The sequence below is a fragment of the Phytoactinopolyspora alkaliphila genome (genome assembly GCF_010550695.1).
GTDB lineage: Bacteria > Actinomycetota > Actinomycetes > Jiangellales > Jiangellaceae > Phytoactinopolyspora > Phytoactinopolyspora alkaliphila.
In genome coordinates, this window is record NZ_JAAGOB010000011.1 from 57,672 (window position 1) to 173,014 (window position 115,343).

General features: G+C 68.1%; 94 protein-coding genes and 1 pseudogene (2 of these 95 cut by a window edge). 31 read left to right on the forward strand and 64 right to left on the reverse strand.

Annotated features, from left to right (window positions below; genetic code table 11):
• A protein-coding gene (locus tag G1H11_RS18920; RefSeq protein ID WP_163820159.1) for a class I SAM-dependent methyltransferase crosses the window boundary here: on the reverse strand, positions 1–668 show its 5' portion. Its footprint begins 388 nt before the window's first position; 668 of the gene's 1,056 nt are visible here — the first part of the coding sequence; it begins with the start codon at positions 666–668; its stop codon lies beyond the left edge, outside the window.
• Positions 669–950: 282 nt separating this feature from the next.
• Here G1H11_RS18920 and G1H11_RS18925 point away from each other — a divergent pair, with 282 nt between their 5' ends.
• A complete protein-coding gene (locus G1H11_RS18925) occupies positions 951–4,199 on the forward strand; it encodes an AfsR/SARP family transcriptional regulator (RefSeq protein WP_163820160.1) in 3,249 nt (1,082 codons plus the stop codon).
• A 32-nt stretch (positions 4,200–4,231) separates the two neighbouring features.
• Here G1H11_RS18925 and G1H11_RS18930 read toward each other — a convergent pair whose 3' ends face one another.
• From G1H11_RS18930 to G1H11_RS18985, 12 genes are all read right to left on the reverse strand, one after another.
• Positions 4,232–4,996 (reverse strand): DUF72 domain-containing protein, encoded by a 765-nt coding sequence (locus G1H11_RS18930; protein WP_163820161.1) that lies wholly within the window; start codon positions 4,994–4,996, stop codon positions 4,232–4,234.
• Positions 4,997–5,062: 66 nt separating this feature from the next.
• Complete coding sequence (locus G1H11_RS18935) at positions 5,063–6,292, reverse strand: NAD(P)/FAD-dependent oxidoreductase (protein ID WP_163820162.1); 1,230 nt, start codon at positions 6,290–6,292, stop codon at positions 5,063–5,065.
• A gap of 205 nt (positions 6,293–6,497) precedes the next feature.
• Positions 6,498–7,715: a non-homologous end-joining DNA ligase gene (gene ligD, locus G1H11_RS18940; protein ID WP_163820163.1), complete on the reverse strand. Its 1,218-nt coding sequence runs from the start codon at positions 7,713–7,715 to the stop codon at positions 6,498–6,500.
• 33 nt (positions 7,716–7,748) lie between these two features.
• A complete protein-coding gene (locus G1H11_RS18945) occupies positions 7,749–8,000 on the reverse strand; it encodes a DUF2630 family protein (RefSeq protein WP_163820164.1) in 252 nt (83 codons plus the stop codon).
• 32 nt (positions 8,001–8,032) lie between these two features.
• Positions 8,033–8,434, reverse strand: coding sequence for a ChaB family protein (locus tag G1H11_RS18950; RefSeq protein ID WP_163820165.1), 402 nt, complete (start codon positions 8,432–8,434; stop codon positions 8,033–8,035).
• 69 nt (positions 8,435–8,503) lie between these two features.
• On the reverse strand, positions 8,504–10,228 hold the full coding sequence (locus G1H11_RS18955; RefSeq protein WP_163820166.1) for a substrate-binding and VWA domain-containing protein: 1,725 nt from the start codon (positions 10,226–10,228) through the stop codon (positions 8,504–8,506).
• A 105-nt stretch (positions 10,229–10,333) separates the two neighbouring features.
• Positions 10,334–11,794, reverse strand: coding sequence for an SDR family oxidoreductase (locus G1H11_RS18960; protein WP_163820167.1), 1,461 nt, complete (start codon positions 11,792–11,794; stop codon positions 10,334–10,336).
• A gap of 16 nt (positions 11,795–11,810) precedes the next feature.
• Entirely contained in the window at positions 11,811–12,902 is a 1,092-nt protein-coding gene (gene mnmA, locus G1H11_RS18965) for a tRNA 2-thiouridine(34) synthase MnmA (RefSeq protein WP_174257800.1), read from the reverse strand.
• 2 nt (positions 12,903–12,904) lie between these two features.
• Complete coding sequence (locus G1H11_RS18970; RefSeq protein WP_163820168.1) at positions 12,905–14,083, reverse strand: cysteine desulfurase family protein; 1,179 nt, start codon at positions 14,081–14,083, stop codon at positions 12,905–12,907.
• Between the two features lie 31 nt (positions 14,084–14,114).
• The gene (locus tag G1H11_RS18975; RefSeq protein ID WP_163820169.1) at positions 14,115–15,389 is read right to left on the reverse strand and encodes a phosphodiester glycosidase family protein; all 1,275 of its coding nucleotides are present in this window, start codon (positions 15,387–15,389) and stop codon (positions 14,115–14,117) included.
• A gap of 178 nt (positions 15,390–15,567) precedes the next feature.
• Positions 15,568–16,515 carry an electron transfer flavoprotein subunit alpha/FixB family protein gene (locus tag G1H11_RS18980; RefSeq protein WP_163820170.1) on the reverse strand — a complete coding sequence of 316 codons (948 nt, stop codon included), beginning with the start codon at positions 16,513–16,515 and terminating at the stop codon, positions 15,568–15,570.
• A gap of 25 nt (positions 16,516–16,540) precedes the next feature.
• Positions 16,541–17,323, reverse strand: coding sequence for an electron transfer flavoprotein subunit beta/FixA family protein (locus G1H11_RS18985; RefSeq protein WP_163820171.1), 783 nt, complete (start codon positions 17,321–17,323; stop codon positions 16,541–16,543).
• A 243-nt stretch (positions 17,324–17,566) separates the two neighbouring features.
• Here G1H11_RS18985 and G1H11_RS18990 point away from each other — a divergent pair, with 243 nt between their 5' ends.
• Positions 17,567–17,938: a hypothetical protein gene (locus G1H11_RS18990; protein ID WP_163820172.1), complete on the forward strand. Its 372-nt coding sequence runs from the start codon at positions 17,567–17,569 to the stop codon at positions 17,936–17,938.
• Here G1H11_RS18990 and G1H11_RS18995 read toward each other — a convergent pair.
• The 8 genes from G1H11_RS18995 to G1H11_RS19030 form a co-directional block, all read right to left on the reverse strand.
• Positions 17,904–18,965 (reverse strand): HTTM domain-containing protein, encoded by a 1,062-nt coding sequence (locus G1H11_RS18995; RefSeq protein WP_163820173.1) that lies wholly within the window; start codon positions 18,963–18,965, stop codon positions 17,904–17,906. The two genes, G1H11_RS18990 and G1H11_RS18995, sit on opposite strands and share 35 nt — an antisense overlap.
• Positions 18,962–19,744, reverse strand: coding sequence for a DUF5819 family protein (locus tag G1H11_RS19000; RefSeq protein WP_163820174.1), 783 nt, complete (start codon positions 19,742–19,744; stop codon positions 18,962–18,964). Before G1H11_RS19000 ends, G1H11_RS18995 begins: the two co-directional genes overlap by 4 nt.
• A gap of 121 nt (positions 19,745–19,865) precedes the next feature.
• The gene (locus tag G1H11_RS19005) at positions 19,866–21,863 is read right to left on the reverse strand and encodes a choice-of-anchor G family protein (protein WP_163820175.1); all 1,998 of its coding nucleotides are present in this window, start codon (positions 21,861–21,863) and stop codon (positions 19,866–19,868) included.
• Positions 21,864–22,233: 370 nt separating this feature from the next.
• The gene (locus tag G1H11_RS19010) at positions 22,234–23,382 is read right to left on the reverse strand and encodes an HTTM domain-containing protein (protein WP_163820176.1); all 1,149 of its coding nucleotides are present in this window, start codon (positions 23,380–23,382) and stop codon (positions 22,234–22,236) included.
• Positions 23,379–24,113, reverse strand: coding sequence for a DUF5819 family protein (locus tag G1H11_RS19015; RefSeq protein ID WP_163820177.1), 735 nt, complete (start codon positions 24,111–24,113; stop codon positions 23,379–23,381). Before G1H11_RS19015 ends, G1H11_RS19010 begins: the two co-directional genes overlap by 4 nt.
• A 155-nt stretch (positions 24,114–24,268) precedes the next feature.
• Positions 24,269–26,803, reverse strand: a complete 2,535-nt coding sequence (locus G1H11_RS19020; protein ID WP_163820178.1) for a choice-of-anchor G family protein — start codon at positions 26,801–26,803, stop codon at positions 24,269–24,271.
• Between the two features lie 381 nt (positions 26,804–27,184).
• Positions 27,185–27,700 carry an acyltransferase gene (locus G1H11_RS19025; RefSeq protein ID WP_216843923.1) on the reverse strand — a complete coding sequence of 172 codons (516 nt, stop codon included), beginning with the start codon at positions 27,698–27,700 and terminating at the stop codon, positions 27,185–27,187.
• Between the two features lie 246 nt (positions 27,701–27,946).
• Entirely contained in the window at positions 27,947–28,903 is a 957-nt protein-coding gene (locus G1H11_RS19030; RefSeq protein ID WP_163820180.1) for a class I SAM-dependent methyltransferase, read from the reverse strand.
• A 94-nt stretch (positions 28,904–28,997) separates the two neighbouring features.
• On the opposite strand from G1H11_RS19030, the gene glgX reads away from it, so the two are divergent.
• On the forward strand, positions 28,998–31,109 hold the full coding sequence (gene glgX, locus G1H11_RS19035) for a glycogen debranching protein GlgX (protein ID WP_163820262.1): 2,112 nt from the start codon (positions 28,998–29,000) through the stop codon (positions 31,107–31,109).
• A gap of 9 nt (positions 31,110–31,118) precedes the next feature.
• Here glgX and glgP read toward each other — a convergent pair whose 3' ends face one another.
• On the reverse strand, positions 31,119–33,674 hold the full coding sequence (gene glgP / locus G1H11_RS19040; protein WP_163820181.1) for an alpha-glucan family phosphorylase: 2,556 nt from the start codon (positions 33,672–33,674) through the stop codon (positions 31,119–31,121).
• Between the two features lie 170 nt (positions 33,675–33,844).
• On the opposite strand from glgP, the gene G1H11_RS19045 reads away from it, so the two are divergent.
• Genes G1H11_RS19045 through glgB form a run of 4 tightly spaced genes read left to right on the forward strand, consistent with a single transcriptional unit; the run spans position 33,845 to position 40,804 of the window.
• Positions 33,845–35,857, forward strand: a complete 2,013-nt coding sequence (locus G1H11_RS19045) for an alpha-1,4-glucan--maltose-1-phosphate maltosyltransferase (RefSeq protein WP_163820182.1) — start codon at positions 33,845–33,847, stop codon at positions 35,855–35,857.
• Positions 35,845–37,554, forward strand: coding sequence for a maltose alpha-D-glucosyltransferase (gene treS, locus G1H11_RS19050; protein WP_163820183.1), 1,710 nt, complete (start codon positions 35,845–35,847; stop codon positions 37,552–37,554). The genes G1H11_RS19045 and treS overlap by 13 nt, the downstream gene beginning before the upstream one ends.
• Positions 37,551–38,951 (forward strand): maltokinase N-terminal cap-like domain-containing protein, encoded by a 1,401-nt coding sequence (locus G1H11_RS19055; protein ID WP_174257786.1) that lies wholly within the window; start codon positions 37,551–37,553, stop codon positions 38,949–38,951. The genes treS and G1H11_RS19055 overlap by 4 nt, the downstream gene beginning before the upstream one ends.
• The gene (gene glgB, locus G1H11_RS19060; protein ID WP_163820184.1) at positions 38,951–40,804 is read left to right on the forward strand and encodes a 1,4-alpha-glucan branching protein GlgB; all 1,854 of its coding nucleotides are present in this window, start codon (positions 38,951–38,953) and stop codon (positions 40,802–40,804) included. Before G1H11_RS19055 ends, glgB begins: the two co-directional genes overlap by 1 nt.
• A gap of 209 nt (positions 40,805–41,013) precedes the next feature.
• Here the strand turns inward: glgB and G1H11_RS26620 are convergent, their stop codons facing one another.
• From G1H11_RS26620 to G1H11_RS19135, 15 genes are all read right to left on the reverse strand, one after another.
• Positions 41,014–43,761: a S8 family serine peptidase gene (locus G1H11_RS26620; protein WP_216843925.1), complete on the reverse strand. Its 2,748-nt coding sequence runs from the start codon at positions 43,759–43,761 to the stop codon at positions 41,014–41,016.
• Between the two features lie 174 nt (positions 43,762–43,935).
• Positions 43,936–45,270, reverse strand: coding sequence for an FGGY-family carbohydrate kinase (locus G1H11_RS19070; RefSeq protein WP_163820185.1), 1,335 nt, complete (start codon positions 45,268–45,270; stop codon positions 43,936–43,938).
• Positions 45,271–45,364: 94 nt separating this feature from the next.
• The gene (locus G1H11_RS19075; RefSeq protein ID WP_163820186.1) at positions 45,365–46,213 is read right to left on the reverse strand and encodes an HpcH/HpaI aldolase/citrate lyase family protein; all 849 of its coding nucleotides are present in this window, start codon (positions 46,211–46,213) and stop codon (positions 45,365–45,367) included.
• On the reverse strand, positions 46,210–47,400 hold the full coding sequence (locus G1H11_RS19080) for a CaiB/BaiF CoA transferase family protein (protein ID WP_216843926.1): 1,191 nt from the start codon (positions 47,398–47,400) through the stop codon (positions 46,210–46,212). The genes G1H11_RS19075 and G1H11_RS19080 overlap by 4 nt, the downstream gene beginning before the upstream one ends.
• Complete coding sequence (locus G1H11_RS19085; RefSeq protein WP_163820188.1) at positions 47,393–49,372, reverse strand: formylglycine-generating enzyme family protein; 1,980 nt, start codon at positions 49,370–49,372, stop codon at positions 47,393–47,395. Before G1H11_RS19085 ends, G1H11_RS19080 begins: the two co-directional genes overlap by 8 nt.
• A 1-nt stretch (position 49,373) precedes the next feature.
• Positions 49,374–50,300, reverse strand: coding sequence for a ribokinase (gene rbsK, locus G1H11_RS19090; RefSeq protein WP_163820189.1), 927 nt, complete (start codon positions 50,298–50,300; stop codon positions 49,374–49,376).
• Positions 50,297–51,667, reverse strand: a complete 1,371-nt coding sequence (locus G1H11_RS19095) for an ADP-ribosylglycohydrolase family protein (RefSeq protein WP_163820190.1) — start codon at positions 51,665–51,667, stop codon at positions 50,297–50,299. Before G1H11_RS19095 ends, rbsK begins: the two co-directional genes overlap by 4 nt.
• Complete coding sequence (locus tag G1H11_RS19100; RefSeq protein ID WP_163820191.1) at positions 51,664–52,815, reverse strand: ADP-ribosylglycohydrolase family protein; 1,152 nt, start codon at positions 52,813–52,815, stop codon at positions 51,664–51,666. The genes G1H11_RS19095 and G1H11_RS19100 overlap by 4 nt, the downstream gene beginning before the upstream one ends.
• On the reverse strand, positions 52,805–53,887 hold the full coding sequence (locus tag G1H11_RS19105; protein ID WP_163820192.1) for an ADP-ribosylglycohydrolase family protein: 1,083 nt from the start codon (positions 53,885–53,887) through the stop codon (positions 52,805–52,807). The genes G1H11_RS19100 and G1H11_RS19105 overlap by 11 nt, the downstream gene beginning before the upstream one ends.
• The gene (locus G1H11_RS19110) at positions 53,884–54,828 is read right to left on the reverse strand and encodes an ADP-ribosylglycohydrolase family protein (protein ID WP_216843927.1); all 945 of its coding nucleotides are present in this window, start codon (positions 54,826–54,828) and stop codon (positions 53,884–53,886) included. Before G1H11_RS19110 ends, G1H11_RS19105 begins: the two co-directional genes overlap by 4 nt.
• Positions 54,825–56,171, reverse strand: a complete 1,347-nt coding sequence (locus tag G1H11_RS19115) for an ABC transporter substrate-binding protein (RefSeq protein ID WP_163820193.1) — start codon at positions 56,169–56,171, stop codon at positions 54,825–54,827. Before G1H11_RS19115 ends, G1H11_RS19110 begins: the two co-directional genes overlap by 4 nt.
• A gap of 43 nt (positions 56,172–56,214) precedes the next feature.
• Positions 56,215–57,051, reverse strand: a complete 837-nt coding sequence (locus G1H11_RS19120; protein ID WP_163820194.1) for a carbohydrate ABC transporter permease — start codon at positions 57,049–57,051, stop codon at positions 56,215–56,217.
• Positions 57,051–57,989 carry a carbohydrate ABC transporter permease gene (locus G1H11_RS19125; RefSeq protein WP_163820195.1) on the reverse strand — a complete coding sequence of 313 codons (939 nt, stop codon included), beginning with the start codon at positions 57,987–57,989 and terminating at the stop codon, positions 57,051–57,053. The genes G1H11_RS19120 and G1H11_RS19125 overlap by 1 nt, the downstream gene beginning before the upstream one ends.
• On the reverse strand, positions 57,986–58,999 hold the full coding sequence (locus tag G1H11_RS19130) for a LacI family DNA-binding transcriptional regulator (RefSeq protein ID WP_216843928.1): 1,014 nt from the start codon (positions 58,997–58,999) through the stop codon (positions 57,986–57,988). The genes G1H11_RS19125 and G1H11_RS19130 overlap by 4 nt, the downstream gene beginning before the upstream one ends.
• Before the next feature lie 115 nt (positions 59,000–59,114).
• Positions 59,115–59,729 (reverse strand): TetR/AcrR family transcriptional regulator, encoded by a 615-nt coding sequence (locus G1H11_RS19135; protein ID WP_163820196.1) that lies wholly within the window; start codon positions 59,727–59,729, stop codon positions 59,115–59,117.
• Between the two features lie 119 nt (positions 59,730–59,848).
• On the opposite strand from G1H11_RS19135, the gene G1H11_RS19140 reads away from it, so the two are divergent.
• Positions 59,849–60,919: an ABC transporter permease gene (locus tag G1H11_RS19140; RefSeq protein WP_216843929.1), complete on the forward strand. Its 1,071-nt coding sequence runs from the start codon at positions 59,849–59,851 to the stop codon at positions 60,917–60,919.
• Here the strand turns inward: G1H11_RS19140 and G1H11_RS19145 are convergent.
• Positions 60,876–61,331, reverse strand: a complete 456-nt coding sequence (locus G1H11_RS19145) for an Rrf2 family transcriptional regulator (RefSeq protein WP_163820197.1) — start codon at positions 61,329–61,331, stop codon at positions 60,876–60,878. The two genes, G1H11_RS19140 and G1H11_RS19145, sit on opposite strands and share 44 nt — an antisense overlap.
• Positions 61,332–61,448: 117 nt before the next feature.
• Between G1H11_RS19145 and icmA the strand changes: the two genes are divergently transcribed.
• Positions 61,449–63,158, forward strand: a complete 1,710-nt coding sequence (gene icmA / locus G1H11_RS19150; protein ID WP_163820198.1) for a coenzyme B12-dependent isobutyryl-CoA mutase large subunit — start codon at positions 61,449–61,451, stop codon at positions 63,156–63,158.
• 61 nt (positions 63,159–63,219) lie between these two features.
• Entirely contained in the window at positions 63,220–64,149 is a 930-nt protein-coding gene (locus G1H11_RS19155) for a tetratricopeptide repeat protein (protein WP_163820199.1), read from the forward strand.
• Here G1H11_RS19155 and G1H11_RS19160 read toward each other — a convergent pair.
• The 6 genes from G1H11_RS19160 to mce form a co-directional block, all read right to left on the reverse strand.
• Positions 64,141–64,650 (reverse strand): MarR family winged helix-turn-helix transcriptional regulator, encoded by a 510-nt coding sequence (locus G1H11_RS19160; protein ID WP_163820200.1) that lies wholly within the window; start codon positions 64,648–64,650, stop codon positions 64,141–64,143. The genes G1H11_RS19155 and G1H11_RS19160 overlap by 9 nt on opposite strands.
• A 34-nt stretch (positions 64,651–64,684) precedes the next feature.
• Positions 64,685–65,368: a PH domain-containing protein gene (locus G1H11_RS19165; protein ID WP_163820201.1), complete on the reverse strand. Its 684-nt coding sequence runs from the start codon at positions 65,366–65,368 to the stop codon at positions 64,685–64,687.
• 8 nt (positions 65,369–65,376) lie between these two features.
• Positions 65,377–65,529 (reverse strand): hypothetical protein, encoded by a 153-nt coding sequence (locus tag G1H11_RS19170; RefSeq protein WP_163820202.1) that lies wholly within the window; start codon positions 65,527–65,529, stop codon positions 65,377–65,379.
• A gap of 156 nt (positions 65,530–65,685) precedes the next feature.
• Positions 65,686–66,615, reverse strand: a complete 930-nt coding sequence (gene meaB / locus G1H11_RS19175) for a methylmalonyl Co-A mutase-associated GTPase MeaB (protein WP_163820267.1) — start codon at positions 66,613–66,615, stop codon at positions 65,686–65,688.
• A gap of 41 nt (positions 66,616–66,656) precedes the next feature.
• Positions 66,657–67,835: an acetyl-CoA C-acetyltransferase gene (locus G1H11_RS19180; protein ID WP_163820203.1), complete on the reverse strand. Its 1,179-nt coding sequence runs from the start codon at positions 67,833–67,835 to the stop codon at positions 66,657–66,659.
• A 42-nt stretch (positions 67,836–67,877) separates the two neighbouring features.
• Complete coding sequence (mce, locus tag G1H11_RS19185; RefSeq protein WP_163820268.1) at positions 67,878–68,294, reverse strand: methylmalonyl-CoA epimerase; 417 nt, start codon at positions 68,292–68,294, stop codon at positions 67,878–67,880.
• Positions 68,295–68,556: 262 nt separating this feature from the next.
• Between mce and G1H11_RS19190 the strand changes: the two genes are divergently transcribed.
• On the forward strand, positions 68,557–69,864 hold the full coding sequence (locus tag G1H11_RS19190; RefSeq protein ID WP_163820204.1) for a cellulose-binding protein: 1,308 nt from the start codon (positions 68,557–68,559) through the stop codon (positions 69,862–69,864).
• Positions 69,865–69,895: 31 nt separating this feature from the next.
• Here G1H11_RS19190 and G1H11_RS19195 read toward each other — a convergent pair whose 3' ends face one another.
• On the reverse strand, positions 69,896–70,147 hold the full coding sequence (locus G1H11_RS19195; RefSeq protein WP_163820205.1) for a hypothetical protein: 252 nt from the start codon (positions 70,145–70,147) through the stop codon (positions 69,896–69,898).
• Here G1H11_RS19195 and G1H11_RS19200 point away from each other — a divergent pair, their 5' ends adjacent.
• Positions 70,148–72,262 carry an MMPL family transporter gene (locus G1H11_RS19200; protein ID WP_163820206.1) on the forward strand — a complete coding sequence of 705 codons (2,115 nt, stop codon included), beginning with the start codon at positions 70,148–70,150 and terminating at the stop codon, positions 72,260–72,262.
• Positions 72,263–72,296: 34 nt separating this feature from the next.
• Positions 72,297–73,067 carry an SDR family NAD(P)-dependent oxidoreductase gene (locus G1H11_RS19205; protein ID WP_163820207.1) on the forward strand — a complete coding sequence of 257 codons (771 nt, stop codon included), beginning with the start codon at positions 72,297–72,299 and terminating at the stop codon, positions 73,065–73,067.
• A 1-nt stretch (position 73,068) separates the two neighbouring features.
• Here the strand turns inward: G1H11_RS19205 and G1H11_RS26625 are convergent, their stop codons facing one another.
• The 3 genes from G1H11_RS26625 to G1H11_RS19220 are packed head-to-tail and all read right to left on the reverse strand — an operon-like array spanning position 73,069 to position 75,502.
• On the reverse strand, positions 73,069–74,730 hold the full coding sequence (locus G1H11_RS26625; protein ID WP_163820208.1) for an acyltransferase: 1,662 nt from the start codon (positions 74,728–74,730) through the stop codon (positions 73,069–73,071).
• A gap of 24 nt (positions 74,731–74,754) precedes the next feature.
• Positions 74,755–75,246 carry a DnaJ family domain-containing protein gene (locus G1H11_RS19215; RefSeq protein ID WP_163820209.1) on the reverse strand — a complete coding sequence of 164 codons (492 nt, stop codon included), beginning with the start codon at positions 75,244–75,246 and terminating at the stop codon, positions 74,755–74,757.
• A 7-nt stretch (positions 75,247–75,253) separates the two neighbouring features.
• On the reverse strand, positions 75,254–75,502 hold the full coding sequence (locus G1H11_RS19220) for a hypothetical protein (protein WP_163820210.1): 249 nt from the start codon (positions 75,500–75,502) through the stop codon (positions 75,254–75,256).
• 370 nt (positions 75,503–75,872) lie between these two features.
• Here G1H11_RS19220 and G1H11_RS19225 point away from each other — a divergent pair, with 370 nt between their 5' ends.
• Genes G1H11_RS19225 through G1H11_RS19235 form a run of 3 tightly spaced genes read left to right on the forward strand, consistent with a single transcriptional unit; the run spans position 75,873 to position 78,975 of the window.
• Positions 75,873–77,447 (forward strand): MFS transporter, encoded by a 1,575-nt coding sequence (locus G1H11_RS19225; protein WP_163820211.1) that lies wholly within the window; start codon positions 75,873–75,875, stop codon positions 77,445–77,447.
• 14 nt (positions 77,448–77,461) lie between these two features.
• Positions 77,462–78,103, forward strand: a complete 642-nt coding sequence (gene wrbA, locus G1H11_RS19230) for an NAD(P)H:quinone oxidoreductase (RefSeq protein ID WP_163820212.1) — start codon at positions 77,462–77,464, stop codon at positions 78,101–78,103.
• A 29-nt stretch (positions 78,104–78,132) separates the two neighbouring features.
• Positions 78,133–78,975: an LLM class flavin-dependent oxidoreductase gene (locus G1H11_RS19235; RefSeq protein WP_216843932.1), complete on the forward strand. Its 843-nt coding sequence runs from the start codon at positions 78,133–78,135 to the stop codon at positions 78,973–78,975.
• Between the two features lie 6 nt (positions 78,976–78,981).
• On the opposite strand, the gene G1H11_RS19240 is transcribed toward G1H11_RS19235, so the two are convergent.
• The 5 genes from G1H11_RS19240 to G1H11_RS19260 are packed head-to-tail and all read right to left on the reverse strand — an operon-like array spanning position 78,982 to position 86,744.
• Complete coding sequence (locus tag G1H11_RS19240) at positions 78,982–82,239, reverse strand: ATP-binding protein (RefSeq protein ID WP_174257788.1); 3,258 nt, start codon at positions 82,237–82,239, stop codon at positions 78,982–78,984.
• 40 nt (positions 82,240–82,279) lie between these two features.
• Entirely contained in the window at positions 82,280–83,212 is a 933-nt protein-coding gene (locus G1H11_RS19245; RefSeq protein WP_163820214.1) for a phosphotransferase, read from the reverse strand.
• The gene (locus tag G1H11_RS19250; protein ID WP_163820215.1) at positions 83,202–84,677 is read right to left on the reverse strand and encodes an aldehyde dehydrogenase family protein; all 1,476 of its coding nucleotides are present in this window, start codon (positions 84,675–84,677) and stop codon (positions 83,202–83,204) included. Before G1H11_RS19250 ends, G1H11_RS19245 begins: the two co-directional genes overlap by 11 nt.
• 4 nt (positions 84,678–84,681) lie before the next feature.
• Positions 84,682–85,527, reverse strand: a complete 846-nt coding sequence (gene surE / locus G1H11_RS19255; RefSeq protein ID WP_163820216.1) for a 5'/3'-nucleotidase SurE — start codon at positions 85,525–85,527, stop codon at positions 84,682–84,684.
• Positions 85,524–86,744 (reverse strand): NAD(P)/FAD-dependent oxidoreductase, encoded by a 1,221-nt coding sequence (locus G1H11_RS19260; protein WP_163820217.1) that lies wholly within the window; start codon positions 86,742–86,744, stop codon positions 85,524–85,526. The genes surE and G1H11_RS19260 overlap by 4 nt, the downstream gene beginning before the upstream one ends.
• A gap of 120 nt (positions 86,745–86,864) precedes the next feature.
• Here G1H11_RS19260 and G1H11_RS19265 point away from each other — a divergent pair, with 120 nt between their 5' ends.
• The 6 genes from G1H11_RS19265 to G1H11_RS19290 all read left to right on the forward strand — a co-directional run bounded on the left by G1H11_RS19265 (position 86,865) and on the right by G1H11_RS19290 (position 95,352).
• Positions 86,865–87,821: an LLM class flavin-dependent oxidoreductase gene (locus tag G1H11_RS19265; RefSeq protein ID WP_163820218.1), complete on the forward strand. Its 957-nt coding sequence runs from the start codon at positions 86,865–86,867 to the stop codon at positions 87,819–87,821.
• Between the two features lie 118 nt (positions 87,822–87,939).
• Positions 87,940–89,073 (forward strand): sugar ABC transporter substrate-binding protein, encoded by a 1,134-nt coding sequence (locus G1H11_RS19270; RefSeq protein ID WP_163820219.1) that lies wholly within the window; start codon positions 87,940–87,942, stop codon positions 89,071–89,073.
• A complete protein-coding gene (locus G1H11_RS19275) occupies positions 89,070–90,521 on the forward strand; it encodes an ATP-binding cassette domain-containing protein (protein ID WP_163820220.1) in 1,452 nt (483 codons plus the stop codon). Before G1H11_RS19270 ends, G1H11_RS19275 begins: the two co-directional genes overlap by 4 nt.
• Complete coding sequence (locus G1H11_RS19280) at positions 90,518–91,477, forward strand: ABC transporter permease subunit (protein ID WP_163820221.1); 960 nt, start codon at positions 90,518–90,520, stop codon at positions 91,475–91,477. The genes G1H11_RS19275 and G1H11_RS19280 overlap by 4 nt, the downstream gene beginning before the upstream one ends.
• A gap of 1 nt (position 91,478) precedes the next feature.
• Entirely contained in the window at positions 91,479–93,563 is a 2,085-nt protein-coding gene (locus G1H11_RS19285) for a hydantoinase/oxoprolinase family protein (protein ID WP_163820222.1), read from the forward strand.
• Entirely contained in the window at positions 93,556–95,352 is a 1,797-nt protein-coding gene (locus tag G1H11_RS19290) for a hydantoinase B/oxoprolinase family protein (protein WP_163820223.1), read from the forward strand. Before G1H11_RS19285 ends, G1H11_RS19290 begins: the two co-directional genes overlap by 8 nt.
• Here G1H11_RS19290 and G1H11_RS19295 read toward each other — a convergent pair.
• Positions 95,333–96,028: a TetR family transcriptional regulator gene (locus G1H11_RS19295; protein ID WP_163820224.1), complete on the reverse strand. Its 696-nt coding sequence runs from the start codon at positions 96,026–96,028 to the stop codon at positions 95,333–95,335. The two genes, G1H11_RS19290 and G1H11_RS19295, sit on opposite strands and share 20 nt — an antisense overlap.
• A gap of 130 nt (positions 96,029–96,158) precedes the next feature.
• Between G1H11_RS19295 and G1H11_RS19300 the strand changes: the two genes are divergently transcribed.
• From G1H11_RS19300 to G1H11_RS19315, 4 genes are read left to right on the forward strand one after another with little or no spacing between them, the layout of a single operon-like run.
• Positions 96,159–97,517 (forward strand): aminotransferase class III-fold pyridoxal phosphate-dependent enzyme, encoded by a 1,359-nt coding sequence (locus tag G1H11_RS19300; RefSeq protein ID WP_163820225.1) that lies wholly within the window; start codon positions 96,159–96,161, stop codon positions 97,515–97,517.
• Positions 97,514–98,056 carry a VOC family protein gene (locus tag G1H11_RS19305; RefSeq protein ID WP_216843933.1) on the forward strand — a complete coding sequence of 181 codons (543 nt, stop codon included), beginning with the start codon at positions 97,514–97,516 and terminating at the stop codon, positions 98,054–98,056. The genes G1H11_RS19300 and G1H11_RS19305 overlap by 4 nt, the downstream gene beginning before the upstream one ends.
• The gene (locus G1H11_RS19310) at positions 98,053–99,057 is read left to right on the forward strand and encodes a thiamine pyrophosphate-dependent dehydrogenase E1 component subunit alpha (protein ID WP_163820226.1); all 1,005 of its coding nucleotides are present in this window, start codon (positions 98,053–98,055) and stop codon (positions 99,055–99,057) included. The genes G1H11_RS19305 and G1H11_RS19310 overlap by 4 nt, the downstream gene beginning before the upstream one ends.
• The gene (locus G1H11_RS19315; protein ID WP_163820227.1) at positions 99,045–100,025 is read left to right on the forward strand and encodes a pyruvate dehydrogenase complex E1 component subunit beta; all 981 of its coding nucleotides are present in this window, start codon (positions 99,045–99,047) and stop codon (positions 100,023–100,025) included. The genes G1H11_RS19310 and G1H11_RS19315 overlap by 13 nt, the downstream gene beginning before the upstream one ends.
• Positions 100,026–100,062: 37 nt before the next feature.
• Here the strand turns inward: G1H11_RS19315 and G1H11_RS19320 are convergent, their stop codons facing one another.
• On the reverse strand, positions 100,063–100,497 hold the full coding sequence (locus G1H11_RS19320) for a MarR family winged helix-turn-helix transcriptional regulator (protein WP_163820228.1): 435 nt from the start codon (positions 100,495–100,497) through the stop codon (positions 100,063–100,065).
• 82 nt (positions 100,498–100,579) lie between these two features.
• Between G1H11_RS19320 and G1H11_RS19325 the strand changes: the two genes are divergently transcribed.
• Positions 100,580–101,677 (forward strand): nitroreductase/quinone reductase family protein, encoded by a 1,098-nt coding sequence (locus G1H11_RS19325; RefSeq protein WP_163820229.1) that lies wholly within the window; start codon positions 100,580–100,582, stop codon positions 101,675–101,677.
• Between the two features lie 25 nt (positions 101,678–101,702).
• Here the strand turns inward: G1H11_RS19325 and lpdA are convergent, their stop codons facing one another.
• Positions 101,703–103,103, reverse strand: a complete 1,401-nt coding sequence (lpdA, locus tag G1H11_RS19330) for a dihydrolipoyl dehydrogenase (protein ID WP_163820230.1) — start codon at positions 103,101–103,103, stop codon at positions 101,703–101,705.
• 23 nt (positions 103,104–103,126) lie between these two features.
• Positions 103,127–104,650 carry an LLM class flavin-dependent oxidoreductase gene (locus G1H11_RS19335; protein WP_163820231.1) on the reverse strand — a complete coding sequence of 508 codons (1,524 nt, stop codon included), beginning with the start codon at positions 104,648–104,650 and terminating at the stop codon, positions 103,127–103,129.
• A 91-nt stretch (positions 104,651–104,741) separates the two neighbouring features.
• On the opposite strand from G1H11_RS19335, the gene G1H11_RS19340 reads away from it, so the two are divergent.
• The gene (locus tag G1H11_RS19340; RefSeq protein ID WP_163820232.1) at positions 104,742–105,245 is read left to right on the forward strand and encodes a MarR family winged helix-turn-helix transcriptional regulator; all 504 of its coding nucleotides are present in this window, start codon (positions 104,742–104,744) and stop codon (positions 105,243–105,245) included.
• Here G1H11_RS19340 and G1H11_RS19345 read toward each other — a convergent pair.
• The 6 genes and pseudogenes from G1H11_RS19345 to G1H11_RS19365 all read right to left on the reverse strand — a co-directional run bounded on the left by G1H11_RS19345 (position 105,238) and on the right by G1H11_RS19365 (position 113,789).
• A complete protein-coding gene (locus G1H11_RS19345) occupies positions 105,238–106,608 on the reverse strand; it encodes an FAD-dependent oxidoreductase (RefSeq protein ID WP_163820233.1) in 1,371 nt (456 codons plus the stop codon). The two genes, G1H11_RS19340 and G1H11_RS19345, sit on opposite strands and share 8 nt — an antisense overlap.
• 23 nt (positions 106,609–106,631) lie before the next feature.
• Positions 106,632–107,327 (reverse strand): endonuclease NucS, encoded by a 696-nt coding sequence (nucS, locus tag G1H11_RS19350; RefSeq protein WP_163820234.1) that lies wholly within the window; start codon positions 107,325–107,327, stop codon positions 106,632–106,634.
• An 11-nt stretch (positions 107,328–107,338) separates the two neighbouring features.
• On the reverse strand, positions 107,339–110,647 hold the full coding sequence (locus tag G1H11_RS19355) for an error-prone DNA polymerase (RefSeq protein ID WP_163820271.1): 3,309 nt from the start codon (positions 110,645–110,647) through the stop codon (positions 107,339–107,341).
• A gap of 39 nt (positions 110,648–110,686) precedes the next feature.
• Positions 110,687–111,289 (reverse strand): HNH endonuclease signature motif containing protein, encoded by a 603-nt coding sequence (locus tag G1H11_RS27490; RefSeq protein WP_425501259.1) that lies wholly within the window; start codon positions 111,287–111,289, stop codon positions 110,687–110,689.
• A gap of 498 nt (positions 111,290–111,787) precedes the next feature.
• Positions 111,788–112,411, reverse strand: a pseudogene (locus G1H11_RS27495) (DUF222 domain-containing protein); the annotation flags it as partial.
• Positions 112,412–113,030: 619 nt separating this feature from the next.
• The gene (locus G1H11_RS19365; RefSeq protein ID WP_163820236.1) at positions 113,031–113,789 is read right to left on the reverse strand and encodes an LLM class flavin-dependent oxidoreductase; all 759 of its coding nucleotides are present in this window, start codon (positions 113,787–113,789) and stop codon (positions 113,031–113,033) included.
• A 16-nt stretch (positions 113,790–113,805) separates the two neighbouring features.
• Between G1H11_RS19365 and G1H11_RS19370 the strand changes: the two genes are divergently transcribed.
• Entirely contained in the window at positions 113,806–114,096 is a 291-nt protein-coding gene (locus G1H11_RS19370) for a hypothetical protein (RefSeq protein WP_163820237.1), read from the forward strand.
• On the opposite strand, the gene G1H11_RS19375 is transcribed toward G1H11_RS19370, so the two are convergent.
• Positions 114,056–114,595, reverse strand: a complete 540-nt coding sequence (locus G1H11_RS19375) for a DUF6886 family protein (protein WP_163820238.1) — start codon at positions 114,593–114,595, stop codon at positions 114,056–114,058. The genes G1H11_RS19370 and G1H11_RS19375 overlap by 41 nt on opposite strands.
• Before the next feature lie 85 nt (positions 114,596–114,680).
• Between G1H11_RS19375 and G1H11_RS19380 the strand changes: the two genes are divergently transcribed.
• Together G1H11_RS19380 and G1H11_RS19385 are read left to right on the forward strand one after the other, a co-directional pair.
• Positions 114,681–115,028, forward strand: a complete 348-nt coding sequence (locus G1H11_RS19380) for an ArsR/SmtB family transcription factor (RefSeq protein WP_163820239.1) — start codon at positions 114,681–114,683, stop codon at positions 115,026–115,028.
• On the forward strand, positions 115,021–115,343 hold the 5' portion of the coding sequence (locus G1H11_RS19385; RefSeq protein ID WP_163820240.1) for an SRPBCC family protein. 148 nt of this gene lie beyond the right edge of the window; 323 of the gene's 471 nt are visible here — the first part of the coding sequence; its start codon is at positions 115,021–115,023; the stop codon falls past the right edge of the window. Before G1H11_RS19380 ends, G1H11_RS19385 begins: the two co-directional genes overlap by 8 nt.

The window sequence follows — 115,343 nt, forward strand, 5'->3', positions numbered from 1 at the left end:
TCGCCGACGCCGGCGTCGCGAGCACGACGTCGCGCCAGATCGATCGACGGATGGTGATTGTCGAAGCCGACGAAGACGCTGTTCGGAAACGCCTCGGCGAGAAGGACGGCGGCCGCGCCTCGACCACAGCCGACGTCGGCCACGCTGATTCCCTCCGCGAGCCTCTCCACCATCCCGTCCAGCGTGGGCAGCCAGTCGTGGACGAGGTGTTCCCGATAGGAGGGCGCGGACAACTGGTCCGTACCGCGAAAGAGGTCGTCGTCGTGCTCATGCCACCCGATGCCCCGCCCGGTCCGGAAGGCCTCCACGGCAAGATCCTCGTCCTTGTGAAGCACACCGGCCACCACGGCGGCTCCGGTCAGGAAAGCCGGCGATTCGGGATCGGCGAGAACTGCGGCCTGAGCGGCGGAGAGCTCGAAGCGGCCGTTCTCATCGCGCTGGCAATACCCGCCGGTGTGCTGGGCGACGAGCCACTCGCGCACGTACGCGGGTTCACAGCCCGTGCGGCGGGCCAGCTCCTCCGCCGTCGCGGCCCCTTGCGCGAGTGCTGGCCACAAGCCCAGCCGGTCGCCGAGGACCAACGTCGCGAGGTGCGCGGCGGTCGCGACATCAGCCGCCACCTTGCACCTGAACGCGCCCACGTCGTCGGAGTCGACCGGCACCCCCATCCGAAACCTCCACGACTCGCACGACGTCCGCGTGGCCGGCGTGGGCGTTCATCCGCATAGCGTGGGACTCCGAGCCGGTCGGCACGCACAGGGCTGAAACCGACAGATGCTCGCTGCTGGCTGCGGCACATTCCCCCTGCCTGACGGCCCCCCTGGATCGACGTACCGCAACCAGCAGCTCTGTCCCCCTGATGTACCCTCGCGGCGAGGGGTCAAGAACCGGTCATGGTCGGGTAAAGAGCTCGCCCCGGCCAGTCCGCCACGCAGGGGCAGGCGATGAGCATGAGCGTTGCGCACCTCGTTGATGTCAGCGTTCTGGGGCCACTCGAGGTCAGCCGTGCCGGACGTGCCGTAGAGATTCCCGGCGCCAAGCCGCGCGCCGTGCTGATCATGCTCAGCCTGCACGCGGACACGGTCGTGTCCGGCGGGGCCCTGACCGCGCTGTTATGGGGGGAGCACCCTCCGGCCACGGCCCGCAAGGCATTGCAGACCCACATCTCCACTTTGCGCCGGGTCCTCGGGCCCGGCGTCGTCACGACTCGTGGAAACGGATGGGTGCTTGCCCCTAGCCGCTGTGACGCGGTCGAGTTCGAAGCCGCGGTACGGGACGGCAGGGAGGCGCTCGCCCGAGGTGCGGCCAACGAGGCTGCCGCGAGACTGACGGAGGCGATCGGGGCGTGGCGGGGCGCGCCTGAGCTGCCGCAGACGTCGCGCGGTCACGCCGAGGTCACCCGGTGGATCGAAGAATACGAATCGGCCGTCGACGACCGGGTGGACGCCCAGCTCGCCTGCAATCGCGCCTCCGACCTGATCGGCGAGCTGGAGGCGAACCTGGCCGAGACCCCGCTACGGGAACGTCGCTGGGCGCAGCTATGTCTCGCGCTGTTCCGCGCCGGTCGCCAGGGTGACGCCCTGCACACATACCAGCGGGTGCGCAGGCTGCTAGCCGACGAGCTGGGGGTGGAGCCCGGTCCGGAGCTGCGCCGACTCGAATCGGCCATCCTCGCGCAGGACCCGGCACTCCTGCCGCCGGCGCTCCCACCCGCGGCCGCATCGCCTACGCCGGCGCCCGCCGCCCTGGACACCCCAGTGACGCTTCCGGCCCCCGCGACGACGTTCGTGGGTCGTCAGGACGAGCTCGCTCGCCTGGCCACACTGCTGGCCACCCACCGGATCGTGACGGTGGTGGGGCCGGGTGGCATGGGCAAGACACGTCTCGCGGTGGCGGCAGGCGAGTCGGCGACCGCGGAGTTCCCTGCCGGTGTTCTCTTCGTCGACCTGGCACCCGTGGCAGCGGAGTTCGCCGCCGTGGCGGTCGCGGCGGCCACGGGCGTGACCGAACAACCAGACGTCATCCTCGAGCAGGCCATACACCAGCATTTCGACCGCGGTCGTGCACTGTTGATCCTGGACAATTGCGAGCACGTGGTCGATACCGTGGCGCCTTTCGTGGACCGCCTCACCCGTGCCTGCCCGAACCTCGTGGTGCTGGCGACCAGCCGGGAGCGGCTCGGCGCGGCAGGCGAGCAGGTCTACACCTTGCCCGCACTGTCTCTGGTAGGGCCAGGTACGGGCGGGCCCAAGGGTTCCGAGGCCGAAGCGCTGTTCCTGGACCGGGCGCGGGCTGTCGAGCCCGGTTTCGACGCGGAACCGGCGCTCGTCGGGGAGGTCTGCGCCAGATGTGACGGATTGCCGCTGGCGATCGAGCTGGCCGCGGCCAGGGCTGCTTCGCTGGGCATCGACGGGCTTCTCACCGCGCTCGACGACAACCTTCGCGCACTGGTCGGCTCACGCGGCTCGACCGGGCGGCACCGCTCTGTACGTACCGTTCTCGACTGGAGTCATGAACTGCTCGACCCCGACGAGCGGGTGCTGTTCCGGAGGATCGGGATGTTCGCCGGTGCGTTCGACCTCACGGCCGCGCTCGCCGTGGGCACCGACGGGCAGAGTCCCGCCGCAGTGATCGACATCCTCGGCCGGCTGACCGACAAGAGCTTGCTCGTGCACGTGCGGACACCGTCGGGCAGCCGCTGGCGCCTGCTGGCCGTGGTACGTGCGTATGCACGGGACAAGCTCGCCGCCTCCGGCGAGTGGAACTCGATCCAGGCTCGCTACCTGACCTGGGCCAGCACCACCGCGGCCGAGCTGGAACACCAGCTCAACACGGGCGGCCCATGGCGGGACGAGTTCGACACGGTGACCGGTGACCTGCGAGCTGCTTTGCACTTCGAGGTCACCGCGGCCAGTGATACCGGTACCGCCGAGCAGGCCAGAGATCGCCTGACGCTTGCGCTCGCCCTGGCCCGCCTGCACGCCCGCAGCGGCGCCTTTACCCTCGCCGAGCACGCCTACGAGGAGGCCATGGGCATGGCCCGTGCCTCCAACGACGCGGATCTCCTCGCCCAAGCGGCACTGGGCGCGTCCGAGACCGGAATGTTGTTCGGCGTAGCCCAGACGCACCGGATCGCGCTGCTCGACGAGGCTCTGGCCGCCCATGCCGGCCGGCCCACAGCGCTTCGGGTCCGGCTTCTCGCCCGGTTCGCCACCGAGCTGTACTGGTCACCGGAACGAGACCGGAGCCTGGCCATGGCAACCGAAGCGGTGTCTCTGGCGGAGGAACTCAGGGACGACGGTGCTCTGGCTCACGCCCTCTACGCGCGCCACTACGTCACCCGATCACCGGGCGAGTGGCGCGCGAGCCTGGCTCTGGCCGAACGAGTGACGCAGACCGCCCAGCGTTCCGGGGAGACACTGCTGGAACTCGCCGGCCTCGCGGCGCAGGTGATCGGTCAGTTGCAAGCGGGCGAGATGGCGGCCATGGCCGATCGGATGGAGACACTTCTGGAGGCCGCGAGCCAGCGGGACCACCCGGAGTTTCAGTGGTACGCCACCGTCTATCGGATGGTGAACGCACTACTGACCGGCGACTTCTCCGATGCCGATGAACTCGCCGCCACCGCTGAGACGCACGGCAAGGGCGCACCGGAGTTCGCCATCGGACTGTTCTTCGCCCAGGTGATCACCGATTTGCGGGAGCTCGACACGCCGGGCCACGTCCAGCGCACCGCGCGGCTGGCGGAGATGGCCGATCAGTTTCCCCGTGTGCTGGTCTGGCGCTGCCTCCGCGTTCTTCACGTTCTCGACCGTCCGGCATGGGCGGCCGAAGAGGCCACGGCATTGCTCGGCGAACTACTGGCCGAGGATCCCCGCGGCGATCACTGGCTGGTCGGTTCGTGTCTCCTGGCCGAGGCAGCGGCCGAACTTGGCGACGTCCGCATCGCCAAGCCGCTGGCGGAGGCGCTGCGCCCGTTCGCGGGACAGATCGCGGTGGCCGGACGAGTGGCCGCGTGCCGTGGATCCGTCTCACACGCCCTCGGCCTGCTCGCCCTCACCCTCGGCCAGGCCGACGCGGCGGTGGTGCACTTCGACGAAGCCACCAGCCAGCACGAGCGGCTCGGCGCCCAGCCGTTCATCGCCCGGAGCCGGGAAGCGTTGGAGCGCGCCCGCGGCCACGGCGCCGGACATGTGTAGACGGAAGATGTCTCGATCGATGACAGACCGGGTCAGTCACCGAGCCGCGGAGTGCGCGTGCACACCCGGCCATGTGCCCTGGTGAGCTCAGCGAATCGGACCGCATTGCGCACAGCCGCCCCTCCAGGGTCATTGTTGAAGTACACGTACACGTCCGCGTTCTCCGGCCAGGTTCCACACAGCCGGCGCACCCACGTGCGCATGGCCTGGTCGCCATAGTGCGGCCGCGGGCACGCCATGCCCTGATGCATCCTCAGGTATGCCCATGCGGCCGTCCGCCAGAGCGGACTACGCGGACGCCCGCGTACATCGGCCCAGCAGAGGGCGGCGCCGTGGGCGGTCAGGATGGCACGGACGTCGTCGGTCCACCACGAGTCGTGCCGGAACTCGACCGCCACGCGCACATGGTCGGGAAAGAGCGCCAGGCACGCGTCGAGCCGGGCGGGGTCGGCGTCCATCGTCGGCGGGAGCTGCACGAGCACGGGCCCCAGCCGATCGCCCAGGCCTGCCGCGGCATCGAGGAAGCGCTGGACCGGCTCTTCCGCGTCGCGTAATCGTTTGATGTGAGTGAGAAACCTGCTGGTCTTCACCGCCATGGTGAAGTCGCCGGGCAGCTGCGCTCGCCAGGATGCGAACGTCTCCCGGCTCGGCAGCCGGTAGAACGCGCTGTTGTTCTCACAGGTGGCGAACGCCTCGACGTAACGGCCGAGCCAGCGCCGCTGAGCCAGCCCTTCCGGATAGAGCACACCGCGCCAGTCTCGGTACTGCCAACCCGACGTCCCGATTGTCACCGGCATGATGCCATTGTGCGTGTTCCCTCCCGGACACGCAGGTTTTCTGACCGCGAGCGGGCCAGCCGGCTGTCAGGCCTGGTCCAGTGCGGTCTCCGGGTCGGAGAGCCGTTCCGGTTCGACAGTCTGGCCGGAGCGCACCAGTGCCTCGATGGGGGCTATGCCGTCGTCCCACATGTTGACGTGCATGCCGGCGACGACACGGCCGCCGTCCAGCCAGAACGCCTGAAACACCCGGCCCTCCACGTCGCCGCGGAGAACGACGTCGTCGTATCCACCCGGCGGAGCGTGCCCGATGTACTCCATCCCGAGGTCGTACTGATCGGTGAAGAAATAGGGCAGCCGGTCGTAGGAGACGTCCTGGCCGAGCATGGACCGGGCCGCCGCTGGGCCGCCGTCGAGCGCATTGGACCAATGCTCGACCCGGACCCGCCCCGGCAGTACAGGATGGTCCATGCTGGCGATGTCACCTGCGGCGTAGACGTCAGGATCCGACGTCCGCAGCGCGGCGTCGACGGCTACGCCGTCGTCGATGTCGAGCCCGGCGGCGACGGCCAGGTCGATCACCGGCCGTACCCCGATGCCGACCACCACCGTGTCGGCCATGATCTCGTCGCCATCCGCCGTGACCACCGCCACCACACGGCCGTTGTCGCCGATCACCTCGCGGACCTCGGAACCGAGCCGCAGACTCACGCCGTGTTCGCGATGCAGATCGGCGAACACCCGCCCGACCTTCGCCCCCATCACACCTTGCAGCGGCAGGTCGGCCACCTCGATCAGGGTGACCTCGGCCCCGTGCGTCCGGGCCGCCGCGGCCACCTCCAGGCCGATCCAGCCGCCACCGATGACAGCCACCCGGTGCCCCGGTTCGAGCACGTCGAGAAGGTGGTCCGCATGCGGCAGCTCACGCAGGTAGTAGACGGCGTCCAGTTCTGCGCCGGGGACGTCGAGCCGCCGTGGCTCGGACCCCGTGGCGAGGAGGAGCTTCTCGTAGCCGATCCGCTCGCCGCCGGCAACCTCGACCTGGTGATCGCCCGGATGCAACGCCGTGACCCGGACGCCCAGCCGCAGGTCGATGTCGTGGCCGGAATACCACTCGAGAGGGTGGACGAACGCCTTCTCCCGCTCGTCGGCGCCGAGCAGATAGCCTTTCGACAGCGGCGGCCGCTCGTACGGCGGCAGGTCTTCGGCCGCGAGCAGCACCACCTGTCCGTCGAAGCCTTCCTCACGCAGCGTCTCCGCCGCCTTGGCCCCGGCCAGGCCCCCACCCACGATCACGAACACACCCTCGGTACTCATGTGGCTGACACTGACCGAAAGGTGACCACACTGTCAACGGCAACGGTTCGAAGGGCCACCAAACGCATTGTCCTTCCGGACAGAGTCACCAGCGCCCAGCTACTCGACCGGGAGGATCGGATATAGCTCACCTACGATGACCGGCTCACCCGCGCCTGCCGGCACAACGGGTTGCGCACCGCGGTGCCCGGCCGCTGACCCGCGATCACGCGCCGTCACGCGCGAACGACGTTCCGGCCCACGGGTCGTAATCGACTTCCAGCGGCTCCTGCGGCGGGCGCTCAGCCTCTGGAACGTGCTGAAGGTTGACCCGGATCCGGTACCAGAGCGAACTCCGCCCGCGCATCCCGTCCACGAGCACGTCGGCCGGCTCCAGCCGGTCCGCCACCGCGGGGTGCCTGGCCTTCCAGCGATCGAGCCCGTCCAGCGCCTCCTGCTTGCTCTTCGCCCGGGCGATCTCGATCAGCGGCATCGTCTGCCGGCGACGCCCCACGCCCTTCGGAGGTTTCTCCGCGGGGCCCAGCCGCTCGGCCAGTTCGAGCAGAGCGTCCAGCGATCCGCCGGTACCGTCGATGCCTTCCCACGGGTCTCCCAGAGTCGCGTACCGCTCCTGTACCGACTCGATGGTGAAATCCTCCGGCCCGCAATCACGTACCTCGTCCCAGTGCAGCGGCGCCGACACCCGGGCGTCCGGGGTGGGCCGCACGGAGTACGCCGAGGCGACCGTGCGGTCCTTGGCGTTCTGGTTGAAGTCGACGAAGACACCTTCACGCTCTTCTTTCCACCATTTGCTCGTCGCGAGGTCCGGCGCCCTGTTCTCCACCTCGCGGGCGACAGTCTCCGCCGCGAGCCGGACCTGACGGAACGCCCACCGAGGATCGATCCTGGCGTACACGTGGAATCCACGCGACCCGGAGGTCTTCGGCCATGCCGTGAGCCCGTGATCCTCCAGGACCTCCTTGGCCACGAGCGCGACATCGACGATTTGCCGCCATTCCACACCGGGAACCGGGTCAAGGTCGATGCGAAGCTCGTCCGGGCGGTCCAGATCCTCGGCCCGTACCGGATGCGGGTTGAGGTCGATGCAGCCCAGGTTCACCACCCACGCAAGGCCAGCGGTGTCCCGAACCACCACCTCGTCGGCGCTGGTCCCAGACGCGTACCGCAGCGTTGCCACGTCAAGCCACTCCGGCCGTTTCGACGGCGCCCGCTTCTGAAAGAAGGCTTCCTCGTCGATCCCCTTGACGAACCTCTTGAGAATCATCGGGCGCCCCGCGACACCTCGCAGGGCGCCGTCGGCCACAGCCAGGTAATACCGCACCAGATCCAGCTTGGTGTAGCCGCTGAGGGGGAAGACCAGCTTGTCCGGGTTGGTGACGGTCACCTCGCGTCCGGCCACCTCCAGCACCTGTGACGACGACATTCACCAACCATAAGTCCTCGCCGGGTGCACGGCCTACTGAAGATAGTTCTCGACTTCCTCGGTCGGCCGGGGAGCGGCCTCTTGCGGATCCTGACCCGCCTCGGCACGAGCGCGCCGCTGGCGCAACAGGTCCCAGCACTGGTCCAGTTGCTCCTCAACCCTTCGCAAGCGTGCCTGTTCCTCGTCAGTGCTCATCTCCCGAGCTCCGGCACTCTCCCGCAATCGGCGTTCTTCGTCGACGAGCTCGTGGATCATCGACAGTAAATCTGCCTCGGTCTGTGTCATCTGCGCCTCCAAGACACCACGTGCCGTGCGATTCAGCTGTTCCGGCTCTTCCGGGTCTGCCGGGCGTTCTCTTTCTGCAACGCTTCGACGAGCTCGTCCTTCGACATGGTCGAACGGCCCTCAATGCCGAGCTTCTGCGCTTTCTCATAGAGGTGCTGTTTCGAGGCGTTGGCATCCACTCCGCCGGCGGTCTCGGTTTCACGTTTCCCCGCTCCCCGTTCGGCCTGGGGATCGGACGGCCCCTTGCCGTCCTTCGGCTCCCAGTGGTCGCCCACCTTCTCGAACTCGTGCTTCAACGCCGAGAACGCCGTGCGGTGCGCTCGCTCACCTTCGCCGTACGTGTCCACGGCGGAGTCATGAGCTTTGATCCACACCTCCTGGGCGCGCTTCGGCGATCGCTCAAGTGTCGACGGCAGTTCATCGCGTGCTGGCATGACGATCACGCTCCTCTGGTGATGCCCAGTGGTCCCACTCGCCGATACCCTGCTAAGCGACGCTTTAACTCAGCAGTTCGGACGGCACTGGCGCTCCACCATCGCCTGGAAGAAGATCTCCGGCAGGTCCGCCGGGTCCACGGCCTGATACGCGGACGCGCCCGTTGCCCCGGAGATCTGCTCCAACGCCGCCATGTCGGCGTCCGGGCCGATCCCGATGGTGATGATGAGCACCGGGCGGGCCGGGTCATGCTGCGCCTGGAGCTGGGTGAGGAGCGTCTCCAGATCCATCCCGGGCTCCAAGCCGGCACCGCGCTCGTCCTCGCCGTCGGTCAGAAGCACCACGGAATTGACCCGGTTGGGGTCGAAGTTCTCCTTGACCGCGCGGAACGCTGCCCACGCTGTGTCGTAGAGCGCCGTCCATCCCCGGACCTCGGAGTCGGGCAAGGCCTTGGTCTCGGCGACGAGCGCGTCCAGGCGGGTGCCGTCACCGACCTCGTCGGTCAGCGGACCCAGCTCCACCACCTCGCGCCAGTGATCGGGCGGATCCTCCTCGGTGGAGAACACCCATAGACCCAGGTCGCTCGTGGGCGGGATGAGCTGCAGGGCGGCCAGATTGGCGTCGCGGACCACCTCGATCGGTGGTGGCGCGTCGCCTTCGGTTTCCCACATCGAGCCGGAGACGTCGATCACGGCGAGCATGCGCATGTCGAGAGAGAGCGCCGCCCACTGTCGCTGGGCCGCATTCACCGCTTCCGGTTCCGGGAGCGGCAAGATGGCGGGCATCCGCGCCTGAGTTCCGTCGACGATCCCCGCGGAATCGCGGGCGGCACCGTCCGCGCTGCGAAAGCCCGCTTCCTGGATGGCGGTCACCGCGGGCTCCGTGTGCAGGAACTCGAGGAGGCGCTCGATCGCGGCGGACCTCGCCGCGTCGCCGTCACCTGTCCCGTCGTCACCGGAGTTGATCGGAACGGCCGGATAATCGAAGACCGGGGTGCCCTCAGCTGGGTAGAGCGCTACTACCAGGTGCTCCGGGTCTTGCTCGTTGTGCTTCACCACGGACTGTTCGGTGGCCGTGAACAAGGCCGTCGACGACGAGCCGGACGACACCAGCTCGTACGCCGCCTCCACATCGGCCACCGCGGACCGGGAGACGGAGGTCATCGCCTCCACCAGCCTGGCCTGATCTTGCTCACCGCCACCGACGACGCCCTGCACCGCCAGGAGCGTGGCCAGACCTTCTGTGGTGGCCATGGGGTCGGTGATCGTCGCGGGCGTCTCTCCGCCCAGCATGTCCGTCCACGAGAACTCGGCGTCAGGCCATCCGAGACCACGGGCCACCGGCTTTGGCGCGACCACCACAAGCGGCGACGTCGCGATCTGCCGTGACTCCCCCAACCCTGGACCGTCGCCCGACACCCGCTGGAGCCACAGGGTCGACTCCGGCACCCAGACGTCCGGGCCGCCGCCACCGTTCAGCTCACGGACGACCGCCGCCGAGGGGGCGGCGGCCACCTCGTACTCGACGCATTCGCCGTCCGGAGTCTCGATCATGGCCTGATGGTCATCGACGACCTGGCCGAGGACGAATGCGATGTTCGGCTCGGCCGCCACACTCACCACGATCGGGGCATCGCACGACGCCTCCTGCCGGATCCGGCCCACGTCGTCGTCGCGTAGGTAATCGCTGAGCACGTAGGCGCCGAACGCGAGCACCCCGACGGCGACGACGGCCGCGGTAATACGCGCCCAGAAGCGCCGGCGGTGACCTCGTTGCGCATGGCGTCCACTCATCGTCGGCCCCGACCCCCCTTTCGGAACAACGAGGGGAACATTAGCCTAAATCGCGACATTCCGGAACAGAATGATCCACGTGGCCACGACCGCGGTCCTCGGGCCTCACCCCTGCCATCGGGCGGCTGTGCGGGTGATGTTGCGCGCCATGCCACCGAAGATCAGTCCGTGAAAAGGCCGCAACAGCCACCAGTACAGCTGACCGGACAGACCGCGCGGCACGAACACCGCGCGCTGCCGATAGATCGCTCCGCCGTCTTCCGGGGTGATATGGATCTCCAGCCAGGCTCGCCCCGGCACCTTCATCTCCGCGCGCAGCCGCAGGAAGCGGCCGTGATCGAGCTCTTCGACGCGCCACCAGTCCAGCGCGTCGCCCAGATGAAGCCGGGCCGGATCACGGCGGCCACGCCGCAGCCCCACGCCGCCGATCACCCGGTCGGCCCAGCCGCGGACCGCCCAGGCGAGCGGGAACGAATACCAGCCGTTGTCGCCGCCGATGCCCTCGACCACCTCCCACAGCCGCTCCGGACGGGCCTTCACGTGCACGGTGCGGACATCGGACAGCAACGAACCACCCGACCAGGACGGATCCGACGGCAGCGGATCTGAGGGCGGTCCCGCCGTCGATGCCTTTGACCAGCTGCTCTCCACCTCGGCGTCGTGGATACGTTCCAGAGCCAGCTCGACGGCGCGCCCATACGAGGTGGCCTCTGCGGCCACGCCCGGCATGAAGTCGGCGATGTCGTTCTCCGAGCAGACCGCCTCGTGCACGAGGGAGTCGATAAGAGGCACGGCGATGGATCTCGGCACCGGTGTGATGAGATTGACCCAGTGTGCGGAGAGTCGCGGTGTGAGCAGGGGCACCGGGATGATCACCCGGCGGCCCAGCCCGGCGGCTCTGGCATATCTGCGCATCATGTCCGCGTATGTCATGACGTCCGGGCCGCCGATGTCGAACGTGCGGTTCGTGTCGTCCGGCAGGCCAGCACAGCCGATCAGGTACGCGAGCACGTCCCGCACCGCGATCGGCTGGGTCCGAGTGTGGACCCAGCGCGGGGTCACGCTGACCGGCAGCCGGTCCGTCAGGTATCTGAGCATCTCGAAGCTGGCTAAGCCGGAGCCGATGATCACCGCGGCCTGGAGGATGACGGCGGGCACCTCCGAGCGTAGGAAGATCTCGCCGACCTCGGCACGGGATGCCAGGTGATCCGAGAGGTCGCCGCCGGCGGCGGGATGGAGCCCGCCGAGATACACGATCCGGCGCACGCCACGCTCCCGTGCGGACTCCGCGACGATACCCGCGGCTCGGCGGTCGATCCCCGCGAAGTCCCGCACGTTGAGCGAATGCACCAGGTAGTAGACGAGGTCGATATCGGTCATAGCCTCCCGGACGCTGCCGGCGTCCAGGACGTCGCCGCGGGCGATCTGCACGTCTCCTGCCCACGGCAGGTCGCGCAGCTTGCGCGGGTCGCGCGCGAAGCACCGAACCGTGTGTCCCGCAGCCGTCAGCCGGGGAACCAGCCTGGTGCCGATATATCCCGACGCTCCGGCGACGAGGATGCGCATCAGTGGGCGGGTGGCGTCACGCGGGTGAGCCGGCCCACGCCGCGGTGCGCTCGATGGTGGCCGAACCGATGACCCGATCACCGTCGTAGAGCACGACGGCCTGCCCGGGAGCGACGCCCTCCTGTGCCTCGTGGAACCGCACAGTCACGGCATCGCCGTCCACCTCGACGCGAGACGGCACGGCTGTGCCGTGCGCACGGAACTGAGCCGCACACTCCATGGCTCCGCTCGGCGCCGCGCCACACCATCGTGGCGTCATACCCACCACCTCGTCGACGGCGAGGTCCTCCCGCGGGCCCACTGTGACCCGGCGGTCAACCGGGGATATATCCAGCACATACCGGGGCTTGCCGTCGGCCGCGGGCCGACCGATCCGCAGCCCCTTGCGCTGGCCGATGGTGAAGCCGTACGTGCCGTCGTGCTCGCCCACCACCGAGCCGGACGTGTCCACCAGTTCTCCGGGCGCCTCGCCCAGCTGGTTGCGGAGGAATCCCGCGGTGTCCCCGTCGGCGATGAAGCAGATGTCATGGCTGTCCGGCTTGTCCGCCACCGCGAGCCCGCGCCGGGCGGCCTCGTCACGGATCTCGGTCTTCACGGTGTCCCCGAGGGGAAACATCGCGTGCCGTAGCTGGTCGGAGGTCAAGACCCCCAGCACGTAGGACTGGTCCTTCTCCGGGTCGGCAGCGCGGTGCAGCTCTCGGCCGTGCGGGCCGTCGAGGATCCGCGCGTAGTGTCCCGTGCACACGGCGTCGAAGCCCAGGGCGAGGGCGCGATCCAGCACCGCCGCGAACTTGATCTTCTCGTTGCAGCGCAGGCACGGGTTGGGGGTGCGCCCAGCGGCGTACTCGGCGACGAAGTCGTCGACGACGTCGGCCCGGAACCGCTCGGCCAGGTCCCAGATGTAGAACGGGATGCCGAGCACGTCGGCAGCGCGCCGTGCGTCCCGCGAGTCTTCCAGCGTGCAGCATCCGCGCGCCCCGGACCGGAACGACTGCGGGTTCGACGACAGAGCCAGGTGCACGCCCGTCACGTCGTGCCCAGCGTCGACCATCCGGGCGGCCGCCACCGCCGAGTCGACGCCGCCGGACATCGCCGCCAACACCCGCATACTCACAGGAACACCCCCGCTGCTCGTGCTCTCTCCACCACCGAACCGATGGACCTGGTCAGGGCGTCGACATCGGCCCGGCTGGAAGACCAGCCCAGCGAGAATCGCAAGGATCCGCGGGCCAGCTCCTCGTCGATGCCCATGGCCAACAGTACGTGCGACGGCCGCGGCACGCCCACCGAACACGCGCTGCCCGTGGAACAGTGGATCCCCGCCGCGTCCAGCAGCAGCAACAGCGAATCTCCCTCGCAACCGGCGAAGGAGAAATGGGCCATACCCGGCAGAGACGATTCCGGGTGACCGTTGCGCACAGCGCCGGGAACCGCATCCAGGACGCCGCGGACAAGATCGTCGCGCAGCTCCCGCAGGCGCTGGGCGTGAGTGCCCACATCCCGGGTCGCCAGGTCCACGGCCGCCGCGAAGCCGGCGAACCCAGGCGGATCGAGTGTGCCGGAGCGAATGTCGCGCTCCTGTCCGCCCCCATGCTGCACCGGCGTCAGCTTGACGTCCCTGCCTACCAGGAGCGCTCCAACGCCGATAGGTCCGCCCAGCTTGTGCCCCGACACCGTCAGGGTGTCCAGCCCGCTCGCCGCGAAGTCCACGGGCACCTGACCCACGGCCTGAACCGCGTCGGAGTGGACGGGAATGCCGTGTTCCCGCGCGACAGCGGCAGCCTCACCGATGGGCTGCAATGTACCGACCTCGTTATTGGCCCACATGACGGTCACCAGGGCGACCGACTCCGGTTCACGGCGTACCGATTCCCGCAGGGCCGCGACGTCGAGGCGCCCGGACCTGTCGACCGGGATCCACTCCACCGACGCGCCCTGGGCTTCGCCGAGCCACCGCACGGCATCCATGACGGCATGGTGCTCCACGGCCGACGCTAGGATCCGCGCCCGCCGGGGATCGGCGGCCCGGCGAGACCAGTACAGCCCCTTCACGGCCAGGTTGTCCGCCTCCGTGCCGCCCGAGGTGAACACGACCTCGCTGGGCCGTGCACCCAGGGCGGCGGCGACACTCTCCCGGGACTCCTCCACGGTCTTGCGGGCCTGCCGGCCGGCGGCGTGCAGCGACGACGGGTTGCCGAGGGTGGCCATCGCCGACGCGACGACCTCGATCACCTCGGGGTGGATCGGGCTCGTCGCGGCATGGTCCAGGTAGGCGCGCCGCTCCGACATAACCCCACCAGTCTACGGTGAGGCGCCCGGGTCACCCTCGTCGCACGCTGAACACCCCGATCCCGTTCGGCACCGGACGCTCCACACCGCCCGGCGGGGAGTTGCGCAGGCTGACCGATCCAGCGCCGCGGTCGCGGGCGACCATGGTGCTAGAGCCACCGCCGTCGAGATTGATCGCGACGTCGGCACCGAGCCCGCTCATCACCTCGGCGAGATCCTGGATAGAGATCCCGGCGCTGTGCTCCTGGCTGCCGTCGACGGTCACCAGATAGACCGTGGCGCCGTCCGCGGCGGCGCCCGCGGCCGTGCGGGGTGCCCGGACCCCGTCCTGGAGCCCGGCCAGCGGCTCTCCGCCGCGAAGGATCGGTGTGCCACCGATAGCGAAATCGAATTCCGCACCGTCGCTGGCTACGAGCCGGTATTCGACGTCCACCGCATCGCCCGGTTCCAGGTGGTCGAGGCGGGCGGTGCCGCCTTCTCGTCCGACGAGGACGACCGTGCCGTCCGGTATCGCTCCGGCGCGTGGCTCGTCGTGCACCTCGGTGACCACGCCATCGGAAACGACGACTTCGATCGTCTCGTCGGCGCACGGGTCGTTGCGGTGTGTGTCCGACCCACAAGTGGCACGCTTGCGGTTCGCCTCCCCCCATACGGGCGTGAAGGCGCCGACACCGCCCTGCCTGATCGCGTACTGGTTGAACCCATCGAGAGGGGTGGTGCCGGCGGGCGTGGTGATCACGCCTTCGAGGGAGAGCTCGGTCATCCTGGCCCTGCCTTCACTGACGCCGAAGACCGTCTCAAGGTTCGTCGTCTCCGGGGCCAGCGGCGGGCCCCAGCGCTGACGCATCGGCACTGCCGCGGTCAGGGGCTCACCGTCGGCGACGGCCGGACCGACCGGCGCGTTCGTCCCGGCGATCTCCGGAGTCCCGCCGATGTCGAAGAAGTCGCCGTTGACACCGGCGACCGCGCCTGTGGCGTCGGCCAGCTCGGAAATCGCTTGCCGGGACGACACGACGCCGGGGTACAGCACATCCAGCGTCACCTGGGAGTTCCTCAGGGTCACCGTCAGCAGGTCGCCCTCGACGCGGTCGCCGGCGTCGTCGATCAATACGAACTCCCGGTGCCGCACCCCCGGGGCCACCGGCTGGGTCGGTCCCACCTCCAGCCCCGCACCGAACGCCGCCTCGCCTGCTTCGCCGGCCTGCGCTCCCGGGACGGCGACGAGCGCTAGTCCAAGCGCCCCGATCGACACCGCCCCGAGCACCGTCGTGGTACCGCCTGTCCAGGGGAATCTCCCACGTGCCATGTGACCCTCCTCGGGTCTCGTCCGCCAGGTCGCGCGCCAGCGGGATGCCGAGACCAGCGAGAACGAGCCGCCGGAAGTTCGGAGCGCCAGCACGTGGCTAGCACTGTAGTGGCCTAGACCGTAATGGTCTAGGCCACTAAGCTAACGATAGACAACGAGAAGCCGGCGGGCCGGCCGTTCAGCCCTTGCGCTTGCCGATCTCCTCCGTGGCCTGCGGGAGGACCGCGTGCAGGTCACCGACCACGCCGAAGTCCACCATCGAGAAGATCGGTGCTTCCGGGTCTTTGTCGACGGCGACGATCGTCTTCGACGTCTGCATCCCCGCCCGGTGCTGAATGGCTCCGGAGATACCGGCCGCAATGTACAGCTGGGGAGATACGGTCTTGCCGGTTTGCCCGACCTGGTGGGCGTGGGGATACCAACCAGAGTCGACGGCCGCGCGCGATGCCCCGACTGCGGCGCCCAAAGCGTCCGCCAGCGCCTCGACGGGCCCGAAGTCGCCGCCTGTCCCACGGCCACCGGACACGACGATGGCGGCCTCGCTGAGCTCGGGACGACCGCTGGCCTGACGGGGCTCTCGTGAGATCACCCGGGCAGCCCTGGCGGCGTCGGAGATCGACACCGTCAGCTTCTCTTCCGTGGGTGTGGTCTCGGCAGGCTCCGGGGTGGCCGAGTTGGGCTTCACCGTGATGATCGGAGTACCGTGCGTGACCTTGCCCGTGACGGCGTATGCGCCCGCGAAGGCGGACTGGGTGGCCACGAGGTCAGCGCTGACGTCTACAGCGTCGGTGATGACCCCGGACTCCAATTTGACCGCCAGCCTGGCGGCGATTTCCTTGCCATCCGGGCTGGAGGGCAGGAGAATCCCGGCCGGCTGCGAGGCAGCGGCCACCTGGGCCAGCACCTCCGCCTGCGGGGCCACGAGGTAGTCGTCGAACTCGGGGCTCTCCGCGATGTAGACCTTGGTGGCGCCGAACCGGCCCAGAGTCTCGCGGGCGGCCTCATAGCCGGCGCCGATGAAGACCGCCGACGGCTCACCCGCGCGCCGGGCGAGGGTCAGCAGCTCCGAGGTAGTTTTGCGCACCGCGCCGTCGGCATGGTCGACCAGGACGAGGATTTCAGCCATGTGTGCTCTCCCTAAGAGCCGTGAATCAGATGAACTTCTGGCTGGCGAGGTATTCGGCGAGCTTGGTGCCGCCGTCGCCCTCGTCGGTGACGATCTCGCCCTGCGTGCGCGCTGGGCGAGCGACGACGGTCTCGACCGCCGTCCAGGCGGCGGCCAGGCCGACCGTGGACGGATCGACCTCGAGATCGGCAAGGCTCCACGTCTGGACCGGCTTCTTCTTCGCCGCCATGATGCCCTTGAACGACGGATAGCGCGGCTCGTTGATCTGATCCGTCACCGAGACGATGGCCGGCAGCCGCACCTCGACCGTCTCGGTGGAATCGGCGTCACGGCGAGCAGTGATCTTGCCGTCGCCGACGGTGAACTCTCCCACGAATCCGACCTGGGCGACGCCCAGCCGCTCCGCCAGCATCGCGGGGACGACCCCCATGCCGCCGTCGGTGGAGGCCATACCGGTGACGACGAGGTCCACGTCGCCGATCTTGCGGATGGCGGCGGCGAGGACCTCCGACGTGGCGGGCGCGTCGGAGCCGTGCAGCGCGTCGTCGACGATGTGCACCGCTGCGCCGGCACCCATCTGCAAGGCTCGCTTCACCGCGTCGAGCGCGCCTTGAGGCCCCATGGTCACGGCGATCACCTCGGTGTCGCCCGCGGTCTCGGAGATCTTCAGCGCCTCCTCGAGGGCGTACTCGTCGAGTTCGGACAGGATGCCGTCGACGCCCGTACGATCTGTCGTGTTGTCGGAGCCGTCGAATGTGCGCTCCGCCGCCGCGTCCGGCACGTGCTTCACCAATGTGACGATCTTCATGATCGGGCCACAACCTCCTGCGCTGCCTCTGGCGTGGACGAAAGGCGGCGTCGAACTGGGTCACGGCCTTTCGTGGTCGCCACGATCGTACCTCTTGTTACTCACGGGTAACACCTGCGCGCCGGATCTGCGCAGTGGAACATGTCACACCGGCGCACCGCGCTGACGTTACCCGTCAGCGGTAGCGGGTACTCGATCAGCACATCATCCGATGTACGGGAACTCGAATGAAAGAAGGGCGACATGACGGAGACACCTGGCGACACCGGCACCGAGCGGATGGCTGCCGCTCGCGAAGGCATGCCGGTCCTCGACGTCACAGGCGAGGAGATCGGTACCGTTCAGGAGATGAAGCTCGGTGACCCCGAGGCGGTCACGGGTGCTGGTCAGGAAGCCGGAGACAATCCGCCCACCATACTCGGACACATCGCCGAGGCATTCACCAGCGACGACCTTCCCGAGCACGTGGCCGAACGGGCCCGGCGGCTGGGCTACCTCAAGGTGAGTCGCACGATGTCGCCCACCGACATCTTCGTGATCGGCGACCAGGTGGCTGACGTGGCCGACGGCTCGGTGCGGCTCAGCGTGGAGCGGGACGAGCTGTACGCGAAGTAGGCACCTCCTGCGGGCGTTCCGGCTCGGGGCCGGCCGGCTCACGCGGATCCGGCGCCTGGGCGTCCGTCCTCGCCTGTGCCCGGATCCGGGCCACCTGCCGCCGCAGCCAGGCGGCGAAGGCCGTGTAGGTCTGATCGCGCACGAAGATGGCATCGGCCGCCAGGATGGCGAGGGAGAACCACGGCAGCGCCATGGTCACCGCGATCCCCACGTGCATGCCGAACAGCAGGAGGAGGGCGACCACCCGGGTGATGCGCCGCATGAGCAGGAGCGGGAAGAACAGCTGGACGAACACGGTGACGTAACTGCCGATGGTCACCACGACGCCGCTGGTGTACACCATCTCGTTGAGGCCCGGCCAGGCCGCGTACTGGTCGATCTGCAGCGGGTAGTAGAGCCCTACGCCTTCCTGCCACATCGATCCCCGCACCTTCGACATGCCCGAGACGACGTACACGAAGAACACCTGGGCGGCGATCGCCATCAGGGCGACATTGTGGAAGAGCACACCGGGCCAGGCCGGCCAGCGGTCGAGAATCTCCCGCGCGTTCGGTGTACGCCGACGCCGGCGGGCATCGAGCGACCAGTGAGCCGAGATGTCGGCGAAGCACATGAACAGCAGCGCGATCCGGACCAGATTGTCTCCGGCGTCGGTCGCCAGCGGATTGAGCCGCATCATGCTGGCCAGCAGGAGAAGGAGGACCGGCGTGACGATCCGGGCTCGCCAGCCGAGCGTGAACAGCACGGCCACCACGCCGAGGACCAGGTACTTGAGGGTGAACACCATCCCCGAGTCCGTCTCGGAGAAGATGGCAGTGAAGGGGAACTCCCACTCGTCGACCGCTACCCAGGGAAGCAGCCACCGCGAGCCGGCGCCCCACACGTAGTGCCGGTCCGCGAAGTTCACCAGTAGCGAGCCGAGAACCGCGACACCGAGAAGGATCCGCATCACCGACAGCCCGTAGGTGGCCTTCTTCCCCTCGAACAGCCACCGCTCGCCACGGTCGATCAGACTGACCGGGTTCATCGTGCCGCCCCCAGCCTCTGCATGGTCCGGGCGAAGGCGTCGTCGTCCTGACCCTCCGCGTCGAGAGTCGGCCGCCATCCGAAGTCCCGGTACGTCCGGCGCGGGTCCTCCGGTTCGGGTTCGAGGCGATCGTCCCAGCGAGGCACCGGAGTGCGTTGCAACTGGATCTGGACAGACTCGACCTCATCGCCCCAGATCGCTCTCGACACCTGGGTGGCGTAGCCGGTGGCGACGCGGTCCGCACGAACCATCGTCGCCACTCTCGACGACGACTCACCGCCTTGTTCCTCGATGAGGTCCTCGGCGAGGGGCTTCCAGTTGCTCATGTCGGCGTAGTCGGCGGCCATGATCTCGCGTTGCGCGTCGCTCAGGCGGTTCCACGCCGAGTTGAGACGGCGATGAAGATTCGACGACAGCCGGCTAGCCCGGGAGGGGGCCGGGCTACCGCGCACCTCAGTCCATTCGAAGCCCGTGGCCGAGACCCACTCGGTGGTGCGCAGATCTCCCGATGCCGGATCACGCAGCCGGGCACGGACGAGGATCTCGTCCTCGCTGTTCACCGGATTCGGGGCGAACAGACTCCAATTCTGCTGGAAGAAGGGCCGGATATACCCGCGGACCTCTTCGTTCACGGCCTCCCGGATCGGATTCGACGGGGCGTTCCACAGAAATGTGACAGCGACGTGGATGCCGAGAAGGCCCACGAGGAAGAATGCGACCCCGCGGGCGATCGGTGGCACGGCAATCCGCGCCGCGCGTTGATCCGTCACGTCTGACACGCCCGCCAGGGTAGACGACATGCCGGCTCGGCCATAAGCCGCCCGACGACGACGGAGGGGCCGGCGCCTCACGGCGCCGGCCCCTCCCATGAGGTCAATGACCTACTCGGGGGTTAAGAACTCACCCCTGAGCCGCCATCCGGCGGTTGCGGCTGACCGTGTAGAAGGTGTAGCCACCCGCAGCCAGCAGGCCGACGATCAGCAGCAGCCAGAGCACGTTGGAACCCGTGTCGGGCAGGTCGCCATCGGCATCCGCGTCGGCATCTGCATCCGCATCCGCGTCAGCTTCGGCATCAGCGTCCGCATCAACCTCAGCGTCCGCATCAACCTCAGCGTCCGCGTCCACGTCCGCGTCCACGTCCGCGTCCACGTCCGCGTCCACGTCGGCATCCACATCAGCGTCCACGTCGGCATCCACATCAGCGTCCACGTCGGCATCCACATCAGCGTCCACATCGGCATCCACGTCCGCGTCCACATCGGCGTCCACGTCCGCGTCCACGTCCGCGTCGACCTCCTGCTCCTGCGCCACGTTCGCGCCGACCTCGGAACGAGCCAGGTCGATCTGGGCCAGGCTGTTCTCCGGAAGGACATTCACGAACAGCGCCGAAACGCGGAAGGGGCCACCGGACTCCAGAGCCGCCGCTTCGAAGTCGACTGTGGGCACCGTACGCAGGGCCTGCGCGGCAGCGCTCGCGTTCGGCTGATCCGGCTGGTAGTTCAGCTTGATCGACAGGATGTCGCTCAGAAGATCGAACACGTCTTCCAGGGTGTCCTCGAGTCCGAGGTCACCGATCAGGCCGTTCAGCGTGCCGCTGAGGTCGTCCACCAGCGCCGTGGCGTCGTCGAGGACGCCGGCGACAATGCTGACCACCGCGTTGAGCACACCGCTCACCAAGCCGGACACGGTACCAACGACGCCGGTGCTGTTGTCGACGATCAGGGCATCGCCGGAGGCGATCTCGTCGAGCGTTCCGCTCAGGCTCAGGTCGAGCGTGCCAGCGATAGATGACGCGTTGAGCGACACATTGAGCTTGACAGCGTCGAGCGCGGTGGAAACCGTGTCGACGATGTCGCCGAGCAGGTCGCTCAGCAGGTCGCTCAGGTTGTCGAGCAGGCCACCGATGACAGCCGAGCTGAGCAGCTCGGTGTTCGGCGCCTGGCCGTTCAGCCCGCCGTCGAGAAGCTCGTTGAGATCGATGCTCAGCGTGCCGGTCGTCAGGTCGAGCTCGATGCCCGAACCGCCGATCGTCGAACTGAGCAGCTCCTCGACCGCGCCCTCGATGTCGGTGTCGACACTGATGTCCAGATCCAGGCTGGCACCCAGAAGGTTCAGGACCGAGTTGAGGACGCCGAGGGTCCCGAGGGCATCGCCCAGGGCGCCGTCTTCTCCGAGCACGCTGTTCAGCAGGTCGTCGATCGAACCCGTGGTGTCCAGGATCTCCGGCATGAGTTCACCGAGCGCCGGGATCTGAACGTGGAGCCAGCCGCCGGCGATCTCGTAGTCGCGGTGCAGCTGGAACTCGTCGGACTCGTTGCCCGTTCCGAAGACGTCGCCTTCGGACGTCGGGCCGATCAGGTGCGCCTCCGACGAGATCGCGCCGAGCTCGAGCTCGACGTCCGCGATCAGGTCGGTGAGCTCCTCACCGAGAAGATCGGTGAGGTCGAAGTTGGCGTTGCCGGGGAACCCGGCATCCACGCCGGTGCCGACGCCGCCGTTGTCCGCGACCGCGCCGGTCGCGGCGCTCGAGGTCGCGTCGTCCTCGGCCGTCGCCCACTGGTTGACGGCGCCGAGCTCGATGATGTCGCTCAGCGGAAGCTGAAGTCCGCCTGGAATGTCGAGCTCGATGGAGTTGAGCAGCTCGACAGTCAGCGGGTTGGCGTCGGTCTCAGGCTCCGGCGTACCGAAGTTCTCCACCTCAACACCGGCCAGCTCGACGATGTCGTCGAGGTCGACGCCGAGCAGTTCACCGGCGAGGAACCTCGCTTCAGCGCGCGAGTAGTCTCCTTCGTCCGCCGACGCTGGCATCGCCAGACTCGTCGACGCCAGGGCGGTTATCGCCCCTGCGGCGACGGTGCTGGACAGCAACCGTCGACGCCTTGCACTTTCAAACGTCATGCCTTCTCCCCTAGGGCAGTACCAAAAGGTGTCGCGGCCATGAAAGTTAGACAGCGCTCGCCGCGACATGACCAAGACACTATCGGCATGAAGTTCGCTTGTCGCATGGGTAATGATCGTCCGTTCGGACATAAATTATGACCGTCCAGGCACTGGTCAGTGAGGAATGCGACAATAGGACCATAGGGCCGTAGTGTCCTATTCTGGACATTTCACTCATCTGCCCTCAAGCAGCTCACACGCGTGCCGGCCTACCGTATTCACCAACGCGACAAAATGGCGCCGGCAGATGCCGGCGCCATGAGGTAGGGCGAATTCGGAGGACGGGGCCACCACGACGGGCCAGCCACATCCGCCGGCACGCACCGAATCACGTATCAGTGCGGACCGTTCGGACGATTCCGACGGCTTCTTTGCGCTCCCGTTGCTGGACCACATGTTCGGCCGCACTTTGCTCGAGTTCCGCCGAAGGCGTGCCGGCACCCGGACGGTCGCGGCGGCGCCGCTCGTGCCAACGCTGTCTGACCCAGTCCTGGATGCTCGTGTAAGTCGCATCACGGATGAAGATCATGTCGCCCGCCATGATGAACATCGAGAAGAACGGCAGTCCCATGATGAAGGCGATACCGAGGTGCATGGCCGCGACGCCGAGCAGGGCGATGATCCGCGTCGACCGGCGCAGCAGCATCAACGGGAAGAATACCTGGATGAACACCGAGAAGTAGGTGGCGATCATGACGGCCAGGGCACTGGCGCCGAGCAGCTCGTTGATCGCCGGCCACGGCGAGTACTGCGACACCTGTAGCGGGTAGTAAATGCCGGTGCCGTCCTGCCACCGTTCTCCCTGGACCTTGTACAGGCCGGAGGCCAGGTAGATCATGCAGATCTGGGCACCGATGGCGACGATGGCCAGATTGTGGAACAGCACTGCCACGCGCGCCGCGTTCTCCCGCAGCTGAGGCTTCACCTGCAGCTGGATCGGACTCTTCCACTCCCCGGTGGTCTGCTTGGCGCGCCTCCTGGCGTCCAGCGACCATCTGCCGGACATGTCGGCGAAGCACATGTAGAAGAACAGGATCCGGAAGATGTTGTCGCTCTGGTCTCCGTATATCGGCTGGGACTCGATCAGGCTGACCCAGAGCACCAGGATGATCGGCGCAAGGAGACGCGTGCGCCAGCCGAGAACAAGCAGCACCAGCAGCACGGCGATCACGGCCAGCTTGGCGTCCAGCTCGAACTGGCTGCTTCCGCCGCTGATCATCGTAAACGGCCAGCTGAAGCCACCGTTGTCGTCGATGGGCTCCAGCCAGCGGGCGGCGTCACCCCACAGATAGTGCCGGTTCAGCCAGTTGGCCGCCAGGAAGCCCAGAGCGGTGAGGCCGAACAGAATGCGCACGAGGGCGATGCCGTAGGTGGCCCGTTTCGCGCCGAGCAGCCAATCCTCGCCATCCTGGAGAACCGGCATGATCTTGTCGCCGACAGGGTTGGACCGCTTGACCGGCGCTTGAATCTCACTCACCGCGTGAACCTCTCGATCGCCGCCGCGAAAGCTTCCCGATCCTGGTTGTCGAACTCGACCAGCGGCCTCCGGCCGAACTCACGGGACCGAGGCTCGGGTTCGATATCACGGTGCCGGTCTGCGAATCGCGGTGCTGGATACTCCTCGGTCTTGAACTGGACGTACGTCAAGCCCGCGTCCTCGCCCCAGTATGCGTAGGCGAACTGTGTCGCATAGGCGGTGATGGTTTCGTCGTAGCGCAGGACATACGAGATGCGGCCGGACGGAGATCTGTCCTCTGCTTGCATCAACCGAGCCTTCAGCCGATCCCAGGCGTCCGAGTGGTAATGGCTTGCGAGCGCCCGGCGCTCCTCGCTGTTCAAGCGTCCGTGTTGCTGGCCGATACGGGTCGCGAGGCGGCGGGTGACGATACCGACTCGAGAGGGCGTGAGGTTGTGCAGGACGGCTGCCTTGATCTCCAGATCGGTGACGTCCACCCACTCGGTGTGCCGCTCATCGTCGAACCAGCCCCGAACCAGCAGGGACCGCTCTGTGCTGATCGGGTTGGGGGCGAACAAGCTCCAGTTCTGCTGGAAGAACGGCAGCATGTAGGAATCGAGGGGTTCCTTCACGGCACTCTTGGCAGCGTTGTCCGGACCCACGAACAGCGCCGTCGCCGCCAGATGTGCCGTCAGCACGATGCCGAGCGCACCGGCCAGGAATTTCAGCCAGGCCGGTCGTGTCTGCTGCATTCAGTGCCCCTTAACGATGCACGCTCTCGATCTCTGCCTTACAAGCCGTTCTCTCCGGCTCGCCCACCCACTCCTGTAGAGCTATCACGAAAGCCGGTGGGTCCACACCAACCGTTTGGTGTGGACCCACCGTCCATTCGTCGGATAGTCGCTCGCTACTCGACGAGCTCGCTACGCCGGCCGCTGGCGGTGAAGACCACCACACCTGCAGCCAGCATCAGCGCCACCACCATCGCGATCAGCATGATGTTGCCGGCACCCGTGTCGGGCAGACCGTCGTTGTCGGCGTCCGCATCGGCATTCGCGTCGGTCTCAGCATCCGCGTCAGCGTCGGCCTCGGCGTCAGCATCCGCGTCGGTCTCAGCGTCAGCATCCACGTCCGCATCGACATCGGCGTCCACGTCCGCATCCACGTCCGCATCGACATCGGCATCCACGTCCGCATCGACATCAGCATCGACATCCGCGTCCACGTCCGCATCCACGTCCGCATCGACATCGGCATCCACGTCCGCATCGACATCAGCATCGACATCGGCATCCACGTCCGCATCGACATCAGCATCGACATCGACATCCGCGTCCACATCGGCGTCCACATCGGCATCGACATCCGCGTCCACGTCAGCATCGACATCCGCGTCCACATCGGCGTCCACGTCCGCATCCACGTCCGCATCGACATCCGCGTCCACATCGGTATCGACATCGGCGTCCACGTCAGCATCGACATCCGCGTCCACGTCAGCATCCACGTCCGCATCGACATCCGCGTCCACATCGGCATCGACATCCGCGTCCACATCGGTATCGACATCGGCGTCCACGTCAGCATCGACATCCGCGTCCACGTCAGCATCCACGTCCGCATCGACATCAGCGTCCACGTCCGCGTCCACGTCCGCATCGACATCCGCGTCCACATCGGCGTCCACATCGGCGTCCACGTCAACTTCAGCGTCCACGTCAGCGTCCACGTCCGCATCGACATCCGCGTCCACGTCAGCATCCACATCAGCGTCGACATCCGCATCCACATCAGCGTCGACATCCGCATCCACGTCCGCGTCGACATCCGCATCCACGTCCGCGTCGACGTCGACCTCCTGCTCCTGCTGAATGTTGACACCAACTTCGGACCACGCGACCGTCATGCCCACCGCGTCGGCCTCCGGCAGCAGCGTGATCTGGAACGCGGCCACACCCAGGGGCTCCTCGGACGGGAAGTCCGCTGCTCCGACGTCGAACGTCGGAACAATCCTCAGCGCCTGGGCGGCGACCGAGTTCATCGGCTGATCCGGCTGATAGTTCAGCGTGATCGAGATGATGTCGGCGAGGATCTCACCGATCGGAGTCAACACGTCGGTGAGGTCGTCCACCAGGCCGGCGACGGTTTCACCTAGCGTGGTGATCAGGCCAGAGCCGGTGTCCAGCACCAGGTTGCCGATGGTCGGGAGCAGGGTGTTGAGGGCGGTCACGGCCAGGGTGCACGCTGCCGGCGCCAGCAAACCGCTGCAGTCCTGGGCGACCTCTGCGTCACCGGACAGGAACTCCGCCAGAGTTCCGCTGGCAGAGACATCGATGACCTCTCGGAGCACCACGGTGGTGGAGGCCATCAACGAGATGTCGAGCTGAGCCGCCGCCAGGGCACCGTTCAGGACGTCCACCAGGTCAGATGTCCAGCCGTCGAGAAGATTGCCGAGGTTCTCGGCAAGTCCGTCGATCACCGCGTTGCTCAGCAGCTGGGTGTTCGGCGGCTGGCCGTTGAGGCCACCGTCGATCAGCTCGTTGAGGTCGATGGTCAGGGTGCCGTTCAGCAGATCGAGTTCGACACCGGTTCCTTCACCGATGGGTGTGCTGAGGAACTCTTCCAGAGCCTCCTGCAGCGCTGTCTCAATCGAGACCTGAACGTCGATGTCGAGGCCAGGCACGATCTCGAGCAGGCCGAGCACACCGCCGAGCAAGGCCGCGATATCGCCGTCGGGGCCAGCGAGGTCGTTCAGGGCATCCTCGATCGGCCCGACCAGCTCGACGATCGCTTCGGCCAGGTCAGCCGCGGCCGGAACGGTGAGGATCAGCTCGCCACCGGCGATCTCGTAGTCGCGGATGATCTCGAACTCGTCCGAGGGGTCGTCCGGGGCGACCGCGTGCGCCTCCGAAGAGATGGCTCCGAGCTCAAGCTCGAGGTCGGCGATGAGATCGGTGAGGTCGTCGCCGAGCAGATCGGTGAGGTCGAAGTTCGCGTTGCCTGGGAACCCGTCCTCCACACCGGTGCCGACGCCGCCGTTGTCGGCGACCGCGCCTGTGGCGGCGTGCGACGTGGCGCCGGGCTCCGCAGCGGCCCACTGGTTCACCGCGCCCAGTTCGATGATGTCGCTCAACGGCAGCTGAAGACCGCCGGGGATGGTGACGTTCAGCGTGTTCAGAACCGTCAGGTCGAGCGGGTTCGCGTCGAAGACCGTCTCGTCGAGCCCGTCGTTGATGGCTTCGACACCAGCGAGCTCGGCGACGTTGTCGAGGTCCAGGCCCAGAATCTCGCCGGAGAGGAACCGTGCCGCCCCGCGCGAGTAGTCGCCTTCTGCGGCTGCCGCGGGCGTCAGCGATGTCCCCACAGCGAATATGGGGATCACGGCCGCGGCTATTGCCGTTCGGCTGAGCCGCTGCCTCCCCTTGATGTTGGGTACTGCCATGTGTTCTCCCCTAAAGGTCAGCATCTCTCCACCCATGTATTGGGCGAGAGCTATCAAGAAAATCCGACGCCTGACGGTACCGCTAAGTACCGGCAATGTCAGTTAAAAGCCCACACCGGTTTGACAAGGCTCATCGTAAATGTCATGACACCGCAGACTTTTTTGATAATTAGCGCGCATTTGTCATGAACCTGCCGAAGCGGACAATCGCGTGCGCGGATATCTGCCCGAACCCAGACTTATGCCCCATGGCGATGGCGCACGCGGACGCACGCTTCAAAACCAACCGTTACCGATTCTTTACCAACAACGCGGCGGACGATACCCCCTCAAAAGCCGCGAGCAGTGGAGTCGAGATCGGCTCTTTCAACATCATTTCGGCTAAATGTCACGAGAGCGATTCACCCGACGATCAGGATCGCCCATCGCACGTCCCCCCGCGCCTCTTCTTGCCAGTTGACCCATGGATCGCCGCGATGTCTTCTGATCACGACAACGGCCATCGGCGGGCGGTCCGCCCGGCCGGAATTTGATCAGCGAAGCAGGAACGCCACCGACGACGCCGAATGGCGGGATCTCACCGCGCACAACGGCGTGCGCGCCCACAACTGCGCCTTGACCGATATGCGAACCGCGTAACACGGTGCATTTCACCCCAAGCCAGCAGTCAGGTCCGATTCGCACCGGCGATTTGATGATTCCCTGATCCTTGATCGGGACCCCACGGTCATGAAATCGATGATCGAAATCGGTGACGTGGACGAAATCCGCCACCAGCGTCGCCGCACCGATCTCGACATCCAGGTAGCAGTTCACCGTCGAGTGCCTGCCGAACACAGCCTTGTCGCCCACCCTGAGCGTCCCCTCGTGTGCGCGCAGCTGGGTCTCGTCGCCCACGTGGACCCACCGGCCGAGGACAACACGGCCGTAGCCGCGTCGTCCTCCGATCTTCGCCCCACGGCCGAGAAAGACCATCCCCTCGGTGATGACCTCCGGGTGGAAGATCCGCAGCCGCAGCAGTCGGGCGAACCTGACGAGGTAGAACGGCGTCCAAGCCCGGTTTCGCAGCACCCACCGGAGGCTCGACGGAGTGAGATAGCGGACTTGGCGCGGGTCGCGTGGCCGGCGGAACACCCTCCGACGTTACATCCGTTCCACGTCGGCAGGCCGTCGTCCCGTCACCGAGACGTTGTAATAGAGCTCCTCCGGAACGACACGGGACAGCTGCCGGTCGAGAGCGGACAGGCCGAGCCATCCCCGGTAGGCGAACATCGCCCACCGCCAGCCGAGCCGGTCCGGGTTCAGCGCGTACTCCAGCGTGCGGACGGGCCAGCCGAACCAGGCCGCGGTCAGCTCCTCGGTGACGGTCCGGACGTCCTCCGCGCCGGCACGGCGCACGGTTGCCGCGAGGGTGGCGGGATCGAACGTGTGCAGATCGACGACGGCCTCGAGCGCCGCGGCCCGCGAAGACTCGTCGAGCTCCTCCGCTGGTCTGCCCCACGACTGGGCCAGCGGAGGCAACCTGGTCAGCCGGGTTGCTGTCCACCAGGTCGCCCTGGAGAGGGTACGGGCGATCCGGTCCCCGATCCTGGTCGGCTCACCGCAGATCACGATCCTGCCACCGGGGCGGAGCACCCGCAGCATCTCCCGGAACGCCAGTTCCACGTCCGGGATGTGATGGATCACAGCGTGCCCGACGACCAGATCGAAACTGGCGTCGCCGAAGGGCAAGCGCTCGGCTGGCGCGACCTGTCCGCCGATCTCGAAGCCGAGCATGTGGGCGTTGCGCCGGGCCGCCCGAACCATGCCCGGCGAGATGTCGGTGACGTGCACCTCGTCGACGACTCCCGCTTGCTTGAGGTTCAGCGAGAAGAATCCGGTTCCGGCTCCTATCTCGAGGGCAGTCTCGTAGGGCCAGCCCGCGCTGCCGGCGACCGCCTCGAAGCGGTCCCGCGCATAGGTGATGCACCGCTCGTCGAACGAGATCGACCACTTCTGGTCGTAGGTGTCCGCCTCCCAGTCGTGGTAAAGCACCTGGGCCAGCGTGTTGTCGTGCCAGGCCCGCTCGACGTCGGCGGCGGTCGGTATCGGTTCAGCCATCCCGGCAGCCTAGGCGGCCCGCCACTAAGGGTCACCAGGAGCCTTAGCCTATCGGCGACTTTGCTGGCAAAATGCAGCGGTGACCGAAGCGACGATGCCGCGACCGACCCAGACCATCCCCTGGCCCGGCCACTGGCACCCGTTGGGAGCCACGTTCGACAATGGCGCCACCAATTTCGCGCTGTGGGCGCCGGATGCCGAACAGGTGGAGCTGTGCCTGTTCGACGAGGACGACACCGAGACCCGGATCCCGCTGCTGGACCGCACGTTCGACATCTGGCACGGGCGTTTCCCCGGCGTCGGCCCCGGACAGCGGTACGGGTATCGCGTTCACGGCGCGTGGGATCCCGCCCGCGGCTTGCGGTTCAACCCAGCGAAACTCCTCGTCGACCCGTATGCGCGCGCCATCGACGGTGACTATCTCCACGACGACACCGCGGTCGACGCCGACCATCCGGACGACAGGGACTCCGCGCCTTTCGTCCCCCGCTCGGTGGTGATCGGCGACGACGGCTTCGACTGGGGCGACGACGAGCCGCCCCGTGTGCCCTGGGACAACACCGTCCTCTACGAGCTACACGTGCGCGGCTACACGATGCGCCACCCGGAGGTGCCCGAGGAGCTGCGCGGCACCTACGCCGGGCTCGCGCATCCGGCCGTGATCGAGCACCTGGTGGGACTCGGTATCACGTCGGTCGAGCTGCTGCCGGTCCACCACTTCGTCAGCGAGCCGCACCTGCTGCGCCAGGGCAGCGCCAATTACTGGGGCTACAACACCCTCGGCTTCTTCGCTCCGCACGCGGACTACTACACCGGCGACGCGCCGGGCGGGCAGGTCACCGAGTTCAAGGCCATGGTCAAAGCACTGCACGCCGCTGGTCTCGAAGTGATCCTCGACGTGGTCTACAACCACACGGCGGAACAGGGCGGTGGCGGTCCCACGCTGAGCTTCCGCGGGATCGACAACCGGGCGTACTACCGGCTCGACCCGGAGGACCCGTCGCGGTACGTCGACTACACGGGCACCGGCAACACGTTCGATGTGAGCCACCCGCACGCGCTGCGGCTGGTGATGGACTCGCTGCGGTATTGGGTCACCGAGATGCGGGTGGACGGATTCCGGTTCGATCTCGCGTCGGCGCTGGCCCGCTCCATGCATGATGTCGACATGCTCGGGTCGTTCATGACGGTGATCGAGCAGGACCCGGTGCTGCGCGAGGTGAAGCTCATCGCCGAGCCGTGGGACGTCGGCCCCGGCGGCTATCAGGTGGGAGAGTTCCCGCACCTGTGGACGGAGTGGAACGACCGGTACCGCAACACAGTCCGCGACCACTGGAGGTGCATGGCCGGCGGCGTGCACGACCTCGCCTTCCGCCTCGCCGGCTCGTCCGACCTCTACGCCGACGACGGCCGCAGGCCGTACGCCTCCATCAACTTCGTCACCGCGCACGACGGCTTCACGCTGCGCGACCTGGTCTCCTACAACGAGAAGCACAACGACGCCAACGGCGAGGAGAATCGCGACGGGACCAACGACAACCGCTCCTGGAATCACGGCAGGGAGGGGCTCGAAGCCGACGCCGACCCGGAGATCGGCCCGCTGCGCCGGCGGCAACTGCGCAACATCATGACGACGATCCTGCTGTCCACCGGCGTCCCGATGATCACCGCCGGTGACGAGATGGGCCGCACCCAGTACGGGAACAACAACGCGTATTGCCTGGACAACGAGATCACGTGGGTCGACTGGTCGCTCTTGGACGAGTATGCCGACCTGCATCAGCTGGTGCGCACACTGCTGACCCTGCGCGCTGAGCACCCCGTGTTCCGCCAGCGCCGGTTCTTCGAGGGACGTCCGATGCAACCCGGCGGCCGCAAAGACATCGCCTGGTTCGCGCCCTCCGGTGCCGAGATGACCGACGACGACTGGCACGACCAGCGCCGCTGCACGCTGGGCATGTTCCTCAGTGGCGACGGCATCCGCACCCGGGGGCCGCGAGGCGAACGGGTCGTCGACGACTCGTTTCTGCTATGGCTGCACTCGGGTGCTGAGGACATCAGCGTGGTGCTCCCTGGCCATCCATGGGCGAGCCGCTACGAGGTGGTGATCGACACCGCCGGCGGCGAGATCCTGGCGAAGCGGGACGCCGGCGGCACGGCGTCCCTCAACGGCCGCAGTTGCCTGCTCCTGCGCGCCGAGCTCTGAGCCGCCGGATCAGCTCGCCAGCACCGCCAGCCCCAGCTCGGCGCCGGTGAGCAGCTCGTGCTTCGGCACCACCCGCACGGTGTAACCGAACGCCCCGGTCCGGTCCAGAAGAACATCCCCTTCGAACCGGTGCCGGCCGGCCTCGTAGCTCTCCGCGACGCTCAGCGACGTGACTTCCGGATCGCTGAGCTCGTCGTCCCGGCCGACCCGCCCGTGCACCACCTGCACATCCACGTCGTCGGGCGACAATGTTCCCAGGCACACGAATGCACGCAGCTGCAACCGCTCGCCCATCTCGAAAGCGTCGGAGGCGGCGCTCTCGACGTGTTCGATGGAGACGCTGTGCCAGGCCTCCCGCACTCGCTGCTTCCAGTGGGCGAGGGCGATCGCACCGTCGTAGTCGGTGTTCAGTGCCCGTCCGGCGCGGGCAGCCGGCCGGTACAGCTGCTCCACGTAGTCCCGCACCATCCGCGTGGCCTGCACCTTCGGCCCCAGGGAGGTCAGAGTGTGCCGCATGAGCTCCACCCAGCGGGTGGGGACGCCGTTGGCTCCGACGTCGTAGAACCGGGGCGTGACCTCGCTCTCGATCAGGTCATAGAGTGCCGCCGCCTCGAGGTCGTCCCGGCGGTCCTGCTCTTCCACGCCCTCCGCGGACGGGATGTCCCAGCCGTTCTCGCCGTGCGACCACTCGTCCCACCATCCGTCCCGGATGGACAGGTTCAGCCCGCCGTTGAGCGCCGCCTTCATCCCGGACGTCCCGCACGCCTCGTACGGCCGCAGCGGGTTGTTCAGCCAGACGTCGCAGCCAGGGTACAGCGGGTACGCCATCGACATGTCGTAGTTCGGCAGGAACACGATGCGGTGCCGCACGTCCGTCTGGTCGGCGAAGCGCACCATCTCCTGGATGAGCCGCTTGCCGCCGTCGTCCGCCGGATGGGACTTACCGGCGATCACGATCTGGATCGGCCGCTCCGGGTGCAAAAGCAGCGACTTCAGTCGCTCCGGGTCGCGCAGCATCAGGGTGAGCCGCTTGTAGGACGGAACCCGGCGAGCGAACCCGATGGTCAGCACGTCCGGGTCGAGCGCGTCGTCGATCCAGCCGATCTCGGCCGCACTGGCGCCACGGCGCCACCACGACTTGCGCAGCCGCCGCCTGGCGTCGACGACGAGCCGCTCACGCAGGATGCGCTTGGTCGACCAGATCTGCTCGTCGGGCACCGCCGACACCGCGCTCTCCCAGTCGCCGGCCTTCAGTGCGGCCTGGTTGGGCTCGCCGAGCTTGATGATCTCGGGCGCCACCCAGGTGGGCGCGTGCACGCCGTTGGTGACCGAAGCAATCGGCACCTCGTTCTCGTCGAAAGCCGGCCACAGCCCGGCGAACATGCCCCGGCTCACCTGGCCGTGCAGCCGGCTCACCCCGTTGGCACGCTGAGCCAGGCGCAAGCCCATGACGGCCATGTTGAACACGCTGGGGTCGCCGCCCTCATAGTCCTCGGAACCGAGCGCGAGGATCCGCTCGACCGGGACGCCGGGGCTGGCATTGTCTCCACCGAAGTACTGACGCACCAGGTCACGCGGGAACCGGTCGATACCAGCGGGCACCGGGGTGTGGGTGGTGAACACTGTTCCGGCCCGCGCGGTCTCCAGGGCGGCCTCGAAGTCAAGCCCGCCGTCCTCGGTCAGCTCGCGGATGCGCTCCAGTCCGAGGAAGCCCGCGTGACCCTCATTCGTGTGGAACACCTCGGGCGCCGGCGCACCGGTGATGCGGGTGTACGCGCGCACGGCGCGCACCCCGCCGATGCCGAGGAGCATCTCCTGCAGCAGCCGGTGCTCACCGGTACCGCCATAGAGCCGGTCGGTAACCTCGCGTTCGGCCGGGCTGTTCTCCTCCACGTTCGAGTCGAGCATCAGCAGGGGGACCCGCCCGGCCTGCGCCACCCAGATCGCGGCGGCGAGCGTGCGTCCCTCCGGGAGCATCACCGTGACCCGCGCGGGAGTTCCGTCGCCTTCCCTGAGCAGCGTCAGCGGCAGGTTGTCCGGGTCCACGACCGGGTAGCGCTCCTGCTGCCAGCCTTCCCTGGACAGCGACTGCACGAAGTAGCCGTGCCGGTAAAGCAGCCCCACACCGATGATCGGCACGCCGAGGTCGCTCGCGGCCTTGAGATGGTCGCCGGCGAGGATGCCAAGGCCGCCGGAGTACTGCGGAAGCACGTGGGTAATCCCGAACTCAGGCGAGAAGTAGGCGATGGCCGACGGGTTGTCGGCGTGGCCTTCCTGGTACCAGAGCGGTTCGCTCAGATAACGCTGAAGGTCGGCGTGGACGTCCCTGACCCAGTTCAGGAACTCCTGGTCTTCGGCGAGTTCCGCCAACCGCGACGTGGGCACCTCGCCGAGAAGCCGGACCGGGTCGTGACGGACCTCGTCCCAGACTGCGGCGTCAACGGCCGCGAAGAGCTCCTGAGTAGGCTGGTGCCAGGACCAGCGCAGGTTGGTCACCAGTTCGCCCAGCGGAGCCAGTGGCTCGGGCAGGACGGTTCGGACGGTCAGTCGTCGTATTGCTCGCACGACGGGAAACGTTAGTCGCTTCCGCGCCAGAGACAAACGCGGAGGTGCAACCATGAGACAGTGACGTCCGCCACCACGTGGTGGGGGTCCCCCGGCCGTGCCCGGTAGCCTCCGCACAGAGTTCTCGCCGTAGCCACATAAGATCCACGAAATGGGTAGCGTTATTCGTGATGACTGGACGTATCCCCATCCTCAGTGCCGCTCCGCTGGTCGAATGCGGCCGGTATCCCGCCAAAGCCGTGACCGGAGAGAGGTTCGGCGTCTCCGCCACGGTTTTCCGCGAAGGACATGACGCGGTCGGCGCCACCGCGGTCCTGCGTGATCCGCAGGGCAAGATCCACCAGAGAGTCCAGATGGTCCGGACCGGACCGGCGCATCGAGACCGGTGGTGCGCCACCCTGACCCCGGGCGCGCCAGGGCTGTGGTCCTACACCATCGAGGCCTGGTCGGATCCCTTCGGCACCTGGCGGCACGCCGCCGAGATCAAGATCGAAGCGGGCATCGACGTCGAGCTGATGCTCACCGAGGGCGCTCTGCTGCTTGAGCGCGCAGCCACGAGCCTTCCCCGCGGGCACACCGAGAGTCGCCGGGTCCTGCGCACCGCCGCCCGGGCGGTGCGGGACCGGAACCGGCCACCGGAGGTGCGACTCGCGTCGGCGCTCGACACCGCGGTCACGGACATCCTGTCCGCCGAGCCGCTTCGGGACCTCGTCACCGAGGAGGGCCCGTTCAGCCTGCTCGTCGAGCGTGAGCGCGCCCTCTACGGGTCGTGGTACGAGTTCTTCCCCCGGTCCGAGGGCGCTGTCCGGCACGACGACGGATCATGGACCTCGGGGACGTTCGAGACTGCCGCGAAGCGGCTGCCCGCCATCGCCGCGATGGGATTCGACGTCGTCTATCTTCCTCCCGTTCATCCCATCGGCCACACGTTCCGCAAGGGGCCGAACAACACACTCACCCCAGGTCCGAACGATCCCGGCGTGCCCTGGGCCATCGGATCCGAGGACGGGGGCCATGACGCGGTCCATCCCGATCTGGGTGGTATCGAGGCCTTCGACGAGTTCGTGGAGAGCGCGAAGGAACAGGGCCTGGAGGTAGCCCTTGATCTTGCCCTGCAGGCGTCCCCGGACCACCCGTGGGTGACGGAACATCCGGAGTGGTTCACCCGGCGCGCGGACGGCAGCATCGCCTACGCGGAGAATCCACCGAAGAAGTACCAGGACATCTACCCGCTGAACTTCGACAACGACCCGGAGGGCATCTACGCCGAGGTGCGCCTGGTGGTGCGGCACTGGATGGCCCACGGGGTACGGATCTTCCGGGTGGACAACCCCCACACCAAGCCGGTCAGTTTCTGGCAACGCCTGCTCGCCGACATCCGCCGCACCGACCCCGACGTCATCTTCCTTGCCGAGGCCTTCACCCGGCACGACATGATGCACACCCTGGCGAAGGTCGGCTACCAGCAGTCCTACACGTACTTCACCTGGAAGAACAGCAAGAACGAGCTGACCGATTACATGACCGAGCTTCGGGATGCGGCCGAGTACATGCGGCCCAACCTGTTCGTCAACACGCCGGACATCCTGCACGCATACCTTCAGTACGGCGGACCTGCCGCGTTCAAGATCCGGGCGGTCCTGGCCGCGATGCTGGCCCCCACGTGGGGCGTGTACTCCGGATTCGAGCTGTACGAGCACGTCGCCGTCCGGCCGGGAAGCGAGGAGTACCTCGACTCGGAGAAATACCAGTACCGGCCCCGGAACTGGGAGGCCTACGAGCCGGGAGGCCCACTCGAGGGCCAGTCCCTGGCGCCGTACCTGACCCGCTTGAACGAGATCCGCCGAGCGCACCCCGCGCTGCACCGGCTGCGGAATCTTCGCTTCCACGACATCGACAACCCCGACATGCTCTGTTTCTCCAAGCGGGAGGTTCCCGCGGAGCAGTCCGGTCACACAGAAGAGGACATCGTGATCACCGTCGTCAATCTCGATCCGCACTCTCCGAGAGAGGCCACGGTGTCGCTCGACATGCCGGAACTCGGACTGGACTGGCACGAGACGTTCGCAGCGCACGACGAGTTCTCCGGCGACACGTTCAATTGGGGCAGGCACAACTACGTCCGGCTCGACCCGGCCGTCGAGCCCGCACACGTGCTGACGGTGCGGCGGTGGCAGCCGTGAGCTGGGTGCACGAAGAGTCCGCGCTTCCGGCCAGCGGCACGGACCCGGAGTGGTTCAAGCGCGCGGTCTTCTACGAGGTGCTGGTCCGCTCGTTCAACGATTCCGACGGCGACGGTGTCGGAGACCTGCGGGGGCTGATGGAGAAGCTCGACTACCTCGAATGGCTCGGGGTGGACTGCCTGTGGCTGCCGCCGTTCTATCCGTCGCCGTTGCGCGACGGCGGCTACGACGTCTCCGACTACAAGAACGTGCTCCCCGAGTTCGGCACACTCGAGCAGTTCGCGGAGTTCGTCGACCACGCGCACGGCCGGGGCATGCGCGTGATCATCGACTTCGTCATGAACCACACGAGCGATCAGCACCCGTGGTTCCAGGCGTCGCGCGAGGACCCGGACGGACCGTACGGCGACTTCTACGTGTGGGCCGACGACGACATCCACTATCCGGACGCCCGCATCATCTTCGTCGATACCGAACCGTCGAACTGGACCTTCGACCCGGTGCGCAAGCAGTACTTCTGGCACCGCTTCTTCAGTCATCAGCCGGACCTCAACTTCGAGAACCCGGCGGTACGCGAGGCCATCCTCGACGCCCTGCGATTCTGGCTCCACCTGGGCGTCGACGGCTTCCGCCTCGACGCGGTGCCGTACCTGTACGAGGCGGAGGGCACCAACTGCGAGAACCTCCCCGAGACCCACGCGTTTCTCAAGCAGATCCGCAAGGTGGTCGACGACGAGTACCCGGACACGGTCCTGCTGTGTGAGGCCAACCAATGGCCCACCGACGTGGTCGAGTACTTCGGCGACCCCAGCGTCGGCGGCGACGAATGCCACATGGCCTTCCATTTCCCGGTGATGCCGCGCATCTTCATGGCTGTCCGGCGCGAGTCCCGGTATCCCATCAGCGAGATCATGGCGCAGACCCCGGACAAGCCGGCGAACTGCCAGTGGGGCATCTTCCTGCGCAACCATGACGAGCTGACGCTGGAGATGGTCAGCGACGAAGATCGCGACTACATGTGGAACGAGTACGCCAAGGATCCGCGGATGAAGGCGAACATCGGTATCCGCCGGAGGCTGGCGCCACTGCTGGAGAACGACACCAATCAGATCGAGCTGTTCACCGCGTTGCTGCTGTCTCTGCCCGGTTCACCCGTCCTCTACTACGGGGATGAGATCGGCATGGGTGACAACATCTGGCTGGGTGACCGCGACGGTGTCCGCACACCCATGCAGTGGACCCCGGACCGTAACGCGGGCTTCTCCACGTCGGATCCGGGGCGGCTGAGCCTGCCGGTGATCATGGATGCGGTCTACGGCTACCAGGTCACCAACGTCGAGGCGCAGATGACCAACTCGTCGTCCCTGCTGCACTGGACCCGCCGGATGATCGAGGTTCGCAAGCAGAACCCGGCCTTCGGTCTGGGTGAGTTCACCGACCTCGGCGGTTCCAATCCCACGGTGTTGTCCTACCTTCGCGACTTCGGCGACGACATCGTTCTGTGTGTGAACAACCTGTCCCGCTTCCCACAGCCGGTAGAGCTCGATCTACGGCGGTTCGAGGGTATGCAGCCGGTGGAACTGCTCGGCGGCGTTCGTTTCCCGAGCATCGGGGAACTTCCCTACTTGTTGACCCTCGGACCGTACAGCTTCTATTGGTTCCGGCTGCTTCCGATGCCGGAGGAAGGGACACCTTGATCATCGACGAGAGCCTCAGCCAGGTGGTCTCCCTGCTTCCGGCGTGGCTGCCGACGCAGCGCTGGTTCAGCGGCCGATCTTCCGTCGACCAGGTGCACGTCGTCTCCGCGACGCTCCTGCGCGAGGAAGACCCACGGGTGTGGCACCTGCTCGTCGAGGTGTATCGCGACCAACACCGATACAGGTACCAGATCCCGCTGGTGATCAGGCGCGAACCGCTCGCCCGGCTGGAACATGTCAAGCTCGGTGAGACCAGCGACGGGCACGTCTACGACGCGCTGCATGACAAGGAGGCCGCGGCGGTCCTTCTCGAGCAGTTCACCGGTGGCGGATCCTTTGTCGGCGATCTCGCGTTCCACGCCGAGGACGGCGCGAAGATTCCGGTCGACGAGAGCGCGCTGGTCATGCCGGTCGAGCAGAGCAACACCTCCATCGCGTTCGGGGATGTGGCCCTGCTCAAGGTCTTCCGCCGGGTGCAGCCCGGGCTGAACCCGGATGTCGAGGTGCACCACGCGCTGACCGGCGCGGGGTGCGAGTACATCGCGCCGCTGCTCGGCTGGGTGGACGGCCGCTGGATCGACGACGCCGGCGCGGGACACGACGCGAGCCTGGCCATGCTGCAGACCTTCCTCACCACGGCGTCGGACGGCTGGGCACTAGCCGCCACAAGCGTGCGAGACCTCTATGCGGAAGGCGATCTGCACGCCGACGAAGTGGGCGGGGATTTCGCCGGCGAGGCCCACCGGCTCGGCGAAGCCACCGCCCACGTCCACCGCTCGATGGCTGAGGCACTGCCGAGCGGGTATTTCGGCACGGCCGAACTGGCCGCGAAAACCGACCTGCTGATGGGCCGGCTCGAAGAGGCGGTCTCCGTGGTGCCCGAGCTGGAGCCCTACATAGGCCGCCTCGGCGAGCGGGTGGAGGCGTTGCGCGGCCTGGACACCCCGATCCCTGTCCAGCGCGTGCACGGCGACTATCACCTGGGACAGGTCCTGCGCACCGTGATGGGCTGGAAGATCGTCGATTTCGAGGGAGAACCGGCCAAGCCGCTGGAAGAACGGCGTGCGTTGGACACCGCGATGCGCGACGTCGCCGGCATGCTGCGTTCTTTCGACTACGCGGCCCGCTACCTCCTGGTCACCGACTACGACCAGGACCATCCCGCCTACGACCAGATCAATTACCGGGCGAACGAATGGGCGCAGCGCAACCGCGACGCGTTCTGCGCCGGCTACGCGGAGGCCGTGGGGACCGACCCTCGCGACAACGCCGTGCTCCTGGCCGCCTACGAGATCGACAAGGCTGTCTACGAGGTGGTGTACGAGGCGCGCTACCGGCCGTCCTGGCTGCCCATCCCGCTCGCTGCCGTACGACGTCTTTCTGAGGAGCCTGTGTGATGATCGGTGAAATGGACCTCCACCTCATCGGAGAAGGCCGCCACGAGCGGCTCTGGGAGGTGCTCGGCGCGCACGTCCGCACCGAGGACGGCGTCGCCGGGGTCTCCTTCGCCGTCTGGGCGCCCAACGCCCGCGAGGTGCGGGTGGCGGGCGACTTCAACCACTGGGACGGCATCACCACGCCGTTGCGGCAGGTGAGCGGCGGTGTCTGGGTTGGATTCGTTCCCGGCATCGGCGACGGAACCCTGTACAAATATCAGATCCTCGGCGCCGACGACACGTGGCAGGAGAAGGCCGACCCGATGGCCCGCCGCACCGAACGCCCGCCGGCGCAGGCTTCGATCGTGCACGAGTCCCAGTACACGTGGAACGACTCCGCATGGATGGATCGGCGATCGTCGTTCTCGGCGCACGACCGGCCGATGTCGGTCTACGAGGTGCACCTGGGCTCCTGGCGCAAGGACCGCTCCTACCGCGACCTGGCGCACGAGCTGACCGAGTACGTCAGGGAACTCGGCTTCACCCACGTGGAACTCCTCCCGGTGGCCGAGCACCCGTTCGGCGGATCCTGGGGCTATCAGGTGACGTCGTACTATGCGCCGACCGCCCGCTTCGGTACGCCGGACGAGTTCAAGTATCTCGTCGACGCGCTGCACCAGGCAGGCATCGGTGTGCTGGTCGACTGGGTTCCGGCCCACTTTCCGAAGGACACCTGGGCGTTGGCCCGCTTCGACGGCACGGCGCTGTACGAGCACGAGGACCCGCGCCGCGGCGAGCACCCGGACTGGGGCACCTACGTGTTCAACTACGGCCGCAACGAGGTCCGCAACTTCCTGGTCGCCAATGCCCTGTTCTGGCTGCAGGAGTACCACATCGACGGGCTGCGGGTCGACGCCGTTGCGTCCATGCTCTATCTGGACTACTCCCGCGGCGAGGGCGCATGGCTGCCCAATGTGCACGGCGGCCGGGAGAACATCGACGCGATCAGCTTTCTGCAGGAAACCAACGCGACGACCTACAAGACCGTGCCGGGCATCGTCACGATCGCGGAGGAGTCCACCGCCTGGCCCGGCGTCAGCAAACCGACCCACGTGGGCGGCCTCGGGTTCGGCCTGAAATGGAACATGGGCTGGATGCACGACTCCCTCGACTACATGGCGCGAGAGCCGATCCACCGCCAATATCACCACCATCAGATGACGTTCTCGATGATGTACGCGTACAGCGAGAACTTCATGCTGCCCCTCTCCCACGACGAGGTGGTGCACGGCAAGGGCTCGCTGCTGCGCAAGATGCCGGGCGATCGCTGGCAGCAGCTGGCCAACCTGCGGGCCTACTACGCCTATATGTGGGCGCACCCGGGGAAGCAGCTGCTGTTCATGGGCTGCGAGTTCGGTCAGGAATCGGAGTGGGCCGAGTCGCGTGAGCTTGACTGGTGGCTGCTGGACTCCCCCGACCACACCGGCTTGAAGCGGCTGGTGGGTGACCTCAATGCGGTGTATCGGGAAACGCCGGCGATGTGGACTCAGGACGCCGATCCGGTCGGCTTCCAGTGGATCGATGCCAACGACGCGCTCGGCAACGTCTTCTCCTTCCTGCGGTACGGTTCCGACGGTTCCGTCCTGGCATGCGTCACGAACTTCTCGCCGGTGCCCCACGAGTCCTACCGGCTCGGCCTGCCGGTGGCAGGTGCCTGGGACGAGGTGATCAACACCGACGCCGAGACCTACGCCGGGTCCGGCGTCGGCAACCTCGGCCGGGTCGACGCGGTCGACGAGCCGTGGCACGGACGCCCGGCCTCCGCCACGCTGCGCCTGCCCCCGCTGGCGACGCTCTGGCTGCGACCGGCCTGACCTCGTCCGTCCCCGCGGCCGAGGGTGGACGATCAGATGAGGGAAATGGATAGCCAGGTGCCGTTTGGTCACCTGATCGTCTAGCGTCCACCATCTGAGACGAGGTCAGGGGGCATAACCGGGCGTTCATCGCGGCATTTGTCCTCTGATCGCCACCACCGGTGACGATCAGAGGACAAATCGACGATCAGGTGACCAAACTCCAGACGTCAGCCGCGGTCCACGGTGATCACTGGCGAGTCCCAGGTCTCCACGTGGTCCGGGTTCTCCGGGTCGCCCAGCGGCTTCACCACGGTCAGGCGCAGAACGTAGTCCCCGTCAGGAACGTTCAGCGAGACCCCGCGCCGACCCACCGAGCGGGTGCCGTCCCACACGTAGGCGTTGAAGCCCGTGGCCGTGCCGCTACGGCCGAGGTAGTCCAGCTCCAGCACGGTGTTGTTGTTCTTACCGCCGAACGGCGCTCCGGCCGAGCCGTCCTTGCGCGCCTTGAACAGCTCCAGGGTGAGCTTCTCAACCGGGTATTCACGGTGCACCAGGATGGCCGGCATGTCGTCGGGACCGCTCATACCGAACGACGCACCGTCGGGCAGTAACCCGAAGACGCCGTTCATCGTGCAGTCGTTGCCCACGAACCGGTCGCACTGGGTCACCGCGGCGAGGGCGGGAAGCCCTGCGCCAGCGCCGGTCAGAACCGTCAGCGACTGGTAGTCCCCGACCAGACCGGCGAACGGCACCCGCAGTGTGTCGCCGTCCTCCGGCGTGAGCAGCAGATAGCCACCGTACTGACCGAACTCCGGCCCGTCCGGGGCGGTGATGGTGACCTCCACGGCCGCTTCGCCGCCGGCCGGGACCGTCAGCGACTCGACGGCGAACTCGACAGACGCACCACCCAGGTAGAAGCCGGGGTCGTTCGGCTCGTCGGCGGTGGTGATGGCGTCGACGTGCGAGAGCTCGTACACGACATCGGCGTCGCCGTCGTTGCGCACGGTCACGCTCGTGGTGACGGGGCCGTTCTCGCTCTCGCCGAGCGACAGCTTGCCGGGCGTAAGAGACGTGTCGGCCAGGATGGCGGTGTCGATTGCCAGCATGCCGGCCCCTTGCCGGTGAACCGGCTCGATGTAGCCGGAATCCGGAATCAGCGACCAGTCCGCCGGCACAGCGTGATTCTGCAGGAGGTCGCGCACCTGCCCCGGCTCGAGATCGGGGCGCGCCTGCAGAAGCAGGGCCACAGCTCCGGCCACGTGCGGCGAGGACATCGACGTCCCGGAGAGGAGACCGTAGCCGCCTTCCTCCAGCGGATAGGTGGAGCGGATCAGCCCACCGGGCGCACCCAGGTCCGGCTTGAGGTCGAGCTCCGCGGTCATCCCGTAAGAACTGAACGAAGAAATGAGCCCGCCCGTGGGGTTCTCCACGGTGACGGTCTCCTCGGTCCAGGTGAGCGTGGTGTCACCGGCCGCAATACGAGCGTCGAGCTCATGCCCGTCGGCCTGGGAGACGGCGACCACCGGGATGGTCACGGCCGGTTCGCCCGCCACTGTCGGCGCGAAGCTTCCCGGCACGTTGTTGTACAGCACGACGGCCTCGGCTCCCGCGTTCTGCGCATTGACAGCCTTCTCGTGGAACGGGCACTCACCCCGCCGGATCAACGCGGCCGTACCAGTCAGGTCGGGCAGCGGTCCCTCGGCGGTGCACGCGTCCGTCGGCGAGTCCGTGGTTCCTGTCCGGGACATCGGCAGGCTGCCATCCGCCGGGGGTTCGGGCGCACCGGTCGCGGGACTGTACGGGAACGGCCGGTCGTCGGGAGACGCGGTGAACGCCCGCGCGTCGTACCGGACGTTGTCGAAGGACGCGACGCCGATGACCTTCTCGCCCACTCCCGGCGCACCCGCGGACCACGTGCCGGACGCACCGCTGTTGCCGATCGACGCGACCACGACCACACCCTCGTCGACCAGCGCGTCGCTGGCCGCCGCTGTCGGATACTGCGGCCAGGTGGCGAAGCCGGCGCCCAGGCTCATGTTCACCACATCCATGCCGTCGGCATGCGCCATCTCAAGTGCGGCCAGGATGATGTCCGCGGTGGTGGAGCCGTCGCACCCGAAGACGCGGTAGGCGCCGAGCTCGGCAGCCGGCGCGACACCTCGCACACCGCCAGCGGTGGTGTCGCCGTCCGCACCGACGATGCCGGCCACATGGGTGCCATGGCCACCACAGTCGTCAGGGTCGTCGTCGGGTGCCGGCACGGGATTGTAAGCCGGGGACGACGAGTCGGCGTTGTACGCGTCGCCCACGAAGTCATACCCGTAGGGCACCCGGCCGGTGGGGAAGTCAGTGCCACCGTCGATACCGCTCCCCCCGAAGTCCGGGTGGTCATAGTCGATTCCGGAGTCGATCACGGCGACTCGAAGACCGGCGCCGTCCAGGCCGAGTTCGCTCTGTGCCACGTCAGCGCCGGTCATGCCCAGCGCGCTCTCCATGGCCGGGCTGACGGTGTCCTGCGGCTCAGGCGCCTGCACCGTAGCCACCGGGTACACGGCCGCCACCTCGCGCGAACCGCGGATCCGCGCGATGTCGGCCTCGGACGCGTCCACCGAGATACCGTTCCAGAGGCGGTCGTAGGTGTAGCGCACGTCGACGTCGGCGTCGAGCTCTGCGGCGTCGGCGAGCAAGCGGGCGCGCTGCTGGCGGAGCTGCGCACGCTGCCCACCCCGCACCGCCGGCTCCTCGGTCAGCTCGATGAACCACGAGCCCGAGGGCTCATGGACCAGCTCGCCGCCCGAAGCGGTCACCTCTGCCAGATCGCTGGCTGATCCCAGAAAGCCGTTGTCCGTTTCGCCGGCCGACGCGGCACCGAACGGCATCACCGTCGCCGCTATCATTCCCGCACCTGCCACCGTCACCATGCCGGCCCGCCGGATCGCGGCGGCTCGGCCGGGTCGTCGTCGTGGACGCGTCACTTGCCTCTCCTAGTCCTAGACCTGTTGGCCCGTGCCCGACGCGCGAAGATGTTCCGCCCGAAGAGGCACGTAGGCGGAAAAATACGGTGCAGCGGTCACAAAGGGAACCCCTGGACGCCAACTTTCAGTCACGATGCAATAACGCAGCGTGTGGTGAGACAAATTGACCAGACGTCACGCGACTGGGGCGAGCATCTCCGGGCGGTCGGCCACGCCGGCCGCCACCGCCGCGAAGACGGCAGCACCGCGGGCTCCGGCCTCCGGCACGTCCGGCATCTCGAACTCGCCGAGTATCCGTCGCTTCAGCACCCGCACCGCCTCGCTGTTCAGCCCGCCTCCGGTGGCCACGATCCGTCGCGTCGGCCCGGCCATGGACTCCAGGAGGTCTTTGACCTGGACGGCCCGGAGCTGGACGGCCTCGACCGCCGCACGCCAGATCTGAGCCGGTTCCGGTTCGTAGCCGATGTTGCGCAGGGTCGCGAGCTCGGTCCAGATGTCCTCCACGACGGGGCTGGCCGGGCCCGGCTCGACGGTCAGCGCCTCTGTGTCGAGGCGCGGAAGGTCGTCCGGGGTCACTCGCATGAGCTTGAGAAAGCGCCACAGCCCCAGCCCGGAGCGGATGCCGGTCATGATCTGCCAGGTGTCCGGAAACATGTGCCGGCCCACGCTCACACCGCGGTCCACGGCGTCAGCGACCGCATCCGGGGTGAGGCCGGACCGCAGGGTCCTGATCAGCGCCTCGCTCGTGCCGCACGAGTCGAGCAGGTCACCGGGCCCGGTGGCGCCGAGACCAACTCCGGCCGCGACGTGGTCATGACCCGCCACGGTGATGGCGGCGCCCGCCAGCGCACCAGTGTCCGGGCCGGCGTATCCGAACGCCTCGCCCGCGACCGCCAGGTCTGCGAGGAGGTCCGGCGGCGCGCCGGCCCACTCCAGCATGGGCGCAGAGTGCCGGCCGCCGATCACGTCGAACATCCCGGTGCGGCCGGCCAGCGAGGCCTCACTCAACTGGTCGGCACCCAAGGCGTGTGCCACCCACTCGGGCACACTGAGCCACCGCGTGCCCATGCCACCAATGCCGAGATCGCGCACCATCCAGCGGTACTTGAAGATGCTGGGCCGGTCGGTGAGCTTGAGACCGGTGATCGACGAGAACGCCCTCGCTCCCATGGCCGCGGACAGCTCGCCGGCATGCTCACCGCCGCGAGTGTCGTACCACGCGATCACCGGAGCGACCGGCTGACCGTCCCTGCCCAAGAGCACACCCGCCTCGGCCAGGCCGGTCACGCCGACGCCCAGGACACGTCCCGTCACACCCGCCTGATCGAGGGCGTCCGAGGCCGCGCCAAGCACTGCGTCGAGCAGGTCCGCGGCCGGCGCCTCCGCCCCAGTGGCCACGCGTGTCCACGGCGTCGGCACCGAGCCGAGTCCCAAGCACCGGCCGTCCACGCTCATGACCATCGCTTTGCAGTTGGTGGTCCCGACGTCGAGACCAAGCAGCACGTCCATGCCCCTCATCATTCATTGCCATCCCAGTGAGCCGTACCGCGGCGTGCAGGCGCTCACCCGGGAAGTCTTCCACCGGCGTGACGACAGCTGACCTCTACGGGTCAGCCGCGGAGATCGATCTGGTCCGTTCGTGCAGCGCCATCACGCGGCGGGCTCGCTCCACCATCGCGACGTCGAGGAAGCTTCCATCGGGCAGCACCGACGTCCCGGAACCGCCGGCCTGAGCGCTCTCGACGCTATGGAGGACCTCGCGGGCGCGCTCGACCTCCTCCGGTTCGGGTGCGTACGCCGCCACGATCACCGGTAGCTGCCGGGGATGGATCGCCGCCCGGCCCACGAATCCCCACCGGCGAGCCTCCCGCGTCGTGGTCGCCAGCCCGTCGAGGTCGTGCACGTTCGGGTAGACGGCGGCGGCGGGAGCGGGCAGTCCAGCCGCCCGGGCCGCGACCACCACCCGCTGCCGGCACCAGGTGAGCGCGTCGTCGACTCCGACTCCGAGATCCGAGGCGAGATCGGCCTCGCCGATGCCAAGGGAGGCCACGCCGACGGTGCGCGCGATGTCACCCGCCGCCTCGATGCCCGCCGCGGTCTCGATGAGCGCGTGGATCGCCCGGCCGGGCGCCGCCTGCACCGCGGACTCGACATCCGCCGGGGCCGTGACCATGGGAAGCCGCACACCCACGTGCGCCGGCAGATCCGCCACCATCGCCAAGTCCCGCGCCGCCCAGGCCGTGCCCATGCCATTGACCCGCACCTGCATGTCCCGACCGGGGAACTCGGAGACCAGCACCGGCACAGAAGCCCGGGCCTCATCCTTGGCCACCGGCGCGACGGCATCCTCCAGATCGAGGATGACGGTGTCGGCTTCGCCGGCCAACGCTTTGCGCGCCCGGTCGGGCCGGTCGGCGGGCACATAGAGATAGGTCAGCGCGATCCGCGTCATACCGTACCCGCCGTCCGAAACGCGGCGATCTCGGCTGCACCGTAGCCGAGCTCGGCCAGGACCCCAGCCGTGTCGGCGCCGTGCGCGCGCCCGGTGAAGCGGATCTGGCCGGGTGTCTCGGAGAGCCGGAAGAGCACGTTCTGCATCGCCATCCTGCCCAGATCCGGGTCGTCGACGTGCTGAATGGTGCCGAGAGCGTCGAACTGAGGGTCGGCAGCGATGTCCGAGGCATCGTAGATCGGCGCCACGGCCGCCTCGGCCTTCTCGAATGCCGCCACCACCTCGTCCCGGCTCCGCTCCGCCACCCAGGACGCCACCGCGCCGTCCAGCTCGTCGGCATGCTCCACCCGGCCGGTTCCGGTGGCGAACCATGGCTGGTCGATCACGTCGGGTCGGCCTACCAGCCGCATCACCCGTTCAGCGATGTTCTGCGAGCTGGTCGAGACCGCCACCCAGCGGCCATCGGCACAGCGGTAGGTGTTGCGCGGCGCGTTGTTGACCGATCGGTTCCCGGTCCGTGGCTGCACGGTCCCGAGCTGATCCCACTGTGTCAACTGCGGTCCCAGCATGGCCAGGATCGGTTCGACGATGGCGAGATCCACCACCTGTCCCCGCCCGGTCCGGTGCCGCGCGTGCAGAGCCGTCATCACGGCGTACGCGGCCGCCAGCGAGGCGATACCGTCGGCCAGCCCGAAGGGCGGCAGCGTGGGCGGCCCGTCAGGCTCCCCGGTCATCGCCGCGAACCCGCTCATCGCTTCGGCCAGCGTGCCGAAGCCCGGCCGGCGCCGATACGGCCCCACTTGCCCGAAGCCCGTCAGCCGGGCCAGCACCAGGCCCGGATTCTCCGCCGACAGCCGGTCATAGCCGAGGTTCCACCTCTCCAGGGTGTCGGGACGGAAGTTCTCGACGACGACGTCGGCCCAGGCGGCCAGGCGCACGAAGACGGCCTGTCCGGCCTCCGATGACAGGTCGAGCGTCATCGCCCGCTTGTTCCGCCCGAGGGTCTTGGACCACAGATTGTGGCCGTCCTTCGCCGCACCGTGCCCGCGTGCGGGGTCCGGCCGGCGCGGATGCTCCACCTTGACGACGTCGGCACCCATATCGCCCAGGTGCATCGCCGTCAGCGGCCCGGCGAACAGCGTCGACGCGTCCACCACTCGGATGCCCGTGAGCGGACCCTCACTCATGATCTCCTCCATCGGCACGATGACTCGGCAGATCAACCGCGCACCGGAACCCCACCGACGGTGAGCGATCCACGCCCGCGCCACAGCGCAGGTACTTGGCGGAGAAGTCCGGCTCTCGCAGCCCGCCGTCGAAATACCAGTCGGACCCGTCAGCGCGCCATGCCGCACCACCCTTGAGGATCACGAAGCGGGTCCGACCGTCCGCGTGCTCGCTCTCGGTCAGATTCCAGACCGCCGGTTCACCGCGCTCGAGGAGTCCCGATTCCCCCGCCACCTGCCACTCGTCCTCGGTGGGCAACCGGAACCCGGCCCACCGGGCGTAGGCGCGAGCGTCGTCGAGGTCGACATAGGTCACCGGTTCCTGTTCCCTGCCCGGAGGCGGCGAGCCGGCTGCGAAGTGCTCGAGGAACCGCTCGGTCCGCATCGGGACATAACCGGTGGCGTCCACGAAGGCCGCGTATTCAGCGTTGGTCACCTCGACCCTGCCGATGGCGACGGCGCCCAGTCGCACCACGCGGTGCAACGTTCCCGTGTGGTGCAGACGGGGCGGCAGCGGCTTCCACTCATCCACGTAGGGAATCTCGCCGTACAGTCCGGTCTCCCGCACGCGGTGCCGCACCACCAGGTCGTACCGGCCGCCCGGAACCTCCGCCATCCCCTCCGGTACCGATCCGGCCGGTGCGGTAGGCGCCGGCCGCCGGATCGCCGCGCGGGCCGGAAACGACGCGTCGCCGGCCAGCGGAGTGGTCGGCAGGTTCGCGCCGTCACCGGTCCGGGCGCCGGCAACCACCGCGGCGATCCCACCGGCCGGGAGCGGCCCGCCGATCACAGTCCGTCCGGCATCGTCCGTGGTCACCTGAACCGGCGCGCCAGTGGCCACCTCGGAGAATGCGGCGTCGGCTGAAACGTCGGTCACGAGCCACGGCCCGTCGTAGTGATCGCCCTTGTTGACCAGGGTCCACAAAGTCTCGCCGTCGTGCTCCCAGCGGGAGGCGTACACCGGTACGTCCCCGCCGGGATGGTCGGCCAGCGGCGTCCAGTGCTCGCTCTGGAGCCAGGCACGATGGCTGGCCTGCACGCGCCGCATCGCCCGCAGGATGGACCGGTCTCGCTCGCTCCACCCCACCCATACGCCGAAGACGTTCTCCCACACCAGCATCCCGGATCCGTTCAGCCACGCCGAGTGCAGCTCCTCCAGGTGGCTGTGGTTCCAGCGCCGGGTGTGGTGCAGCATGTGCCGCCGTTCGAACCACGTGGCACGGAGGACGCCAGGCACCGGGGAATCCGCGAACCATTGCGCCCAGGACATCGAGTGGTCATGGATCCTGGCCAGCGGCAGCCGGGACTCGCCTTCCATCGACAATCCCGGAGACAGCTCGTCGAGCATGGTCCGGACCTCGCGGCTGCCCTCCTTCGAGCTGTCCAGGAAGACGCCGTCGGCGCCCACCCATTTCACCACCTGGGCAAGCCGCTCGGGCTCGCTCTCCTCCCACGGATAGTAGGCGGCGAAGACCCGCACCCCCCGCGCCTGGAACGCGGCGACGACGTCCGGCAACTCGGGCACATCGGTGTAGAAGTCGAACTGGTCCCGGCCGTCGATCCCCTCGTTCGGATATGCGTGCCAGAGCACCACGCCGTCGAAGCCGCCGAAGTCGCGCTCCGCGGTGTCCAGGTAGACGTCGACGGTGAATCGGCCCGTCTCGTGGTCATAGAGGAGCTCGTCCCAGAACCAGACCAGGCCCACGACGAAAGTATCCGTGCGCTCGGTGTCGTAGCGGGCGCCGTCGTATCCCACTCGCTCCCGCGCCTCGGTGCGCCAGCGGGCGAGCTGCTGCCGCCACGCCGGCCAGTCGCCCGGATCGCTGGGCGCGGCGAAGATCTTCGCTTCGTCGAGCACCGACAGGTCAGCCGCGGGGTCGAGGGGCACCGTGGCGGGGAGGTCGATCGGGCGAGGCACATACGGGTTGAACATGTCATTCCATCCAGGTGCCGAAGGACTCCCAGCGGGAGAGGAAATGGTCAATCTCGGTACGGGTAGGCATCGACGACGACGCGCCGAAACGCTGCACGGACAGGGCCGACGCCGCAGCCGCCCGGCGCAGCGTCGCCTCGGGCTCGAGACCTTCGGCCAGTCCCACCGCCAGCACGCCCACGAAGGTGTCCCCGGCCGCTGTGGTGTCGAGCACCTCCACCGGGAACGCCGGCACCTGAAGGGCTGGCCGGCCGCTCCCCAGATACACCGCGCCCTCGGCGCCGAGGGTGACCACCACCTGCGCGCACCGTTCGGCCAGCTCGCGGCCCGCCTGGTGCGGGTCGTCGGCACCGGTCAGGATCATCGCCTCGTGCTCGTTCGGGACCAGGAAGTCCACCTGTTCCAGGAGCGAGCCGGCCAGAGGTATCGCGGGCGCGGGTGTCAGCACCGTGCGCACACCGACGGAATGCGCGTACGCGGCGGCCTCCGCGACCACCAGCAGGGGTAGCTCGAGCTGCAGCAGTAATGCGTCTGCGGCACGTATCGCGGCCCGGTGCGGGTCGGTCAGGGCGGTGACGCAGCCGTTGGCACCAGGCACGACGACGATCGAGTTGTCGCCGGTGTCGTCGACCGTGATGTGCGCCGTACCGGTCGTCTCCGCGACCACGGCGAGCTCCCCCACGTCGATCCCGTCGGCCTCCAGCAGGTCCCTGATGCGGCGGCCGAAGTCGTCGTCGCCCACCGCGCCGAGGAAGGTGACGTCTCCCCCCGCCCGGGCCGCCGCGAGCGCCTGGTTGGCCCCCTTGCCGCCGGGCACCGTGCGGAATTCGTGCCCGGTGACCGTCTCGCCCCGCTCCGGAGCACGCTGCGTCGTGACGACGAGGTCCATGTTCGCGCTGCCCAGCACGGCGATACGAGGACGCGTCATGACAGCGCCATCCGCTGGGCGACGGTGAGCGTACGCCAGGACAGTGTGTCGAAACCGATACCGTCGAAACCGTTGAGGCTCGACGAGACGCGGTTGTGCAAAGGCACCGTCCAGTACTCGGGAAGGGCTGCCGCTCCGGTCAGCGCACCGATCAGTGACCCGGCGCTGGCGCCGTTCGAGTCGGTGTCCCAGCCCCCGCTTACCACGAGCGTGATGGTGTGTGCGAAGTCGCCTTCCCCATAGGCGAGCGCCGCCACCAGGAGGGCCGTGTTGTTCAGCACGTGCACCCAGTGCAGGTTGCCGTACCGGCGTTCGATCGCGTCGACGGCGCGTTCGAAGTCCGCGTACGTCGCCGGCAGCTCCCGGGCGAACCGCACCGCCTCGGCGTACCGCGAACCCGGAGGCACCACGGACAGCCCGGCGTCGATCACCTCGTCCACTGATGTGGCCACCATCGCCGCGGCGCACGCGGCGGCGATGAACATCTCCCCGTACACACCGCTGCGGGTGTGGCTGAGCACGGCGTCGCGCCAGGCCAGCTCCGCTGCCCGGGCTGGGTCACCGGGGAAGACCCACCCGAAGACGTCGCCGCGGATCTGCGCGCCGATCCAGTCCTGGAAGGGGTTATGCATTCGCGCGGTCTCTGGCGGTGTCAGGCCGAGGAGGAGGTTGCGGTAGGCGACCCGTTCCGCGGTGAACACCCGCCCGGCAGGAAGTTCCCCCAGCCAGGCAGCCCCGATGTCCTCAGAGGTCAGCCGGGCTCCATGCGCCTCGAGCAGGGACAGGTTGAGCATCGGGAAGTTGAGGTCGTCGTCCTCCGGCATGCCGTCGATGTTCTCCGCCAGGCTCGTCGGCGCGCTACGGCGGTTCCACGGCCACCGTCGCGCGACGTCGGAGGGCAGACCGCGGGCGGTGAACCAGCCGTCCAGCGGCCAGTTTCCGGTGGCCTCGAGGATCTCCCGGATGCCCCGGCGCGGGATCTTCTCCACCGGCTTGCCCAGCAGGCAGCCCGCCGCGCGGCCCAGCCACGCCCCGTGGACCCGGTCGATGAAGTCGCCCGGAACCGGCCGCCGCTCCGCGGGTGTCGCCGAGTCCGGCGTCAGCGTCCGGATCCCGTCCAGGTCCGTGGGCTCCGTCGCGTCGAAGGGCGACGGGCGGCGGTCGATCTCGTCGAGCAGGTCCACCCCGAGCCGGCGCAGCGCCGGCGGCGCCGGCACGTCGGACGCACCGGTATGCCGCGGCTCAGGGTCTCCGCCCGACTCGGCCCACCGCGCACGCAGGTCCGCGACGTCCACATCGTCGTTCTCCGCGCGTTGCAAGGCGTGCCCCACCAGATCTTCCGGCTGCACCCACGTCAGTCGGATCATTCGGTCAGCTCCCGGAACCGGCTGTCGGCTACTGCGCGCCGAGCCAGGTCGGCGGCGCGAATCTCCATGGTCACCTGGGCCAACCGTTCACCGGGCTCCACCAGGTCGATCCGGCTTGCCCGCGCCACCTCGTCGGCCAGGGCATGCGGAACGGCCGCCCTCCCGCCCATGGCACCCGCGATGGCCCCTGCCATCGACGCGATCGAGTCCGAGTCACGGCCGTAGTTGACCCCGCCGAGCACCGCGTCGCGCCATTCGCCACCACTGATCACCAGCATCCCCAGCGCGACCGGCAGCTCCTCGATACTGTGCAGCCGGCTCGGTCTGCGCGCACCCAGCCCCTGGTCCCGGTAGTCTTCACCCACCGTGTCGTAGGCGCGCATCGCCTTGCGCAGCTGGCCCGACTCGATCGCCTCCGACCAGTGCCGAGCCCCCGACGCGGCGTCTACCACGGCCTCGATGGCCGCGCGCGTGCCGTCCTTGGCCAGGCGCAGCGCCACCGCGACGACATCGTCCACGCTCGCACCGTGCCGGGCAGCCTCCGCCACGCACGCGGCGAGCACTCCTGCCGCCTCCCGGCCGTACGACGACTGGTGCGCACCGGCGATGTCGATCGCCTCCGCATAAGCGGCGTCGGGGTCCGCCGCGTTCACGATACCGACCGGTGCCACATACATCGCGGCGCCGCAGTTCACCGCATTGCCGACACCCGCCTCACGTGGATCGGCATGCCCCCAGTGCAGCCGCAACGCCATGTACTTCTCGGCCAGGAACACCCGCTGCAAAGGCAGCGCCTCCGCCTCGAGCTCGGGGATCCACACCGACTTGCCGATCATCAGCGGCACGAGCCGCTCGGCGACGTCGTAGGCGCCCAGATGTGATCTCGCCTGGCTGTAGACCTCCACCAGCAGGTGGATCATGAGAGTGTCGTCGGTGATGTGGCCGTCGCCCTTGTGATACGGAGCGATGGGCCGCGCCGTGCGCCAGTTTTCGTAGTACGGCGGCACGATCCCCTCGACCCAGCCACCCCAGCGATCCCGGATCTGGGCCGGAGACCAGCCTTCGGTCGCACCTCCGAGGGCATCGCCGACGGCCGCCCCCAGCAGGCATCCGACCGACCTGTCGACCAACCCGGATTCAGTGCTCACCTACGTGTCCTTTCATCAGTTCCATGACATCAGCACCGGCAAGCTCCGGTGCGCAACACCCGGCCAGGACGCGGCAACGGCCGGTCCAGCTCTCCGGGAACGCCCCCGCGCCGCGCACCGCGCCCACCAGCGCACCGGCGAGTCCCGGCGCGCTGTCGGCCAGCGACGGAAGACAAGCAGCCGCGGTGACCGCCTCGATCGGCGGGCCACCACAGCGGATCGACACCTCGGCCAGCGCCGCCGCCACAGCCACCGTCTGCGCGGCGGCCGTACCGTAGCTGTACACCCGGTCGACCATCTCGTCGAGCAGCGGCACCGCCTCGGCAGGTGAGCCCGCGCCGTCGACAGCCGTCAGCGCGCGCCGAACGTTCCGCCCGATCAGCGTCGCCTCCGGCAGTTCGGCCAGCAGGGCATCTCGTGGCAGATCCGTTGGGGTAGCGATGGTGCGGGCGATGGTGCGGGCGACGGCACGTGCGGCCAGGACGCCGTCGCCGGCGTTGGTCACCTCGGCGTCCCACTGCGCGACCTCGGCCGCCTCGTCCGGGGAGGGGAACCAGGCGCCGATGGCGACGGCGCGGACAGCCGCGGCGTCGTCGAAGTGGTGCGGATTCTCGTATCCCGTCCGGGGCGGCCGGGCACCGCGACGCAGGGCGTCGGCGGCCGTGGCCACACTGATCCTCCCGCGGGGCAGGCGCCCGGCGGCAACGGCATCGATCCAGGCGGCGTGGACGTCGTCACGGGTCGGACCCGGGCCGGCCGCCCTCAGCCAGGTGAGCGTCCACGCGGCCCACTCGGCGTCGTCGCTCGGCCCGAACCGCAGCGGCCCTGGATCCTGGTTCAGCGCGAAGGCCACCGGCAGCGACGTGACCGACTGCGTCTCCGCGAAGGTGTCCAGCTCGCGCCGCAGCCGCCGGGTCCAGGACGGCAGGAGTTGCGAGCGATGCTGGCGGGCCGGCCAGCCGGCGGCGTCGCCGATGGCGAGTCCGAGCAACGCCCCGTCCCGTCCGTTGCGTCCTGCAGAGCGAGCGCCATGACCCTCACTCTGCAGGACGCTGCGGTGATCGTCGGTCATGACGCCCTCTCCACGAGCTGTGCTGCCAGATCTGCCAGGTGCAGGCCCGCCACGACCTCTCCGAGGCAGCGGCCGGTCACCGGCCCGATGTCCGCCCACTCCGGCGGGATGGCGGTGAATCCGCAGTGCGCCCCGGCCAGCGCACCGGCGATCGCCGCCGTGGTGTCGGCGTCACGGCCCATCGAAACCGCCCGCGGCACGGCGCTGAACGAGCCCTTCTCGGCCACGAAGGCGCCGAATGCGAGACCGGCCGCTTCGGGGCCGAGATCGGTCCACGGATACCTGTGGGCCACCAACGCGTCGAGAAGCGAGCTCACCTCTCCCCCCGTCGCGACGGCGGTACGCAGAGCGCTCGCTGTCCACGACGAGTCCGGGACGACGGCCAACCCGGCCTCGACGGCCCGCTCGACGCCCGCGCCGGACATCGCCGCCGCCACGGCGGCCGCCACCGCCTGACCGGCGTACACGCCCTCGCCGGCGTGGCTGACCGCGCCGTCGACGGCGGCCAGCCGGGCCGCCTCCGCCGGGTCCCCGGCGGCGAACACCCCATGAACCGCGGCTCGCATCGCCAGGCCGTCGCTCCACGAGTGAAGGTGCTCGCCACTGGCCGGCGGGCGGAGGCCCGCCCGCAGGTTCTCCACGGTGCCGAGCTCGCTGAACCCGGCACCCGGGAAACCGCCCGCGCGCCCGGCCAGGTGCTCGATCCAGGCGTCGGCCACGTGGTCACTGGTCAGCGCCGATCCGTGCCGAAGCAGCAGCAGTGCGCTGAACGCCGCGTACTCGGTGTCGTCGGTGCCTGACCGGGCGTCGGTGAGGAAGCCCGTCACCGGGCCCCAACGCTCCATAATCGCCTCGGCCGTCATGTTCTCGGCCGGTGCTCCCATGGCGTCACCGACGGCCAGGCCCACCAGGCAGCCGCGTGCTCGTTCGGAGAGACTCACCGGTGGTAGCGCTCCAAGATGCCGTTGCCCTCCTCGGTGAGCTGGGCACCGAGGTCGTCGAGCGTGATCTGGTCACTGAAGTACTCCTGCATTGCCGGGTTGGCGACCTTGGACTTCCACTCCTCGAACCCCTTGACCAGCTGGAAGGGTGCGATCTCAAGCGTGTCGGCCGTGGAGATGGCGATGTCCCAGCCCGTCTCCGGGTCGTTGAGCTCCGGCGCGGTGACCGCTTCCTGGCTGGTCGGCAGCAGCCAGTCGCCGGCCGCCAGCTTCACCTGGTTCTCCGCGCTGAGGAAGTACTCGGTGAACGCCACCGCCTCCTCGGGGTACTCGGTGTCTGCCGACACGGACAGCGTCTGAGCGACGGCGCCCTGGGCCTGAGTCTCTCCCTCGAGTGCCGGCAGCGTCACCCATTCGAAGCCGTCCGGACCTTGCTCGATGAGCTGCTGGCGCAGCCAGATGGCACCCGGGAGCATCGCGTACTGACCGTCGAAGAAGGCCGGCAGCGCATCGGTCGAGGACATGCCGACGCCGTCCGGCGCGGCCGACTCGTCGTCGTACATCATCTGGTGGATCCGGCTGATCACCTGGCTCTCGGCGTCGCCGAACACCGCGGTGGCCTCCCCGGCCGGATCGGTGAAGAAGTCGGCGCCGAAGTTGCGCGAGAGATTCAGGATCCGGTTGGCCGGCGACTTCAGTGGAAAGACGACACCGTATCGGTCATCCGTGGTCAACTGGCCGGCCACGTCGGCGAACTCGTCCCACGTCCACGGCTCGTCGATGGTCGGCAGCTCAATGCCTTCGTCCGCGAGGATCGTCGCGTTGGCGAAGATCACCTGGGACTCCTGCAGGAACGGGACGCCATAGACGCCGCCGTCGTAGGTGACCGTGTCCCAGGCACCTTCCCGGATGTCGGACCGGATCTCGTCGGACAGGTACTCGTTGAGGTCCAGCACGTTCCCGCGGTCGGAGAACTCTTGCAGCGTGGTGGACTCGTAGTGGAAGACGTCCGGTGCGGTCCCGCCTTCGAAGGAAGTCAGCAGCTGGTCGTTGACGTTGTTCCAGTCCCCCTGCAGCAACTCCACCTGGATGTTGGGGTGCTCCTCGTTCCAGGCTTCCACGATCTCCTCGTTCGCTTCCACGGACGCGGTCTGCCAGGCCAGCGTCTGGAACGTCAGGGTGATCGGCTCTTCCGGCTCCTCCACCTCGCCCGGCGTGGCGGCACCGCCGTCCTCGTCGGAGCTGTCGGCGTCGTCACCTCCGCAGGCGGTGAGAAGCAACGCCGCGGCGGCCACGACAGCCCCGGCCAGCCGCGCTGGCGTGGTCACTCTTCTGATGGTCATGCTCGTCTCCTCGTCGTTGAGTGTTGCCGAGACCCGTGCGGCCTCATGACTTGACGGCTCCGCCCAGCAGCCCGCCGGTGAGGCGCCGCTGCATGAAGGCGAAGAAGATCAGGCTGGGAATGGTCGCGACGAGCGACGCCGCGGCCAACGGCCCGAGCCGGGCCACTCCCTCGGCGCCGATGAACTTCACCAGCGTCAGCGAGAGCGTCTGCAGATCCGGATCACGGATCAGTACCAAGGCGAACAGGAACTCGTTCCAGGCCGAGACGAACGCGAACAGGCCCGCCGCGACGACGCCGGGCGCCAGGAGCGGAGCGATGACGTCCTTCAGCGCCCGGGCCTTGCTCGCGCCGTCCATCGCGGCCGCCTCTTCCAGCTCGTAGGGGATGCTGGCGACATAACTGCGTAGCATCCACAGCGCGAACGGCATGCTCCACACCACGTAGACGATGATCAGCCCGAGCCTGCTGTCGTAGAGCCCGAAATTGCGCAGCAGCAGGAACAGCGGAATGATCACCAGCACCCACGGGAAGATCTGACTGAGCAGGACCCAGACGATCGTCGCTCGGCTGACCACGGAGCGATAGCGCGCCATCACGTACCCGGCCGGTATGGAGAGGAAGACGGTGAGGACCGCCGACACACTGGACACGAACGCCGTGTTCACGATCGATCTCACGATCGGCTGCTCGCTGAACGCGGCCCGGAAGTTGTCGAAGGTCGGGGCGTCCGGGATGATCGTCGGGTCGATCAGCGCCAGTTCCTGCGGCGTCTTGAGCGACGTCGAGATCAGCCAGAACAGCGGGAAGGCGAGAAACACCAGGTAGGCGCCGAGCGCCAGGTGCTTGAGCGTGCTCGCGAGCGGGCGCGGCCGGTCCATCAGTTCTTCGCCTCCTTCATTCGCCGGATCAGGTAGAAGACGACGAAGACCGCGATCACGAGCACCATCGCGTTGCCGAGCGCTGCGGCATAGCCGTAATTGCCGTACCGGAAGGCCTCCTCGTAGGCGAACAGCAGCGGCAGCCGCGTGGCCCCGCCGGGCCCTCCCTCGGTCAGCACGTACACCAGGCCGAAGGAGTTGAAGTTCCAGATGAAGTCGAGCGTGGTCATCGCGGTGACGACGGGCGCGATCGCCGGCCACGTCACATTCTTGAACCTGTTCCACGCACCGGCGCCGTCCATCGAGGCCGCCTCGTGCAATTCCTTCGAGACGCTCTGCAGCCCGGCCAGCAGGACCACAGTGGTCTGGGGCATGCCGGCCCATACCCCGACCAGGATCACCGCGGGCAGCGCGAGTGAGAAGTCCGAGAGCCAGTCGATGTTCCGGTCGATGATGCCGACATCGGTGAGCACGCTGTTGGCCAGGCCTGCGTTCGGGTGGTAGACGAGTCGCCACATGATGCCGATCACCACCGGCGGCATCGCCCACGGCACCAGCGCGAGCGTCCGGGCCAGCCAGCGCAGCCGGATCTTCTGGTTGAGCAGCAGAGCCAGCCCGAGGCTGGCGAAGAATTGCAGGATGGTGACCGAGAATGCCCAGATCAGGCCCACGCGGAACGATTCCCAGAAGTAGCTGTCGCCCAGCAGGTCCCGGTAGTTCTCCAGGCCGGTGAAGGTGGTCTCGGTGTTCCGCCCCGCACGGGCGTCGGTGAACCCGAGGTAGATGCCGCGCAACAGCGGGTAAAGGCTGAAGATCACCACCGGGATCAGCGCCGGCACAGCAAGGAACAGACCGTCGCGGTCCAGCCCGAGGAAGCTGCGCCGCGGGCGCGGCGACCCCTTCGCCGACGATGCACGCGGGGGCGCGAGCAGACTCATTCGGACACCTCCACCGTGCTCTGCCGGACCGTCAGCGACGGCGGGACGGTCACCCGCTGGGCCGGTTCTGTCCCGCCGTGCAGTCTGGCCAGCAGCATCTCGGCGGCGATGCCGCCACGCTCCCGCGACCCGAGCGAGACGCTGGTGAGCGGCGGGAAGCTGGTCTCGGCGAGGGTCGTGTCGTCCATGCCCGCCACCTGCACGTCGCCAGGGATCGATCGCCCCGCCGAGCGCAGCGCATGCATCGCTCCCAGCGCGATCAGGTCGTTGGCACCGAAGACTGCGTCGACGTCGGTGCGGGCGAGGATCCGCTCGGTGGCCGCCTGCCCGGCCGCCACCTGGAAGTCCCCGACCTCCACGAGCAGCTCGTCGACCTCGAGCCCGCACGCTCGCAGACCTTCCCGGTAGCCGGCGTAGCGCGCGTGCCCGGGAACGGTGTCGGCCGGGCCGTTCACGAAGGCGATCCGGCGCGCCCCGCCCGCGTAGAGGTGCTCTACAGCGAGCCGAGCACCCTGACGCGAGTCGGTCCGTACGTTGTCCACCCCCACGTGGTCGGGAAGCTGCCCGATGACGACCACCGGCACCGCGGGAGAACGCAGCGCTTCGATGTGGCGGTCGGTGACCCGGATGGGGCACAAGATCAGGCCGTCGACGTATTTCTGCGCCAGGCTCTCCAGCACGTCGATCTCGTCCTGCACGTCGGCCGCGGTGGCATGCAGTAACAGGCGGTAGCCGTCCTCACGCAACCGCGGCTGGATCTCTCGCACCATGGCGAGGTAGGCGGCGTTGCCGATGTCCTCCATCGCGAAGGCGATCTGCCCGGTCTGCTGCGTCTTCAGCGACTGCGCGACCGCACTGGGCACGTAGCCCACCTGCTTGACGGCGGCCCTCACCTTGGCCACCATCTCGGGGTTCGAAGTGTTGCCGTTCAGCGCACGCGACACCGACGAGATCGACACGCCCGCCGCCTTGGCGACTTGGTGAATCGTGGGCCTGGACGACATGGCCATCTTCGCGGACCTCCGGCTGGAAACGTTTCCGAGTCATCCGGTGTTTCCGGTGGGAAACGTTTCCGGGTATCCACACATTGAAAAGGCCCGACACCTCGATGTCAAGGATCCGTCATCAATCCGCAACGTCCGCCGACGTTCCGGTGAGAGCCGCGAGACCGTCGGCGTACTGCTCACAGGTGACGTCGCCGACGAGATTGCGTTCCACGACGAACCCCACCATGAGCCCGTAGCAGGTACGGGCGACGTTGCCCTCGTCCGCATCGGGCGCGATGTGGCCCGCCGCCTTCCAGCGAACGGCCATATCCGCCCACCGGTCCCGCACGCCGTTGACGACCGCCCTGGCGACCTCTCCCACCTCGGGTTCGCGCAGAGCCTCGGACCAGACGTGCATGGCGATCCGGCTCACGTCCGTGTCACGCGTCACGACGCGTCGCATGATCGTGTCGATCACGATCCGGAACGTCGCATTCGGGGGCGGTACCGGATCAGCGCTCGTGACGACGTCGAAGGCCTCGTCCAGGCCTCCGAGGAGGCTTTCCGACGTCGCCTTGATGAGATCCAGCTTGCTCGGAAAATATCGGTAGACGGCGCCGGCGGACAGCCCGGCCTCGGCAAAGATGTCCTGCATCGAGGTCGCGTGGAATCCGTTCTTGGCGAAGCACCGCCACGCTGCCTCGAGAATCTGCTGACGGCGCGCCGAAAGGTAGGACTCCGAAACCCGTGGCATGAAGTCACTGTAAGCGCCGGCGCTGCCCGGCTGGAGCGGGTCACATCATCGGCGTTGCGCGCTGGCGGGTGCATGTGACACATTAAGAGAACGGACATTCGTTTTCGCAGGAGTTGACCATGACGCCCGAACGCACCGAACCAGCACCCAGCCAGGCTGCAGGCACGCAACGCCCTGTCGACCGCACCGGCAAGGAATCCGGCCCATCGCCGTGGCACACCACCATCCGCATCGGCGTCGGCCTCGCCCTCCTCATCGGCGTCCTCGTCACCGCCTTCGCCTGGCCCGCTGCCGAGTCGGGCCCACGTGACATCCCGATCGCCGTCGTCGGACCACCCGACGCTGCCGCCGGCCTTGAGCGCCAGCTGAACGCCGCGATGCCGGACGCGTTCGAGCTCACTGTCGCGGCGGACGGCGACCAGGCTCAGCAGCTCATCGAGGATCGGGAGGCGTACGGCGCCGTCGTCTTCGAGTCCGGCGGACCGCCGCGGGTTCTGATCGCCTCCGCGGCGAGTCCCGCGGTCGCGCAGGTCATCAGTGCGATGGCCACCCACATGAGCCAGCCGGACACGCCGGCTCCTGCGGTGACCGACCTCGCCCCCCTGTCCGACGACGACCCCCGCGGCGCCGGCTTCGCCGCGGCCGCTCTGCCGATGGTGATGGGCGGGATGATCGTCGGCGTCGCCATGTGCATGGTGATCTCCGGCACGTGGCGGCGCGTGACCGGCGCCCTGGTGGCGGCAGTCCTGGCCGGGCCGGTGGTGGGTCTGGTCGTACAGAGCTGGCTGGGTGTGCTCGACGGCCACTACTGGGTGAACGCCGGCGTCGTCTCGATGACCATCGCCGCGATCTCGCTCACCTTGATCGGACTGCACGCACTGATCGGCCCGCCCGGGATCGGCATCGGCGCGGCGGTGATGTTCCTGCTCGGCAATCCCCTCTCCGGAGTGACTTCCGCACCGGAGATGCTGCCTGCCGGATGGGGCGCCGTGGGCCAGGCGCTGCCGCCCGGCGCGGGCGGCAGCCTCCTGCGGTCCACGTCGTTCTTCGACGGCGCGGCCGCGGCGGGGCCTGTCGTCGTCCTGAGTAGCTGGATACTCGGCGGAATCCTGCTCGCCGCCATCGGCTGGCGCAGCCGGGAGCGGACTACCTCCGGGTCCACGAGTCGGGTCGCGACAGTAGGTTCGTGACCTGTTCCGGCAATTCCCCGCGGAGGACGTCGGCGACGGTGGTCGCCTCCAGCACATCCCGCAGACTCGCCCGCACCGCCACCCAAACCTGGGTGAGCGGTGCGGCCGGTCCCGGATAGACCGTGTCCTCCGGAGGCAAGCCGCGCACGGCAGCGAGTGGCCCCTCGGTGGCGCGGACTATCTCCGCGAGGTTGATCCCGGCTGGGTCACGCGCCAGCCGGTATCCGCCGGCGGCACCCCGCTGCGCGTCCACCAGACGAGCCCGGCGCAGGTCACCCAGGATGGTCTCGAGGAACTTGCCCGGGATGTCCTGCGCCTCGGCGAGCCGTTGCCGAGTGGCAGACGCCGGCCACAGCACCGCGAGCTCGATGACGGCTCGGACGGCGTAGTCGGCGCGGGCGGTGACATGCACACCGTAGATCTTGCCACCATGGACCGAGGGACGGGCAGTCTCGCTAGAATGGCAGGATAGTTGGACGTCCTAGTATTTAGGCCGGCCTGTCGACGGCGATCCGGTCCGGAGGTCATGGTGAACGCAGAAGAGATCGAAGCGGGCCGACGACGCTGGAAGGAACGGCTACGAGCAGCGGCCGACGCCGGGCGGGTGCGCGACGCCGATTTCACGACGCTCTCCGGGATGGAGGTCGACCCGGTCTACGGCCCTCCGCCCGGTACCGATGATCCCCGCTTCGAGCGGATCGGCTGGCCCGGCGAGTTCCCCTTCACCCGGGGCCTGCACACCACCGGCTACCGCGGGCGCTCCTGGACCATCCGCCAGTTCGCCGGCTTCGGCAACGCGCACCAGACGAACGAGCGTTACAAGATGATCCTGCGCTCCGGCGGAGGAGGCCTGTCCGTCGCCTTCGACATGCCCACCCTGATGGGCCGTGACTCCGACGACACCCGCAGCCTCGGCGAAGTCGGGCATTGCGGCGTCGCGATCGACTCCGCGGCCGACATGGACACCCTGTTCGACGGCATCCCCCTGGATCAGGTCACCACCTCGATGACGATCAGCGGCCCCGCGGTGCCGATCTTCTGCATGTACGTCGTCGCGGCCGAACGGCAGGGCGTCGACCCGGCGGTGCTGAACGGCACTCTGCAGACGGACATCTTCAAGGAGTACATCGCCCAGAAGGAATGGCTCTTCCCGCCCGAGCCCCATCTCCGGCTCATCGGCGACCTGATGCAGTACTGCGTCTCGGACGTGCCCGCCTACAAACCGCTGTCCGTCTCCGGCTATCACATCCGCGAGGCGGGCTCGACAGCCGCACAGGAACTGGCGTTCACGCTGGCCGACGGGTTCGGCTATGTGGAACTCGGCCGCGCCCGCGGCCTGGACGTCAACGTTTTCACACCCGGCTTGTCGTTCTTCTTCGACGCGCACATCGACTTCTTCGAAGAGATAGCCAAGTTCCGCGCCGCCCGGCGGATCTGGGCTCGCTGGATGCGCGACGAGTACGGCGCCACCAGCGAGAAGGCACAGTGGCTGCGTTTCCACACGCAGACCGCAGGTGTCTCGCTCACCGGTCAGCAGCCCTACAACAATGTCGTCCGGACTGCCGTGGAGGCGCTCGCGGCGGTCCTCGGCGGGACCAACTCGTTGCACACCAACGCCCTGGACGAGGTCCTGGCACTGCCCAGCGAACATGCCGCTGAGATCGCCCTGCGCACCCAGCAGGTGCTGAACGAGGAGACCGGCGTGGCCAACGTCGCCGATCCGCTCGGCGGTTCGTGGTACGTCGAATCGCTGACGGACCGGATCGAGGCCGAGGCAGAGGAGATCTTCGCTCAAATCCGCCGCATGGGTGAGCGTGACACGCGCTGGCAGCGTGAGTACGGCCCGATGACGGCCGGGATTCTGCGCGGCATCGAGGACGGCTGGTTTATGTCGGAGATCGCCGAGGCCGCCTTCGAGTACCAGCGCAAGGTCGAGAAGGGCGAGAAGCGCGTGGTCGGCGTCAACGTCCATCAGGACACGGTCTCGGGCGAGCTGGACATCCTCCGGGTCTCCCACGAGGTGGAGACGGAGCAGCGCCGGCTGCTCGCCGAACGCCGTGCGTCGCGCGACGACGGCGCCGTCCGAGCGGCCCTGTCGCGGCTCGTGGACGTGGCACGCGACACCGAGAACATGATCCCGGCGATGCTGGGCGCGGCCCGCGCGGAGGCCACGCTCGGAGAGATCTGTGATGCCCTCCGCGACGAGTGGGGAACGTACAGCGAGCCCGCCCGTTTCTGACGCGGGATCGAATCCCGCACCCCTGTGGCACCACGAGGACGTCCCGGTGGAGGATAGGACCATGAACTCGAAGAGTTTCAGCCGCCCCGGGGCTGTGGATCTGTCGTCGTTGAAAACCAACCAGCCGGCAGCGGGATCGTCGACCGCCGCCGCGCCGTCTACCGGCGGTGGCGGCTTCGTCGTGGACGTCACCGAGGCGACCTTCCAGGCGGAGGTGCTCAACCGCTCCGCCTCCGTACCGGTCGTCATCGATTTCTGGGCCACCTGGTGTGAGCCGTGCAAGCAGTTGTCGCCGATCCTCGAGCGCCTCGCCGCTGAGTACGCCGGCCGGTTCGTCCTCGCCAAGATCGACGTGGACGCCAATCAGCAGATCGCCGCTTCCGCTCAAGTGCAGAGCATTCCCACGGTGCTCGCGGTCATCCGCGGCCAGGCGGTCCCCCTGTTCCAGGGTGCCATGCCGGAAGCCGACGTTCGCCGGGTGCTTGACGAGCTGCTCCAGGTCGCCGCGCAGAACGGCGTGACCGGACGCGCCGAGCCAGTGGCAGGAGCGCCTGCCGAGGAGACCGCCGAGGAGGAGGCCGACACCCGGTACGACGCCGCCTATGAGGCGCTCAACGCGGGCGACTTCGACGCCGCCGCGGAGGCATACCGGGCCGTCCTGAACGAGTCCCCCGCTGACGCCGACGCGAAGGCCGGTCTGGCGCGGGTGGAGCTCCTGCGGCGTACCAACGGCGTGGACGCGCAATCCGCCCGTGCCGCCGCCCAGGCCGACCCTGCCGATATCGAGGCTCAGCTCGTCGCCGCCGACCTCGATCTCGCCACCGGCCAGGTGGACGCCGGGTTCGACCGCCTGATCGACACCATCCGGCGCTCGGCCGGGAATGACCGGGAGCGGGCCCGCACCAGACTCGTCGAGCTGTTCGAGATCATCGGGCCGGCCGATCCACGCGTGGCGCGAGCACGGGCGGCTCTGGCCAGCGCACTATTCTGAGCGGAAGTCGCCGGCGGCCACCCGGATAGCGCGGAGGAGGTCGAAGACCGCCACCCGTTGCTCGTCGTCGAGCGCGGGCAGGCCGAACTCGGCCTCCATCAGCTCCGAGGTCACCTTCTTCACCGCGTCCCGACCCGAGTCCGTAATGCGGGCAAGCGTTCCGCGGCCGTCACGCGGGTTCGGCTCCCTCGTCACGAACCCGGCGATCTCCAGCCGCTGAATGGTGTTGGTGACGCTGGTGGGGTGGACCATGAGCCGCTCGCCGATCTTGGCCATGGGCAGCGCGCCGGTGCGGCTGAAACTGAGCAGGACAAGCGCCTCGTAGCGGGCGAAGGTCAACCCGTACGGACGGCAGATCCGGTCGTACTCGGCCAGGAGCAACTGCTGGACCCGCATGATGGACGTCGCGGCCGCCATGGCCTCGGACGGGCCGAATCGCTCTCGCCAGATGCTGCCGGCGCGCTCGATCGGGTCGAAGCTCAGGTCCAGGGGTTCCGCCATCGCTGCTCCCTCGTGTGTCGCGGGCGCTGGCGCACTAGCGCCGGCGAGCCGTGACCGGACGGGTCGGTGGGTGGCCCGGACGGCGCGGATTGGGCTTCTTCTTCTCCGGTGGCTTCGGGCCGGCGCCACTCATCTCCCGCCGGCGCTTGTGGATCACCCTCGCGATGTCCTCCGGCCGGGGCACGTACTCGATGTCACGGATTCCCTGCTGCTGCGCCGCGTTCTCCAGCACCAGATGACCGGAGTTGAACGGTCGCAGATACCACGGGCGCATGACGGTGATGTCCAACAGCCGGACGATCTCCATCTCGGCTTCTCGCAGGGAGAACAGCCCCCAGACGCGGAAGACCCGCGAGTCGGTCACCACGAACCTGTCCCGGGCGATGTACAGCGATTTGAAGAACCCGTAACCGATCATGCCGAGCACCACGAGGATGGCGAACCACGCGACGCTGGCCGAGACGAACGGCACCCATCGGATGCCGAGGAACAGGCCGAACGACCCGATCGCCACCGGCACGACGTACAGGATGCCGCTGTGCGTCACCTCGGTGATGATCCGCTCCCCCGACACCAGCTTCCGGGCGACCATACGGTGGCCGAACCATGATTTGGCCCGCCACCAGAAGAGCCGGACGATGCCGTCTTCGGCCACTCGATCGAGCCACCGCACGAAGCGGTCGGTGACACCGTCGAGCATGTCCCGAGGCGTGCGCATGGGCCCGCCTAGAAAAGCTCGGTGAAGAACGTGATGATGGCGTTGAACAGGTCGCCGAACCACGACCCGATGTTGCCGAGGACGTCCGCCATCCCCTCCGGCTCGGAGAGCAGGAAGTACACCAAGAAAGCGATCAACAAGATGATCAGCGCCTTCTTCATCGCCGCCCTCCTCTCTTCCGGTCTGTCATGGTCACCACGTCCCGACGTGTCTTGGAGTCACAAGACCGCCATTGTGGATTTGTACCTCAAGTGCCATGCGTTTGTCCGTCCGCCACGCCGATCATGACCCCACGTCTCGAACATCTTCTACGTCGATCATGACACAGCATCCACGATCTGTTCAGCAGCAGCGTACGGATCGAGGTCTCCGAGGAGGACCTTTCCCGCCAGTGTGTCGAGCCGATCGTCGCCGTGTACGCCGGCGAATCGCCGCCGAAGTGTCGCCAGCGCGACCGCTTCGATCTCGTCCCGGATCCGTCTCGTGCGGCGGCGTTCCAGCTCGCCACTCTCCACCAGCCACGCCCGATGCTTCTCGATCGCTTCCATCATCTCCGCGATCCCCTCACCGCGCGAGGCCACGGTCGCCACGATCGGCTCCCGCCAGTCGCCAGGACCGCGCTCTGCCATCCGGGTCATCGATTTGAGGTCGCGTACCACGTGATCGGCACCGTCGTGGTCGGCCTTGTTGACGCCGAAGATGTCGCCCACCTCGAGGATTCCGGCTTTTGCGGCTTGGATGCCGTCGCCCATGCCCGGCGCGAGCAGCACGATGGTGGTGTCGGCCAGCGCGGCGACCTCGACCTCCGATTGGCCGACGCCGACCGTCTCGATGATGACGACGTCGCAGCCCGCCGCGTCCAGGACCCGGACCGCCTGCGGGGTCGCGGCGGACAGCCCGCCGAGGTGTCCTCTCGTGGCCATCGAGCGAATGTAGACCTCGGGGTCGGAGGCGTGCTCCTGCATCCGGATCCTGTCCCCCAGCAGGGCGCCCCCGGTGAACGGCGACGAGGGATCCACGGCCAGCACGCCCACGCGGTGACCCTGCCCGCGTAGCGCGGAGATGAGCGCAGAGGTGACGGTGGACTTGCCGACTCCGGGCGAGCCCGTAATGCCGAGCACGGTCGCCGCGCCGGCGTGCGACACAAGCAACGCCATGACCTCGCGTAGTCGCGGCGAGTTGTTCTCCACCAGGGTGATCAGCCTGGCCACGGCTCGTGGATCACCTTCGCGTGCCCGCCTGACCATAGATTCCAAGGAGCCGGACTCCGCCCCCGCGGTCTTCACCGTCACGGCACCCTCAGTACCAGGGCGTCGCCCTGCCCGCCGCCGCCGCACAGCGCAGCCGCACCCAGGCCACCGCCGCGGCGGCGCAACTCAAGGGCGAGGTGCAGCACGAGCCGTGCGCCTGACATCCCGATCGGGTGCCCCAGGGCGATCGCGCCGCCGTTGACGTTCACGATCTCCGGTGAGATGTCCAGTTCCCGGGTGGAGGCGATGCCGACGGCGGCGAACGCCTCGTTGATCTCGACCAGAGAGAGGTCGGCCGGGGTCACCCCTTCTCTCGCGCACGCCGCCAGGATGGCGGCGGCGGGCTGGCTCTGCAGGGTAGAGTCCGGACCTGCGACGACGCCGTGCGCCCCGATCGAGGCCAGTGGCTCCAGGCCGAGCTCGGCAGCCTTGGCCTCGCTCATGACCACCACGGCGCATGCGCCGTCGGAGAGCTGCGACGACGAGCCGGCCGTGATGGTGCCTTCGGCGTGGAACGCGGGACGCAGCCGGGCCAGGGAGTCGGCCGTGGTGTCGGCGCGGATGCCCTCGTCGTGCATGAACTCCACGGGGTCGCCTTTGCGTTGCGGTATCTCCACAGGGAAAGCCTCGTCGGCGAACCGGCCGTCTTTCCACGCCTGCGCCGCTCGCTGGTGCGACCGGGCCGCGAACTCGTCTTGCTCTTCCCTGGTCAGCTTGATTCCGGCGGTGTTACGGGCTTCCGTCAGCGCGCCCATGGCCTGGTCGGTGAAGACGTCCCACAAGCCGTCGACGGAGACGTGGTCCAGCACGGCGGCGTCACCGTACTTGAACCCCTGTCGGGCGCCGGGCAGCAGGTGCGGCGCACCGCTCATCGACTCCATACCGCCGGCGACGATGATGTCGAACTCCCCCGCCCGGACCAGCTGGTCGGCGAGAGCGATCGCGTCGATGCCGGACAAGCAGACCTTGTTCACGTTCAGCGCGGGCACGGTCATCGGCAGCCCGGCGTTGACGGCGGCCTGCCGGGCCGGCATCTGCCCGCAGCCCGCGGTGAGCACCTGCCCCATGATCACGTACTCGACCGCATCCGGCTCCACACCGGACCTGGCCAAGGCGTTCTTGATGGCCATTCCGCCCAGGTCTGTCGCCGAGAACCCGGAGAGAGAACCGAGGAGCTTACCGATGGGCGTCCGCGCGCCCCCTACGATGACCGCCATGCGATCAGCGTAACGCGAGCGCGAACGGAAGCCACGCGCACGTCAGGACGGCTGGACCAACTCGACGAGGACGCCTCCGGCATCCTTGGGGTGGATGAAGTTGACCAGAGAACCGCCGGTTCCGCGGCGCGGCTCGTCGTACAGCAGCCGCATGCCCCGGTCCCGCAACGTGTCCGCAACCGCGACGACGTCCTCGACGCGGTAGGCGAGCTGCTGGATGCCCGGACCGGACCGGTCCAGGAACTTCGCGATCGGCGAGTCCGGCCGCAGCGGGGCGAGCAACTGGATCATGGGGCCGTCGTCGTCGCCGGTCCCTACCCGAAGCATCGCCTCGCGCACGCCCTGCTGCTCGTTCTCCTCGACGTGCACGGCCTCCATCTCGAAGTTCTCCCGGTACCAGGCGAGCGCTTCGTCCAAATTGTGAACAGCGATGCCGACATGATCGACGGTCGAGAACATGGCCACGATCGACCTCCCTATGAGCACCAATTATTTACATAAGTGCCTCGGCAGGGGTGGTGGGCACCGTAGCTCGACCACTACGGTAGGCGAGTACTGTTGCCCTGGGCGGCGAGGCGACAAGCGACGGGGGCTCCCGGGTAGCAGCTCTAAGGAGATCAAGAATACGTCGATCATCCACTATTTTGATCTGCGGAGCTGATCACTTCAGGACCGAGAAACGTGTGACTCCGGCGGAGCCGCACGCCCGACGAGGGAGACCATGAGCGAGGTACAGGAAGCAACCATCAACGAGACCGGATCGGACGGCCTGTCGATCTTCGACAGCTCGCCCACCGGTGGGTTCACCATAGCGATGCGTGGCTACGACCGCATCCAGGTCGAACAGCATGTCCGGCAGATCGAGGCGACGCTGACGCAGGTACGCGGTCGTGCGTCGGATCTCGACAAGCAGGTTGTGCGGTTGCGCCAGGAGCTGGCCGAGGCCACCACCGAGTTGCGCGAGGTGGAGCGGCCCTCCTACTCGGGACTCGGCGCACGAATCGAGCAGCTGCTCAGGCTGGCCGAGGAACAGGCGAGTGAGCTCGTCGCCCAGGCCGACACCGAGGCCTCGGAGATGCGCGCCGAGGCACAGGCCGAGGCGAGCGAGATGCGCGCCGCGGCCGAGAGCGACGCCTCGGAGCTCCGGGTGAATGCCCGGCGTACAGCCGAGGAGCTCGTCGACGACGCTCGCGTCGAGGCGGAAGAGCTGCGTTCCAGCGCCACGCGCGAGGCCGAGGACCTGGTCGAGAGCGCCAAGCGCGAGGCAGCGAAGATCCGTTCCGCCGTGGAGCACGAGGCGAGCGAGCGCAAGGCCAACGCCGAGCGCGAGCTCAACCGGGTTCGTGCGGCCGGTGAGCGCGAGGTCGCCGAGCTGCGCGCCAACGCCAAGCGTGAAGCCGAAGAGCTGCGGGCCAACACCAAGCGAGACGTCGAAGAGCTGCGCAAGTCGACCCAGAAAGAGGTCGAGGAAATGCGCGCGGAGGCGCAGAGCCGTCTCGACGAGGCCAGGGCCCGTGCCGACAAGGAGCTCACCGACCTCGAGCTCACCCTGGTCGCCAAGCGCGAACAGCTCGAGCGGGAGATCAGCGAGCGGCATGAGACGGCCGTCGCCGAGACGCAGAAGCTGGTCGCCGACGCGGAACACCGTGCCGGGGACGCCGAGGAACGCGCGCGTTCGGCTCAGGAACGCGCCGAGAAGGTCCGTCGCGACGCGGACGAGCAGGCCAAGGCTCTGCTCGCCAGTGCGCGCCGCAACGCGGACAACCTGATCGCCGACGCCAAGCACCAGGCGGAGAAGCTGCTGTCCGAAGCCAAGGCCGAGGCACACCAGAGTGTGTCGGCGGCCAAGCGCGAGGTCGCGGAGCTGACCCGTCAGCGTGACGGCATTAGCTCGCACCTCAACCAGCTGCGCAGCCTTCTCGGCGGCGTGGGTGGAGCACCGGGCCTCGAAGCGGCTCCGCCAGCGGTCGGATCGGGATCCAAGGACGACGACGTGGTCGACGCCGAAGTGGTGGACGACGACAAGTGAGGTAAACGCGGACTCGTCCGGCAGTGAGCGTTCAGCGCCGCCGGCGGTCCCGGGCTTTCCAGCATCCGCTGTGCCAGTGCCGGCGTTCGTCGATTCCGGCGCCGGTGAACGACGTGCTCTCGGCCGGCCATGCCACCACGTGTGGTGTGGCCGGCCGGATCAGTTGGTCACACCCTGGGCATCGGTAGGGCTTCGTCGATGAGCTTCCGGTGATGCGCCGCACCACCCATTCACCGTCCGGCCACGTCTCGATCGTCTCGTGCACCCCGATATCGTCTCTCATGTGTTCGATCGCTGGGGCGCCGTCGTCGTCCGACATCGCTGGAAAACTCTGATCACAGCCGTTCTCGTCGCCCTGATCGGCGGCGGATACGGGGTGAGCGTCTTCGATTCCATGGCCCAGGGAGGGTATGAGGACCCGGGGAGCGAGGCGGTCCAGGCGCTGCGCGTCATGCAATCCGACCCCCAGCTCGCCACCGCCGACGTCGTCGCCGTGTACACCGCGCCGGACGGACAGCGGGCCGACTCTCCACAGTTCGCCGAGACGGTCACCGCGGCGCTGTCCGAGCTACCGGACAGCGCGGTCACCAGCGTGGCGACCTACTGGCAGAGCGAGGCGCCCTTCCTGATCAGTACGGACGGCCGCAGCGCGCTGGCGCTCGTGACGCTGGCCGGGGCGGACTCCGGCGACAAGCAGGAGACGTTCGCCGAGGTCCAGTCCTCCTTGGACATCGCCGGCGTGGAAACGACGCTCACCGGTTCCGCTCCGATGGAGGCGGCCATCTCGGAGCAGACCAAGCAGGACCTGTTCTTCGCCGAGGGAATCGCGCTGCCGGTGGTCATGGTGCTGCTCGTCGTGATCTTCGGCGGGGTGCTCGCCGCATCCCTCCCCGTTCTGATCGGAGCCTTGACCGTCCCCACGGCACTCGGCGTCCTGCGGCTGATCGGCGAGACGACGACGGTGAACGAGTTCGCCGTCAACGTGGCAGGGCTGCTCGGCCTCGGCATGGCCATCGACTACGGGCTGTTCATCGTCAGCAGATTCCGTGAGGAGCGCGATGCCGGCGTCCCGGTCGAGGACGCGGTGCGCAAGGCCGTAGGCACCGCTGGGCGTACCGTGGCGTTCTCCGCCCTGCTGCTCGTCATCGCCCTGTCCACGCTGCTGCTGTTTCCGCAGAACTTCCTGAACTCGCTGGCCTATGGCGGAATGACGGCGGTGACTCTGGCCGCCGTCGTGGCTCTCACCGCGCTGCCGGCGATGCTCGCCCTTACGGGACACCGGATCGACGCCTGGTCCATCACGATCTTCCGCCGCCGCCGAGCAGACCGGGTGGTGTTCTGGTCCAGGCTCGCCGACGGGGTCATGCGCCGCCCGGGCCTGATCGCGGCGCCGATCCTCGCGGTGCTCGTGCTGCTGATCTCGCCGTTCCTCAGCACGACGTTCGGCGCACCGGACGAGCGCGTCCTTCCCGAAGGGGACCCGTCCCGGGTGGCGTTCGAGGACCTGGCGGCGGAGTTCCCGGCCATCGGCGGCGACGGTATCGAGGTCGTCCTGCAGGCACCGGACGGAATCGGCGAGGCGGAACTGGGTGCCTTCGCCGCGCAGATCGACGCCCTTCCCCAGGTGAGTGCAGTGGAGCGCACCAGTCCACCGGAAGCGGCCGTCACCGTCCTGGAGGCGCAGTATCCGGGGCCGGCCACAGGGGACACGGCGCGCGAGGCCCTGGAGCAGATCCGTGCACTGGACCCGCCGGCTGGAGCGGACATGCTGGTCGGCGGGGTCACCGCTGTGAACGCGGACAGCTTGGACGCCATCACCCACCGGCTGCCGCTCATGGTGCTGATCCTCGTCGGCGCCACTCTGATTCTGCTGTTCCTCGCCTTCGGGTCCGTCGTGCTTCCGATCAAGGCCGCGGTGATGGCCGCGGTCAGCCTCTCCGCCACATTCGGAGTCCTCACCTGGATCTTCGTCGACGGCCACGGCGCCGGGCTGCTCAACGTGACGCCGCAGCCCATGGAGATCGGCGTCGTCGTGCTCATGGCGGCGGTGATCTTCGGGCTCTCCACCGACTACGAGGTGTTCCTGCTATCCAGGATCGTCGAGGCGCACGAGCGCGGCGCATCGACGGAGGAGGCGATCCGTACCGGCATGATCCGCTCCGGCCGGGTGATCACGGCTGCCGCACTACTGCTCATCGTGGTCACCGGCGCGTTCGCCCTTTCCGGTATCCAGATGATGCGGTTCATCGGCGTCGGGATGATCTTCGCGCTGGCACTGGACGCAACGGTGATCAGGATGCTGCTGGTGCCGTCGGTTCTCAAGCTCATGGGTGAAGCGAACTGGTGGGCTCCCGGTCCGCTGCGCAAGGTGCAGGAGAGACTGGCGCTGCGGCATTGACCGACATCGACCGGTGATCATGAGGAGGACTGGCATGGAGGACACGGCGTCGTACGTGGTGACCGGGGGTGGCCGGGGCGTGGGCCGCGCCGTCGTGGAGAGGCTGCTGGCGGACGGCCAGCACGTGGCCGTCGTCGAACTCGATCCCGTCGCGTTGCGGTGGGTGAACGACCACCCTGAGGCGGACCGTATCGAGGCGGTGATCGGCGACGCTGCGGACGAACGGGTGATCGCGCACGCGGCGGAACAGGCGCGGGCCCACCGGCCGCTGGCGGGCTGGGTGAACAACGCCGCGGTCTTCCGGGACGTGTCGCTGCATGGCGCGGACATCGCCACCGTGCTCGAGACCATCCGGCTCAACCTGGACGCCGCTGTCGCCGGCTGCGCGGTCGCCGTACGCGAGTTCCTCGGGACGGGAACGCGAGGTTCGATCGTCAACGTCTCCTCGCATCAGGCACAGCGTCCGGTGCCGGGATGCCTGCCGTACGCCACCGCCAAGGCCGCGATCGAAGGTCTGACCCGGGCAGTGGCGGTCGACTACGGCGGACACGGCATCCGCGCCAACGCCGTGGCGCTGGGCACCATCGCCGTGGAGCGCTATGAGAGCGACATCGCCCGGCGTGGCCCGGAGCAGGGAGTGGCGTGGGCACGGGAGACGGAGATGCTGCACGCGCTGGAGCGGGTTGGCCATCCGGACGAGGTCGCCGCCACGATCACGTACCTCCTGTCCGACGCCGCGAGCTTTGTCAGTGGCGCCGTGATCCCCGTCGACGGCGGCCGCTCCGCTCTGGCCCGGGAGCCGTGAGCTACCTGCTAGCCGAATCCGGGCGATGCACGCCTCGTGGTGTGTATCCAAGGGCATCAGCGCAGCCGAGCAGGTCGGCCAGGTACCAGGCGATGGCGAGCCACATCTCGGTGCCCTGGAGCCCCGGCTCACCGTCGAACCCAGCGCCGTCGCGCAGCGTGAAGCTGAATCCGGCGTCTGGCCGCCAGGCGCCGAGAACCCGGTCGAGCTGAGCCCGGGCCCACGTCTGCGCCTCTGCGCGCCGGTACTGCGTTTGCGCTCCGGCGAGCCACAGCGGGTGGATCACGTCCAGCACGTCGCAGGCGGTGCCTTTGTCGTCCCCGAACCAGCGCCCGTCCCGACTATGGGCCAGGACCGTGTCGATCACCGCTTCCGGATGCGGCACCGGTAGGTGGAACTGAGCGAAGGTGCCCCGCGTGAGCCGGTAATATCCGTTGACCATCTGCCGGCGCCCGTCCTCGGCCGTGTACCGGCCCCACATCCCGGTGTCGGGGTGGACGTGTGTGTGCAGCCATCCGATGAGGGTCTCCAGCGCACCACGCCGCCCGAAGTTCTGCTCGTTCCAGTACAGGCCGGTGCCATAACCGTCCACCCAGTCACCGGCGTGCCACGCATTCTGCGCCCACGGCAGCGCTTCCAATGCGCAGATCAGCTCGTCGGGCCGAAGATCGTCGACCACGGAGATGGGATGTTCGAACGACGAGCCGAGCAGCCGTAGCGCATATCCGGCCGAGAGAATGTGATAGCGCAGCCCGTCGCCCAGATCAGGTCCGGCGCCCAGCACCGCGGCCTCGTCGCCGATCTGCGGTACAAGCCCAGTCTGGGGATCCTGCATCGACCGCAGCCGCCGGACTATCTCGTCGCTCGACAGCTGGGGCAGGGACCCGCCGGCCAGCAGGTCCGCGATCTCCACCGCATCGCACATCGCCCGCACGGTCGCCCGTTCACCTGGACGGTCCACGAACCACCCGACGCCGTCGTCCCAGCACCGGGCGAGCACATTGCCTATCTCGGCTCGCGCGCGGTCGGCAAGCGCTTTCAGCCGATCCCGAAGAACGGTGTCGGAGCCGCGTCGCACACGGGTGTCCCGACGGTCACGCAGCTGGCGGGCCGGATTCCCGGCCATGACGGACCACGGCGGCACATCCTTGGTGACCACCGCACCGGCGCCGATCACGCTGTGCTCTCCGATGGTCACCCCGTCCACCACGACGACGTTCGAGCCGATCCATACGTCGTCGCCGACGGTGATGCCTACCGTTGTCGTCGCCTGCTTGAACACGGGCCGGTCCGGCTCCATCGAGTGATTGAAGCCCAGCAGGGAAGAGTGCGCCCCGATCCGCACGCCGGAACCCAGCCGGACGTCTCCGCGGACCACCGCGTAGGCGTTCACGGTGGTGTCGGATCCGAGGTGTACGGTGCCCGTCACGTACGCATACGCCGCGATGTAGGAGTTCTCTCCGACCACGAGATCATCCGGGTAGCATGCGGCCAGCGGCGAGACGAAACCCCGGTCCGAGAATCGCGCCACGCCGCGCGCCACGAACGAGGCCTGGTATTCGAGCTGCTGCCGGCGCTGCTCGTCGTCGGCCTCGGCCCAGAACGCCCAGGCGTTGTAGTCGAGCAGATGCCCGGCCATGGTTCGCGGATCGTGAACTCTCATGGATCACAGACTGTAGACGAGGCGCTACCGCTTGCGTCGCCACCATCTCAGGCGGCGGGACGGTGGCGCAGGCTCGGGCAGTGGGTCCGCAGGCGGCTGGGCCGGAGGAGCAGGGCGCTGCGCCCGCCATTGTTCGACCACATCGTCGGCGTCCACCCGTCCCACCGGAATCTGGGGGCCGGATGACGGCGTGCGCACGTACTCCGCGATCCGCTCGTTCAGCTCCGCGACCACGTCCCTCACGTCCTGCTCAGACCTCAGATCTCGCACCGTCTCGGCCAGCCGGTCGATCTCCTTGCGCAACAGGATCGGCGTGGGCAGCACCGCCTCGGTGGACAGTCCCTCACGCTCAAGCTTGTCTTTGATCCACCACATCTCACCGTGGGGCTTGCCGAGATTCTCCAGAGGCTTGCCCGCGCCGGGCAGATCGTCGAACTCGCCGCGTTCCTGCGCCTCCCGGATCTGCCGATCGATCCAGGACTCGTAGCTCATGCCCGCCGGCTTGCGTTCCGTCATACCGTGATCACCCGCGTTCAGGGTGGTCGCATTCACCATTGCTGTTGTCGGTGCCGCACAAGACGAAGTCGAAGTCCCACACGAGTTCGTCTTCCCGCCCGCTCTCCGTCTGATAACCGATCACGATGTTGGTTCCCGTGGCTGTATCGTCGGTGGGCTTCGACACCTCGATACCGAGAACGGCATGCGGGATGTCTGCGTCCGGCTCGTCCTTCTCCGACGAGCATACGATCTCGACGTGCGACTCACCCGCCACGAACCCGTGCTCCGCGAGGTGATAACCGTCGCTCTCGGCACGTCCGCCTTTCGTTCATACATCGACATCCCGAACCACGGCGGGTCTTCACCATGACCTGGCACGACCAACGTGGGCTCGCGCATGCCCGCGCAGCCGGCCACGAGTGCAAACGCAGCAAGGGCGGCGACGCGGACATACGCGCATTTCAGATGAGGACTCATGTGATTTTCGTGTGAGCGGACGAGACACGTGATCTGTCGGCAGAGTACAGCGTGCCCCCACAGCCGATGTCCTTTCGATGGTCGCCTTCTCGGCTGTAAGCCTGTTGTCAGTGCGCTGTAAGGGCCGCGCGCGACAGTGTCATGGACGCCAACCGCAAAGGGGCCACATGACCATGACGACGCCGTCTGGACGACGCGCCGGGCCACGACAGTGGATCGGGCTCGCCGTGCTGGCCCTGCCGACCATCCTGATCGCGCTTGACCTGACCGTCCTGTACATGGCGCTCCCCCACCTGGGAGCGGATCTGGGCGCGAGCAACACCCAGATGCTGTGGATCACCGACATCTACGGCTTCATGGTCGCCGGGCTTCTCATCACCATGGGGACCCTCGGCGACCGGATCGGCCGGCGCAGGCTGCTCTTGATCGGAGCGGTCGCGTTCGGCGCCGCGTCGGTGCTCGCCGCCTACTCCACCAGCGCCGAGATGCTGACCGCGACCCGTGCCCTGCTCGGCGTCGCAGGAGCGACGTTGATGCCGTCCACGCTGTCACTGATCGGGACCATGTTCACCGAGCCCAAGCAGCGCGGCCTGGCCATCGGCATCTGGGGCATGTCCTTCTCGCTGGGCACCGCGATCGGCCCCGCTGTGGGCGGGGCCCTGCTGGAGAACTTCTGGTGGGGATCGGTCTTCCTGCTGGGCGTTCCGGTCATGGTGATCCTGATGGTCACCGGGCCGGTGTTGCTGCCCGAGTACCGCGATCCGCAAGCGGGCCGGCTGGATCTCATCAGCGTCGTGCTGTCTCTGGGTGCCATCCTGCCCGCCGTGTACGGGATCAAGGAGATCGCCAAGCACCAGGCGGTCGCCGCCGTGCCGGCCGTGACCCTCGGCGTCGGGATCGTCGTGGGCTGGCTGTTCGCCCGACGGCAGAACAGGCTCGCCGATCCCCTTCTCGACCTCCGGATGTTCCGGGACCGGCCGTTCTCCGGTGCGGTGGCGGGCCTGTTGATGGCGGCGATCACGCTGTCCGCCGTCATGCTCTTCTTCACCCAGTACCTGCAGCTGGTCGAGGGCATGTCGCCGCTGCGGGCAGGGGTGTGGTTCCTTCCGATGGCTGGCGCGTTCATTGCCAGCTCGGTCGCGGCTCCGTTGCTGGCCCGAAGGCTGCGTCCGGCCTATGTGATCACCGCAGGGCTGGCGGTCGCCGTCGCCGGTCTCGTCATGCTGACCCAGCTGCACGCGCAGTCCGGTGTCGCACTTCTGGTGGCAGGTGTCACGGTCTTCGCCTTCGGCATCGTGCCGCTCCTGGCCCTCGGAACCGACATGGTGGTCAGCTCGGCTCCGCCGGAGAAGACCGGGTCGGCTGCCGCGACGGCGGAGACGGGCAGCGAGTTCGGTATGGCCATGGGGATCGCCAGCCTGGGGACAGTCGGCACGGCGGTCTACAGCAGTCAGATCGCCGACACGATCCCGGCCGGCGTTCCAGAGCCCGCCGCGGACGTCGCCCGAGACAGCTTCGCCAATGCCTTCGCGGTGGCAGACGAGCTGCCCACGGCGCTCGGAGCCGAGCTCATCGACGCGGCCCGAGCGTCGTTCACCACCGGGTTCAACGTCGTCGCCGCCAGCAGCGCCGTGCTGCTGGCCGTCATCGCCGTACTTGTCGTGGCGGTCCTCCGCCATGTGCGTCCGCTCGGGCGCGAACCAGAAACAGCCGAGATCCGTACCGGTAACCCGCACCAATGAGAGGAACACCCATCATGAGCACCCCCGAAGCACGAATCGCGATCGTCTACTACTCGTCCACCGGCAACGTCCATCGCCTCGCCCAGGCTTTCGCGGACGGCGCGGCGGACGCCGGCGCCCAGGTGCGGTTGCGCCGGGCGGCCGAGCTCGCCCCCGATGCGGCGATCGACTCCAACCCGGAGTGGCGGGCACACCTGGACGCCACCGCTCACATCCAGCAGGCCACCCTGGACGACCTTCGCTGGGCCAACGGTTATGCGTTCGGCACACCCACCCGGTTCGGCAACGTCAGCTCGCAGCTCCGGCAGTTCCTCGACACCACGGGCGGGCTCTGGGAGGCCGAGGAACTGGCCAACAAGCCGGCCACCGGCTTCACCAGCAGCCATTTCCCGCACGGCGGGCAGGAGGCCACACTGCTGTCCTTGTACAAGACCCTGTACCACTGGGGAGCGATCGTCCTGCCGACCGGCTACGTCAACTATGAGGTAGCCGCCGCTGCTGGCGGCAACCCGTACGGCGTCAGCTTCGTCGAGGAACAGGCGGCCGACGACACCCACGTGAAGGCGGTCCTGGAGGCAGCGCGCCACCAAGGCGAACGGCTGGCGCACACCGCCGTGCTGCTGGCATCGCTGACAGACCAGCCAGCAGCGGCGTGACCGGCCGATCAGGATCGATGGAGTTCGGCGTGTTCCCCGTGCCCATCGCGGCCGAACATGCTGATCTGCTGCGCCAGGTCCAGCTGGCTGAACATCTCGGCTTGGACCTGGTCGGTGTCCAGGACCATCCCTACCAGCGACGGTACCTTGACACGTTCACGCTCTTGCCGTGGCTGGCAGCTCGGACCGACCGCATCCGGTTCTTCCCCGACGTCGCCCATATGCCGTTGCGACCTCCAGCGATGCTCGCCAAGGCGATCGCCTCACTCGACGTCCTCAGCGGCGGGCGGATCGAACTGGGCCTCGGGGCCGGGGCGTACCCCGAGGCCAGCCAGGCCATGGGCGCTCCTGTACGTCAGCCACGCGAGTCGGTCGCCGCGGTGGAAGAGGCGATCAGCATCATCCGCCGGTTCTGGGAATCGCCTCGGCAGGCCATCCATCATCGTGGGCGACACTTCGAACTCGGCGGGGTCAAGGCGGGTCCGCCTCCGGCCCATGACATCGGCATCTGGGTCGGTGGTGACGGGCCGAGAATGCTGCGGGTCGTCGCTTCCATGGCGGATGGCTGGATCTCTCCTGGGACGAGGCATCTCACATTCGGCGGGCTACTGGCCAAACGGGACGAACTCGATCGCTACGCCGCCGACGCGGACCGGGACCCGGCGACGATCCGGCGGCTCACCGACGTGAGCGGCACCATCACCGACGGACCCACCTCCAGCTGGTTGCATGGGCCGGTGGACCACTGGGTCGACGAGCTCAAGGCGCTCGCCGCCGCGGGATTCGACACGTTCATCTTCTGGCCGGATGAAGCGACCGACGAGCAGATCCATGCCTTCGCCGAGGTGGCCGGCCAGCTCCGAGGGGGCTAGCCGACGTCACGGGAGCTCGTCGGCGCCCATCTCACCGCCCCGGGCGAACTCGGCGTCGAACGCGCTCCTACCGAGTGCGGTCCGTACCCGGTCCGTGATCCGGTCGATGTCGCCGCGCTCGGCGGGCGGCGTCGGCGCGGCCGCTGCGTCCCTCCCCGCCGCGGCCGCGCCGAGCAGCTTCGCCGCGTGAGCATGTTCGCCGATCAGCGAAGACGCGCCGGCAAGTCCTTCGAGCGCCAACGCGACGGCCCGGGCGTCTCCTGTTTTTCGTGCCACGGCCAGTCCGTCCGTATGCAGGGCGCTAGCCGACGCGGCGTCACCACGCAGCTCGGCGACGAAACCCAGCTCAGCGAGGATCAAGGCGGTGCCAGGAAGGTAGCCCGTGCGGTCGTGCCAGTCGAGCAGGTCCCGCAGCCGGTGTTCGGCGTCGTCGAGCTCGCCCTGGCGCCGTGCGCCGAGGGCCAGGCCGATCGCGGCGAAGGCGGCGGCGGCCCCGTCCGATTGTTCCTCCGCCAGGCGATACGCGCGCTGGTGGAACTCTGCGGCCTCTGCGAAGCCACCGGCAAGCAGGGAGACCCGGCCGAGGCTGGCCAATTGCATCGACACCGCCGGCCAGAGTTCCAGGTCCTCGGCGATACGAAGGGCATCTCGATGCAGGCGGGCAGCACCGGCGTAGTCGCCTTCGATCTCCGCCAGCACGCCGAGCAGGTGTGTCGGGTGGAGCCGTCCCCAGTGGTCACCGAGCTCGTCGAACAGGAGTGTCGACTCTTCGCTGTCACGCCGCACCGCGGCGAGCCTTCCTTCCACCAGCGCATGTTCGGCACGGGTGAACAGGGCGGCCGCGATCCCCCACCGGTCCCCGAGCCGCCGGAAACCGGCCAAGGCCTCGGACACCAGGCGCTCACCCACCGCCATGTCGCCCGAGCCCAGCATGGTGAAGGCGCACAGCCACTGCGCGCGTGCCCGGCCCGCCGGGTCGTCCAGCTCGTCGTACAGTCCGAGAGCGGCACCGCGGCGGGCCACCGGATCGTCCTGGTAGTCGGTGAACGCCACGCCGGCCAGCCATGCCGACGCCTCCGCCCGGGCCGTGTGGGCAGCGCCGTCCGCCGCGCCCGTCCCCAGCGCAAGTGTCAGGCAGCGGCGCGCCTCCTGGTGGCGGCCGCGGAGGAACCAGTACCACGCCAGCGAATTGACCAGGCGCAGCGCGATATCCGTTGCGTCCGCCTGGACGGCGATATCCAACGCGGCACGCAGGTTGGCGGCCTCGCTGTCCAGTCGCCGCAGAGCCTCGCGCTGGCCGTGTCCACGCAGCAGCGGGCCGGTTCGTTCAGCCAAGCCCGCGTAATACGCGGCATACCCGCCGCGCACGGCCGCCGACTCCCCCGACTCGTCCAGCCGTTGCAGGCAGTATGCCAAGACCGACTCCAGCAATCGGTACCGCCGGGTGCCTTCTCCTTCGGAGACGGCGACCAGTGATCGGTCGACCAGGATTCCGAGGGCGTCGACGACGTCGGCCGCGGTGATGTCGCCCCCGGCACATACGTCCTCGGCAGCTCCGAGCGTGCAACCTCCTGCATGAACGGCCAGCCGGCGCAGCACGGCCTGCTCGCGCGGCTGCAGCAGTTCCCAACTCCAGTCGATCATCGCCCGGAGCGTCCGCTGCCGCTGCGGTGCCGTGCGATGCCCGGCGGCGAGCAGCCGGAACCGGTCGTCGAGGCGGGCGGCGAGCTCCCGCACGTCCAGCGTCCCCACCCGGGCAGCCGCAAGCTCGAGCGCGAGTGGGATGCCGTCCAGCCGGCGGCAGATCTCCACCACCGCCGCGGCATTGCCGGAGGACAGCTCGAACCCAGGCGCGGTCGCGGCGGCACGGGCGACGAACAACTGAACTGCCGCAGCCCGAGCAGAGGTGCGCCATGGCGCGTCCGGATCAGGCAGCTCGAGCGGCGGCACCGGGAAGACCACCTCCCCGGAGAGGCGTACCGGTTCCTGGCTCGTCACGAGCACCAGCAACCCGGGTGCCGCTCTCAGTAGCCGCTCGACCAGGTGGGCCGCGGGCTCGATCACATGCTCGCAGTTGTCCAGCACCAGGAGCAGCCGTTTGGAGCGCAGGGCAGCCGCCAGCCGGTCGGTCACACCGAGGTGTTCCGCGCCCGCCGGGACACCCATCTCCGAGTCCTCACGGACCCCGAGTACGGCCGCGACAGCGGTCGCGATCGAGCTGACACCGGTGGCAAGGCCGTCCGCGGCCGGCTGACGTGGCTGGCTGGCGAGTTCCACGATCCAGCTGCCGTCCGGGCACCTGCCTTCCATGGTCCGGGCCACCTCGATCGCGAGCCGGGTCTTGCCGACTCCACCGGGACCCGTCAGCGTCACCAGCCGGGCGGCATCGAGAACGTCCTTCAGCTCCGCGATAGCTGCGCTCCTGCCCACCAATCCGCCGTCCGGCTCCGCGGAGATCGCCGCCGGGAGATTGGTGGCAGGCCGTGCTACCGGTATGGCTGGGCCGGCTGCCGGTGCCAGGTCCGGATCCTGCCGGAGGATGGCCTGGTGCAATTCGACCAGCTGCGCGCCGGGGTCGGCACCGAGACTGTCCCGCAGGTGCCGGCGGTGCTGCTCATAGACTTCTAGCGCCTCGCCCTGCCGCCCTGATCCGTAGAGCGCACGCAGGTGTGCCGCACGCAACCGCTCGCGGAGGGGGTGCTGCGTGACCACGTCGCCCAGCTCACCGACGAGCAGCGTGTGCTCACCCAGCTCCAGGCGTGCCTCCGCGAGGTCCTCCAGCGCCACCAGCCGCTGCTCGTCGAGACGGATCGCCGAGCCCCGCGCGAACTCCATGTCGGCGACCTCGCCGAAGGTGGGTCCGCGCCACAGTGCCAGCGCCTCGGTCAGCAAGGCGACTCTTCCCCTGGGATCCCGCCGAGCTCGCGCTTGCGCGATGAGCATCCCGAACCGTCCCGCGTCGACCGCTTCGGGTCCCACGTTCAGGCGGTACCCCGACGGCCCGGACTCCACGAGATCCCGGGCACCCGGCTCCGCCTCGTCCAGTGCCCTGCGCAGCTGGGACACCCTGGCCTGCAGCGTCCCGGCATGGTTACCGGGCGCGTCCGACGTCCACAGATCCTCGATCAGCCGGTCCGCCGGCACCGGCCGGCCTTCATGGACGAGCAGGTCGGCCAGCAACGCGCGAACCTTGAGGCCAGGGATGCTCACCGGGTTTCCATCCAGCGTCCACACCGCCAGCGGGCCAAGCACCCCGAATCTCATCGGTTCACCATATCCGGGCCTGTCGCGGGCACAGCACGCGTCATGTGGCGAGCCGGAGCCGTTCGGCGAACCGGGAGCTGGAGCGCAGCCGGTGCGCCCGGTCGACATATTCGTCGGTCCAGGCGTCGTAGTCCCAGTCGATGGTGAGCACCGGCTTCGCAATGATCGCCCAGGCCGCCTCGCGCACGGCCGAGACGAACGCCATCAGTGCCACCCGGGCCTGGTCCACGGGACGCACCTCACCGAAGTACGCGAGGAGCAGCCGGTCCTGTTCGTCGCTGTCCAGTTCGCCGTTGACGCAAACTCCGCCCAGATCGAAGTAGGGATTTCCCATACCGGCGTACTCCCAGTCGATGATCCGCAACTGCTCGCCGTCGACGATCACGTTCTGCAGCTGCAGGTCGTTGTGGCAGAGCCGATCAGGGATGGCCGACGCGGCGAATACGGCACCGACCTCGGCCGCGGAGTCGGCCAGCGCTTGCATGCCCTGGGGTAGCCGGAGGCCCTCCCGCTCCGCCAGGGCCAGGTAGGCGCGGATGTCGTCGAAGGCGGACCAGCGGCCGTCGACCGGTCCCGCGTCGTGCATGCGGTACAGCGCCTGGCCGAGCGCCTCGATCACGCCGTCGGCGCGGACCCGTTCGGCGTCGAGCACGGCACCGTCGACGAAACGATAGGCGCAGTGTCCCTCCGGCAACGTGACGGCGGCCAGCTCGGGAGCGAGTCCGGCTGCGGCCGCCGCTCGGTGACCGGCAAGCCCTCTGGCCCGGTCGATGCCGAATCGGTCGACGCCGAGCTCGGCGATGCGCAGGACCCACGGGCCACCGGCGTCGTCGACCTTGAAGTTGCGGTTGCTCGCACCGCCCGGCAGCGGGGCGACCGACGCGTTCTCGGTGACGAACGCGAAATCCGGCTGAGCCAGGAGTTCGGCCACGTGCGTGCGGTCGGCCGGCGTCAGCCGGGGGTCAAATCGCATCGTCGCCCCTCTCCGGAGCCACCGCTATCGCCACATGCTTGTGGTTGGTGTGCGCCTCGAGTGCGTGAATCGAGAGGTCCGCGCCGAAGCCGGAGTCTTTCCGGCCACCAAACGGCATCTCCGCGACGGTGGCGCCATGGCTGTTCACCCAGACCGTGCCCACGTCGAGCCGGCGGGACACCCGCATGGCCCGGTCGAGATCGGCCGTCCACACCGACGCCGCGAGTCCCTGGGCCACACCGTTGGCCATGGCGACCGCTTCCGCCTCGCCGGAGAACGGCGTGACCGTCACGACAGGGCCGAAGACCTCTTCCTGGACGATCTCGTCGTCATGCCGTGTTCCACGCAGGACGGTCGGCGAGTAGAAGTAGCCGCGCTCCCAATCGCCGGCCCCGCCCACGACCAGCTCGACGCGGCCGGTTCCGAGCGCCCGCTCGACGAGGCCGGCGACGCGATCACGGTGATCGGCGGAGACAAGCGGGCCCATGGTGGTAGCCGGGTCGAGGCCGTTCCCCACCACCACCGACCGGGCGACCCCGGCGATGGTTTCCACGACCTTGTCGTGGATGGCGGGTGCGGCGTAGACCCGGCTCGCGGCATGACAGTCCTGTCCGCTGTTGCGGAATGCCGCCATGAAATAGGCATCCGCGAGCCGGTCGAGATCGGCGTCGTCGAAAACCAGAACCGGCGCGTTGCCGCCAAGCTCCAGGTGGATGCGCTTGACCGACTCGGATGCGGCGCGCATCACGGCCTTACCGGTAGCCGTCCCGCCGGTGACGGATACCATCGCGACGCCAGGATGCCGCACCAGCGCCTCCCCTGTGGAAGGTCCGCCGGTGACCACGTTGAGTACGCCCGGCGGCATGACCTCGGCGGCGATCTCAGCAAGGCGCAGCGTGGACAGCGGTGTAACCGGCGACGGCTTCAACACCACGGTGTTGCCTGCCGCGAGTGCCGGTGCGATCTTCCAGACGCCCAGCGCGAACGGGTAATTCCACGGAGCGAGGGCGGCGACCACCCCGACGGGCTCGCGCCGCACGAAGCTGGTGAACGGCGGCCGGTACTCCTGCGCCGCGATGCCGTGCAGCACACGGGCGGAGCCGGCGAAGAACCTGACCTTGTCGATGGCGCTGGCGATCTCCGCCGGGGCGAGCGCCAGTGGCTTGCCGACGTCGAGGGCTTCGAGCCCGGACAGCTCATCGGCGTGATCCTCGAGCGCATCCGCGAACCGAAGCATGCTGGTGGCGCGGTCACGGGGTGGGAGGTCGGCCCAGCTCTCGGCTGCCGACGTGGCAGCGGCCACGGCGAGGTCGACGCCGCGGTCGCCCACATCCGGTACCTCCGTCAGCGGTTCGCCCGTCACGGGGTTCCGGACCACGATTCCGGTGTCGCCGATGTCCGTTGGAGATCCGGCGATCACCGGCAAACGAGGAAGCCCGCGGGCCTTCGGGTCGTAGGTGCTCATCTGGCTATCTCCTCGCGGACGCGTCGTCGGAACGGAGTGTGGCCGGGAGTCCGCCGGCCACCAGCCGGCGTGCCCACGTGTCTAGATCAGCCGTACGTGCCGGATCGTGCCAGTCGAGCGACAGCGGGGTCAGCGAGACCCGGCCGGCGCGCAACGCGGCGGCATCGGTCCCCGGGGCGAACTCGAGAGCCGGCTCCGGATCCTCGGGAAGGCCGTACAGGTGCAGCAGATCCGCATCGTCCGGCTCGGCGACCACCCGTCCCACACCGTGCGTGCGCCGGCTCAGCCTGGTCACGTCAAGCCCGCTGTCCATCTCCACGCCGGCCGGCAGGTTCACGGTGAGCGCGAACCGTCCAGGAGGTGGGTCTTCCGCCACGGCGGCCACAAGGCGCGCTGCCACGTGAGTGCCGGGCTCGAACGTGTGTGGCCCCCGGTCGCGGAACCTGAAGTCCCCGGTGTCGGGCTGCTGGGAGAAGGCGAGTCCCGGCCGGGAGAGGAGCGCGGCCTCGACGGCCGCACCCACCGTGCCGGAGTAGAGGGCGTCGTCGCCCACGTTGAGCCCGTGGTTGACTCCGGCCACCACCGCATCCACATCCGCGGCCCGGTCGGTCAGCAAGGCTCCCCGGACGCAGTCGACGGGGCTGCCGTCACAGGCGTACACGGGCCCGTCGGACTGGTGACGAGCGGTGAAGCGCACCGGGCGACGGGGGGTGCACCTGCGCGCCGCGCCGCTGCGGTTGCTGTCCGGGGCGACGACCACGACGTCCATGCCGAGGGCGCACAGTTCTCGCCGCATGCTCCACAGCCCGGCCGCTTCGATGCCGTCGTCATTGGTCAGGAGGACTTTCATCGGCTTTCCACCACGGTCAGCGAGGAACGGCCAGGGAGGTAGCGGCGCGCCTCCGGGATCGAGCGGGCCTCACCCAGCACGGCCCATTCCGCGGCGATCCGGCCGTAGACCAGACCGTTGGTCAGGCCGACGCCGCCACCACCACACGCGAGCACCACCGTGGGGTGGTCGGGGTGCGGCCCGATCTGGGGCAATCCGTCGGGGCTGATCGGGTAAAGCCCTGACCAGCCGCCGGCGAACCTCAGGTCGCCGGCTCCGGGCAGCCGAAGCGTCAACCGCTGAGCGACTTCGATCGCATAGTCGTCGCTGACGCCGCGGTCGAAGCGGTCCGGGTCCTCACTCGCGTGGCCGTCGAGCACGTCGTGCGTGTGCAGCCCGGCGAGCAGAAGTGCGGGGCCTTCACCGCGAAAGTACAGGGCGTAGTCGCCGCTGCCGGGGACGTACTCGTTCACCGCGGGAACGGTGCGATCCAGCGGGCGGGGCAGCTGGACTTGCACTACCTGATGACGCTGCGGGACCAGCGGCACCGGTGCCTCCAGCATCTCTCCGACCTGCGATGCCCACGCGCCGGCGGCGTTGACGACGACGTCTGCCTCCTCGTGGGACTCGGCTCCATCGGCTGACATGGTGGTGAGGATATGGCGACCACTGCGTGCTCGGCGGTGGCCGGTCACCGTCTCCGTTCTGATTCGCGCGCCCAGATCACGTGCGAGACCGGCAAGCACCGAGCACAGCTGATGTCCGTCGAGGTGGCCGTCGCTGGGCCCGTAGAGACCCCCCGCCAAATCTTCGACGTGCAGGCCCGGAACCACACCGGCCAGCTCCGGAGGGGTCAGCAACGCGGCATCCGGCACACCGAGCGACCGTTCTACCTCCAGTGCCCCGGCCAGCCGGGCGAGCTGTTCCTCGGTGCGCGCCAGCCGGATGTAGCCGTCCCGGCGCAGGTCGAGTCCGCGGTCTCGCTCGAGTTCACTCAGGAAGCGCTCTGCCTCGATCCGGATGGCTATGTCGAGCGGGTCGACCGCTTGCCGGTTGAAGATGCCGGCGGAAAGCCCGGACGATCCCGCCGCCGGGTGATCGCGTTCGAAGACGGTCACCTGGTGTCCGAGCTGAGCCGCCCGGACCGCCGCCGCGAGGCCCATCGCCCCGGCGCCGATGACCGCGATCCGGGGCGGAGCGGGATGATGCCGGCCAGTGTCGGCCTCGGTCCGGTGCATGAGGACTCTCCCGATGGCTGTTGACGACGTCCACTCGCAGTGCGTAGCCTAACGCTTGTTAGGTTGGCTCGCAAGGATTAGTCGGCGCGAGGCCGGGCCGACTCGGACGAAGGAGACGGCATGAAGTACGGCATCTATGTCCCGAACTGCTGGTCCTATGGCACGGTCGGCGGACTCACCCGGCTCGCCCTCGAGGCCGAGGAGGCCGGCTGGGACGGCTTCTTCATCTGGGACCACCTCCTGATCGCCGAGGACATCCCGCTGGTGGACTCCCAGGTGGCCATGGCCTCGATCGCCGCTGCCACCTCGGCCGAGGGCCTGAAGTCGATCGGCTCGCTGGTGACCCCCCTCGCCCGGCGCCGGCCCTGGAAGGTCGCGCGAGAGACGGCCGCGCTGCAGGAGCTCGCCGAAGGCCGTCTGGTGGTGGGCATCGGCCTGGGCCAGCCGCCGGAGTACGTGTTCTCCAATCAGGAGCTGCCCACTCCGCCCGAGCGCGGCGTGGCACTCGACGACGCGGTGGAACTGCTTGTCGGCTTCTGGAGCGGACAGCCGGTCACGTGGCGACGCCCAGCCGAACGGTGTGGCGACGGTGAGAGTGTCCCACAGGTGGACGCCCCGCCCTTCCTCCCGGCACCCGAGCCGGTGCCGCCGATCTGGGTGGCCGGCGCCGTCTACCGGGAGCCGGCGCAGAAGGAGCCGGACGTGGTGGCGATGAGCAAGGACGAATACAAACCGCAACTCGTGGACCGCACAGTCGACCAGCCGACCAGGCCATTCCGGCGCGCGGCGCGCCATCAGGGGCTGTTTCCGATCACGATGCCCTGGGACAACTCCCGGCCGATCACGCCGGCCGAGCTCCGGCTGGCGGTCGACATGGCATTCCCGGACGACGCACCCCCGGACGGGTACGACGTCATCGCGTATGGCCGGACCGCCGGCCCCGACGCCCCGACCTCCCTCGGTGACCTGGACCTTTTCCAGGAGACTGGGGCCACCTGGTGGCTGGAATCGCCGCCGGACCTGGCCTCGCTCGAGGATGCCTCCGCCATCATCGCCGCCGGACCACCCACGCGCTGACCGCGCGACGGGCCGAGCTGGACCACCTCTTGACGGGACGCCGCGGCACCTCTAGCATTCCGAAAACTAACGATCGTTAGGTAAACGTCCTCAGACGCTGAACGGGGAGAGTGCCGTGATGTCCAAGAGAACGCTCCGCCCTCTACGCACCGCGACGATGACAGCCGGGATCGCTCTGATCTGTCTCGCCTGCGGCACATCGCCGGACGCGCAGACGGCCACCGGTGACACATCCGGAGAGGACGTCGCCCGCTTCCAAGCCGTGGCGGAGGCGGCGATGGAGCCGGCGACGACGTTCACCGGCCCGGCCGAGGGCCCGCCCGCCGAACCCGACAAACGCATCGTCTGGATCTCGTGCGGACTAGCCGCCGAAGGCTGCAACCTGCCGGCCGAAGGAGCCAAGGAAGCTGCCGAGGCGCTGGGCTGGGAGATCAAGATCGAGGACGGCCAGTTCAGCCCGTCGTCCTACAGCCAGGCGATCCAGGAGGCCATCGACCAAGGGGTCGACGGGATCGTTCTCAACGCCATCTCCAGTGAAGCCGTGGCCGAGCCGGTGCGCCGGGCCCGGCAGGCCGGAATCGTGGTCGGCTCGTTCGACTCCGCGAACACGCCGTCCGACGACGGCGTGTCGTTCGAGGTCAACGCGCAGAACGCGGCCCAGGGCGAGGCCCTGGCCAGCTACCTGATCTGGCAGTCCGGAGGCGAGGCACGGCCGTTCCTGCTCTTCGCTCCGGAGTTCAAGGCCGTCACCGAGTGGCTCGGAGCTGCCAAGGAGACCTTCGAGAGCTGTTCGAGCTGTCAGATCGTCGACGAGCGGACCATGGTCGCCAGCGACGCGGCGACCAGCGTCCCCCAAGTTCTGATCAATGCGAAGCGCCAGAACCCGGGCATGAACGTCCTGGTCGGTCCTTACGACGCGGCGCTGCTTCAAGCCGTCCCCTCGCTCGAGGCGGCCGGTGTGACCTCGGACCTGATGATCGGGTCCTTCAACGCCATCAGTCCCACCGTGCAGTACATCCGCGACGGCCTGTCCGAGGCGACGGTCGGCCCGGCGATGCGGTGGGGCGCATGGGCGGCGATGGACAACATGAACCGGGTGTTCGCGGGCCAGGAGCCGGTGGAGCAGAACGTGCCGTTCCGGCTGATCACCTCACAGAATGTCGATTCTCTTCCGGCCGACCAGCCGTGGGACGGCGACACCGACTACCGCAGCTCCTACCAGGAGCTTTGGCTCGTCGAGGCGGACGAGTGAGCTCCGCCCTGGCGGTCGAGAAGCTGACGAAACACTTCGGGGCCACGACCGCGCTTGACCAGGTCTCGCTCCAGGTGGCTCCGGGCCGGGTGCATGCCTTGATCGGACTCAACGGATCCGGGAAGTCGACACTGGTCAAATGCCTCTCTGGGTTCCTGGAGCCGGACAGCGGAACCGTCCTGTCCGAGGAGTCGGCGTTCGTCCACCAGGACCTCGGGCTGGCGTCGTCGCTGTCCGTCACGGAGAACTTCGTCCTCGGCCGGCCACCGGTGATGCGAGGACTGCGGATCGACCGGCGTGCCGAACGGGAGCTGGCTCGCCGGGCGCTGGCTCCCGTCGGACTCGCTGATCGGCTCGACCACCCGGTCAGCGCGCTCAGTACAGCCGAGCGCGTGGTTCTGGCGATCGCCAGGGCGCTCGACGGGACCACCACGTCCGCGTCGAGCGCTCTGGTCCTGGACGAGCCGACGTCTGCCCTGCCCGCCGACGAGATCGGTATCGTGACTCGCGCCATCCGCGAGCATGCCGGCCGCGGCATGGGCATACTCTTCATCACGCACCGCCTGCAAGAGGTCTGCGATCTCGCCGACGACGTGAGTGTCCTGCGCGACGGCCAGCTGGTCCATTCCGGGCCGGTCGGGGATATGTCGATCGCCGACCTGGTCGCCACGATGACCGGGACGAGAACACGGGCGGCCGCCCCGCCGGCGCGAAGCGGCCCGCGCGGGGAACCCGTGCTGCATGCGACGTCGTTGTCCGGCCGGCAGATCCAGGATGTCGACCTCACCCTGCACGCAGGCGAGATCGTCGGTGTCTTCGGGATGCTCGGCAGCGGCGTGGAGGAACTCGGCGGGCTGCTGGCAGGCCGGGAACGTCCCGCGTCGGGCCGGGTCGACCTGGTCGACGGTGCCGGCCACGCTCGCCGCGCAGGAGCGATCGGCTACATCCCCAGCGACCGCCCCAACAAGGCTGTCCTCCCGGGTCTCAGCGTCCGGGAGAACCTGTGCCTGCCCTCGCTGCGCGGCCTCGTACGGCGTGGCCGGATCGATCGGAGCCGTGAGCACGCTCTCGCCCGGCGGCTCGTCACCGACATGGGCGTCCAGCCTCGAGATCACGGCGCCGCGATCCTCGCTCTGAGCGGCGGCAACCAGCAGAAGGTGGTTCTGGGCCGATGGCTTGCCGTGGCTCCACCGGCCATCGTCGCGGAGGAGATCACCCAGGGTGTGGACGTGCCGGCGAAGGAGGACCTGCTGGCACAGGTTCGCGCCTATGCCGCCCGCGGCGGGGCGGTCGCCCTGCTGGCGCTGGAACCCGAAGAGGTGCTCAGCACATGCGACCGCGTGGTAGTCCTCCGGCATGGACGGCTCGTCGACGCCGCACCCCGGTCGCAGACATCCGTGAGCGAGGTGCTCGCGGCGATGCACGGAACAGGAGATGATCTGCCGTGACGACCGCCCTCCCCAGGTACGCGATGCTCCTGCTCCTGGCCGCGATGGTGCTGACGTTCAGCCTGCTCCGCCCGGAGACTTTCGCCACCGTGGCCAACGTGCGGACGATCTTCCTGGAAAGCTCGGTCTTGGCGATCCTGGCCATGGCGGCGATGGTCCCGCTCATCGCCAAGGACTTCGACCTGTCGATCGCCTCGGTACTCGGGTTCGTCTCGTTGCTGGCCGTCGGGCTGCCGACTCGCCAGGAGCTGCCGGTGCCGGTGGCCCTCGTGGCGTGCCTCGCCGTCGGCGTGGTGATCGGCCTCGTCCACGCTCTACTGATCGTCCGATGGGAACTGCCGTCCGTGGTGGTCACTCTCGGCACCGGCACCATCCTGACCGGGCTGAGCCTGTGGTACTCGGGTGGCACGGTGATCTACGAGGGCGTTCCCGAGCAGCTCACCCGGCTGGGCAATGCGGAGGTCCTCGGCATCCGGCTTCCCGTCTTCTACATGGCGGCGGTGGCTCTCATCCTCTGGTTCGTCCTCGAGAAGAGGCCGTGGGGCCGGTATCTGTACGCCACCGGCGCCTCCGAGATCACGGCCCGGCTGGCCGGCGTCGACACGGCGAAAGCCCGCGCTGCCGCGCTGGTCGTGGCGTCGTCGCTGGCGGCGCTAGCGGGCATCGTCCTCTCCGCTCGGCTCGGCTCGGGCAGCCCGACGATCGCCAACGACTTCTTCCTGCCCGCGTTCGCCGGAGCGTTCCTCAGCATCGCCGCGTTCAAGCTCGGCTTCTTCAACCCGCTCGGCGTCATCTGCGCCGTCTACCTGCTGGCCACAGGGGTGAATGGGCTGTCGATGCTCGGTGCCCCGGCCTGGGTGGAACACGTCTTCAACGGCCTCGCGCTGGTGGTCGCCGTGGGGCTCGCCCACGTCTCCTCCGGGACCGCCCGCACGATGCACAAAGGGAGAAACTGACATGGGATATCGGATCGCGGTCGACACGGGCGGCACCTTCACCGACGTGGTGGTGGCCGACCCGCACGGGCACCTGTTCTTCAGCAAGGGCCTCACCACGCCGGACCGGATGTTCGACGGTGCCTTGGAAGCGCTGAAGGTAGCTGCCGAGGAGATCGGCGTGGAGGTGCCCCGGATCATCCAGGATGCCGACGTCTTCGTCTACGGGACCACCCGGGCGACCAACGCCATCATCGAAAAGACCACCGCCACAACCGCTCTGTTCTGCACGGAGGGGTTCCCCGATGTGCTCACGCTTCGCGAAGGGGGAAAGCTCCAGCCGTTCAACTTCCGGCTCCCGTACCCCCAGCCGTACGTCCCGCGGCACCTCACCTTTGAGATCCGGGAGCGGGTGGATTCCCAGGGGAACACACTCATCGCGCTACAGGAGGACAGCGTCGCGCACGCGATCGCCGCCGCCCGCGCCGCGGGAGCCGAGGCGATCGCGGTCAGCCTGCTCTGGTCCATCGCCAACCCCGAGCATGAGCAGCGCGTCCGTCACCTGATCGAGGAGTCCTGGCCCGGCGTGCCGGTGACCTTGTCTCACCAGATCAATCCCACCATCCGGGAGTACCGGCGAACGTCGTCCACGGCGATCGACGCCTCCCTCAAGCCGCTGATGCAAGCCCACCTCACCGCCATCGAGGCGGACCTGGCCGCGGCCGGGTTCCAGGGCGACCTGGTGGTGGTCACATCGGCCGGAGGAGCCCTCACGGTCTCCGAAGTCGTCTCGCGCCCGCTGCACACCGTCAGCTCGGGCCCGTCGATGGCTCCGGTCGCGGCCCGGGCGTACGCCGACCACGACGCCCGCACACAGAACATCCTCGTGTGCGACGCCGGCGGAACGAGTTTCGACGTCAGTCTCGTCCAGGACGGCCAGATCAAGCGGACGCGAGAGACCTGGCTGGGCCCGAAGTACCAGGGACACATCACCGGGCTGTCATCCGTGGAGGTCACCAGCATCGGCTCTGGTGGCGGAAGCATCGCCTGGATCGACGACGGCGGCCTGCTGAACGTCGGCCCGGCCAGCGCAGGCTCCGTTCCGGGACCAGCCTGCTACGGCCGAGGCGGCACGGAGCCCACTGTGACGGACGCGGCCGTCGTCGTCGGATACTTCAACCCGGACCACTTCCTCGACGGGCGGCTGGCCCTGGATGCCGACGCCGCACGCGAGGCTATCCGATCGCGCGTGGCCGAACCGCTCGGGATCGACGAGACGGCCGCGGCCGAGGCCATCCTCGCTCTCGCCAACGAGGCGATGATCGGCGCCATCCGCGAGATCACCGTCAATCAGGGCGTCGACCCGAGAGAGTGCACTCTGGTGGCCGGCGGTGGCGCGGGCGGCCTGAACGCCGTCTATCTCGGCCGGGAGCTGGGATGTCCGCGCGTTCTGATACCGGCATCCGCGGGCGCCCTGAGCGCGTGCGGCGCACAGTTCTCCGACATCATCAACGACGTCACGGTGAGCCGTTTCGCCACCACCGCGTCGTTCGACCACGACAGTGTCAACGCGGTACTGGAGGAGATCGACGAGCGGATGGACGAGTTCGTCCGGAACCTGAACACGCGCGCCGACGTGGCCATCGACCGGGAGTACTCGGTGGAGGCTCGCTACCCGCATCAGGTGTGGGAGCTGGACGTCCCCCTGGACCGGGGCAGGGTCGAGACCGAAGCCGAGGTGGCGGAGATCGCGGCTCGCTTCCACGATGTCCACGAGCGGACCTTCGCGGTCAAGGAGGTGGGACAGGCCGTCGAGTGCCAGTACTGGCGCGGCCGGCTGACCGCCCGGCTGGCCAAGCCGCGTATTCACGACCGGGAGGGGGCCGGACCGAGCCCCGTGACTCACAGGCCGGCGGTGTTCGACGGCGCGGTGGTCCCGGAGACGCCCTGCTACCAGGGACGCACGCTGCCCGCCGGACTCAGCGTGCCGGGCCCGGCCATCATCGAGGAGCCGCTCACCACCATTGTCATTCCCCCCGGCACCCGGGCTCGGGTCATGCCGTCGGGGAGCTATCTCGTGGACACCGATTGGAGCGACGATGCCTGATCCCACCGACACTCGCGCCCGGGACCGGGCACCCGTCGATCCCGTGCTGCTCGCGGTACTGGCCAACCGGATGGACAGCATCGTCCGCGAGATGACCAACACGCTGCTGCGCACCGGCAGGTCCGCGATCCTGAACACGGCGAGAGACTTCTCCTGCTCCATCGTGACCGCCGACGACCGGCTGCTCTCGGCCGCCGAGGGTCTGCCCATCCATATCGTCGGCAGCGACCTCCTGACCCGGTCGATGCAGCGGTTCCACGACGACATCCGGGAGGGCGACGCGTTCCTGCACAACGATCCCTACAACGGCAACACCCACCACGCCGACCACACCATCCTCGTCCCGGTCTTCCACGATGGCGTCCACCTGTTCACCGCGGTGGCGAAAGCACACCAGGCCGACTGCGGAAACGCCGAACCGACCACCTACGCGGCACACGCCAAGGACATCTACGAGGAGGGGGCGCTGAACTTCCCGTGCGTCCGGGTTCAGCGTGAGCACAAGAACATCGACGACATCATCCGGATGTGCAGGCAGCGCATCCGGGTCCCCGATCAGTGGTACGGGGACTACCTGGCCGCGCTCGGCGCGGCCAGGATCGGCGAGCGGCGGTTGAAGGAGCTCGTCAAACGGTACGGTCCCGAGACGATCCGGAACTTCTGCGAGGAGTGGTTCGACTATTCCGAACGGCGGATGGTCCAGCAGATCTCGGCGCTTCCGGCGCTGACCATCAGCGGCTCCGGCGTGCACGACCCCCTGCCCGGGCTTCCGGACGGCATCCCGGTGACGGTCGAGCTGACGATTAAGCCGGACGAAGGGCGCATCGTCGCGGACCTCACACAGAACATCGACGCCGTGCCGAATGGCATGAACCTGTCCGAGGCCACGGCATTGAGCAGCGTCATCATCGGTATCTGCAACCAGTTGCCCACCCAGGTGCCCCACAACGACGGCAGCTTCCGGCGGATCGAGGTGAAGCTGCGGGAGAACTCGGTGGCCGGCATACCTCGGCATCCGACATCGTGTTCGGTGGCGACCACCAACGTGGCGGACCGGCTGATCAACGCGACGCAGGCCGCGTTCGCACAGCTCGGTGAAGGATTCGGGCTCGCCGAGGGCGCTCTCGGACAAGGCCCGGGATTCGGCGTAGTGTCCGGGCGTGACACCCGGTCCGGCGACGTGCCGTTCATCAACCAGGTGTACTTCGCCTCGTCAGGCGGACCCGGCACACCGGGCGAGGACGGATGGCTGTTCTACGGGATCCCGGTGGCCGCCGGCCTGATGTTCCGGGACAGTGTGGAGGTGGCCGAGCAGAAGTACCCGATACTTGTCGACGAGATCCGGCTTCTCGCCGACACCGAGGGAGCCGGCACCTTCCGGGGCGCGCCGGGCGCTCGGGTCAGCTTCGGCCCACTCGAATCTCCGGTCACAGTGGCGTACACGGTGGACGGCAACAGCCGGCCGCCAGCAGGTGTGCGGGGCGGGCAGGCGACCGTTCCGCACGATGTGCACCTGATTCACCCGGACGGATCCTGGCAGGAGCTGGTGACGGTGGGCGCGGTGGAGGTCCAGCCGGGCCAGAAGATCGTCAGCCGGACCAATGGCGGTGGCGGCTACGGCCCGCCGGAGGCACGAGATCCGCTACGGGTGCTCGATGACGTGCGCAACGGGTTCGTGTCGGCGGAACGCGCGCGCGAGGTTTACCGGGTGGCCGTAGTCGACGACGCCGCGAGCGGTTACGTCCTGAGCCTGGCGGAGACCGAGCGGCTCAGGACCTCTCGGCGGTAACGGCTTCCTCCGGCTTGACCAGGCACATCGCCATGGACCAGATGAAGGCCGCCACCTCGTCCGCTGTGGCACGTGAGCCGCCCCCGCTCACGTGCCACAGCTTCGCCCGGTCGCAGAGGGCGAGGATCGCGAGGGCGCGTTCCCGGGCTCCCGGCATATCCGAGAGCTCGCCGACCAGGGCCATCACGTAGGAGTGGTACAGCTCTTGCCGGGAGCGCAGCTCGACGGCGTAGTCGTTGGGTAGCTCGTCGTCGAGGCTGAACTGTTCGAGCGCCGTGTCCCAGGCGGCAGCCTTGTCGGCGAACTGCAGCTGCCAGTGCACGTGGCGGCCGAGAACGATGCGCAATTGCTCGGTGGTGTCGGCGTCGGTGGCCAGCGGCTGGGTCACGAATCGCAGGAACGCGTCGAAGATCTCGTCGAGCCCCTCCCGGAGGAGCTGTTCCTTCCCATCCGGAAAGTGCGCGTAGAGGCTGGCGGCCTTGATCCCGACCCGGGTAGCCACATGCCGCATCGAGGTGCCCGCGTAGCCGCGCCCGGCGAACAGGACGATCGCCGTCGACAAGATGCGCTCCCGGGTGTTCCCGCTCGGCTTCGCGGGTGTCTTGCTGAGGTGGAACAGGATGCGCAGCAGATGCTCACGGCTGTCAGACGGGGCGCTCTTCGCGTCGTGGCTCACGCGCCCATACTACGTGTTTCGTCACCTGCGCGAAACACCTCATTGACAATGTGCCTAACGATCGTTAGGTTGAATTCAGGAACGCTTAATGGAGCTTGAGCGGCCGGTATCGGGAGAAGCGAGGTAGTCCGTGAGCGTGCCGAGAGAGGCAAGACCTACCGCCGTCAGTGCCACGAACCTGACGTTCGATCGTTCGCGCTCCCACCATCAGGAGGCGGAGCGATATCTGGCTCGCGGCGTGTCGTCCGCGGCCCGCTGGCGGCGGATGCCGGTAGCGATCCGCGCCGCCAGCGGCGCGCATCTGGAGGATCTCGACGGCAACCGGCTCATCGACTGCGTGCTCGGCCTCGGGCCCATTCTGCTCGGGCACAACGACCCGCGGATCACCGAGGCGGTCATCGCTCAGCTGCGCCGAGGCGTCTCCATCGCCGCGGAACACGAAGGCGAAGGCCGGCTGGCGCAGATGCTCGTGGACCACATTCCATTCGTGGAGAAGGTGACCTTCGCGAGCACCGGCAGCGAGGCGGTGGCCGCGGCGGTTCGCATCGCGCGAGCTACCACAGCCCGGACGAAGATCCTCAAGTTCGACGGGCACTATCACGGCTGGCTCGATCCCGTCTTCGTGAACGTGCCGGGAGCCATGGCCCCGGTCTCCCACCCGGCCTTCGGGGCCCGGCACGCGGTCGCCGGACTCGCGGCGTCCGATGACGTCGTCGTGGTGCCCTGGAACGACACCGATGCGATCACCGAAGCGTTCAGCCGGCACGCCGCCGAGCTCGCGGCCGTGATCATGGAACCCCTGGCGCTGAACTTCGGCGTCATCCCCCCGGATCCGGGCTTCCTGGAGACGGTGCGCCGCCTGTGCGACCGGTCCGGAGCATTGCTCCTGTTCGACGAGGTGCTGTCCGGATTCCGGCTGGCCCACGGCGGCGCCGCCGAGATCCTGGGCGTCGAGCCGGACCTGGTGGTCTACGCGAAGGCTCTGGGCGCCGGGCAGCCGATCGCGGCGGTGGGCGGCACGGCAGCCGCCATGGCGTCGATCGTGCACGGGCCGGTCAAGCCCGCTGGAACGTACAGTGGCAATCCGGTGTCCGTCGCGGCCGGTATCGCCATGCTCGAGGTGCTGGAGGAACGCTCCAGCGGCCTGTACCGCCAGCTTGAGGCGGTCGGAGACGTCGTCGCCCAGGGTCTCCGGGAGGTAGCGGCCCGTCGAGGCATCCCCCTCGTGGTCCAGCGCGCCGGGTCCGTCCTGCAACTCCTGTGGAGTCCACGTGAGCCCGTCCGCTGTTACGCGGACGCCTTCCTGTCCGACGCCGAGATGGTGGCGCGGCTGTGCGAAGGAATGCTCCACCATGGCGTTCTCGCCGCTCCGCGCGGCCTGTTGCTCCTCAGCGCAGCGCACGGCCAGGCGGAGGCCGAGGCCGTCATCGCCGCCTTCGACGCCAGCTGCCATCGCCTTCTGGCCGCGGGTCAAGGATCGGTCGCATGAGTGCCGGCGTCGACGTCCCGCTGATCCGGATGAGCGCGGGCAGTGTCGGCCAGGTCGGCATTGTGGTCCGTGACCTCGAGGAAGCTGCCGAACGCTGGAGCGCGGGACACGACCCCGCGGCCGCGGTCTGGCGTGTGTGGACGTACGGACCCGCTACGTTGTCGGCCCAGACGTACCGTGGCGCGGCCGCGGCGTACAGCATGCGGATCGCGCTGCTGGGCCGTGGACCGCAAGTCGAGCTGGTGGAGCCCGTCGACGGGCCGAGCCTGTACCACGAATGGCTCGACCAGCACGGTCCAGGCGTGCAGCACCTGGGATTCCACGTGCCGTCGGTGGCGACGGCGATCATGGCCATGGAAGAGGCCGGCTTCCGGCTTCTGCAATCCGGCACCGGCACCGGCGCGGACGGCACCGGCGGCTTCGCGTACTTCGATACGCAGGCTCGCCTGGGCTTCGTCGCCGAGGCCATCGAGGTCCCGCGACGACGACGGGAGCCGGAGCACGTCATCGCATTGAGAACCGAGGAGGATTCACCATGACGGAGACGACGACCGTCGCGGCCATCCCGCGCCAGACCAGGCTGCGCATGTACCGTGACATCGTCCGAGTACGGCGCTTCGAGGAGCGGGCCTACAAGCTGTTCATGGACGGCCTGGTCAAGGGCACGTCACACCTGTCCATCGGCATGGAGGCGATCGCCGCGGGTTTCGGCGCCGCCATGAGGGACGACGACCTGACCTTCTGCACGTACCGGGGCCATGCGCACACACTCGTCCGGGGCACGCCGATGCCACGGGTGATGGGCGAATTGCTGGGCCGGTCCACCGGCGTGTGTGGCGGCAAGGGCGGCTCGATGCATCTGACCAGCGTGGAGCACGGCGTCATGGGCTCCTACGCGATCATTGGAGCGCACCTCCCCATCGCGGCCGGCGCCGCGTGGTCGGCGCAGTTGCGCGGTAGCGATCAGGTCACCGTCTGCTTCTTCGGCGACGGCACCACCAACATCGGCGCCTTCCATGAAGCGCTCAATCTGGCCGCCGTGTGGGAACTGCCCGTGGTGTTCGTCTGCGAGAACAACCTGTACATGGAGTACACCGCGATCGCCGACGTGACCGCCGTCGAGCGGCCGGCGGCGGACCGCGCCTCGGCCTACGGCCTCGCGCCCATCGTCGTGGACGGGAACGATCCGGAAGCCGTCCACGAACAGGCGGCCCGGGTCATCCAGCGGGCGCGGGACGGGGGCGGCCCGAGTCTGGTCGAGGCGCTCACGTACCGGCACGGCGGGCATTCACGGGCGGATCCGGGCACCTATCGGCCACAGGAGGAGATCGACGCGTGGCTGGCTCGCGATCCGGTGCCGTCGTACCGCCGGCGTTTGCTGGGCGACGGAGTCGCGGAGGACGAACTGGCGGCGATCGAGATGGAGGCTGACGCCGACGTCGACGCGGCTACCGAGGCGGCGCGGCAGGCGCCGTTCCCGGCCCCTGAGGAAGCATTCACCGATGTCTGGGCGGACGGAGGCTCATCGTGGCGGAACTGATCACTTACCGGCAGGCCGTGTCTCGGGCGATCGCGCAGGAGATGCGCCACGACGAGTCCGTCGTCTTCCTGGGCGAGGACGTCGCGGCTGCCGGCGGCGTGTTCAAGACGACCAAAGGACTGCTGGACGAGTTCGGCGACCAACGGGTACGGGACACCCCCATCTCCGAAGAGGCGATCCTCGGCGCGGCCATGGGTGCGGCGATGACCGGCATGCGCCCGATCGCCGAGATCATGTTCTCCGACTTCCTCGCCACCTGCTGGGACCTGGTGGCGGTGGAGATCGCCAAGATGCGCTACATGACCGCCGGCCAGGTCCGTGTGCCGCTGGTGGTTCGCACCGCGAACGGCGGCGGGCTACGCTTCGGCGCCCAGCACTCGCAGTCGGTCGAGAACTGGGCGATGATGATCCCCGGCCTGAAGGTGGTCGCGCCATCCACCCCGCACGACCTGATCGGACTGTTCGCGGCAGCCGTGCGAAGCGACGACCCGGTGATGTTCTTCGAGCAGAAGTCGCTCTATCCGGTCAAGGGCGAAGTCCCGGACGGCGAGATCGTCGACCAGCTCGGCACCGCACGGACGGTGCGGGCGGGGACCGACGTGACCGTCGTCGCGCTGGCGGCCATGGTTCCCCGAGCGGTTGCCGCGGCGAGCGTCCTGCACGATGAACACGGCATATCGGCCGAGGTCATCGACCTCAGGTCACTCGTGCCACTGGACACGGCCACGCTGCTGCAGTCCGTGGCGCGTACCGGACGGATCGTCACAGTCGAGGAGAACCCCCGCCTGTGCGGCTGGGGAGCAGAGATCGTGTCGATCGTGGGCGAGGAGTGCTTCGACGCCCTTCGCGGCCCGATGGTCCGCGTCACCACGCCTCACATTCCGCTGCCCAGCGCGGACGCGCTTGAGGACGCAACCCTTCCGTCGGTAGACCGCATCGTCGAGGCGGTGGTCAAACTCTGCCGCTGACAACAAATGCCAAGGTGACAGCACCAAAATCCTCGAATCAACCGGCCGCGAGCAGCCGGGCAAGAAGCCGCCTGAGCGAGGCATGCCCGCGCACGCCAAGGATCTCATCGAGCCGGCGTTCAATGCCCTGGATAGTGGCGATACCCGCCGCGATGCACTGCTCCCCCAGCGGCGTCAGGGCGATCAGCTTCGCCCGCCGATCGGTCGGATCCGGTTTCCGCTCGACGTAGCCCAGCTCCTCCAGTTCGTCGACCAGCTCGCCCATCGCCTGAGGTGACATGTTCGCGCCTCGGGCCAGGGCGGTGAGGCGGCTTCCTTCGCGGCGGATCTGGGAGAACACCGCCGAGTGGGATGGCTTCTGCGGGTAGCCCGCACCAACGACACCGTCGACTATCTGGAAACCCAGCAGGCTGTAGGCGCGCCCGAGCATGGCGATCGTGTTGTCGGCCTGTTCCGGTGGGTCTTGCGGCATGACCACTTCCTCATGTATACCTGATTATCAGGCATACTTTAATACCTTCGATCGTCGAAGTGACGATGGACCGGAGCGTCCGATGAGTGCCACCACCGCGCACCAACCCGCCCGCACCGAGGAGATGGCGGTCGTCCACAGGGTGTTCCGGCAAGGCTTCCCGATGGTCGCGGAGCTGGTGAGGGGCACACCGCCGGGCGCAACCGCGCGCTCCGAGCCGATCGCGGCGCACCTGGACTTCCTGCTCCGCGGGATCCATCACCACCATACGGGCGAGGACACGAACATCTGGCCACTGCTACTCGAGCGCGCCGCACCGCAGGCGGAGCTGATCGACCGGATGGAGGCGCAGCATGCGGTCGTCGACGACCGATCCGCCCGGGTCCGCGCACTACTGGATGCCTGGCGACCGTCGGCGACTCACGGGGAACCACTCGCGGCGGCGATCGACGAATTCACCCTTGCCCTGGTCGAGCACCTCGACGACGAGGAGGCGCACGTTGTACCGCTGATCCGGACCCACGTCACCGCTGCGGAGTGGGAGAGATTCGGCCAGGAGACGTTCGAGAAGTTCACAAATCCCGAGAAGCTGATCGCCACCGGCACCCTCGAGGACGTGGCGACCGCCGAGGAGGCCGCATGGTTCACCGGCGGATTGCCAATCCCGATCAAGGTGATGTGGCGACTCGCCGGCCGCCGCAAGTACGCCAGGTACATCGCGGGCGTCCGCGGCACGCCACGCCCTCGTCCCCTGCTCCGGCAGCTGTTCCGAGGTCTCAACCGCCTCGCCGTCGCGCTCTACCGCCGCTCAGGCGGCAGGATCGGCGGCACGGCGAAGGGCATTCCCGTCCTGCTCATCACCGCGCCGGGTCGCCGAACAGGTTCACCCCACACCGTCCCGGTGGCGTACATCGAGCACAACGGCGGATACATCGTGACCGGGTCTGCTGGCGGCGCGAATGCCGAGCCGCAGTGGTTCCGCAACGTCCGTGCCACCGATCGGGTCCGGATCGAGATCGGCCACGAGTCGTACGACGCCGACGTGCTGGTGCCCGACACCACCGGCCGCGACTTGCTGTGGCAGGACGTGGTGCTTAACCGGGCGCCGTTCTTCTCGAAGTATGAGGAGAAGGCCGCCCGGACAATCCCGGTAGCCGTGCTGACTCCGCGCCAGACCTGACTGACGGTAGGTCAGAGCTTTACACTCACATGTTGATCATGTGGCCGGCGAGGCCGTGGATGGCTTCCTGGATCGACTCGGACAGGGTCGGATGCGCGTGGATGTTGCGGGCGACCTCGTCTGCGGTGAGATCCCACTTCTGCGCCAGCGTCAGCTCCGGAAGCAGCTCGGTGACGTCCGGGCCGATCATGTGCGCGCCGAGCAGCTCGTTGTACTTGGCGTCGGCGATGACCTTGACGAACCCGGCCGTCTCTCCCAGGCCGTGCGCCTTGCCGTTGGCCATGAACGGGAATTTCGCCACCTTGACGTCGTAGCCCTTCTCCTTCGCCTGCTCCTCGGTGTAGCCGAAGCTGGCGATCTGCGGCTGGCAGTAGGTGGCCCGCGGCACCATGACGTAGTCGATCGGCATGGTCTCCGCCCCGGCGATGGACTCGGCGGCGACGACGCCCTGCGCCTCGGCCGTGTGCGCCAGGAGCAGCTTGCCGGTGGCGTCGCCGATGGCGTAGATGTGCGGAACCGAGGTCTGCATGTAGTCGTCGATCTCGATGGCGCCCCGCTCGGTGAGCTTCACGCCGGTCTTGTCCAGGCCGTAGCCCTCGACCCGCGGTGCGAACCCGATAGCCTGCAGGACCTTGTCGGCCTCGAGCACTTCCTGCTTGTCACCGCTGGTGACAGTGACCTTGACCTTGTCGCCCGAGTCGTCGATCGAGTCCACCCGCGTGGACGTGCGCACCGTGACGCCGAGCTTCTTGAACTGGCGGGCCAGTTCCTTGGAGACGTCCGCGTCCTCAAGCGGCACCATCCGGTCGAGGAACTCGACGATGGTGACGTCGACGCCGTAGTTGGCCATCACGTAGCCGAACTCGACGCCGATGGCGCCCGCACCGGCGATGATGACACTGCCGGGCAGCTCGCTCTGCATGATCTGCTCTTCGTAGGTGACCACACGCTCACTGAGCTCAGTGCCGGGCAGCAGCTTGGTGGTGGCGCCCGCAGCAATGATGCAGTGCTCGAAGGTGACGGTCTCGTTGCCGCCGCCGTTGAGGGAGACGTCGAGAGTGTTGGCGTCGGTGAAGGTCCCCCAGCCGTCGAACTCGGTGATCTTGTTCTTCTTCATCAGGAAGTGCACGCCCTTGACGCGGCCCTCGGCCACCTCTCGGCTGCGCTCATAGGCCTTGGTGAAGTCGACCTTCACCTCACCGTCGAAGCTGATGCCGAACGTGGCGGCGTCGTTCTTCACCAGGTGAGCGAGTTCGGCGTTGCGCAGCAACGCCTTGCTCGGGATGCATCCCACGTTGAGGCAGACCCCGCCCCAGTACTTGGACTCCACCACAGCCACGGACTTGCCAAGCTGTGCGGCGCGGATGGCGGCGACGTACCCGCCGGGCCCCGCACCCAGGACGACGACATCGAAGTGCGCACTCATAGAGGACAGCCTAGGGCCTCGGGTCAGTGAGATCCGAGCCGGGCAAGGGGTTCGACGAGCTCTCGCTCCTCGTAGGAGAGGTGGGAGAGCAACGCGTCCGTGAGCAGATCCACGGCTTTGCGCAGTTCAACAATCCCTGCCGTGCCTGCCACTAGCGCGACCAGGGCCTGGTCGACCCGCTCGAGCACCCCGTGAATGGCCACGTGTTCGGCTTCGAGCCGGTCGATCACCGGCACGAGTCTCGAGTCCGCTCGGCGCAGGTGCGGAAAGAGTGTCCGGTCCTCGAGGGTGTGGTGAGTGGTGACCACCCGGCAGTACGACTCGCAGTACGTGCCCAGCGTCCAGTTGTTCTGGCGCATCGTCATCGTGTTGATGTGCGAGCGCGCCGCACCGGCCTCGAGCGATCCCGCCGCCACCTGCTCGATGAGCCCCCTGAGCTCGGTGAGCTCGGCCCGGAGATGGTCATGGACATCGATCAGATGACGCCCGCTCGCCTGCTCGTGCGCCGTGTACACGCGTCCGGCCTCGGGCGCCGGGCCCGCCGGCCGGTCATCCTCGTTCCAGACCCGTTCCGCGCTCAAGCGGTCGCCATCGTCCGGCGTAGGCGTCACACCGAATGCGGTCCCGGGTGCTTCCGGCATCGACCAGGCTCCATCACCGCCCGCCCGTTCCTGATCCACCAGCTCGCGAACAGCTGGAACCACCTCGGCGGCGAACCGGCGGATCGTGTCCGGGTCATCACTGGCGAGGATGTAGGCGCTCATACCCTCGATGACGGTCAGCTCGGCCAGCTGTTCCGCCCACACGGCCGCAGGCCCCGTCAAGAACTCCGCACCCGTTCCGGAGAACGAGCCGCCGATGTTGTAAAGGCGACGGACGAGCGCTGGGTCACGACCGGCTTCCGCGGCCGCGTCGTCGACGATCTTGTTCATTCCGGCCAGCTGCTCTGGTCCCGCGTAGAACGAACTGGGCAGCCACCCGTCGGCGAGCGCTCCGGTGACGCGCAGCATCCGCGGCTTGTAGGCGCCGAGCCAGATGCCGATCTCGTGCGGCGTCACGGGCCCGGGCTTGGCGCCCCACACCCGGTAGTGCTTCCCGTCGATACGCACCGGCCCGCCGTCGTGCCGCCAGATGGACCGGATGATCTCAATCGCTTCCTCCAGGGCCGCCACACTCTCACCCGGGGTGCGTTTCGGCGCCCCCATGGCGACCGCCGCTTCCCCGAACGCGCCGGCACCCAAACCCAATTCGAACCGGCCGCCGCTCAGAGCGTCGAGACTCGCGGCGCTGCGGGCGAGAACCGCGGGTGGCCGCAATGGGAGATTGGCGACGTTGGGTGCTACGTGAATCCTGCTGGTCCGTGCCGCAATGACGGACAGCAGCGTCCAGGTGTCCAGGAACGCAGGCTGGTACGGGTGATCCTGAATGGTGACCAGGTCGAGCCCCACGTCCTCGGTGAGCTGGGCCAAGGCAAGGACACGCTGTGGGTCGGCAGCCGTGGGCGTAAGGAACGTTCCGAAAAGGAGGTCGTGGCCGTAGTCGGGCATGAAATCATCCAATCGTCTGCTATGCAGATTATATACGTACCCGAACATCTCCCTGCCCACGCGGAATTCCCGGGCGCCCTACACTGGGGACATGGTCACAGCGCCGGATCATGACGAGAGAACGGGCCTGGAGAGAGACCTCGGCTGGGCTCTCGGCCGGGTCTTCAGGACCTACGTCAAGACGTTCGACGCTGCCCTCGACCGCCTTCCCGGCGGCCCGCGTGGCTACCAGATCCTGGCGGCCGTCACCCGAGCCACTCCGCCCACGCAACTGGCCCTGGCCAACCGCCTTGGCATCGACCGGACGGTCATGACCTATTTGCTGGACGATCTCTGCCAAGCAGGATTGGTGGAACGACAGGCCGACCCGGCGGACCGGCGCGCACGCAGGATCGTCGCCACCCGCAAGGGTGAGAATGTCCTCGCCAGTTTGGAACGCCACCTCGCCGGAGCAGAGGAACACCTGCTGTCGCCACTGGACGAGGACGGCAAAGCGACGCTGCGCGCGCTTCTCCAGCAGGTAGCCGAGCACATTCAGCGCGTCGACCCGGTGGCCAGCACCTGCGACGTCGTCGACGAGATCCGCGCTAAGTGAGCTTGTCCGCCGCCTTGCGCGCGGCGATCTGAACCGGATCCCACACAGGAGAGAACGGCGGCGCGTAGGACAGGTCCGTCATCGCCACGTCCATGACGGTCATCTCGTTCCACAGCGCCATCGCCAGGACGTCGATCCGTTTGGCCGCGTCCTCCTTGCCGACGATCTGCGCCCCCAGCAGCCGTCCTCCCGGCCGTTCGGCGAGCACTTTCACAGTCAACGGCTCCGCACCGGGGTAGTAGCCGGATCGCGTGGTCGACTCGATCGTCACGGCCACGTACTCCAGGCCCGCCGCATCCGCGTCCACCTCCCGGAGACCGGTCCGGGCGATCTCCAGGTCGCAGATCTTGCTGACCGCCGTGCCGACGATTCCGGGGAAGGTCGCATCGCCGCCGCCGAGATTGGTTCCCAGGACGCGGCCCTGCTTGTTCGCGTGTGTGCCCAGCGGAACGTGCACATAGGCGCCTCGCACCCGGTCGAACGTCTCCACGCAGTCACCGGCTGCCCACACGTTCTCCGTGCCCCGCACCCGAAGCCGGTCGTCAACCCGGATCCCCCCGCCGGCACCCAGCGGGAGGCCGGCAGCACTCGCCAGTTCCGACGCCGGGCGCACGCCGATGCCGAGAACGACGACGTCCGCGTCGACCTCACCGGATTCCGTGACGAGTCGGCGGACGTGGCCGTCGCCGCCGGCCTCGAACGCCTCGACCCCCGTCTCGGTCCGGACGTCGATCCCCATGCCGATCATGGCCATCCGCACGCTCTTACCGAGATCCGGATCGAGCGTGGTCATCGGCTCCGGCTCCTGCTCCACCACGGTGACGTGCATACCGCGGCGCACCAGGGCCTCCGCCATCTCCAGCCCGATGTACCCGGCGCCCACCACCACCGCGGTGCGCGGTTTCCTGATCCCCAGGTAATCGATCACCGCGGCGCCGTCGTCCAGGGTCTGCACACCGAAGATCCCCCGGGCCTCGATGCCCGGAAGGTCCGGTCGGACCGGGACGGCGCCGATGGCCAGGACCAGCTGATCGAACCCGAGCCGCTCCCGGCGGTCGTCGTCGATCCCGGCGACCTCCACGGTGCCGGCAGCGAGGTCGACCGACTCCGCGACCGTGCCCAACCGCACGTCGATGCCGTTCGCCCGATGCTCCTCCGCCGTCCGCGCGATCAACGCGTCGGGACCGTCGACGTCGCCCGCCACCCAATAGGGAATGCCGCAGGCCGAGTACGACGTCCAGCGCCCCCGGTCCACCGCCACGATCTCCAGTTCTCGTCCGCGTCCCGCGGCGGTCCGCAATGCCTGCGACGCGGCGCTCATGCCGGCGGCGTCGGCGCCGATGACGACGATGCGTTCAACCATGTCGCCAGCCTGGCACGGATCACTCAGAACAGGCGGGTGCTGGGGTCGTCGACCCCGCGCAAGGCGTCGTAATCCACCGTCACACACGTGATGCCCCGGTCCGTGGCCAGTGTCCGTGCCTGCGGCTTGATCTCTTGTGCGGCGAACACTCCGCGGACTGGGCTGAGATGCGGATCCCGGTTGAGCAGCTCCACGTATCGGGTCAGCTGCTCGACACCGTCGATCTCTCCGCGACGCTTCACCTCGACCGCGACGGCGACACCGGCGTCGTCCCGGCACAGCAGGTCGACGGGGCCGATGGGTGTGGGGTACTCGCGGCGTACCAGCCGCCAGCCCACACCGAAGGTCTCCACCTGCTCCGCCAGCAGCTTCTGCAGGTGCGCTTCGACGCCGTCCTTGACCAGGCCGGGATCCACACCCAGGTCGTGGTCGGCGTCGTGCAGTACCTCGTGGATGCTGACGACGAGGCGATCGTCGCTCTTGCTGTTCTGCACCGTCCACACGGCTGTGACGCCGGCCTCGGCGGCTTCCTCGTCCGGCTCAGCCACCACCAGGGTGCAGGGCGGGCTCATCCAGTTCAGCGGCTTGTACGAGCCGCCGTCGGAGTGCACCAATACGCTGCCGTCGGCCTTGACCATGATCAACCTGGTGGCCAGCGGCAGATGGGCGGTGAGCCGACCGGCGTAGTCCACCTGACATTTCGCGATGACGAGACGCACGAGAGACGACGCTACCGGAAGTCACGGCTGCCGGTACTCCCCGTGACCTTCAACGGTGCCAGCCGGATGGCGAGCAGGTTGATCGCGCCGTCGGAACGTTCGAGCTTGCCGTCGACGAGGACCGCGGTCGACTCCAGGGCTATCTTGCGCTGCCGCTGCCACACCCCCGGCGGACAGATCACGTTGACCATGCCACTTTCGTCCTCGACATTCATGAACACCACCCCGCCGGCGGTCGGCGGCCGCTGCCGATGGGTGATCAAACCGCCGACCATGAGCCGTCGCCCGTCGCCGAGGTGGCGCAGGTCGCCGGCGCGGACGGCTCCCCATGTGTCCAGCAGCTCACGCACATGCTGGACCGGGTGGCTGTCGGGAGACACGCCTGTGGCCCACAGATCCGCGAAGGTCTGTTCTACGGCGGTCATCTTGGGCAGTGCCGGCGGCGCCGAGCCCGGCGTCGTCCCCGGCAACTGATCCGAGCGATCGTGGACCAGCGCGCCGACCGCCCAGAGCGCCTCTCTGCGGTCAAGGCCGAAGCAGCCGAACGCGCCCGCCGTGGCGAGCGATTCGAGGACCGCCAACGGCACCGTGCAACGACGCACCAGGTCCGCGATGTCGTCGAATGGTCTCGCGTCGGCGATCCGCTGAGCGACGTCCGTCCCGAGTCCACGAACCGTGGACAATCCCAGGCGAATCGCGGGCTGCGGGCTCTCCGGAGCGTGCGGATGATCGGACTCCACCGGGAGATGCTCTTCCAGAGTCGCCTTGACATCGCTGGCGTTGACGTCGACGCCCCGGACGGTCACCCCGTGCCGCCGGGCGTCCTCCACCAGGGTTTGCGACGAGTAGAAACCCATCGGCTGGTTGTTGAGCAGTGCCGTGGTGAACACCGCGGGGTAATAACGCTTCAGCCAGGAGCTGGCGTAGACGAGATAGGCGAAGCTGTACGCGTGGGACTCGGGGAACCCGTAGCTGGCGAAGCCGAACAGCTTGCCGTAGATGTCGTTGGCGACGTCGGCCGGGATGCCGTTCTTCGCCATCCCTTCGAGCAGGCGTGCACGCAGCCGCTCGATCCGTTCCGGCGACCGTTTCGAGCTCATCGCCTGACGTAGCTGATCGGCTTCCTTCGGCTGAAAGTCGGCGCAGTCGATGGCCAGCTGCATCATCTGCTCCTGGAACAGCGGCACGCCCTTGGTCCGCTCGAGCGCGGGCTTCATGCTCTTGTGCGGATAGGTGACCTCCTCTTGGCCATTCTTACGCCGGATGTAGGGGTGGACCGACCCACCTTGAATCGGTCCCGGCCGGATCAAGGCCACCTCGATGACCAAGTGGTAGAACGTGCGCGGCTTCAGCCGGGGCAGCGTCGCCATCTGGGCTCGGGACTCCACCTGGAAGACACCGATCGTGTCGGCGTCACACAGCATGTCGTACACGGCCGGGTCCTCGGCCGGGAGGTCTCGCAGGGTGTGGTCGAGCTGATGGTGCTCCCGCAGAAGGTCGAACGACTCCCGCAACGCGGACAACATGCCGAGGCCGAGCAGATCGAACTTGACCAGCCCCGCGGCCGCGCAGTCGTCTTTGTCCCACTGCAGCACGCTGCGCCCCGGCATGGTGGCCCACTCGACCGGGCACACCTCACCCACCGGGCGATCGCACAGCACCATGCCACCTGAGTGAATCGACAGGTGCCGCGGCAGCCGCAGCATCCGGTAGACCAGCCTGACGACGTCCTCGGGGATTCCGACGTCGTCCGCGATCGGTTCGTGATAGCCGACATGGCGTGACCAGCCGTCCACCTGACCAGGGCTGTACCCGAGCGCCCGGGCCACGTCCCGCAGCGCCATCCGTAGCCGGTAGGTGTTCACGTTGGCCACCTGCGCCGCGCGGTGCCGTCCATAGCGCTCGTAGACGTACTGGATGACCTCTTCGCGGCGGGCGTTCTCGATGTCGATATCGATGTCCGGCGGCCCGATACGGTCGTCGGTCAGGAAACGTTCGAAGAGCAGATCATGCTGAATGGGGTCCACGGCGGTGATGCCGAGGGCGTAGCAGACAGCGGAGTTGGCCGCCGAGCCCCGGCCCTGGCAGAGGATGCCCATCCGCTCGCAGAACTGCGTGATCTCGTAGACGATCAGGAAGTATCCGGGAAAGCCGAGCCGCTCGATGACCTCCAGCTCATGCTCGATCTGCTTGTACGCCTTTCTGGTGGCCTCGGTGCCGCGCGGCCCGTAGCGCTTCCGCGCACCCTTCTCCACCTCTTGACGCAAGAAGCTCGCGTCGGTGTGGCCGTCCGGAACGTCACGCTCCGGGAGCTCCGGAGCGATGAGCGCGATATCGAAGGCACACGCCCGGGCCAGCTCCGCCGTCGCCTGCCTGACCCCCGGAAACCGGGCCAGCCGCTCCTCCATCTCAGCACCGTTGCGGATGTGCGCCGTACCGTTGGCCGGAAGCCAGCCGGCGATCTCCTCCATGCTGTCCCGCGCCCGGACAGCCGCGAGAAGCTGCGCCAGATCAGCGTCGCCAGGGCCCGCGTAATGCACATTGTTCGAGGCGACAACGCCTACCCCCACCTGCCGGGCCAACGCGAAGAGCGCGTCGTTGCGAGCGTCGTCGAGCGGGTGATCATGGTCGATCAGCTCGACGAAGACGTTCTCCACGCCGAACAGGTCAACCAACCGGCACAGCTCCTCCTCGGCCGCCGCCGGGCCGTCGCGATCCAGCGCAGCCGGGACGAGCCCCTTGCGGCATCCGGTCAGGACGGCCCAGTGGCCGTCGTGCCGTTCGGCCAGCTGGTTCAGGTCATAGGCGGGCCGCCCCTTCTCCCCACTCATCTGCGCGTCGGTGATGGCGCCGGCAAGTCGCCCGTACCCCTCCGGGTCCCGGGCGAGGACGAGCAGATGGTGTCCCTCCGGATCAGGCACACCGGCCTGCCGTGTCCTCAGCTCCAGGCTGAGCTCGGCACCGAACACGGTGTGCAGCTTCCTCCCGGACAGCTCGAACGCCTCCCGAGCTGCTTCCGCGAAACGCACTACTCCGTACATGCCGTCGTGGTCGGTGATGGCGAGTGTCTCGACACCCTGCAAGATCGCCTCGATGACGAGAGCCTCGGGCTCCGACGCCCCGTCGAGGAAGCTGTAGGCCGAATGGCAGTGCAGTTCAGCCCACGCCGGTCCGTCGTTGACAGGAAGCGACAGGCCCGTCGCCTCAGGAGCAGGGTTCACCTCCCGGGGCAGCTTCTCACCGTCGCTGCGCCAGCCGGTCCCCCACGACAACGCCTTCTCGAACTCGCGCCAGGGAATCGACGGATTATGCCAACCCATGGCGTCTTTCGACATTCATCGAGTGGGGTGCTTTCTTGTTCATCGAACGGTGGGAGACGGCAACGGCGATGACGGCGGAGACAGGCGTGGCAGCTCCACGAGCTGCTGGTGCCCTGATGGGCTGGTCCAGCGCTGTACGCCCGGTGCCACCTGCTCGACGCTCCAGCCGGCCCGATGCTTTTGCAGATGGCAGGGTTTGCACAATGCCGAGCAGTTACACGCCGAGGTCGTTCCCTTCGGATAAGGAACCCGATGATCGATCTCGCACCTGCGCGCTGGATGATGGCATCCGGGCATGACGCATTCCTGATCACGCAACAAGACGAAGTCGACCAGATCTTGGGGTGGTGTGTAACGGGTTCGCCCGTAGTCCAAAGCGTGCCCGCCGACCGGATCGGTCAGAATCCAGCGCCACACTCCGGCCGCGGCCAGATGACGCGCGGTCTCCGGGTCGATCGGGCCATGACCTTCGAGGTGCGCCGGGTGCTCGTCCAGTCTGAGCCAGGTTGACAGCGACATGGTCATGTTCACCGAGACCGCCCGTCCATGCGCGCTCGGAAGCGGAACTCCGGAGACGGAACCACAGCTGGCGCAGCCCACACCGCCGACCCGGCCGGTACGCAACGAGGTCCAGGCGAGCACGGCCAGCACATCCGCCTGCCGTTGCGCCGCGGTCCGCTTAGCGCAGCCGCCGCACGGAGCCGGACCGACGGTGTGGGAGTGCTCGTCGGTCGCTCCGCTGTCGTTCGTCCCGCTGTCGTTCGTCCCGCTCTCACTCGCCCCGCTGTCGTTCGTCCCGCTGTCGCTCGTTCCGCTGTCGCTCGCCCCGCTGTCGCTCGTCCCGCTCTCACTCGCCCCGCTGTCGCTCGTCCCGCTCTCACTCGCCCCGCTGTCGCTCGTCCCGCTCTCACTCGCCCCGCTGTCGCTCGTCCCGCTCTCACTCGCCCCGCTGTCGCTCGTCCCGCTCTCGCTCGCCCCGCTGTCGCTCGTCCCGCTCTCGCTCGCCCCGCTGTCGTTCGTCCCGCTCTCGCTCGCCCAGCTCTCGCCGCCTGGTTCTTCTCCGCCTGATCGACCGTACTGATTGGGGCACGTGTGCGAGTGGGCACAATCGAGCCCCTTCTCGGCCTCAGCGCCGGCCTTGATCGTCGCCATGATCGCCGCGACTTGTTCAACTGGCAGGTAGGCATGCAGCCAGGACATCCCGTCCCGCCCCGGCTCGCTCCACACCTCACGTTCTTCACGAGCACGACGATTCTTCTTCGCCGACTCCGGGGCGAGCTCATGGATCAAGCGGCGCAGTACCCGGCGCAACTTCACTGACGTCCACGTGTGCACATGCGGAAGGACCGCCGCCTCAACCAGGCGAGCGATATCGTCGTCTTGCGTACCAAGCTCGGCAAGAATGATCCCAGCTCTGTGATTATCCAAGCGCCCCTCGGCGAGAGTTCGATGCGTAGCCGGGAATCGCTCTACAAGCTTCACGGAGTCTCGGACACGCCGTTCTGCCTGAGGCTTGGTCCACGGCCATACCGTGCACATATCGCCCGCGGTGACAGCTTCCGGTGACAATGACCCGAAGCGCCGATCGTCGTCGACCCGCATCTCCTCGCGCTTGGTCAGTGCGGTAAGCGCCTCGGCCTGGCGCGCTTGTACCCACGCCGTCAGTCGCTCCCATCCTGCGGCGACCTCGGCCAGCTCGAATGCACCGAGCTGGGCCAGGTCGGCACCATCCAGGACCGCCCCCAGCTCGACACCCGGCGCCATGTCCCAAGCGCCCGGCGTAGGAACTTCAGACGACTCAGTAGTCTCCCCGGCCGAGCCGGCCGAGACAGTCGAGACAGTCGAGACGGTCGAGACAGTCGAGACGGCGGCCGGTCCAGGCGTTGCAGGCTCAGTGGTCGATCCGGTGGACCTAACGGCAGTCGTTCCAGCTTCGGCAAGGGGTGCGGTCACCGTCGTGGTCGATGCGGCCGTTTCTTCGCCGATGGGCCACACCGGACAGGTCGACCACTGATCTTCATTCAACGGAGCGCCGTACCCGGACAGATCGGCAAGCTCGTCCCACGTCAACGGACGAGATGGCGACTCAGGCAACCGGCCATGTACCGCGGCCAAGGCCGAACACAACGCCACCACTTCGGCGTCAACAAGCTCCACCCAGCGAGCGTCGGCATACCCTCCCGCGTCACGGCCGGGGTCAGTGCGCTCGAGCTCATCCAGACCAGCAGGGGATCTTCCCGCCAGCCTGGAGCTCTTCGCACAACCCTGATCGAACACATGTCCGAGTATAATCGAACAAACTTTCCCTCACAAGTCCCCCACCAGCATCTCAGAGAAAATCTTGATAGATCTCCAGAGGGGCGAACCCTCGGCGCTGGTCAGTTCAGCGCGGCGGCCCCGCCGCAATCCTGGCGAGCAGTTCCTCACGGGGCTCTTCGGGGTGCCGAGGTCCGTCAAGAGCCCACGTGGCCCCGGCCGCGGCGAGGTCATCAGCAGATGCGGAATCGGTCAGCACACCGACGACATCGAACCCAGCCGGAGGGTTCAGGCGTTCCACCAACGCGGACAGCTCAGCCGGGGTAGGCGCCGCCAGCCCGGACAAAGGGTAAATCCCGTCCACACGTAGCGCACGGGCCAGCGGGCGGTCACGACCAACCGTAGCCGCCGCCCAGATGGGCGGCCGGGGGGTTTGCAGTGCAGGCGGATCCAGCTGCGCGTGTACCTGGTAATGTTCACCGTCATGATCCACGCGGTCCCCCCGCAGGAACGCGTCGAGCAGAGGCAACGCCTCGTCGAGCCGGGCCGCATGCTCCGGCACTGAGGTGGACTCCCCGAACGCGCCGTACTCGGCATCGACCGGAACCCCTAGCCCCACACCCAGGATGGCCCGGCCCTCACTGACATGGTCCAGAGTCACCACTTCCTTGGCCAGCTTCCAAGGCCGCCGCCGCGGAACCGGCGTCACCAGCGTCCCGAGACGCACTCGGGTGGTACGGGCTGCCATCGCGCCCAACACAACCCACGGGTCATGCATCTGCGGCAGGGCATTGACGTGGTCCCACACGAAGAAGCCATCCCATCCCGCGTCGTCAGCGACAACGGCCAGGTCGATCAACGACGACGGGGTTCCGACGTTGGGCATACTCACTCCGAAGCGCATGGGGCTACGTCTACCACCCGGCACTGACAACGCCGCACTCTCCGACCCCTTGTTCACCAACCCCGTGTGCACCGACCCCGTGTGCACCAACCCCTTGTTCACCAACCCCGTGTGCACCAACCCCGTGTGCACCAACCCCGTGTTCACCGACCCCGTGTGCACCAACCCCGTGTGCACCAACCCCGTGTGCACCAACCCCGTGTGCACCAACCCCGTGTGCACCAACCCCGTGTGCACCCACCCCGCATTCACCCAGCACTCCCGGCTGGGCGTGCATTGCGCAGCCTGATCCCACTGAAACCCAGCGTGCTACCGATCACCTCGCTCCACCACGGCCATACGTTGCTCACGACCCGGAGTTCGATTCCGGCCTCGTCATGGAGTTCAACCAGGTCACGTACCCGTATGGGCGGACCGAGCGGTCGGATCGCACGTGCCGAGACGTATGCGTGGCGCTCCGCTCCGATCGGCGTGAACTGGATCGCGTCGAACCGATATGCGTACAGCTCAACACTGCGCAACGCGTCGAGCCAGCCGTACTCGATCATGTGCACGCGCGTTCCGCCGGCGCCGAGCAGGCGGTCGACGTCGTCCCTGGTGGAGGAATCGGTCGCCCACGCCATGGCCCGGGGACATTGCCTGGGAAACCAGTAATCCGGCGCGCGTACGGCATCCACCGCCCACACGTAGGGGTCCGCCTCACTCGAGGTAGCCGCGACATGCGGCACGAACTCGGCGATGGTGGGGTCCTCGGAGAAGTGCAGGACCTCGCCGTCGATAGGACGCATCCCGGCATCATGCCATCGCTTGACACCCGACCTTCCAGCCTCCATAATCAACTAGAAAGTTAATTAACTAGAGGGTTGATTACGGATGCCGACTGACGATCTCAGCGTGACGTTCGCCGCACTGGCCGACCCCACTCGCCGGGCCATCCTGGCGCGGCTGGCCGACGGTGAGGCGACGGTCAACGAGTTGGCAGCGCCATTCGAGATGAGCCTTCAGGCGATCTCCAAGCATCTGAAGGTGCTCGAACGGGCCGGCCTGATCAGCCGGAGCCGGGAAGCACAGTGGCGGCCCTGCCGTCTGGAGACAGAACCCCTGGAGACCGCCACCGCCTGGATCGAGCAGTACCGGGACCTCGCGCGCGACCGGCTCGACCGGCTCGACCAGGAGATCAGGAAGATCACACAGAAGAAGGAAGGGCACGACCATGAGTAAGACCGAGATCATCGTCGAACCAGGACGCCAGGACATCGTCATCAAGCGCGTGTTCGACGCTCCCAGAGATGTCGTATTCAGGGCGGTCACCGACCCGGACCTCATCCCTCAGTGGTGGGGGCCGAAGGATCTGACCACGGAGGTCGACCACGCCGACATACGCCCCGGTGGAAGCTGGCGCTTCCTCAACCGGGACGCCGACGGCAACGAGTACGGCTTCCGGGGGATCTACCACGACGTCGTCGCTCCCGAGCGAAGCATCCAGACCTTCGAGTTCGAAGGGATGCCGGGCCACGTCGCCCTGGAGACTCTGAC

What these genes read in the sequence shown, in the direction of transcription:
- G1H11_RS18925 (WP_163820160.1), top strand. Translation starts at nt 951, where the DNA reads ATGAGCGTTGCGCACCTCGTTGATGTCAGCGTTCTGGGGCCACTCGAG.
- G1H11_RS18930 (WP_163820161.1), bottom strand. Translation starts at nt 4,996, where the DNA reads ATGCCGGTGACAATCGGGACGTCGGGTTGGCAGTACCGAGACTGGCGC.
- G1H11_RS18935 (WP_163820162.1), bottom strand. Translation starts at nt 6,292, where the DNA reads ATGAGTACCGAGGGTGTGTTCGTGATCGTGGGTGGGGGCCTGGCCGGG.
- ligD (WP_163820163.1), bottom strand. Translation starts at nt 7,715, where the DNA reads ATGTCGTCGTCACAGGTGCTGGAGGTGGCCGGACGCGAGGTGACCGTC.
- G1H11_RS18945 (WP_163820164.1), bottom strand. Translation starts at nt 8,000, where the DNA reads ATGACACAGACCGAGGCAGATTTACTGTCGATGATCCACGAGCTCGTC.
- G1H11_RS18950 (WP_163820165.1), bottom strand. Translation starts at nt 8,434, where the DNA reads ATGCCAGCACGCGATGAACTGCCGTCGACACTTGAGCGATCGCCGAAG.
- G1H11_RS18955 (WP_163820166.1), bottom strand. Translation starts at nt 10,228, where the DNA reads ATGAGTGGACGCCATGCGCAACGAGGTCACCGCCGGCGCTTCTGGGCG.
- G1H11_RS18960 (WP_163820167.1), bottom strand. Translation starts at nt 11,794, where the DNA reads ATGCGCATCCTCGTCGCCGGAGCGTCGGGATATATCGGCACCAGGCTG.
- mnmA (WP_174257800.1), bottom strand. Translation starts at nt 12,902, where the DNA reads ATGCGGGTGTTGGCGGCGATGTCCGGCGGCGTCGACTCGGCGGTGGCG.
- G1H11_RS18970 (WP_163820168.1), bottom strand. Translation starts at nt 14,083, where the DNA reads ATGTCGGAGCGGCGCGCCTACCTGGACCATGCCGCGACGAGCCCGATC.
- G1H11_RS18975 (WP_163820169.1), bottom strand. Translation starts at nt 15,389, where the DNA reads ATGGCACGTGGGAGATTCCCCTGGACAGGCGGTACCACGACGGTGCTC.
- G1H11_RS18980 (WP_163820170.1), bottom strand. Translation starts at nt 16,515, where the DNA reads ATGGCTGAAATCCTCGTCCTGGTCGACCATGCCGACGGCGCGGTGCGC.
- G1H11_RS18985 (WP_163820171.1), bottom strand. Translation starts at nt 17,323, where the DNA reads ATGAAGATCGTCACATTGGTGAAGCACGTGCCGGACGCGGCGGCGGAG.
- G1H11_RS18990 (WP_163820172.1), top strand. Translation starts at nt 17,567, where the DNA reads ATGACGGAGACACCTGGCGACACCGGCACCGAGCGGATGGCTGCCGCT.
- G1H11_RS18995 (WP_163820173.1), bottom strand. Translation starts at nt 18,965, where the DNA reads ATGAACCCGGTCAGTCTGATCGACCGTGGCGAGCGGTGGCTGTTCGAG.
- G1H11_RS19005 (WP_163820175.1), bottom strand. Translation starts at nt 21,863, where the DNA reads ATGACGTTTGAAAGTGCAAGGCGTCGACGGTTGCTGTCCAGCACCGTC.
- G1H11_RS19015 (WP_163820177.1), bottom strand. Translation starts at nt 24,113, where the DNA reads ATGCAGCAGACACGACCGGCCTGGCTGAAATTCCTGGCCGGTGCGCTC.
- G1H11_RS19020 (WP_163820178.1), bottom strand. Translation starts at nt 26,803, where the DNA reads ATGGCAGTACCCAACATCAAGGGGAGGCAGCGGCTCAGCCGAACGGCA.
- G1H11_RS19030 (WP_163820180.1), bottom strand. Translation starts at nt 28,903, where the DNA reads ATGGCTGAACCGATACCGACCGCCGCCGACGTCGAGCGGGCCTGGCAC.
- glgX (WP_163820262.1), top strand. Translation starts at nt 28,998, where the DNA reads ATGCCGCGACCGACCCAGACCATCCCCTGGCCCGGCCACTGGCACCCG.
- G1H11_RS19045 (WP_163820182.1), top strand. Translation starts at nt 33,845, where the DNA reads ATGACTGGACGTATCCCCATCCTCAGTGCCGCTCCGCTGGTCGAATGC.
- glgB (WP_163820184.1), top strand. Translation starts at nt 38,951, where the DNA reads ATGATCGGTGAAATGGACCTCCACCTCATCGGAGAAGGCCGCCACGAG.
- G1H11_RS19070 (WP_163820185.1), bottom strand. Translation starts at nt 45,270, where the DNA reads ATGGACGTGCTGCTTGGTCTCGACGTCGGGACCACCAACTGCAAAGCG.
- G1H11_RS19075 (WP_163820186.1), bottom strand. Translation starts at nt 46,213, where the DNA reads ATGACGCGGATCGCGCTGACCTATCTCTATGTGCCCGCCGACCGGCCC.
- G1H11_RS19080 (WP_216843926.1), bottom strand. Translation starts at nt 47,400, where the DNA reads ATGAGTGAGGGTCCGCTCACGGGCATCCGAGTGGTGGACGCGTCGACG.
- G1H11_RS19085 (WP_163820188.1), bottom strand. Translation starts at nt 49,372, where the DNA reads ATGTTCAACCCGTATGTGCCTCGCCCGATCGACCTCCCCGCCACGGTG.
- rbsK (WP_163820189.1), bottom strand. Translation starts at nt 50,300, where the DNA reads ATGACGCGTCCTCGTATCGCCGTGCTGGGCAGCGCGAACATGGACCTC.
- G1H11_RS19095 (WP_163820190.1), bottom strand. Translation starts at nt 51,667, where the DNA reads ATGATCCGACTGACGTGGGTGCAGCCGGAAGATCTGGTGGGGCACGCC.
- G1H11_RS19105 (WP_163820192.1), bottom strand. Translation starts at nt 53,887, where the DNA reads ATGACCGACGATCACCGCAGCGTCCTGCAGAGTGAGGGTCATGGCGCT.
- G1H11_RS19115 (WP_163820193.1), bottom strand. Translation starts at nt 56,171, where the DNA reads ATGACCATCAGAAGAGTGACCACGCCAGCGCGGCTGGCCGGGGCTGTC.
- G1H11_RS19120 (WP_163820194.1), bottom strand. Translation starts at nt 57,051, where the DNA reads ATGGACCGGCCGCGCCCGCTCGCGAGCACGCTCAAGCACCTGGCGCTC.
- G1H11_RS19125 (WP_163820195.1), bottom strand. Translation starts at nt 57,989, where the DNA reads ATGAGTCTGCTCGCGCCCCCGCGTGCATCGTCGGCGAAGGGGTCGCCG.
- G1H11_RS19130 (WP_216843928.1), bottom strand. Translation starts at nt 58,999, where the DNA reads ATGGCCATGTCGTCCAGGCCCACGATTCACCAAGTCGCCAAGGCGGCG.
- G1H11_RS19135 (WP_163820196.1), bottom strand. Translation starts at nt 59,729, where the DNA reads ATGCCACGGGTTTCGGAGTCCTACCTTTCGGCGCGCCGTCAGCAGATT.
- G1H11_RS19140 (WP_216843929.1), top strand. Translation starts at nt 59,849, where the DNA reads ATGACGCCCGAACGCACCGAACCAGCACCCAGCCAGGCTGCAGGCACG.
- G1H11_RS19155 (WP_163820199.1), top strand. Translation starts at nt 63,220, where the DNA reads ATGAACTCGAAGAGTTTCAGCCGCCCCGGGGCTGTGGATCTGTCGTCG.
- G1H11_RS19160 (WP_163820200.1), bottom strand. Translation starts at nt 64,650, where the DNA reads ATGGCGGAACCCCTGGACCTGAGCTTCGACCCGATCGAGCGCGCCGGC.
- G1H11_RS19165 (WP_163820201.1), bottom strand. Translation starts at nt 65,368, where the DNA reads ATGCGCACGCCTCGGGACATGCTCGACGGTGTCACCGACCGCTTCGTG.
- G1H11_RS19170 (WP_163820202.1), bottom strand. Translation starts at nt 65,529, where the DNA reads ATGAAGAAGGCGCTGATCATCTTGTTGATCGCTTTCTTGGTGTACTTC.
- meaB (WP_163820267.1), bottom strand. Translation starts at nt 66,615, where the DNA reads ATGGTCAGGCGGGCACGCGAAGGTGATCCACGAGCCGTGGCCAGGCTG.
- G1H11_RS19180 (WP_163820203.1), bottom strand. Translation starts at nt 67,835, where the DNA reads ATGGCGGTCATCGTAGGGGGCGCGCGGACGCCCATCGGTAAGCTCCTC.
- mce (WP_163820268.1), bottom strand. Translation starts at nt 68,294, where the DNA reads ATGTTCTCGACCGTCGATCATGTCGGCATCGCTGTTCACAATTTGGAC.
- G1H11_RS19190 (WP_163820204.1), top strand. Translation starts at nt 68,557, where the DNA reads ATGAGCGAGGTACAGGAAGCAACCATCAACGAGACCGGATCGGACGGC.
- G1H11_RS19195 (WP_163820205.1), bottom strand. Translation starts at nt 70,147, where the DNA reads ATGAGAGACGATATCGGGGTGCACGAGACGATCGAGACGTGGCCGGAC.
- G1H11_RS19205 (WP_163820207.1), top strand. Translation starts at nt 72,297, where the DNA reads ATGGAGGACACGGCGTCGTACGTGGTGACCGGGGGTGGCCGGGGCGTG.
- G1H11_RS26625 (WP_163820208.1), bottom strand. Translation starts at nt 74,730, where the DNA reads ATGAGAGTTCACGATCCGCGAACCATGGCCGGGCATCTGCTCGACTAC.
- G1H11_RS19215 (WP_163820209.1), bottom strand. Translation starts at nt 75,246, where the DNA reads ATGACGGAACGCAAGCCGGCGGGCATGAGCTACGAGTCCTGGATCGAT.
- G1H11_RS19225 (WP_163820211.1), top strand. Translation starts at nt 75,873, where the DNA reads ATGACCATGACGACGCCGTCTGGACGACGCGCCGGGCCACGACAGTGG.
- wrbA (WP_163820212.1), top strand. Translation starts at nt 77,462, where the DNA reads ATGAGCACCCCCGAAGCACGAATCGCGATCGTCTACTACTCGTCCACC.
- G1H11_RS19240 (WP_174257788.1), bottom strand. Translation starts at nt 82,239, where the DNA reads ATGAGATTCGGGGTGCTTGGCCCGCTGGCGGTGTGGACGCTGGATGGA.
- G1H11_RS19245 (WP_163820214.1), bottom strand. Translation starts at nt 83,212, where the DNA reads ATGCGATTTGACCCCCGGCTGACGCCGGCCGACCGCACGCACGTGGCC.
- G1H11_RS19250 (WP_163820215.1), bottom strand. Translation starts at nt 84,677, where the DNA reads ATGAGCACCTACGACCCGAAGGCCCGCGGGCTTCCTCGTTTGCCGGTG.
- surE (WP_163820216.1), bottom strand. Translation starts at nt 85,527, where the DNA reads ATGAAAGTCCTCCTGACCAATGACGACGGCATCGAAGCGGCCGGGCTG.
- G1H11_RS19260 (WP_163820217.1), bottom strand. Translation starts at nt 86,744, where the DNA reads ATGCACCGGACCGAGGCCGACACTGGCCGGCATCATCCCGCTCCGCCC.
- G1H11_RS19265 (WP_163820218.1), top strand. Translation starts at nt 86,865, where the DNA reads ATGAAGTACGGCATCTATGTCCCGAACTGCTGGTCCTATGGCACGGTC.
- G1H11_RS19270 (WP_163820219.1), top strand. Translation starts at nt 87,940, where the DNA reads ATGTCCAAGAGAACGCTCCGCCCTCTACGCACCGCGACGATGACAGCC.
- G1H11_RS19285 (WP_163820222.1), top strand. Translation starts at nt 91,479, where the DNA reads ATGGGATATCGGATCGCGGTCGACACGGGCGGCACCTTCACCGACGTG.
- G1H11_RS19290 (WP_163820223.1), top strand. Translation starts at nt 93,556, where the DNA reads ATGCCTGATCCCACCGACACTCGCGCCCGGGACCGGGCACCCGTCGAT.
- G1H11_RS19305 (WP_216843933.1), top strand. Translation starts at nt 97,514, where the DNA reads ATGAGTGCCGGCGTCGACGTCCCGCTGATCCGGATGAGCGCGGGCAGT.
- G1H11_RS19310 (WP_163820226.1), top strand. Translation starts at nt 98,053, where the DNA reads ATGACGGAGACGACGACCGTCGCGGCCATCCCGCGCCAGACCAGGCTG.
- G1H11_RS19320 (WP_163820228.1), bottom strand. Translation starts at nt 100,497, where the DNA reads ATGCCGCAAGACCCACCGGAACAGGCCGACAACACGATCGCCATGCTC.
- G1H11_RS19325 (WP_163820229.1), top strand. Translation starts at nt 100,580, where the DNA reads ATGAGTGCCACCACCGCGCACCAACCCGCCCGCACCGAGGAGATGGCG.
- lpdA (WP_163820230.1), bottom strand. Translation starts at nt 103,103, where the DNA reads ATGAGTGCGCACTTCGATGTCGTCGTCCTGGGTGCGGGGCCCGGCGGG.
- G1H11_RS19335 (WP_163820231.1), bottom strand. Translation starts at nt 104,650, where the DNA reads ATGCCCGACTACGGCCACGACCTCCTTTTCGGAACGTTCCTTACGCCC.
- G1H11_RS19340 (WP_163820232.1), top strand. Translation starts at nt 104,742, where the DNA reads ATGGTCACAGCGCCGGATCATGACGAGAGAACGGGCCTGGAGAGAGAC.
- G1H11_RS19345 (WP_163820233.1), bottom strand. Translation starts at nt 106,608, where the DNA reads ATGGTTGAACGCATCGTCGTCATCGGCGCCGACGCCGCCGGCATGAGC.
- G1H11_RS19355 (WP_163820271.1), bottom strand. Translation starts at nt 110,647, where the DNA reads ATGGGTTGGCATAATCCGTCGATTCCCTGGCGCGAGTTCGAGAAGGCG.
- G1H11_RS19365 (WP_163820236.1), bottom strand. Translation starts at nt 113,789, where the DNA reads ATGCCCAACGTCGGAACCCCGTCGTCGTTGATCGACCTGGCCGTTGTC.
- G1H11_RS19370 (WP_163820237.1), top strand. Translation starts at nt 113,806, where the DNA reads ATGGGGCTACGTCTACCACCCGGCACTGACAACGCCGCACTCTCCGAC.
- G1H11_RS19375 (WP_163820238.1), bottom strand. Translation starts at nt 114,595, where the DNA reads ATGCGTCCTATCGACGGCGAGGTCCTGCACTTCTCCGAGGACCCCACC.
- G1H11_RS19380 (WP_163820239.1), top strand. Translation starts at nt 114,681, where the DNA reads ATGCCGACTGACGATCTCAGCGTGACGTTCGCCGCACTGGCCGACCCC.